The 113,811-nt window shown below is 61.0% G+C and carries 100 protein-coding genes and 3 pseudogenes (2 of these 103 only partly in view); 54 read left to right on the top strand and 49 right to left on the bottom strand.

The genetic code is table 11. The features are described 5' to 3' along the window. The 5 genes from U5G49_RS30185 to U5G49_RS30165 form a co-directional block, all read right to left on the bottom strand. A protein-coding gene (locus U5G49_RS30185; protein ID WP_193442508.1) for a branched-chain amino acid ABC transporter permease crosses the window boundary here: on the bottom strand, window positions 1-881 show its 5' portion. Its footprint begins 34 nt before the window's first position; the window shows 881 of its 915 coding nt (coding positions 1-881); it begins with the start codon at window positions 879-881; the stop codon falls past the left edge of the window. After that, the gene (locus tag U5G49_RS30180) at window positions 878-1,606 is read right to left on the bottom strand and encodes an ABC transporter ATP-binding protein (RefSeq protein ID WP_193442511.1); all 729 of its coding nucleotides are present in this window, start codon (window positions 1,604-1,606) and stop codon (window positions 878-880) included. Before U5G49_RS30180 ends, U5G49_RS30185 begins: the two co-directional genes overlap by 4 nt. Continuing rightward, a complete protein-coding gene (locus U5G49_RS30175; RefSeq protein ID WP_210262079.1) occupies window positions 1,603-2,370 on the bottom strand; it encodes an ABC transporter ATP-binding protein in 768 nt (255 codons plus the stop codon). Before U5G49_RS30175 ends, U5G49_RS30180 begins: the two co-directional genes overlap by 4 nt. Continuing rightward, the gene (locus U5G49_RS30170; protein WP_193442515.1) at window positions 2,363-3,682 is read right to left on the bottom strand and encodes an ABC transporter substrate-binding protein; all 1,320 of its coding nucleotides are present in this window, start codon (window positions 3,680-3,682) and stop codon (window positions 2,363-2,365) included. Before U5G49_RS30170 ends, U5G49_RS30175 begins: the two co-directional genes overlap by 8 nt. Window positions 3,683-3,751: 69 nt before the next feature. Beyond that, window positions 3,752-5,215, bottom strand: coding sequence for an aldehyde dehydrogenase (locus U5G49_RS30165; RefSeq protein WP_193442517.1), 1,464 nt, complete (start codon window positions 5,213-5,215; stop codon window positions 3,752-3,754). Window positions 5,216-5,459: 244 nt separating this feature from the next. Here U5G49_RS30165 and U5G49_RS30160 point away from each other — a divergent pair, with 244 nt between their 5' ends. Both U5G49_RS30160 and U5G49_RS30155 read left to right on the top strand, forming a co-directional pair. Next, entirely contained in the window at window positions 5,460-6,359 is a 900-nt protein-coding gene (locus U5G49_RS30160; protein WP_193442519.1) for a helix-turn-helix transcriptional regulator, read from the top strand. A 240-nt stretch (window positions 6,360-6,599) separates the two neighbouring features. Continuing rightward, window positions 6,600-8,303 carry an adenylate/guanylate cyclase domain-containing protein gene (locus tag U5G49_RS30155; protein WP_193442522.1) on the top strand — a complete coding sequence of 568 codons (1,704 nt, stop codon included), beginning with the start codon at window positions 6,600-6,602 and terminating at the stop codon, window positions 8,301-8,303. A gap of 449 nt (window positions 8,304-8,752) precedes the next feature. Here the strand turns inward: U5G49_RS30155 and U5G49_RS30150 are convergent, their stop codons facing one another. Next, entirely contained in the window at window positions 8,753-10,159 is a 1,407-nt protein-coding gene (locus U5G49_RS30150) for an adenylate/guanylate cyclase domain-containing protein (RefSeq protein WP_193442524.1), read from the bottom strand. A gap of 122 nt (window positions 10,160-10,281) precedes the next feature. Then, a complete protein-coding gene (locus U5G49_RS30145; RefSeq protein ID WP_047622933.1) occupies window positions 10,282-10,767 on the bottom strand; it encodes a MarR family winged helix-turn-helix transcriptional regulator in 486 nt (161 codons plus the stop codon). Between the two features lie 200 nt (window positions 10,768-10,967). On the opposite strand from U5G49_RS30145, the pseudogene U5G49_RS30140 reads away from it, so the two are divergent. The 7 genes and pseudogenes from U5G49_RS30140 to U5G49_RS30110 all read left to right on the top strand — a co-directional run bounded on the left by U5G49_RS30140 (window position 10,968) and on the right by U5G49_RS30110 (window position 21,087). Continuing rightward, window positions 10,968-12,549, top strand: a pseudogene (locus U5G49_RS30140) (AMP-binding protein). A gap of 58 nt (window positions 12,550-12,607) precedes the next feature. After that, window positions 12,608-13,432 (top strand): p-hydroxycinnamoyl CoA hydratase/lyase, encoded by an 825-nt coding sequence (locus U5G49_RS30135; protein WP_193443036.1) that lies wholly within the window; start codon window positions 12,608-12,610, stop codon window positions 13,430-13,432. A 56-nt stretch (window positions 13,433-13,488) separates the two neighbouring features. Further along, window positions 13,489-14,595, top strand: a complete 1,107-nt coding sequence (locus tag U5G49_RS30130; RefSeq protein ID WP_193442529.1) for an NAD(P)-dependent alcohol dehydrogenase — start codon at window positions 13,489-13,491, stop codon at window positions 14,593-14,595. A 21-nt stretch (window positions 14,596-14,616) separates the two neighbouring features. Then, window positions 14,617-16,056 (top strand): coniferyl aldehyde dehydrogenase, encoded by a 1,440-nt coding sequence (locus U5G49_RS30125; RefSeq protein WP_193442532.1) that lies wholly within the window; start codon window positions 14,617-14,619, stop codon window positions 16,054-16,056. Window positions 16,057-16,505: 449 nt separating this feature from the next. Further along, on the top strand, window positions 16,506-18,434 hold the full coding sequence (locus U5G49_RS30120; protein WP_193442534.1) for a diguanylate cyclase: 1,929 nt from the start codon (window positions 16,506-16,508) through the stop codon (window positions 18,432-18,434). Window positions 18,435-18,511: 77 nt separating this feature from the next. Continuing rightward, window positions 18,512-20,806: an FdhF/YdeP family oxidoreductase gene (locus U5G49_RS30115; protein WP_193442536.1), complete on the top strand. Its 2,295-nt coding sequence runs from the start codon at window positions 18,512-18,514 to the stop codon at window positions 20,804-20,806. Further along, window positions 20,803-21,087 carry a hypothetical protein gene (locus U5G49_RS30110; protein ID WP_018246047.1) on the top strand — a complete coding sequence of 95 codons (285 nt, stop codon included), beginning with the start codon at window positions 20,803-20,805 and terminating at the stop codon, window positions 21,085-21,087. Before U5G49_RS30115 ends, U5G49_RS30110 begins: the two co-directional genes overlap by 4 nt. 11 nt (window positions 21,088-21,098) lie before the next feature. Here U5G49_RS30110 and U5G49_RS30105 read toward each other — a convergent pair whose 3' ends face one another. The 7 genes from U5G49_RS30105 to U5G49_RS30075 form a co-directional block, all read right to left on the bottom strand. Further along, window positions 21,099-22,097, bottom strand: a complete 999-nt coding sequence (locus U5G49_RS30105; protein ID WP_193442539.1) for an AraC family transcriptional regulator — start codon at window positions 22,095-22,097, stop codon at window positions 21,099-21,101. A 998-nt stretch (window positions 22,098-23,095) separates the two neighbouring features. Beyond that, window positions 23,096-24,100 (bottom strand): Ldh family oxidoreductase, encoded by a 1,005-nt coding sequence (locus tag U5G49_RS30100; protein ID WP_018246044.1) that lies wholly within the window; start codon window positions 24,098-24,100, stop codon window positions 23,096-23,098. A 156-nt stretch (window positions 24,101-24,256) separates the two neighbouring features. Further along, on the bottom strand, window positions 24,257-25,336 hold the full coding sequence (locus U5G49_RS30095; RefSeq protein WP_112907401.1) for a quaternary amine ABC transporter ATP-binding protein: 1,080 nt from the start codon (window positions 25,334-25,336) through the stop codon (window positions 24,257-24,259). Next, the gene (locus tag U5G49_RS30090) at window positions 25,329-26,216 is read right to left on the bottom strand and encodes an ABC transporter permease (RefSeq protein WP_018246042.1); all 888 of its coding nucleotides are present in this window, start codon (window positions 26,214-26,216) and stop codon (window positions 25,329-25,331) included. The genes U5G49_RS30095 and U5G49_RS30090 overlap by 8 nt, the downstream gene beginning before the upstream one ends. Before the next feature lie 95 nt (window positions 26,217-26,311). Beyond that, entirely contained in the window at window positions 26,312-27,313 is a 1,002-nt protein-coding gene (locus U5G49_RS30085) for an ABC transporter substrate-binding protein (RefSeq protein ID WP_018246041.1), read from the bottom strand. Between the two features lie 67 nt (window positions 27,314-27,380). Further along, window positions 27,381-28,175, bottom strand: coding sequence for a pyrroline-5-carboxylate reductase family protein (locus U5G49_RS30080; RefSeq protein ID WP_193442541.1), 795 nt, complete (start codon window positions 28,173-28,175; stop codon window positions 27,381-27,383). 11 nt (window positions 28,176-28,186) lie between these two features. Continuing rightward, window positions 28,187-28,816 carry a TetR/AcrR family transcriptional regulator gene (locus U5G49_RS30075; RefSeq protein ID WP_018246039.1) on the bottom strand — a complete coding sequence of 210 codons (630 nt, stop codon included), beginning with the start codon at window positions 28,814-28,816 and terminating at the stop codon, window positions 28,187-28,189. A 147-nt stretch (window positions 28,817-28,963) separates the two neighbouring features. On the opposite strand from U5G49_RS30075, the gene U5G49_RS30070 reads away from it, so the two are divergent. The 18 genes from U5G49_RS30070 (at window position 28,964) to U5G49_RS29985 (ending at window position 47,732) form a co-directional block, all read left to right on the top strand. Continuing rightward, entirely contained in the window at window positions 28,964-31,000 is a 2,037-nt protein-coding gene (locus U5G49_RS30070) for an NADH:flavin oxidoreductase (protein ID WP_193442543.1), read from the top strand. A 48-nt stretch (window positions 31,001-31,048) separates the two neighbouring features. After that, window positions 31,049-31,651 (top strand): dimethylsulfoniopropionate lyase, encoded by a 603-nt coding sequence (locus U5G49_RS30065; protein ID WP_193442546.1) that lies wholly within the window; start codon window positions 31,049-31,051, stop codon window positions 31,649-31,651. A gap of 34 nt (window positions 31,652-31,685) precedes the next feature. After that, window positions 31,686-32,435 carry an electron transfer flavoprotein subunit beta/FixA family protein gene (locus U5G49_RS30060; protein ID WP_193442548.1) on the top strand — a complete coding sequence of 250 codons (750 nt, stop codon included), beginning with the start codon at window positions 31,686-31,688 and terminating at the stop codon, window positions 32,433-32,435. 25 nt (window positions 32,436-32,460) lie between these two features. Continuing rightward, window positions 32,461-33,390 carry an electron transfer flavoprotein subunit alpha/FixB family protein gene (locus U5G49_RS30055; RefSeq protein ID WP_193442550.1) on the top strand — a complete coding sequence of 310 codons (930 nt, stop codon included), beginning with the start codon at window positions 32,461-32,463 and terminating at the stop codon, window positions 33,388-33,390. Between the two features lie 15 nt (window positions 33,391-33,405). Further along, the gene (locus U5G49_RS30050; protein ID WP_018246035.1) at window positions 33,406-34,101 is read left to right on the top strand and encodes a dimethylsulfonioproprionate lyase family protein; all 696 of its coding nucleotides are present in this window, start codon (window positions 33,406-33,408) and stop codon (window positions 34,099-34,101) included. A gap of 152 nt (window positions 34,102-34,253) precedes the next feature. Continuing rightward, complete coding sequence (locus tag U5G49_RS30045) at window positions 34,254-35,381, top strand: S-(hydroxymethyl)glutathione dehydrogenase/class III alcohol dehydrogenase (protein WP_193442552.1); 1,128 nt, start codon at window positions 34,254-34,256, stop codon at window positions 35,379-35,381. 3 nt (window positions 35,382-35,384) lie between these two features. Beyond that, window positions 35,385-36,221, top strand: a complete 837-nt coding sequence (fghA, locus tag U5G49_RS30040) for an S-formylglutathione hydrolase (protein ID WP_193442554.1) — start codon at window positions 35,385-35,387, stop codon at window positions 36,219-36,221. A gap of 54 nt (window positions 36,222-36,275) precedes the next feature. Then, entirely contained in the window at window positions 36,276-36,848 is a 573-nt protein-coding gene (gene gfa, locus U5G49_RS30035) for an S-(hydroxymethyl)glutathione synthase (RefSeq protein ID WP_018246031.1), read from the top strand. Between the two features lie 500 nt (window positions 36,849-37,348). Further along, entirely contained in the window at window positions 37,349-38,065 is a 717-nt protein-coding gene (locus tag U5G49_RS30030; RefSeq protein ID WP_193442556.1) for a GntR family transcriptional regulator, read from the top strand. Further along, a complete protein-coding gene (locus tag U5G49_RS30025) occupies window positions 38,062-38,973 on the top strand; it encodes a dihydrodipicolinate synthase family protein (RefSeq protein ID WP_018445126.1) in 912 nt (303 codons plus the stop codon). The genes U5G49_RS30030 and U5G49_RS30025 overlap by 4 nt, the downstream gene beginning before the upstream one ends. After that, a complete protein-coding gene (locus tag U5G49_RS30020) occupies window positions 38,966-40,483 on the top strand; it encodes an aldehyde dehydrogenase (RefSeq protein ID WP_193442558.1) in 1,518 nt (505 codons plus the stop codon). The genes U5G49_RS30025 and U5G49_RS30020 overlap by 8 nt, the downstream gene beginning before the upstream one ends. Continuing rightward, complete coding sequence (locus U5G49_RS30015; RefSeq protein WP_193442561.1) at window positions 40,480-41,826, top strand: NAD(P)/FAD-dependent oxidoreductase; 1,347 nt, start codon at window positions 40,480-40,482, stop codon at window positions 41,824-41,826. The genes U5G49_RS30020 and U5G49_RS30015 overlap by 4 nt, the downstream gene beginning before the upstream one ends. Window positions 41,827-41,905: 79 nt before the next feature. Further along, a complete protein-coding gene (locus U5G49_RS30010) occupies window positions 41,906-42,757 on the top strand; it encodes a glycine betaine ABC transporter substrate-binding protein (RefSeq protein WP_193442563.1) in 852 nt (283 codons plus the stop codon). A gap of 85 nt (window positions 42,758-42,842) precedes the next feature. Continuing rightward, a complete protein-coding gene (locus U5G49_RS30005) occupies window positions 42,843-43,949 on the top strand; it encodes a quaternary amine ABC transporter ATP-binding protein (protein WP_376770315.1) in 1,107 nt (368 codons plus the stop codon). A gap of 5 nt (window positions 43,950-43,954) precedes the next feature. Continuing rightward, a complete protein-coding gene (locus tag U5G49_RS30000; protein ID WP_193442566.1) occupies window positions 43,955-44,803 on the top strand; it encodes an ABC transporter permease in 849 nt (282 codons plus the stop codon). Then, entirely contained in the window at window positions 44,800-45,651 is an 852-nt protein-coding gene (locus U5G49_RS29995; protein WP_018246023.1) for an ABC transporter permease, read from the top strand. Before U5G49_RS30000 ends, U5G49_RS29995 begins: the two co-directional genes overlap by 4 nt. A 16-nt stretch (window positions 45,652-45,667) precedes the next feature. Continuing rightward, complete coding sequence (locus U5G49_RS29990; RefSeq protein ID WP_193442568.1) at window positions 45,668-46,666, top strand: 4-hydroxyproline epimerase; 999 nt, start codon at window positions 45,668-45,670, stop codon at window positions 46,664-46,666. A gap of 55 nt (window positions 46,667-46,721) precedes the next feature. Further along, window positions 46,722-47,732, top strand: a complete 1,011-nt coding sequence (locus tag U5G49_RS29985; RefSeq protein ID WP_193442570.1) for a GlxA family transcriptional regulator — start codon at window positions 46,722-46,724, stop codon at window positions 47,730-47,732. A 104-nt stretch (window positions 47,733-47,836) separates the two neighbouring features. Here the strand turns inward: U5G49_RS29985 and U5G49_RS29980 are convergent, their stop codons facing one another. From U5G49_RS29980 to U5G49_RS29970, 3 genes are read right to left on the bottom strand one after another with little or no spacing between them, the layout of a single operon-like run. Further along, window positions 47,837-49,117 (bottom strand): M24 family metallopeptidase, encoded by a 1,281-nt coding sequence (locus tag U5G49_RS29980; protein WP_193442573.1) that lies wholly within the window; start codon window positions 49,115-49,117, stop codon window positions 47,837-47,839. A gap of 47 nt (window positions 49,118-49,164) precedes the next feature. After that, a complete protein-coding gene (locus tag U5G49_RS29975) occupies window positions 49,165-50,256 on the bottom strand; it encodes a hybrid-cluster NAD(P)-dependent oxidoreductase (RefSeq protein ID WP_193442575.1) in 1,092 nt (363 codons plus the stop codon). After that, window positions 50,246-51,499, bottom strand: coding sequence for an aromatic ring-hydroxylating dioxygenase subunit alpha (locus U5G49_RS29970; protein WP_193442577.1), 1,254 nt, complete (start codon window positions 51,497-51,499; stop codon window positions 50,246-50,248). The genes U5G49_RS29975 and U5G49_RS29970 overlap by 11 nt, the downstream gene beginning before the upstream one ends. A 111-nt stretch (window positions 51,500-51,610) precedes the next feature. Between U5G49_RS29970 and U5G49_RS29965 the strand changes: the two genes are divergently transcribed. Next, window positions 51,611-52,498 (top strand): LysR substrate-binding domain-containing protein, encoded by an 888-nt coding sequence (locus tag U5G49_RS29965; protein WP_193442580.1) that lies wholly within the window; start codon window positions 51,611-51,613, stop codon window positions 52,496-52,498. Window positions 52,499-52,513: 15 nt separating this feature from the next. On the opposite strand, the gene U5G49_RS29960 is transcribed toward U5G49_RS29965, so the two are convergent. Both U5G49_RS29960 and U5G49_RS29955 read right to left on the bottom strand, forming a co-directional pair. Then, window positions 52,514-54,166, bottom strand: a complete 1,653-nt coding sequence (locus U5G49_RS29960; RefSeq protein ID WP_193442582.1) for an acyltransferase — start codon at window positions 54,164-54,166, stop codon at window positions 52,514-52,516. A gap of 336 nt (window positions 54,167-54,502) precedes the next feature. Continuing rightward, a complete protein-coding gene (locus tag U5G49_RS29955) occupies window positions 54,503-56,500 on the bottom strand; it encodes a putative bifunctional diguanylate cyclase/phosphodiesterase (protein WP_193442584.1) in 1,998 nt (665 codons plus the stop codon). Window positions 56,501-56,680: 180 nt separating this feature from the next. On the opposite strand from U5G49_RS29955, the gene U5G49_RS29950 reads away from it, so the two are divergent. Continuing rightward, complete coding sequence (locus U5G49_RS29950) at window positions 56,681-57,718, top strand: methyltransferase domain-containing protein (protein WP_193442586.1); 1,038 nt, start codon at window positions 56,681-56,683, stop codon at window positions 57,716-57,718. Between the two features lie 125 nt (window positions 57,719-57,843). Here U5G49_RS29950 and U5G49_RS29945 read toward each other — a convergent pair whose 3' ends face one another. Beyond that, the gene (locus U5G49_RS29945) at window positions 57,844-58,701 is read right to left on the bottom strand and encodes an NmrA family NAD(P)-binding protein (RefSeq protein WP_193442588.1); all 858 of its coding nucleotides are present in this window, start codon (window positions 58,699-58,701) and stop codon (window positions 57,844-57,846) included. A gap of 128 nt (window positions 58,702-58,829) precedes the next feature. On the opposite strand from U5G49_RS29945, the gene U5G49_RS29940 reads away from it, so the two are divergent. Continuing rightward, the gene (locus U5G49_RS29940) at window positions 58,830-59,726 is read left to right on the top strand and encodes a LysR family transcriptional regulator (protein ID WP_193442590.1); all 897 of its coding nucleotides are present in this window, start codon (window positions 58,830-58,832) and stop codon (window positions 59,724-59,726) included. Window positions 59,727-59,859: 133 nt separating this feature from the next. Here U5G49_RS29940 and U5G49_RS29935 read toward each other — a convergent pair whose 3' ends face one another. The 3 genes from U5G49_RS29935 to U5G49_RS29925 are packed head-to-tail and all read right to left on the bottom strand — an operon-like array spanning window position 59,860 to window position 62,309. Continuing rightward, window positions 59,860-60,330 carry a cyclophilin-like fold protein gene (locus U5G49_RS29935; RefSeq protein ID WP_193442593.1) on the bottom strand — a complete coding sequence of 157 codons (471 nt, stop codon included), beginning with the start codon at window positions 60,328-60,330 and terminating at the stop codon, window positions 59,860-59,862. Between the two features lie 13 nt (window positions 60,331-60,343). After that, on the bottom strand, window positions 60,344-61,090 hold the full coding sequence (locus U5G49_RS29930) for an SDR family oxidoreductase (protein ID WP_193442595.1): 747 nt from the start codon (window positions 61,088-61,090) through the stop codon (window positions 60,344-60,346). Between the two features lie 31 nt (window positions 61,091-61,121). After that, window positions 61,122-62,309 carry an MFS transporter gene (locus U5G49_RS29925; RefSeq protein ID WP_193442598.1) on the bottom strand — a complete coding sequence of 396 codons (1,188 nt, stop codon included), beginning with the start codon at window positions 62,307-62,309 and terminating at the stop codon, window positions 61,122-61,124. Between the two features lie 94 nt (window positions 62,310-62,403). Here U5G49_RS29925 and U5G49_RS29920 point away from each other — a divergent pair, with 94 nt between their 5' ends. Next, window positions 62,404-63,300 carry a LysR family transcriptional regulator gene (locus U5G49_RS29920; protein WP_193442600.1) on the top strand — a complete coding sequence of 299 codons (897 nt, stop codon included), beginning with the start codon at window positions 62,404-62,406 and terminating at the stop codon, window positions 63,298-63,300. An 83-nt stretch (window positions 63,301-63,383) separates the two neighbouring features. Here U5G49_RS29920 and U5G49_RS29915 read toward each other — a convergent pair whose 3' ends face one another. Continuing rightward, the gene (locus U5G49_RS29915) at window positions 63,384-64,130 is read right to left on the bottom strand and encodes an SDR family NAD(P)-dependent oxidoreductase (RefSeq protein ID WP_193442602.1); all 747 of its coding nucleotides are present in this window, start codon (window positions 64,128-64,130) and stop codon (window positions 63,384-63,386) included. A 40-nt stretch (window positions 64,131-64,170) separates the two neighbouring features. After that, window positions 64,171-64,563, bottom strand: coding sequence for a DoxX family protein (locus tag U5G49_RS29910; protein WP_193442604.1), 393 nt, complete (start codon window positions 64,561-64,563; stop codon window positions 64,171-64,173). 159 nt (window positions 64,564-64,722) lie between these two features. Here U5G49_RS29910 and U5G49_RS29905 point away from each other — a divergent pair, with 159 nt between their 5' ends. Continuing rightward, on the top strand, window positions 64,723-65,103 hold the full coding sequence (locus U5G49_RS29905) for a winged helix-turn-helix transcriptional regulator (RefSeq protein WP_193442607.1): 381 nt from the start codon (window positions 64,723-64,725) through the stop codon (window positions 65,101-65,103). A gap of 66 nt (window positions 65,104-65,169) precedes the next feature. Here U5G49_RS29905 and U5G49_RS29900 read toward each other — a convergent pair whose 3' ends face one another. Beyond that, a complete protein-coding gene (locus tag U5G49_RS29900; RefSeq protein WP_193442609.1) occupies window positions 65,170-65,664 on the bottom strand; it encodes an Lrp/AsnC family transcriptional regulator in 495 nt (164 codons plus the stop codon). A 151-nt stretch (window positions 65,665-65,815) separates the two neighbouring features. On the opposite strand from U5G49_RS29900, the gene U5G49_RS29895 reads away from it, so the two are divergent. Together U5G49_RS29895 and putA are read left to right on the top strand one after the other, a co-directional pair. Next, on the top strand, window positions 65,816-66,022 hold the full coding sequence (locus U5G49_RS29895) for a hypothetical protein (protein WP_193442611.1): 207 nt from the start codon (window positions 65,816-65,818) through the stop codon (window positions 66,020-66,022). Window positions 66,023-66,050: 28 nt separating this feature from the next. After that, a complete protein-coding gene (gene putA / locus U5G49_RS29890) occupies window positions 66,051-69,758 on the top strand; it encodes a trifunctional transcriptional regulator/proline dehydrogenase/L-glutamate gamma-semialdehyde dehydrogenase (protein WP_193442613.1) in 3,708 nt (1,235 codons plus the stop codon). Between the two features lie 136 nt (window positions 69,759-69,894). Here the strand turns inward: putA and U5G49_RS29885 are convergent, their stop codons facing one another. The 4 genes from U5G49_RS29885 to U5G49_RS29870 form a co-directional block, all read right to left on the bottom strand. Beyond that, window positions 69,895-71,091, bottom strand: coding sequence for a mandelate racemase/muconate lactonizing enzyme family protein (locus U5G49_RS29885; protein WP_193442615.1), 1,197 nt, complete (start codon window positions 71,089-71,091; stop codon window positions 69,895-69,897). A 17-nt stretch (window positions 71,092-71,108) separates the two neighbouring features. Further along, entirely contained in the window at window positions 71,109-72,470 is a 1,362-nt protein-coding gene (locus U5G49_RS29880) for a mandelate racemase/muconate lactonizing enzyme family protein (RefSeq protein ID WP_193442617.1), read from the bottom strand. Window positions 72,471-72,536: 66 nt separating this feature from the next. Then, the gene (locus tag U5G49_RS29875; RefSeq protein ID WP_193442619.1) at window positions 72,537-73,703 is read right to left on the bottom strand and encodes a mandelate racemase/muconate lactonizing enzyme family protein; all 1,167 of its coding nucleotides are present in this window, start codon (window positions 73,701-73,703) and stop codon (window positions 72,537-72,539) included. A gap of 53 nt (window positions 73,704-73,756) precedes the next feature. After that, window positions 73,757-74,467 carry a GntR family transcriptional regulator gene (locus tag U5G49_RS29870; protein WP_018246003.1) on the bottom strand — a complete coding sequence of 237 codons (711 nt, stop codon included), beginning with the start codon at window positions 74,465-74,467 and terminating at the stop codon, window positions 73,757-73,759. A 209-nt stretch (window positions 74,468-74,676) separates the two neighbouring features. On the opposite strand from U5G49_RS29870, the gene U5G49_RS29865 reads away from it, so the two are divergent. The 6 genes from U5G49_RS29865 (at window position 74,677) to U5G49_RS29840 (ending at window position 81,152) form a co-directional block, all read left to right on the top strand. Then, on the top strand, window positions 74,677-76,155 hold the full coding sequence (locus tag U5G49_RS29865) for an ABC transporter substrate-binding protein (protein WP_193442621.1): 1,479 nt from the start codon (window positions 74,677-74,679) through the stop codon (window positions 76,153-76,155). 75 nt (window positions 76,156-76,230) lie between these two features. After that, a complete protein-coding gene (locus tag U5G49_RS29860; protein ID WP_193442624.1) occupies window positions 76,231-77,190 on the top strand; it encodes a carbohydrate ABC transporter permease in 960 nt (319 codons plus the stop codon). Then, entirely contained in the window at window positions 77,187-78,077 is an 891-nt protein-coding gene (locus tag U5G49_RS29855; RefSeq protein WP_018445098.1) for a carbohydrate ABC transporter permease, read from the top strand. The genes U5G49_RS29860 and U5G49_RS29855 overlap by 4 nt, the downstream gene beginning before the upstream one ends. Before the next feature lie 10 nt (window positions 78,078-78,087). Then, entirely contained in the window at window positions 78,088-79,185 is a 1,098-nt protein-coding gene (locus U5G49_RS29850; RefSeq protein ID WP_018445097.1) for an ABC transporter ATP-binding protein, read from the top strand. Window positions 79,186-79,217: 32 nt separating this feature from the next. Beyond that, a complete protein-coding gene (locus U5G49_RS29845; RefSeq protein WP_193442626.1) occupies window positions 79,218-80,381 on the top strand; it encodes a mandelate racemase/muconate lactonizing enzyme family protein in 1,164 nt (387 codons plus the stop codon). A gap of 21 nt (window positions 80,382-80,402) precedes the next feature. After that, the gene (locus U5G49_RS29840) at window positions 80,403-81,152 is read left to right on the top strand and encodes a ribonuclease activity regulator RraA (protein ID WP_193442628.1); all 750 of its coding nucleotides are present in this window, start codon (window positions 80,403-80,405) and stop codon (window positions 81,150-81,152) included. A gap of 47 nt (window positions 81,153-81,199) precedes the next feature. On the opposite strand, the gene U5G49_RS29835 is transcribed toward U5G49_RS29840, so the two are convergent. The 6 genes from U5G49_RS29835 to U5G49_RS29810 all read right to left on the bottom strand — a co-directional run bounded on the left by U5G49_RS29835 (window position 81,200) and on the right by U5G49_RS29810 (window position 86,446). Next, entirely contained in the window at window positions 81,200-81,481 is a 282-nt protein-coding gene (locus U5G49_RS29835) for a MurR/RpiR family transcriptional regulator (protein WP_193442630.1), read from the bottom strand. A gap of 40 nt (window positions 81,482-81,521) precedes the next feature. Next, on the bottom strand, window positions 81,522-82,538 hold the full coding sequence (locus U5G49_RS29830; RefSeq protein ID WP_193442632.1) for a Gfo/Idh/MocA family oxidoreductase: 1,017 nt from the start codon (window positions 82,536-82,538) through the stop codon (window positions 81,522-81,524). Between the two features lie 32 nt (window positions 82,539-82,570). Continuing rightward, window positions 82,571-83,353: a TIM barrel protein gene (locus U5G49_RS29825; protein WP_193443038.1), complete on the bottom strand. Its 783-nt coding sequence runs from the start codon at window positions 83,351-83,353 to the stop codon at window positions 82,571-82,573. 109 nt (window positions 83,354-83,462) lie between these two features. Then, entirely contained in the window at window positions 83,463-84,251 is a 789-nt protein-coding gene (locus tag U5G49_RS29820; RefSeq protein WP_193442635.1) for an ATP-binding cassette domain-containing protein, read from the bottom strand. Continuing rightward, complete coding sequence (locus U5G49_RS29815) at window positions 84,251-85,375, bottom strand: ABC transporter permease (protein WP_193442637.1); 1,125 nt, start codon at window positions 85,373-85,375, stop codon at window positions 84,251-84,253. Before U5G49_RS29815 ends, U5G49_RS29820 begins: the two co-directional genes overlap by 1 nt. A 120-nt stretch (window positions 85,376-85,495) precedes the next feature. Further along, entirely contained in the window at window positions 85,496-86,446 is a 951-nt protein-coding gene (locus U5G49_RS29810; protein ID WP_193442639.1) for a sugar ABC transporter substrate-binding protein, read from the bottom strand. A gap of 176 nt (window positions 86,447-86,622) precedes the next feature. Here U5G49_RS29810 and U5G49_RS29805 point away from each other — a divergent pair, with 176 nt between their 5' ends. The 4 genes and pseudogenes from U5G49_RS29805 to U5G49_RS29790 all read left to right on the top strand — a co-directional run. Continuing rightward, window positions 86,623-87,618, top strand: a complete 996-nt coding sequence (locus U5G49_RS29805) for a LacI family DNA-binding transcriptional regulator (protein WP_193442641.1) — start codon at window positions 86,623-86,625, stop codon at window positions 87,616-87,618. 74 nt (window positions 87,619-87,692) lie between these two features. Next, window positions 87,693-88,601: a myo-inosose-2 dehydratase gene (gene iolE / locus U5G49_RS29800; RefSeq protein ID WP_193442643.1), complete on the top strand. Its 909-nt coding sequence runs from the start codon at window positions 87,693-87,695 to the stop codon at window positions 88,599-88,601. Window positions 88,602-89,211: 610 nt separating this feature from the next. Beyond that, window positions 89,212-89,364: pseudogene (locus U5G49_RS29795) on the top strand (AGE family epimerase/isomerase); the annotation flags it as partial. A gap of 1 nt (window position 89,365) precedes the next feature. Then, window positions 89,366-89,923 (top strand): annotated as a pseudogene (locus tag U5G49_RS29790) (alpha/beta hydrolase); the annotation flags it as partial. A gap of 112 nt (window positions 89,924-90,035) precedes the next feature. On the opposite strand, the gene U5G49_RS29785 reads toward U5G49_RS29790, so the two are convergent. After that, on the bottom strand, window positions 90,036-91,361 hold the full coding sequence (locus tag U5G49_RS29785) for an NAD(P)/FAD-dependent oxidoreductase (RefSeq protein ID WP_193442645.1): 1,326 nt from the start codon (window positions 91,359-91,361) through the stop codon (window positions 90,036-90,038). 217 nt (window positions 91,362-91,578) lie between these two features. Between U5G49_RS29785 and U5G49_RS29780 the strand changes: the two genes are divergently transcribed. Further along, window positions 91,579-92,055, top strand: a complete 477-nt coding sequence (locus tag U5G49_RS29780) for an Lrp/AsnC family transcriptional regulator (RefSeq protein ID WP_018445089.1) — start codon at window positions 91,579-91,581, stop codon at window positions 92,053-92,055. A 372-nt stretch (window positions 92,056-92,427) separates the two neighbouring features. Here U5G49_RS29780 and U5G49_RS29775 read toward each other — a convergent pair whose 3' ends face one another. The 11 genes from U5G49_RS29775 to U5G49_RS29725 all read right to left on the bottom strand — a co-directional run bounded on the left by U5G49_RS29775 (window position 92,428) and on the right by U5G49_RS29725 (window position 105,373). Further along, a complete protein-coding gene (locus U5G49_RS29775; RefSeq protein WP_193442647.1) occupies window positions 92,428-94,083 on the bottom strand; it encodes an ABC transporter ATP-binding protein in 1,656 nt (551 codons plus the stop codon). After that, window positions 94,080-94,946, bottom strand: coding sequence for an ABC transporter permease (locus U5G49_RS29770; protein ID WP_193442649.1), 867 nt, complete (start codon window positions 94,944-94,946; stop codon window positions 94,080-94,082). Before U5G49_RS29770 ends, U5G49_RS29775 begins: the two co-directional genes overlap by 4 nt. Further along, entirely contained in the window at window positions 94,943-95,893 is a 951-nt protein-coding gene (locus tag U5G49_RS29765; protein ID WP_028742929.1) for an ABC transporter permease, read from the bottom strand. Before U5G49_RS29765 ends, U5G49_RS29770 begins: the two co-directional genes overlap by 4 nt. An 89-nt stretch (window positions 95,894-95,982) precedes the next feature. Continuing rightward, the gene (locus U5G49_RS29760) at window positions 95,983-97,593 is read right to left on the bottom strand and encodes an ABC transporter substrate-binding protein (protein WP_193442652.1); all 1,611 of its coding nucleotides are present in this window, start codon (window positions 97,591-97,593) and stop codon (window positions 95,983-95,985) included. A 63-nt stretch (window positions 97,594-97,656) separates the two neighbouring features. After that, window positions 97,657-98,370 (bottom strand): HAD-IA family hydrolase, encoded by a 714-nt coding sequence (locus tag U5G49_RS29755; protein WP_193442654.1) that lies wholly within the window; start codon window positions 98,368-98,370, stop codon window positions 97,657-97,659. Between the two features lie 216 nt (window positions 98,371-98,586). Continuing rightward, entirely contained in the window at window positions 98,587-99,963 is a 1,377-nt protein-coding gene (locus tag U5G49_RS29750; RefSeq protein WP_193442656.1) for an aspartate aminotransferase family protein, read from the bottom strand. 13 nt (window positions 99,964-99,976) lie between these two features. Continuing rightward, window positions 99,977-100,813 (bottom strand): GNAT family N-acetyltransferase, encoded by an 837-nt coding sequence (locus tag U5G49_RS29745; RefSeq protein WP_193442658.1) that lies wholly within the window; start codon window positions 100,811-100,813, stop codon window positions 99,977-99,979. 155 nt (window positions 100,814-100,968) lie between these two features. Then, a complete protein-coding gene (gene otnK / locus U5G49_RS29740; protein WP_193442661.1) occupies window positions 100,969-102,249 on the bottom strand; it encodes a 3-oxo-tetronate kinase in 1,281 nt (426 codons plus the stop codon). A 3-nt stretch (window positions 102,250-102,252) separates the two neighbouring features. Continuing rightward, window positions 102,253-103,029 carry a 2-oxo-tetronate isomerase gene (otnI, locus tag U5G49_RS29735; protein ID WP_193442663.1) on the bottom strand — a complete coding sequence of 259 codons (777 nt, stop codon included), beginning with the start codon at window positions 103,027-103,029 and terminating at the stop codon, window positions 102,253-102,255. A gap of 14 nt (window positions 103,030-103,043) precedes the next feature. After that, window positions 103,044-103,988 (bottom strand): L-threonate dehydrogenase, encoded by a 945-nt coding sequence (gene ltnD / locus U5G49_RS29730; RefSeq protein WP_193442665.1) that lies wholly within the window; start codon window positions 103,986-103,988, stop codon window positions 103,044-103,046. 68 nt (window positions 103,989-104,056) lie between these two features. After that, entirely contained in the window at window positions 104,057-105,373 is a 1,317-nt protein-coding gene (locus U5G49_RS29725) for an MFS transporter (protein WP_193442667.1), read from the bottom strand. A gap of 240 nt (window positions 105,374-105,613) precedes the next feature. Between U5G49_RS29725 and U5G49_RS29720 the strand changes: the two genes are divergently transcribed. The 4 genes from U5G49_RS29720 to U5G49_RS29705 all read left to right on the top strand — a co-directional run bounded on the left by U5G49_RS29720 (window position 105,614) and on the right by U5G49_RS29705 (window position 109,432). Further along, window positions 105,614-106,612 (top strand): LacI family DNA-binding transcriptional regulator, encoded by a 999-nt coding sequence (locus U5G49_RS29720; RefSeq protein WP_193442669.1) that lies wholly within the window; start codon window positions 105,614-105,616, stop codon window positions 106,610-106,612. A gap of 16 nt (window positions 106,613-106,628) precedes the next feature. Continuing rightward, entirely contained in the window at window positions 106,629-107,303 is a 675-nt protein-coding gene (gene otnC, locus U5G49_RS29715; RefSeq protein ID WP_193442672.1) for a 3-oxo-tetronate 4-phosphate decarboxylase, read from the top strand. A 172-nt stretch (window positions 107,304-107,475) separates the two neighbouring features. Next, window positions 107,476-108,144: a haloacid dehalogenase type II gene (locus tag U5G49_RS29710; RefSeq protein ID WP_193442674.1), complete on the top strand. Its 669-nt coding sequence runs from the start codon at window positions 107,476-107,478 to the stop codon at window positions 108,142-108,144. A gap of 13 nt (window positions 108,145-108,157) precedes the next feature. Further along, window positions 108,158-109,432, top strand: coding sequence for an NAD(P)/FAD-dependent oxidoreductase (locus U5G49_RS29705; protein WP_193442677.1), 1,275 nt, complete (start codon window positions 108,158-108,160; stop codon window positions 109,430-109,432). Between the two features lie 101 nt (window positions 109,433-109,533). Here U5G49_RS29705 and U5G49_RS29700 read toward each other — a convergent pair whose 3' ends face one another. Then, window positions 109,534-110,472: a LysR family transcriptional regulator gene (locus U5G49_RS29700; RefSeq protein ID WP_193442679.1), complete on the bottom strand. Its 939-nt coding sequence runs from the start codon at window positions 110,470-110,472 to the stop codon at window positions 109,534-109,536. A 127-nt stretch (window positions 110,473-110,599) separates the two neighbouring features. Here U5G49_RS29700 and U5G49_RS29695 point away from each other — a divergent pair, with 127 nt between their 5' ends. The 5 genes in view from U5G49_RS29695 to speB are tightly spaced (at most 21 nt apart) and all read left to right on the top strand, a layout consistent with a single transcriptional unit that may run on beyond the window. After that, window positions 110,600-111,445, top strand: a complete 846-nt coding sequence (locus tag U5G49_RS29695) for a transporter substrate-binding domain-containing protein (protein ID WP_193442681.1) — start codon at window positions 110,600-110,602, stop codon at window positions 111,443-111,445. Window positions 111,446-111,466: 21 nt separating this feature from the next. Beyond that, window positions 111,467-112,120, top strand: a complete 654-nt coding sequence (locus tag U5G49_RS29690) for an amino acid ABC transporter permease (protein WP_193442683.1) — start codon at window positions 111,467-111,469, stop codon at window positions 112,118-112,120. After that, window positions 112,117-112,764, top strand: a complete 648-nt coding sequence (locus tag U5G49_RS29685; RefSeq protein WP_193442685.1) for an amino acid ABC transporter permease — start codon at window positions 112,117-112,119, stop codon at window positions 112,762-112,764. The genes U5G49_RS29690 and U5G49_RS29685 overlap by 4 nt, the downstream gene beginning before the upstream one ends. Before the next feature lies 1 nt (window position 112,765). Further along, window positions 112,766-113,548 (top strand): amino acid ABC transporter ATP-binding protein, encoded by a 783-nt coding sequence (locus U5G49_RS29680; protein WP_193442687.1) that lies wholly within the window; start codon window positions 112,766-112,768, stop codon window positions 113,546-113,548. Between the two features lie 19 nt (window positions 113,549-113,567). Continuing rightward, a protein-coding gene (gene speB / locus U5G49_RS29675) for an agmatinase (RefSeq protein WP_193442689.1) crosses the window boundary here: on the top strand, window positions 113,568-113,811 show its beginning. Its footprint extends 707 nt past the window's final position; the window shows 244 of its 951 coding nt (coding positions 1-244); it begins with the start codon at window positions 113,568-113,570; the stop codon falls past the right edge of the window.

Below are 113,811 nucleotides of genomic sequence, written 5' to 3'. Positions count from 1 at the left end.
AGAGAGGCGCCAAATTTATCGAGAACCGGCATGCCGAACCGGGACAGCCTGACGAAAAGCACCAGCAGGAACACGGCATGGCCACCGATCAGGAAGCCTTGCGGATGCAATTGCGCGCCGAGCGATTGGGCAAGACCGAGAACGATGCCGCCGGCAAGCGTCCCCCATAGTGATCCCGCTCCTCCAATGACGGCCGCCTCGAAGGCGAAGAGAAGCTGTGGGCCGCCGGCATAGGGGCTGAAGGTTGCCCGCATCCCGAGAAAAGCACCGGCGATCCCGACCGTGACCATGGTGATCGCGGTGGCGATGGCGTTGACCCTGCGGGCGTCGATGCCGACCAGCCCGGCCGTATCGGGATCTTCGGCCGTGGCGCGGATGGCGCGACCAAGCGCAAAGCGGCTCAGGAAGAACTGCAGCCCGCCGAGAATGAGGATTGCCGTCACCATCATCAGGACGGCAAGCTTGCCGACGAAGATGTGGCCTGGCAGTTGCCAGGAAGCATAGGACAGGTTGCCGATGAACGGTGCGAGCGAGCGGGTGTCGGCGCCGAACTGCTCGAACATCAGGTTGTCGATGACGATCGACAGGCCGAAGGTCGTCAGGATCGGCAGGAGCGTGCCGCCGCGGGCGCTGCGTTCCAGAATGAAGCGCTGCAACAGCCAGCCGATGGCCGCCATGACCGGCAGCACGATCAGCAGGCCGGCGAAGGGCGGAATGCCGAATTTGGCGGCCAGCAGCCACAGTCCGTAGGCGGCTGCAACCGCCAGGCTGCCATGCGCAAGATTGATGATCCGCATCACCGAGAACATGAAGGACAGTCCGCAGGCGATGACGGCGTAGTAGCCGCCGAGCAGGATGCCCTGGAGCAGGGTGTTGATCACGATGCGCTCCTTTCGCCGGTTGCCCGGTGCAATCCGAAATAGGCCTGGGTGACGTGCTCGCGCGTGACGGCCGCCGCCGGCCTGTCGAGGACGATGCGTCCTTCCAGCATGCAGATGACACGGCTTGCGACGCTCATGGCGCGGGCGAGATCCTGCTCGACGAGCACGATGGTCGTTCCAGACGTGAGCAATGCCTGCAACTGGGCATAGACGCGATCGACGACCAGAGGCGAAAGTCCGAGCGAGACCTCGTCCAGGAGAAGAATATCGGGATTGCTCATCAGCGCCCGGCCGATCGCGGTCGCCTGTTGTTCCCCGCCCGAGAGGTGTCCGGTTTTTGCGTGACGGCGAGGTTTCAGGTTCGGAAAGGCGTCGAGGACACGATCGATGTCCCACTCGCCCTTGCGTCCGGAGGTCTTTCCGAGAAGCAGGTTCTCTTCCACCGTCATCTGTGAAAACAGGCGCCGGCCTTCCGGCACCAGAGCGATGCCCTTGGCGATCCGCTTGTGGGACGGGACGGCGGCCAGATCTTCGTCGTTAAGAAGGACGCTGCCGGAGGATGGCAGATGGGCGCCGGCGATCGATCTGAGCAGCGTCGTCTTGCCCGCGCCGTTGGCGCCGACCAGCGCCAGCACCTCGCCCTTGGCAAGATCGAAACTGACCCCGCGCACCGCCTGGAGCAGGCCGTGGCGGACGTCGAGGTCACGGATGGAGAGAAGGCTCATGCGGGGGTCCCTCCGAGATAGGCCTTGACCACCTCCGCATTGCTCATGACCATCTTCGGTTCGCCATCGGCGATGATCCTGCCGGCATCCATGCAGATCAGTCGCTCCGCCACCTGCAGGAGGATGTGAACGATATGCTCGATCCAGACGATGCCGATGCCGCGGCGACGCAATTCGAGGATGGTTTCGACCAGCTCGCTCGCCTCGCCATCGGTCAGGCCGCCGCCGATCTCGTCGAGCAGCAATAACCTTGGTTGCGTGGCAAGCGCACGGGCAAGCTCCAGGCGTTTGCGATCCAGCAGACCGAGCGTGTCGGCAGGGCGGTTGGCGACGCCCAGCATGCCGCAAAGGGAAAGTGAATCCACCACACGCTCATAGGCCTCGTCGCGGCTTGCGGCGCTGCCGTGCGATGCGGCGACGAAGACATTTTCGAAGGTCGTCATGCCGCTGAAAGGCTTGGGAATCTGATGGGTCCGGACGAGCCCGGAGCGGCAGCGTTCCGCCGCCGTCCGGCTCGTGACGTCGGCGCCGTCGAAGGTAATGCTTCCCTCATTCGGCGGGAAGGCGCCGGCGAGCACGTTGAGCAGGGTCGTCTTGCCCGCGCCGTTCGGCCCGACAATGCCGACCGCCTCGCCATCGCCCATGGAAAAATCCAGATTCTCCAGCACCACAAGCGCGCCGAACCGCTTGTGGATCCCCTTGGCCGAGAGAAAGGCTCCCCCCGGCCTTTTTTGTGCTTCCTGTCGCTGCACTTGGTTATCCATTGTAAGCGGTGAGCTTGGCGCCGACCGGGACATTGGGGTCGGTGGCATTTTCGGTGACGACGTAGTCGAGCGCGAATTTCGAGCCCTCCGCCGCTTTCACCCATTGCGTGCCGATGATCGGTCCGGGAGAGACGTTGGCGACGGGGCCGCTGGTGAAATCGACCTTGCCGGCGATCGTGGTGGTCTTCAGCGTGCTGATCGCCTTGGCGACGGCCTCCTTGCTTTTGACGTCCGTGCTGGCCTTCAGTGCATCGAAGCCGGCGTCGAGAAGCGCAAGGCTGGCGCCGAGCTGCTGCGTCCACTGCTTGCCGCTGGCCGTCTCATAGCCGTCGGCGAGTTCGGTTCCGGATACGCCTGTCAGCGTGGATTTGTAGGGGAAGGCCTTGTGCCAGTAGGCGGCGCTGCCGATGTTCAGGCCGAGATCGCCGAGCGCCTCGATGTCGGAGGGAAACAGGCCCGTCTTGGCGATCTGGCAGATCTTGATCTGCTGGGTAAGGCCCTGCTGCGCAGCCTGGCGCCAGAAGGCGGCGAAGTCAGGCGGTATCGGGAACGAGTTGAAGATCTCCACGCCTTCCTGCCTGAAGAGAGCGATCTGCGCGGTAAAGTCGGTGGTTCCGGTTTCATAGGCTCCCGGATCGACGATGGTGAAACCGGCCTTGGCAAGCGCCGGCGCCAGATGGGTGCGGATCGCATTGCCGTCGGCGTCGTTGGGATACATGACGCCGACCTTCTTGTTGGTCTCGATCAGGTTCCACTGCGAAACATAGGCCTTGTGGAACTCTTCGACGCCGAAGCCGAAATGATAGGTCCACTTGAAGGGCGACGGCGCGCCCGGCTTGGCGCCGCGGCCGAAATACCAGGCTTCCCAGGGCATGACCGTCGAGAGGCAGGGAATGCCGGCCGCTTCGCAGGCGTCGGCCACCGGGTTGATGGTTTCGGGTGTCGAGACGGCGAGCATCAGGTCGATCGCCTGGTTGTTGATCAGGTCCTTCGCCAACTGACCGGCGCGCGAGGGATCGGACTGGGTGTCCTGGTCGAGAATATCAACCTTCCAGGTCTTGCCGCCCGCCTGCAGGCCGTTCGCCAGCGCCTTGCGCGCCAGTTCGAGCACATAGCCGTCCGTTTCGCCGAAGCCGCCGAGAGGGCCGGTGCGCGGGCTGATGAAGCCGACCTTAAGCGTATCGCCGCTCTCAGCGAAGGCCGTGCGGCCGGAAAGTGCCAGCGCCGCACCGCCCGCCACGGTCGATGCGATGAAAGAGCGGCGGCTCAGCAATGTCGCGTTGAATTTGCCGTTGCGGAAAATGCCGTTCATAAATTCATTCCTCCCTCTTGATGCGGGCCTCCCAGCCCGTTCCCTGTGTTCATTTCGGCCGATCTCAATTCAGATCGGGTAGTGCCGTTTTCCCGATGCCATGGTGATCCATCTGAGCTCGGTGAATTCATCGATCGCGGCGTTGCCGCCGAAGCGGCCGTAGCCGCTTGATTTGACGCCGCCGAACGGCATTTGCGGCTCGTCGGAAACTGTGGCTTCGTTGATGTGGCAGATGCCGGATTCAAGCCGCATGGCAACGGCAAGTGCTGTATTGACGTCGGCGCTGAAAACGGCCGCCGAAAGCCCATATTCGTTGTCGTTGGCAACCGTCACAGCCTCGTCGACGCTGCCGACCCGGATGATCGCCGCCACCGGTCCAAAGCTCTCCTCGCGATAGATGCGCATGGCGGGCGTCACGTGATCGATGACGGTCGCATCCATCAGCGTGCCGTTGGCCTGGCCGCCGCAGACGAGCACCGCGCCCTTCTGCAGGGCATCGTCGATGAGCGACCTGACGCGCCTGATGGCTTCGGCGTTGATCAGCGTGCCGAGCGGCGTGTTGCCGTCCTTGGGATTGCCGGCGACAAGGGTTGCGGCCTTCGTTCGGAATTTGCCAACGAAGCCGTCGGCGATCTCGTCCATGAGGATGATCCGTTCGGTCGACATGCAGATCTGGCCCTGGTTCATGAAGGCGCCGAAGGCGGCAGCACTCACGGCCTCATCGATATCGGCGTCGGCAAGGACGATGAACGGCGCCTTGCCGCCGAGTTCGAGCAGGCAGCGCTTGAGATGCCTTGCCGCGGATTCGGCGATGATCCTTCCGACACGGGTGGAGCCGGTGAAGTTGATGCGGCGCACGGCCGGATGGGCGATCAGCGCGTCGACGACGGCGGCGGCATCGCTCGGCGCATTGGAAACGACATTGACGACGCCGCGCGGGAAACCGGCGTCACGCAGGATGTCGCCGATCAGGCCATGGGTCTTCGGGCAGAGTTCGGAGGCCTTCAGGATGACCGTATTGCCGCAGGCAAGCGGCATGGCGACGGCGCGGGTGCCGAGGATAATCGGCGCATTCCAGGGGGCAATGCCGACGCAGACGCCCGCCGGTTGGCGGACCGCCATGGCAAGGCTTCCCGGAATGCCTGAAGGAATGAGCTCGCCTGATATTTGCGTGGTCATCGCCGCCGCCTCGCGAAGAATATCCGCGCCAAGACCGCAATTGATCGCCGCCCATTGTGCGGTGGCGCCAGTTTCGCCGGTCATGGCGGCAATGAGTTCGGACGTGCGGGCCTCGAGGATATCGGCTGCGGCATTCAGCAGCCTGCGCCGTTCGCCCGGACCGGTTTGCGACCAGTCCGGAAAAGCGGCCGCGGCCGCATTGGCTGCCCTTGTCATGTCGGCAACGGATCCTGCCGAGGCGACCGTTGCGACATCGCCGGTCAGCGGATCGATGCGTTCGAAGGTGGCCCCTTCGGAAGCATCCATCGCCTCGTTGTTGATCATCAGCTTTGCCGCGAACACTGTTCCACCCATTTGCCACGCATTGGCGCCACGTGCTGGCGCCACATGCCGGTTTGCGTTGTTGCCATGGGAGAAAACGAGCGGACGCGGCGCCACGAGGGTCGCCTGACGGTTCCTGCATCTGCTGAAGAGCCTCCTCCCAAAGGCTGATGGAGAAAAGGTTACGCCGATCTAGCGCGGATGGAATGCGATTTATTGGGTTAATATTGTAATTATCCGGTGATATCAGCATTGTAAGTGGGAATGGAGGAGAAGCTTGGCAACGGACGGGGGGATTCATCACTATGCCAGGGGCGAGTGGCACGGACCGTCGCTGTCGCACCGGCGTATCCGTTTTCAAAAAGGGCTGTATGCCGATTTCCACCATTTCCTTCTGCTTAGCGAGGGGAGTGGAGAGCTTCATTTCGACAATGGCGAACATCGGCCGCTGCACGGACCGCTGCTTGCCTTCCTGCCGCCGCAGGCGCGGTGCGACCTCTCGATATCAGCCGGAACCGCGGCCCATCTGGTCGGAGCTTCGCCGCAGATCATGGTCGATGCGATCGGCGACAAGGTGGAATCCTATTCGCTGCGCATCTTCACCGAACAACGCAAGCTGGTCGAGGCATTGGATCCCTTGGCGGTGGCCGAAATCACCCCGCTGATATCAGGCTTCGTGCGGGAACTGGGCGATCCCACCCGCTCCTCCTGGATGGTCGCATCCGCCTATATCAGGCTCATTCTGATGGCGCTGTGGCGCGGTTCCGATGGTGAGAGAAGCGAGCAGCGCGGGCAGGGCGAAACCGGATCGATCCTGCAGAGATATCGGCAACTGGTCGAGGCCGGTTTCCGCCAGCACCGGCCGATCAGCGACTATGCCGCGGAGCTGGGCGTCACGGCCGACCGGCTTCATTCCATCTGCCAAAGGGCGCTCGGCCGCTCGCCGATCCAGCTTCTGCATGAGCGCGTGGTGCAGGAGGCAAAGCTGAGATTGGAGCGTTCCGCCCGCAATATCCAGGAAATTTCCGATAGCCTCGGCTTTCGCGACCCCACCTATTTCAGCCATTTCTTCAAGCGCAAGACCGGCCTTTCACCCGCCGGCTACCGCGAGATTGCCCGCGCTTCGGCCGGCTCGGAAAACAGCATGCTGTCCTCAGGCTATGCGGATTGGCCTTAGGTTCGGGCTCATTGGTCAAGGCTAGAATTTGCCAGTCTTGGATCGGAGATCATGCTGATGCGGAACTCCAAGCCGGAGTAGGCCTGCAATGCGCCAAGAAGCGGTCGTTGGCCCGGCGTGAAGGAATGACGGATTTGGGGCCGGAAGGTGGAGATCGCCTGGATATTACCTCTTACGATTTGTTGACTCACCTGCGGTTGAACAATAACTTGCTAATTTGGTCATTAGGCTTGTCCTCACATGACGGACCAATCTATTCAGCGTCGCCTTGCCGCCATCGTCGTTGCCGATGTGGTGGGATATACACGCCTGATGGAGGCTGATGAAGTCGCAACGCTGGCGAACCTCAGGGAACTCCGTTCTGGCGTTATCGAGCCGGCTGTGATGCGCCACAACGGCCGCATCTTCAAGGTTGTGGGCGACGGCTTCCTGATCGAATTCAGTAGCGCGGTGGAAGCGGTCGCAGCAGCGTTGGAAATGCAACGGGCCACCACCGCTGTTGAGACCTCCGACCGGCGCCTGCTTTTGCGTGTCGGCGTCAATCTGGGTGATGTCATTGACGACGGTTCAGACGTCCTCGGCGACGGGGTCAATGTCGCGGCGCGCCTCGAGACGCAGGCCGCGCCGGGAGGTATCTGCATTTCAGCCAGCGTTCACGGCGAGATCGTTGGCAAGATCGGCGACCGGTTCTTCGATGCAGGCGAACGCTACCTGAAGAACCTGACTCGCCCGGTCCACGTGTGGCATTGGCCGGATGCGCTGCAGAGCATATTGCCGCTGCCCGAAATGCCCTCGATCGCTGTATTGCCGTTCACGAATATGAGTGGGAATGAAGCGGACGCGCCTTTCGTCGACGGCTTGACCGAAGACCTGATCACTGACCTTTCCCGAACGGCTGGCCTGTTCGTCATCGCGCGCAATTCCGTGTACGGCTACAAGGGCAAGCCGGTCAACGTACGGCTGGTCGCCCAGGAACTCGGCGTCCGCTACGTCCTGGAGGGGAGCGCCAGACGCGCAATGGGCCGTGTCCGCATCAATGCCCAATTGATCGACGCGCTTGGCGGCCAGCACTTGTGGGCTGACCGGTTTGACAGGACGGTGGAAGATGTTTTCGAATTACAGGATGAAGTTAACGCCAAGATTGTTGAAGCTCTCGTCGGCCGGCTGACCATCCCGAAGCAGCGCAATCGGCCGAAGAACCTTGAGGCGTACGATCTGTGTGTGCGCGCCCGCCTCCTGACGGAAGAGTCGCCGCAAACTGAGCGTGAGGCCTATATGCTGCTCCAACGCGCGGTTAAGCTCGAGCCATCATATGCGGAGGCGCTCGGTCTGCTCGCCTATAACCGTTGGCTTGCCTGGACTCATTTCGGCGAGCCCGAAGATCCCAACCGTCGGATGGCGGTGACGTTCGCGCAGAAGGCGGTCGACCTGGATCCCAACGATGCCGGCTGCCGTTACGTTCTGGGGACCATTTTGGCTTATGAGCGGCAATGGGAGGAATCGGAGGCCGCCTTCGCCAAGGCCCTGGAGCTGGACCCCAACCACGCCGACACCTGGGCCGCCATGTCGGACATGTCCGTGCTGGACGGCAGGGTTGCCGACGGACTAGCGCAAATCGAAAAAGCTCTGCGGCTCAATCCCCATCCAACCTGCTGGTATCTTTGTCATCTTGGGCAGGCGCAGTACGCCGCGCGTGACTATGAGGCGGCAGCCGCGACACTCCGCAGGGAAGACACGTATCGTACCAACTCACGCAAATTCCTGGCTGCCACGCTTGCTCAGTTGGGCCACCTTGAGGAGGCTCGGCGAGAAGCAGAATTGTTCCTGATCGCCCACCCTCATTTCACGATTGGCCATTGGCTCAGCTCTCAGCCGCTGCGCGATGCATCTGTACGAGACCACTTTGTCGACGGCTTCCGAAAGGCCGGCCTGCCAGAGATGTGACAGCGGGTGGAGACAATTCCGACGCGTTCGAGGACTTGATCGACGGATATGCGCTGCGCGAGAACGGCGGTCTCGATCGCAGTGCCAAGCTTCCTCAGACGCTTCACAAAACGCGTCAACCAGCCCGAGTCTCGCATGACTTTTCCGCTGGACCGCCTTGCATCATGGTGGCGAAGAGCCCGTAGCCCAGATTGAAGACAGGATGCTTTGCAAAACATTTAAGCAGCTTTGCCGAGACATGAAGGCCACGACGCCTGCTTCCGCTATCGGCGGCGCAAAGATGCCGTTACCTTGAAACTAGACAATGGCTGCTTTCCGGCAGGTGCAAGGTCTGTTTCAACGGCAAAATTAGGCGCAAAGCAGCCGTGTCCTTCGACAACGAAAAAAGTCCGCTTAGGGCCGACCGTTACCGGAAACTGCTGAAGTTAATTTGACCAAGAAGACCAAACTCACGACAGCGCAAAAATCCTCACCTCTCTCCCGATGCCCTGAAGCTCCGCCATCCGGGAGGCCGATGAGATGCCGCTGTCACGCAGGATCTCTGAAACTTGGGCATCCTCGACGATCGCCTCCGTCGTCATGATGACATTGGGATCGGCAAGGCCCTGGACGCGGGAGGCGATATTCACCGTCTGGCCGAAGTAGTCCTGCCGGTCGTTCAGGTTGACTGCGAGGCATGGTCCCTCATGAATGCCGATCTTCAGGAGAAGATCGTCGCTGCCGTGTTCGGCATTTAAGCGAAGCATCGCCTCCCGCATCTTGAGTGCGGCCGCTACCGCACGGTCCGGGCTCGGGAAGGTGGCCATCACGGCATCGCCTATGGTCTTGACGACCGCTCCGGCCTCTGTGGCGACGATTTCGTGGAGAACCCGGAAATGGGCGCGCACCAGATCGAAAGCGGCAAGATCTCCGACGCGCTCGTAAAGCGCGGTCGATCCCCTCAAGTCAGTGAAGAGGAAGGTCAGGCTGGTGATCTTGAGGCGCTGGTCGACGTCGAGTGTGTCGGTCCGATAGATGTCGCGGAAGCTCTGGTTCGTCAGCAGACGCTTGGCTGTCAGGAAAGGCCGCCTGCGGCCCAGGAGGTCGTGCAGTTCGTCTCCTGCGATGCAGACGTTCGGCACCACTCTGCGGTCGGTGTGGTTCTCGAGGGTGAGCCGCAGTGAGCCCGGGCGCAGGGTCAGCGTTTCGTTCAGCGCATGCGTCCGACTGATGATCATCGAGAGGGTTTGACGTTCGTCGGTGGGCTCACCCTGCACGTCGATGAACTGCGCCGAGTGTGTCACCGGATCGAAGATGATGACGAACTGCGCCGGCAGTTGCAGGGAGACGAAGGCCTTCTCGCCCGGAGCCAACTCGATCATCTCCAGCTGGATGCGCGAAAACCGCGCTTCGAGATCGTCAGGCAGGTCGACCCCGGAGCTGAAGAAGATCTGGCGGTAGTACTCAAGCGGCGGCAACCGATCGGGGTCGTGGGCGGCAATCCTGCGCACGCGCGGGCTGACCGTGAACGTGACCTCGACCATCTCGTCGAGGGTCGGCTCGTATCCGGCCGCGCAGAGCGCGCAATGGTACGTCTCGTGGACGACGGTTTTAAGGGTTGCGCCGCTGTCGAGGACGCCGCCACATCCTGGGCAAAGGACGTTCCAGGTCATCTCGAACGCGCCTATGCGGGCTGCATGGAGAAACGCGGCGATGGTTTTCTCTTCATCGAGATGGTGTTTATCGGCGAAAGCGAGCACATTGATGCGATTGAGCTCGCGATCCGAGCCATGCGTGACGACCTTCTCGATGCACTCAACCGTCTGCGGGTCAGCCGCCTGTCGCAGGGAGGCAAAAAGGACGTCCACTTCGCTCATTAGACAAGTCTCCGTGTGCAGAACCCACGGCGGACGACGCCAGGACCGGGATCATAACACGGGAGTTTCCCAATAGAAATCTATAGGCCTGGACGCTGCTTGTTTCCCAAGCGAAGGCGGGTTCATTTCCCCTTGTATATGCGCTTCAGCGCCACCAGCAGCGCATCCAATTCGTCGCGCGAAAACAGGTCGATGAAACGCTGCTCGTGCTTGTCGATCAGCGCACGCGCCCGCGCGAGCATCGCGCGGCCCGCCTTCGTCAGATGAAGTTCCTGGCGCCGGCGGTCGGCCGCGGAAGGGCGGCGTTCGATCAGGTCGCGGGCAGCCAGCCTATTGACGAGAGCCATCATCGTCGCCCGGTCGGTGCCGAGCGTGTTGGCAAGGTCGATCTGCGATGCGCCCGGATTGCCGGCGACGAGTTCCATCACCGCCAGCTGCTTCTGCGTCAGCGCCAGCTCCTCCATGGTTTCGGCGAAGTCGCGATAGATTGCGACATGCGCCATGCGCAGATGAAACCCCAAGAGATCGCCCAGCCGGCCGACGTCGAGGCCTGGCGTCGCGGGCGCATCTTCGCCCTCGAAATCGTCCTGCGGTGATTTTATCGCCATCGTTCGTTCTCGCCTCGTCCAGGCGCCATAACCATCAAAATCAGCAGGTTAGTCAATATCCGTAGTGCGGATTTCCCCGCGCCATTCGATCGATCGGATTTGCCTCAAACAGCCTCTTGCATCGCGGGAAAAAGATATTAGTATGTGTTACATACAAATTTGGTGCCTGTCATGGGGAGCGATGGGCATGGGAGGAGAAAATGGCGTATTCCTTTTCCGGGATGGCTTCGTCGGCGGATTGCGGACTGGTGACGGATGATCCGATCCTTTACCGCGCCCGCGTCGCACCGGACCGTCCGGCTCTGTTCGAAATCGCCACCGGCCGGCAGCTCACTTATGCCGAGCTCGATGCGCGGATCGCCTGCTGCGCCGGCTTCCTGAGCGATGTGCTCGGAGTGCGCCGCGATGGGGCGCGTGTCGCCATGCTGGCGCGCAACTCGATGGATTCGATCGTGCTTGCCTTTGCCTGCCAGCGTGCCGGCGCCATCTACGTGCCACTCAACTGGCGCCTCAACGCCGCCGAGCTTCGGCCGATCCTTGCCGATTGCGCGCCGGCTCTGCTCGTTCATGACGAGGAGTTCGCGGCAACGGTGGCCAGCGTTGCGAACGCCGATCCCGAGATGGCGGTGATATCGACGGCAGACGGTTCGGCCGGTCTCGCCGCGGTGATCGAGGCGAGCCTTCCGGCCGCTCCCGTGCCCGCCGATGCCGATGGACCCTGCGTCCTTCTTTACACCTCGGGCACGACGGGACAGCCGAAAGGCGTCGTCATCACCCGCCGCAACGCCTTTTTCGCCGCCATCAATTTTTCCGTGGTCGGCGAGATCGGGCCGAGATCCGTCGCCCTATGCGACCTGCCTTTCTTCCACACGATCGGTCTGATCGCCGTCGCACGAACCACATTGATGCTGGGCGGTACGCTCATCGTCTCCGATCGCTTCACGCCGGCGCGCACACTCGCAGCCCTTGCCGACCGGCAGCGTGCCATCACCCATTATTTCGCCGTGCCGCAGATCGCGCTCGCCTTGCGCAACGACCCTGCCTATAGCGCCGCGGCGCTCGCCGGCCTGCATGCGCTCTTCGTCGGCGGTGCACCGCTGACGCAGGCGCTGATCGAAAGCTATCTCGATGACGGCGTTGCGCTGGTCAACGGTTACGGCATGAGCGAGGCGGGAACGGTGCTGCATATACCGATCGACCGGCGCGCCGTGCAGGATAATCCCGGCAGCGTCGGTCTTCCCGCGCCATTGCTCGACATTCGTATCGTCGGCGAGGACGGCCGCGAGGTTGACGAAGGCGAGATCGGCGAACTCTGGCTGCGCGGGCCGGCGGTGACGCCGGGCTACTGGAACAAGCCTCAGGAAACCGCTGCCGCCTTCACCGACGGCTGGTACCGCACCGGCGATCTCGGCCGACGCGAAGCGAACGGCTTTTATCGCATCGTCGATCGGCTGAAGGACATGTACATCAGCGGCGGCGAGAATGTTTATCCCGCCGAGGTCGAAGCGGCACTCGCAAGTCATCCCGATATCCTCGACGCCGCGGTCGTCGGCATTCCCGATATCCGATGGGGCGAATGTGGCCTGGCCTATGTCGTGCTGCGGCCGGATGCCGTGGCAACGGGCGATGAGATCGCCGGCCATTGCGCGGCAAGGCTCGCCACCTTCAAGCGCCCGGCGCGCATTCTCTTCGTCGAGGCCATTCCCCGCACCGCCTCCGGCAAGGTGCAGAAACATGTCCTGCGCCAGTTCCAACGAAACCCTTCAACGACAGGCCCCGTAAAGCGGCCCCTGCATTGACGCCGAAACCAATGGAGTAATCCCCCATGACTGAAAAGAACATGACTGACATACAATCGCCGGTTCTGGTCGAATTCGATAGTGGCATCGCTTTCGTGACCCTCAACCGTCCGGAAAAGCGCAATGCGATGAATCCGGCCCTGAACATCAGGATGCTCGAGGTGCTCGACGAACTCGAGGGTGATGAACGCTGCGGCGTCCTCGTCCTGCGCGGCGCCGGCGAATCCTGGTCGGCCGGCATGGATCTGAAGGAATATTTCCGCGACAATGACGACAAGCCGCGTGACGTCACGCTGAAGGCGCGGCGCCAGTCCGGCAACTGGTGGGGCCGGCTGATGTATTTCGAAAAGCCGACGATCGCCATGGTCAACGGCTGGTGCTTCGGCGGCGCCTTCACACCGCTGGTGTCCTGCGATCTCGCCATCGCCGCCGAGGAGGCAAATTTCGGCCTCTCCGAGATCAATTGGGGCATTCTGCCGGGCGGCAATGTCACCCGCGCTGTCGCCGAAGTGATGCGCCATCGCGACGCTCTCTATTACATCATGACCGGCGAACTGTTCGGCGGGCGCAAGGCCGCGGAAATGGGTCTCGTCAACGAGGCAGTGCCGCTGGCGGAGTTGGAAATCCGGGTCCGCAAGATCTGCGCCAGCCTGCTTGAAAAGAACCCGGTGACGCTGAAGGCCGCCAAGGACACCTACAAGCGGGTGCGCAACCTGCCCTGGGATCTCGCCGACGATTACATCTACGCCAAGCTGGAGCAGATGTTGTTTCTCGACAAGACCAAGGGGCGCGACGAGGGGCTGAAGCAGTTCCTCGACGACAAGACCTATCAGCCGGGGCTCGGCGCCTACAAGCGCGGCCGCTGAGGACGGGCCCGGCATGCCGGGCCGTTCATGAGCCGATCATCGGGAGGAGGAAAGCGATGAAAATTCATGCCGCGGTGGCGCGTGCGCCCCATACGCCGTTTTCGCTGGAAAGGCTCGATCTGGAGGAGCCGCGCGAGGGTGAAATCCTGGTTCGCATCGTGGCAACAGGAGTTTGCCACACCGATATCGTCATGCGTGACCAGCATCTGCCGGTGCCGCAGCCGGTCGTGCTCGGCCATGAAGGCGCCGGCATCGTCGAGCGTGTCGGGTCGGGCGTTGCCAAGGTCAAGCCCGGTGATCACGTGGTTATGACCTTCAACTCCTGCGGTCATTGCCCGAGCTGCAACGATCACGAGGAGACCTATTGCCACGAATTTTTCCCGCGCAATTTCTTCGGTGCGCGCGCCGATGGTTCGAGCGGGCTCTCATGCGAGGGAGAACGGGTTCACGGCAATATTTTCGGGCAATCCTCCTTCGCCAGCCACGCCCTGTGCCATGAACGCAATATCGTGAAAGTGCCTGAGGATGCGGACCTGGCACTGCTCGGGCCGCTCGCCTGCGGCATCCAGACCGGCGCCGGCGCGGTGATGAACGCGCTTGATGTCGAGCCGGGAAAGGTGCTCGCGGTTTTCGGCATGGGCTCCGTCGGACTTGCCGCGGTGATGGCGGCGCGGATCGTCGGTGCTTCACGGATCATCGCCGTCGATGTCAACGAGACGCGGCTGGCGCTTGCAGCGGAACTCGGCGCGACCGATATCGTCAACGGCAGGGCGAGCGACGCGGTTGCCGCGATCATGGCGCTGACCGGCGCCGGCGTCGATTATTCGATCGATGCATCCGGCGTGCCTGCGGTCATCGACCAGTGCGTGCGTGTGCTGGCGCCGCGCGGCACCTGCGGCATCGTCGGGGCGTCGCCGCATGGCGCGACGCTGACGCTCGACCTCACCCATATCCTGTCCGGCGGGCGCCGGGTCCGCGGCATCGTCGAGGGCGATTCCAATCCCGACGTGCTGATCCCGTTGTTGATCGACCTGCATCGGCAGGGCCGCTTCCCCTTCGACAGGCTCGTCACCTTCTATGATTTCGCCGACATCAACCAAGCGGTGGAGGATTCGGAAAAGGGCATCGTGCTGAAACCGGTCGTGCGCCAGCCGGCCGTCTGACACCGTTCGAGGGAGGAAACAATGAACACCGTCACCCCAATCGCCACCGATACCAGTCCCGATGCGATGAAGGCGCTGCTTGGCCGGCAAAGGGCATCTTTCCTGAGGGAAGGGCCGCCAAGCATTGACACCCGCATCGATCGCATCGACCGCGTCATCGCCCTTCTCGTCGACCATAAGGATGCGATTGCCGCGGCCCTGTCGGAGGATTTCGGCAGCCGCAGTGTCGAGGCGAGCCTGCTTCTCGATGTCTTCACCTGCGTCGGTTCACTCAAATATGCCAAGGCCCATCTAGCCGAATGGCTGAAGCCCGAGCAGCACGAGGCATTGTTCCCGGATGCGGTGGCAGAAGTGGTCTATCAGCCGAAGGGGGTTGTCGGGATCCTGAGCCCGTGGAATTTCCCCTATCAGCTCGCCCTTGCGCCGCTCGCCGGCATTCTTGCCGCCGGCAACCGCGCCATGATCAAGCCGTCGGAGGTGACGCCGGCTTCATCAGCCTTGATGGCGGAACTCATCGCCGGCGCCTTCGACGAAACGGAAATATCAGTCATTCAGGGCGGACCGGCGACGGGCACGGCCTTTACATCACTTGCCTTCGACCACCTGATCTTCACCGGCGGAACTGCGATCGCCCATCATGTCATGCGCGCGGCGGCGGAAAACCTGACACCGCTGACGCTTGAGCTCGGCGGAAAATCACCCGTCATCGTCGGCCGCTCGGCCGACCTCGCAGACGCGGCGCGGCGCGTCATGACGGTCAAGACCCTGAATGCCGGCCAGATCTGCCTTGCGCCGGACTATGTCTATGTGCCCGAGGAAAGCGTCGAAGCCTTTGCCGGACACGCGGTCGCGGCAGTCGGCGCGATGTATCCGACGCTGAAGGAAAATCCTGATTACACCTCGATCGTCAATGCCCGCCATCTCGCCCGCGTCCAGGGCCTGATCGACGATGCCAGGGCCAAGGGCGCCCGTGTCGTCGAGATCAACCCGGCGGCAGAGAATTTCTCCCAGCAATCGGCCCACCGTATACCTCCGACCCTGATCCTTGATCCCACGGAAGACATGCGCGTGCTGCAGGAGGAAATCTTCGGACCCGTGCTGCCGGTCCTTCCCTATCGCGATATCGCCGACGTCATCGACCGTATCAATGCCAGGCCGCGCCCGCTCGCTCTCTATTACTTCAGCCAGGATCAGCAAGAGGAACGCCGCGTCCTCGACAACACGACCTCCGGCGGGGTGACGGTCAATGACTGCATGAGCCACGTCACGGCGGAAGGCCTGCCCTTCGGCGGCGTCGGCCATTCGGGCATGGGAGCCTATCATGGGAAGTTCGGCTTCCTCGCCTTCTCGCACCCGCGCGCCGTCTATCACCAGAGCAGGATGGTCGAAGCGGAATACATGATGCGGCCGCCTTATGGCGAGGCGATGCGCGGCTTCTTGACGGCGGCGATCTGCAAGTAAAAGACAAGTGGTAGGCGATGCCGTCGGCAGCCTCGGCTGCTGACGGCATGACGCGGGCGCTGTGGGTTCGCGACTGCTTTCACCTCAAGGAATGGCCCGATTGCGCAGACTTATCCGGATAACGCTATATTGCGTCATTGGGCTAGGTGTCCTGATGCAGAGGATGCCGTTGTTAAACATGCCTTATCCATCGGGTGCTAGCCGTTGAACCGCAGGGCGTTGCGGACATGATGTCCCCTGCCGTCCTGGAGCATGACCTTTAATTCCGGTTTCGCCTATTTCTCATGTGACCAAATCTGGCAGCAGGCCCTGCTTGCCCATACCGCATCGTCGCGGCAGTCGCCGCTTTCCTGTCGCCGTATTGCCGCCGACCGGCCTGGAGACGCATAAGCAAACGAGTATAGCCTGATAGGTCTCCAGTTTAACGAAGCTCAAACCAGTGTTGCCCTATGATTGGTTCTGTACATGTATTGGAAGGTGGATCCAACGCAGTGAATGGCATCTGGACGCAATTCGGTGGCAACCTGTCATTCGTGTGCCTGGCGATTTCGCTATGGGCGCATTTCTCGATCCAATTTCAGCGTCGTTCGGCCATACAGGAAAAAATCGCCTTCGGAATCATAGCCGGCGGCGCCTCCATCGGATCCATTTTGCTGGCCGTCGAAGTTAATCCCGGCATCTATATCGACATGCGCTTCTCGCCGCTTGCTTTGGCGGGCATGTTTGGTGGACCGATCGCGGCGGCCTTTGCGGCGTCGCTGGCAATGGCCTTCCGCTTCTGTGTCGGCGGCACGGCAATGGTCGATGGTCTGATCGCAATTGCTGTCGCGACCGGCATCGGCCTGGCTGCCAATTTCTGGATCCGGAAGAGATCTCCCGGGTTCATGGACATTGCACTGCTGAGCCTCGCGCTCGGCGCCGCACTTGTTGTTTTGATGGCGGTGCTTCCCACTCTGGTGCACGCCCGCATATTGGCCATCATCGGTCTGCCCATGACCGTTTTGAACTGCCTGGCGACCGTGCTCTGTGGTTTCGTGCTGTTGAAGACACAGCAATGGGACCTGGAGCGAAGCATATTGGTGACCGCGTTTTCGCAGTCGCCCGACTATCTCTACGTGAAGGACCGAAACAGCCGGTTCATCACCGTCAATGAAAATATGATCCGCCTCTATCGTTTCAAGACGACGGCAGAGATGACCGGATTGTCGGATTTCAATCTTCTGTCACGGCCGCTCGCCGAAGAATTGTATTATCTCGAACAGCAGGTCATGGACACTGGCGTGCCTCTGATCGACTCCACCGAGCGCATCGAAGGCAGATACCTGCTCGCCTCCAAGGTGCCGCTGAGGGATAGACAGGGGCGGGTGATCGGCCTTGCCGGGGTAACGCGTGATGTGACGGAGCGTGCTGCTCTGGAGCGGGAACTGCGCGAAAGCAAGAACCTGCTGTCGCATGCGATGGCCGGCATGTCCGATGGTATCGCGATGTACGACAGCAAGGGTTTTCTTGTTTTCTGTAACGAGCAGTATCGCACCGCGTTTCCGCTATCCGGGGACGCCCGCGTGGTTGGCGCGCATATCAGCGACATTCTTCGCCGCGTCGCCGAAACAGGCGAGCGGGCCGGTATTCCGGACAATGACCGCGAAGAGTGGATCAAGGCCGCCAGTGCTACCTTGCACAGCAACAAGGACGAAGAGGTTCAGCTTCACAACGGCGACTGGCGCAGCATCCGGACAAGGCTTGCGGAAGACGGCACGGCGATGGCCGTTGTCTCGGACATCACCGCGACGAAGCAGGCGGAAATCGCGCTAAGGCTGTCGGCGGAGCAGCTGAAGAATCTGGCCGAGACCGATGGGCTCACCGGCATGGTCAATCGCCGGGCCTTCGACGAAGCTTTCGCCCGTGAGACCGCAGGCAGCGCCAGGAAAAACACGCCGTTCAGCCTTCTGATGGTCGATATCGACCGCTTCAAGGCATATAACGATACCTACGGCCATCCCGCCGGAGACCAATGCCTGCGTGTCGTCAGCAAGTGTCTGCGCCAGTCGGTAAGCCGGCCGGCAGACATCGTCGCGCGCTACGGCGGAGAGGAATTCGTGGTTCTGCTCCCCGCAACCAGTGCGAAAGGGGCAATGATCGTTGCCGAGCAATTCGCGCGTCTCCTCAGCCAGGAGAATATCGTTCATTCCGGCAGTGAATTCGGACGGGTGACCGCCAGCATCGGCATATCCTGCGCGACGGGAGCCACCTTGAGGGTCAACCCTAACCGCCTCCTGACCGAGGCCGATGCCGCCCTCTACGACGCAAAGACCCAAGGTCGCAATCGCATCCTGGCACATTCGCCCGACGAACGGCATGCCATGAAGGACGCCGGTTAGATCCTTGATAGGTTTTTCCTATCGAGCCATCGCTCGTGCGCCCTTGATGTTTTCGTCGCTTCGACAATACAGGGCGCATGGACACAAAATTCATTGGTAAGAAATCGGCGGCAGCCGGCGGCTGGGGCGCTTTGAAGAGCTGCGGCAAGCGTTTGCTTCAAAGCGGCATGCCCATTTCAGGCGCGCGGACGATGCTGAAGGCGAACCAGCCGGATGGATTCGATTGCCCGGGCTGCGCCTGGGGCGATCCAGAGCATGGATCGTCGTTCGAGTTCTGCGAGAACGGCGTGAAGGCCGTCGCCTGGGAGGCGACGGAGAAGCGGGCAACGCCCACCTTCTTTGCTGACAATACGGTGTCGCAGCTTCGCCAGTTGACGGACTATGAACTGGAACTCAACGGGCGCCTCACCCATCCGATGCGCTACGATGCGGCGACCGACCGTTATCTGCCGGTCGCGTGGGAAGATGCCTTTGCCGAGATCGGCAGCATTCTGAGGGGGTTCGATAGCCCCAACCGGGCGGAATTCTACACGTCGGGCCGGGCGAGCAACGAGGCCGCCTTCCTGTACCAGCTGTTCGTGCGCGTCTACGGCACCAACAATTTTCCCGACTGCTCCAACATGTGCCACGAGGCAAGCGGCATCGCCATGCGCCAGGCGGTCGGCGTGGGCAAGGGCACCGTGCTGCTGGAGGATTTTGAAGAGGCCGACGCGATCTTCGTGATCGGGCAGAACCCGGGCACCAACCATCCGCGGATGCTCGGCGACTTGCGCCGGGCGGCGATCCGCGGCGCGCGCGTCGTCGTCTTCAATCCCATCCGTGAACGCGGCCTGGAGCGCTTCTCCGACCCGCAGGACAAGATCGAGATGCTGCGCGGCGGTTCGACCGACATCGCCAGCCTTTATCTCCAGCCGCAACTCGGCGGCGACATGGCTGCGGTGCGCGGGATGGCGAAGGTCGTGCTGGCTGCAGATGATGCAGCGGTCGCCGCCGGTCTGCCCTCTGTTCTCGACCATGCATTTCTCGCCGAACACTGCGCGGGTTTTGCGCAATACAAGGCAGCGGTCGAGGCGACGAACTGGGCTGACATCGAGGACCAATCGGGACTGAGCCGGCAGGAGATCGAGAGGGCGGCCGATGTCTATGTCAACGCCGAGCGGGTCATCTGCACCTGGGCGATGGGTGTAACCCAGCATCTGCATTCCGTGGCGACGATCCGCGAGATCGCCAATTTCATGTTCCTGCGCGGCAATATCGGCCGGCCGGGTGCCGGCCTTTGCCCGGTTCGCGGCCATTCCAACGTGCAGGGTGACCGCACCGTCGGCATCAACGAAAAGCCATCGGAGGATTTCCTCGATGCGCTGGAAAAGCACTTCCGCTTCAGTGTTCCCCGCGAACATGGCCACAATGTCCTTGCCGCGATCGGAGCGATGCTCGACGGCTCGGCTGATGCCTTCATCGGGCTTGGCGGCAATTTCGCGCGCGCCACGCCTGACAGCGCACTCGTTGAAAAGGCGCTGCGGCGGCTGAAGCTGACTGTGCACATCGCGACCAAACCCAATCATTCGCATCTCATGCCCGGCGAGACGGCCTTTATCTTGCCGTGCCTCGGGCGCACCGAGATGGATCTGAACGCAGCGGGCAACTCCCAACTCGTAAGCGTCGAGGATTCGATGAGCATGGTGCATGGTTCTGCCGGTATCAATCGCCCGGCCTCGCCGCATCTCCTCTCGGAAGTCGCCATCATTGCCGGCATTGCACAGGCGACGGTCGGCCCCGCCGTGGTCGACTGGGCAGAGCTCGCCGACGACCACGACCGCATCCGCGATCACATCGAGGCGACCATTCCCGGTTTCGAAAACTACAATAAGCGCCTGCGCAAGCCGCGCGGTTTCCACCTGCGCAACACGGCCGCCCATCGGGAGTGGCATGCACCGGCAGGCAAGGCGTCATTTTCTTCGGAGGCGCTTCCGGAGGAGACGGTGCATCAGCGGGCGCGAAAGGGAGAGGGGCGTTTCGCCCTGCAGACGTTCCGATCGCACGATCAATACAATACGACGGTCTATGGTCTCGATGACCGATATCGCGGCGTCTATGGGGAGCGGCAGGTCATCTTCATTCACCCAGCCGACCTGACGGCGATGAATGCCAAGGCCGGCGACCGGGTCGACGTGATCGGCGAGCATGATGACGGTATCGAGCGCATCGCAGAGGATTTCCGCTTTGTGCCCTATGATATTCCGAGGGGAAGCATAGCGGGATATTATCCCGAGCTGAACGTGCTCGTGCCGCTTGGCAGCGCGGGTAGGGAAAGCGATACGCCCACCTCGAAATCGATCATGGTGTCCTTCCGCCGGCGAAAAGCCGCGTGAGCGAAGAAGCGTCGGAGGCCGATCGCTTTCTCGCCCTCGTCGCTGCGGCGCAAGGCAGGGATAACAGGCTGACACCCATCCAGGCCGGTCTCCTTGTCGCCGCGGACTTGGGGATTGCCCGTGACAGTCGCACCTTTGCGCGCATGCTGGGGATCGCGCATTCTCTCGTGCTCAGGGAGCTCAACGCCCTGGCGGAACGCGAAGGGATGCTGCAGATCGTCAAGCGGGATCTGAGGACAATGAGAGTGCATTACACATTGCCGCCGCGAGACGAGACGTAAACCCCCATGCGTTATCGCCGCATCACGCGCTTCCTGGTATCGGAAGGGTATTCTCCGTATGTCGTCTTATAGACTGCGGAAAACCGGCCGAAATGAAAGAAGCCCCATTTGAGGCAGATGGCCTTCATGGTCTCTTTGCTCTCGGGATCGAGCAGATCCTGGCGCGCGGCACGCAGCCGAAGCGTCAGCAGATAGGCAGCGGGAGAGGTTCCTCTGAAGGCACGAAAACCGGTTTCGAGCGCCCGGCTGGATACGCCGGCCGCTTCGGCCACCTTCGGCATTGTGATCGGCTGATCGATATTGGCGTGCATGAATTCGATCGCCCGGCGCACATGTCGCGGGGCGATCAGGGCGGGGCCATTCTCCAGGAAATGCGACAGCCGGTGCGGCACCAGGCGCACAACCAGATCGGCGAGCGCCTGCGTCATATGCGCCATGGCGATCGGCGACTCCAGCAAGGGGCCATCGTCGCGCATGCCTGAGATGATCGTTTCCGTGAGATTGTTGATCAACCGGCCTTCCGGTTTGGACAGATCCAGTTCGGGCAGCAGGTCAAGGGAGCCGCTGAACGGCATCTCGAACGTCTGGCCGATCGTTTGCAGGATGAGAGGCCAGTTGATCAGCAACTCGTCGATGACGTTCGATCGCCCATGCATGATGACGCTATTGGGCTCGAAATTGTTATAAAGAAGCAATTTTCCTTGCCCGGCCTCGGCGACACGGGACCCATAGGTTACCCCCATGCCGCCGCTGCGCGGCACGACGATCGACAGGTATTCGGCCGTATCGACGGTCGGCTCGATATTGAACTGAAACTCCGCCTCATGATAACCGGTGAGCAGGACGGCGTTGTCACATACCGAGAAATCCAATCCCCAATGGAAGTCCTGGGCGCGGCCGACAGGCTCGGCATCAAATGCGCCAAAAGCCCCCCCGAGCGTTTCGACCATGTTGTCGAAGGACGAACCGCTAAATCGGAATGAGAATGGCGCAGTGCTATTTTCCGTCATGCTGCTCCCATTGTTCGATGTGGCTGTTTCGACATGCTTTTCTCCAGCGCTCGCAGGTGCCAGCGTGACGCGCGGCCGGCGAGAGTGTCGGATTGGTGCACGTACCTCTGCCAGCCTTGCCAGTCGTCATGGATGGTCGTCCTGCGCTGCGGCGCTTCATCAGAGCCTGTAGACGGCATGGATGAGCGGCCTAGGACGTATATTAGACGATTGTTGGATAGAGTGCAGCAGCTTGCAACGGAGCAGGTGGATCTCCGCGTCATACCGGCATCGAGATCAGCGGCTTGTGCCAGCTGATGCAGGCCGAATTCGGGTATGGTAGACGTCAAAAAGACCAACCCGTTGAATGCATTAGTTCCCATCCAGATCAGGAACTGACAGAACCCGCGGCCATTGGCAAGACGTCACGCTGCCGGCGATGATGACAACCCGCTGATAAAACGATTACGCTGAAGGAGCGATTTTACAGCTGTAGCCGCCACGCCACAGGTTCAACCGCGGCGATCTTGCCGCGATGCGCATCATCTGAAGCTTATAGAGAGCGCCCCAATTCGCGAGCTGCGCAGTCGCCTGCCGAAGGTTCTTAGTGGACCGCTTAAAGATGGCCTTCGGCAGGCAGACAGGCATGCAAGCATACGCACGGGATGGAGTGCGTATGTATGATCCCTTTCATCCTTTGGGGGTAACGGATGGAAGGGCTTGGTTTTGGGACCGTCAACCATCATGGCCTTGGTCGAGATTGATCTTACTGTTCCTTAGCTATGGAGCAATTGTCAGGCCCCGATATTGTCGGCCAACCGGCTTTTCGTGACGCAGTCTGGACTGACCTTGCGCAAAATGTATAGGCAAGCGCTTCGTGGAAGCCGCGTGTTCCGCGTCATGGCCTGCGCAGAGTGGATAGAGATCTTCAATTTCTCATTTAGCACGAACGATGGGAACTTCGGCATGCTGCCGCCGGGCACGATGCATTCGATTCTTTGAGCTGAGTAATGATTTTCTCACCGAAGGCACAAGCGACGGATCGTTTCTAACACGCCTATATCGACGTCAAGACTATCGGTTTCCGTGACGCTCGCGGGCATTGCTCTGTCTCCGGGGATACGGACTCCCTTGGAGCGCAGCCGTTCCAATTGGGCCTCGGCGCGCTCCGGGAAACCTGTATCCACGGCCGCGGGGAATAGCGCGATCACGGTCATTCCCGCATTCACCGGGTGCTCGCCCGAGAAAAAGTGGCCCGCATCGAGCGACCAGGCGGCCCCGGAAAGACCCGCGGAAAGCATCTCGACGATAAGAGCGATGTTGGCGCCCTTATAGCCGCCGAAGGGCAGGAGGGCGCCGAGCATCGCCTTGACAGGATCGGTGGTGATTGCGCCGGTCTCGTCGATGGCTATGCCGTGCGCAATCGGCGACTGTTCCCTTGCCGCCTCGGCAAGAGTTATGAAGGCCGTCGCACTCGTCGCCTGGTCGATGACGAGGGGCGGCAAGGGTTCCGGCAAAGGCGCGCCGAAAGCGAGCGGATTTGTGCAGTAGACGCGCTCCCCGCCTTCGGCGGCGGCCATCAAAGCCGGTCCGTTGGCGGCGGCGATGGCTATCAACCCGTCCTCAGCGAGGCGCCGGACGTAATATCCCAGTTCCCCGGCGGTATAGCTGTTTCTTTGCGTGAAGACTGAAATGCCGAAGGTTTTCACGCGCTTTACGAAGTCGTCGTAAATCAGGTCAAACCCGAGCTGCGCTATGCCGCCGTCCGCATCGGCGTAAATCAGGGCCGGCAGCACGTGGTCGAAGCGGGGCTTGGCGTCTCCGTTGATCCGCCCGTCGCGCAGGCTGGTGAGATAATCGACGAAATGCGGAAAACCCAGCTCGGTACGACCGAAGCAGGCGGCCGAAAGCGTTGCATCGACGAGCGCCTTCGCCATGGCCGGGCTGCTGCCGCAGGCGAGGCAGGCTTCGAGCGCCAATTGGCGGAGCTCGTCGATCGGCATTCTCATCCTCTGCTTTGCCATCACAGCTCCAATGCGGCTCGTCTACCCTCATAGAAGGCATAGGTGCCTGGCGCGGCGCAGTCTCCGATTTCAACGACATCGCAACCGTGCGAACACAGTTCCTCACCCAGCCAGTTGGCCGCTGCAGAGATGGCGGCATGTTGATTGCGACGCACTTCAGAGGGCGACTGAAAGGGCGCTATCGCGTCGGGGAGCCACCTCCTGCGAGTTCACCATTGCACCCGCGAGCTGGCGGAAGGTGACAAGCCCCAAAGCTTCTCCTGATGGTGAAACCACCCTGGCATCGTCGTCCGGCGCCGATGCCAACATCCGCACAGCCTCTTCGACGGTCGTGCCTGATGCAATCGTCAATCCGCCGGGCGCAGCACCGGAATGCAAGGGTGTCATGACGGCATCGACCTGGATGACCCGGCCTCGATTGACCTCCTTGACGAAGTTGGCGATGTAGGCGTCGGCCGGACGCAGAACGATGTCCTGGCTGGTGCCCTGCTGGATGACTTCGCCATCGCGCAGGATCGCAATCTGATCGCCCAGGCGAAGGGCTTCATCGAGATCGTGGGTGATGAAGACGATGGTTTTCTTGATCTCCCTCTGAATATCGAGAAGGACCGTCTGCATATCCGTGCGGATCAAAGGATCGAGCGCCGAATAGGCCTCGTCCATCAGCAGAACGGGAGCATCGTTCGAGAGGGCTCGGGCCAGCCCGACGCGCTGCTGCATGCCGCCCGATAACTGATTGGGGTATTTGCTCTCGAAACCTTTCAGGCCGACCCGCTCCAGCCAGCGCATGGCGACGTCGGCGGCTTTCGAGCGCTCCATGCCCTGCACTTCGAGGCCGAAGATGGTATTGTCGAGAACATTCCGATGCGGCAGAAGCGCGAACTTCTGAAACACCATTGCCGTCTGGTGCCGGCGAAACGTCCGCAATTCGGTCTCGTTCATTTTCACGACATCGACGCCGTCGACAAGCACTTCGCCAGCGGTCGGATCGATCAGACGATTGATGTGGCGGATGAGCGTCGACTTGCCCGAACCCGAAAGGCCCATGATGACCTGGATGCGGCCCGAGGGTATCTCGACATTGATATCTTTCAGGCCCAGCACGTGGCCGTGCTTTTCGTTGAGCTCGGTCTTCGACAATCCCTTTTTGACGGCATCGACATGAGCGGCAGGGTTGGGACCGAAGATCTTGTAAAGGTGGCGGATCTTGATGCCGCCGAAACGTTGATCAGCCATGGACGATCTCCCGATGCTTCTGGAGCCTCTTGCCATACGCCTGGCTGACCCGGTCGAAGATGATGGCGATGCCGACGATGGCAAGGCCGTTGAAAATACCCAGGGTGAAGTACTGGTTGGCGATGGCCTTCAGAACCGGCTGGCCCAGGCCCTGGACGCCGATCATCGAGGCGACGACCACCATGGCGAGAGCCATCATGATGGTCTGGTTGATGCCGGCCATGATGGTGGGAAGTGCCAGCGGCAGCTGGACCTTGAACAGTTTCTGCGAACTCGACGTTCCGAAGGCGTCGGCCGCCTCGAGCACGTCCTTGTCGACCAGGCGGATGCCGAGGTCGGTCAGCCTTATCATCGGCGGTATCGCATAGATGACCACTGCGATCAGTCCCGGCACCTTGCCGATGCCGAGCAGCATGACGACAGGGATGAGATAGACGAAGCTCGGCATCGTCTGCATGACGTCGAGGATCGGATTGATGATGCGCTGCAGCCGGTCGGAACGCGCCATCAAGATCCCCATCGGGATGCCGATGGCGATGGAGAGCACGGTACAGACGAAGATCATCGAGACCGTCCGCATCGTATCGTCCCACATGTCGAAATAACCGATCAGCAGCAGCGTGACGAGACAGCCGAAGACGATCTTTAGGCTGCGGCTCGCAAACCATGCGATGACAAGGATGATTGCAGTAATGATCGGCCACGGCGTCTGCGTCATGAAGCGGTCGGCGGCGATGAGGAAATGCTGCAGCGGGGAGAAGAGGCTTTCGATTGCGTCGCCATAGGTGCGGGTAAATGTGCGAAAGCCGTCATCGATCGCCTTCTTCAGATTGCGAAGGGCGTCGTCATCCATATGCGGGAATTTGTAAAACCATTCCATTCGGTTCCCCTTTTTCTTCAAAGAGCCGCGGCAGTCTTTTTGATTTTATCGGCAGCGAGAGGCGGTGCGCTTTAGGCGCACCGCAATAGTCGGTCTTAAAGAGCAGCTTCGATCTTCGCAGCTGCCTCAGGCGAGACCCACTTGGTCCACAGGTCCTTGTTTTCTTTCAGGAAGTGCTTGGCACCATCCTCGCCGGTTGCCTGGTTGTCGGTCATCCACGCCATCAGCTTGTTGACCGTCTCATTGCTCCAGGAGCGCTTCGTCAGGTAGTCCATGACCTCAGGCCCGACCTTTTCCGAAAAAGGCTTGGCAACCAGGGTCACCACGTGATCGACCGGCCATGCATTCGGCTTCGGATCGGGGCAATCGGCGACGGTATTGCAGCGCTTCCATTCGGCGGCGTCGTTCGGCACGCCGGCTTCGAGCTTGACCATCTGATACTTGCCGAGCAGCGCGGTTGGCGCCCAGTAATAGCCGGCCCAGCCTTCCTTGCGTTCGTAGGCCTTGGCGATCGAACCGTCGAGGCCGGCAGCTGAACCGGTGTCGACGAGGGTGAAGCCCGCCTTCTCGGCTTCGAAGGCCTTGTAGAGCTGCGTGGTCACCACGGTGCCGCCCCAGCCCTGCGGCCCGTTGTAGATGGCGCCCTTCTTCGAATCCTCAGGATCGGGGAAGAGTTCCGGATGCTTCAGCACATCACCGATGGTCTTGATATCGGGATGGGCGTCGGCCAGATATTTGGGAATCCACCAGCCCTGTACGCCGCCATCGGGCAGCGGAGAGCCGACCTGGACGATCCGGCCTTCATCCGTCCCCTTCTTGACGACATCCGGCAGCAGGTCGATCCAGGCTTCCGGCGCGATGTCCGGCTGGCCCTTTTCGGCCATCGAGGTAATCGTCGGGACGGTATCGCCGACGGTGATTTCGGCGGCGCAGCCATAACCTTCGTTCAGGATGAGCTTGTCGAGGTTAGAGAGAACCTCCGCACTCTGCCAGTTCATGCTGGCAATGGTCACAGTGCCGCATTCGGCGGCGCTGGCGAAAGACGCCCCGCCCATCAGGCCAAACGTCAGACATGTCGATGCGAGTAGTTTTTTCATTCTCGTTCCCTCTGTTTAGCGGCCAGTTTTGCTGAGCGGGGCGCCGCAGGACCCGCTCCAACGGTTGTCAGGAAGCGTCTCCCATACTCACCGATTTCTTGAATGCTGCCGATAGTCCCTCCGCAACCGAAGCGTCGAACCCGGCCGCGCGCATGCCTTCGATGGCCGCCGCCGTGGTTCCGCGATAGCCGACAAAGGTTTGAACAACCTCATCGGGACATTCGTCGTGGCGCTCCAGCAGGCGACCGGCGCCTGTCATCACCGTGTTGACGGCGCGCCGCGCAATCTCCGCCGGCAGGCCATGGGCGACGGCATCGCTCATCATGGCGGCGGCGAGCAATGCCGGGAAAGCCGGTCCGGACCCGGACAGGCCGGTGAGGTAATCGATGTCGCTTTCCCTTGCCACCTCGTCCTCAGATCCGCATGCCTGAAAAATCGCGCGGACGAGCGCCCGGTCGTCTTCGGTGACATCGCTCGCGCCAATCCAGGGTGTATAGGACTTGGCCACTTCGGCGGCGGCATTCGGCAGGGCGCGGACGACGCGACCGGTGTTGTGGCGGTCCGAAAGTGCGTCCAGGCGGATGCCCGCCATGACTGAGATGACGAGCTTGCCGCCGGCATCGACATCAAGAGCATGCCAGTCATCAGGGCGGACGGAAAGAATGATCACGTCCGAACGGTCGGCAAGCGCCTGATTGTCGGTGGTCAAGAAAGAATTCGGGAAGCGGCGCGGCTCTTCGCTGCGATAGGAGAGGGAGAGTTTTTGAGGTTCGACCAGGCCGGCATCGAGGATCGAGCCGGCGATTGCTCCGCCAAGCCAACCGCCGCCACCAATTATACCGATCCTCAAGGAAACGCTCATCTCGGCTTTCCCTAACCCGGCCTATAGCCATGCCGGGAGAAGAAGCGATCGAGCTCCCTCTGCTGCGGCACTTCGCCGGTGTAGATCGCGATATATTCGGGAATCCGTTTCATGCGGACGGCGAGTTCCTCCTTAGCTTGCATGGAGATATATCCGATCTGCACGAGGTAAGTTGTTCGCGCTCGGACATCTGATGTCGCTTCTGGTAGCCCGAACCGGATAAACATGCGCTTGAGGGCTTCCAGCCGGAGCTGATCGGCTTGCCGGACCTCGGCGAGAATCTCGTCGGACTGCAGCGCCCAGCTGCGCACGGCAAATTCGAACCTGGCGTCGAACAGATCATTGTTGAGCCAGCAGTCGAAGACGTTGAGCATCGCCTCGGCGAGCGATTCCGCGTAGGCTTCGGATTGCTTGACGATGTTGCCGGTATTTTTGTCGCGCCACCGCGCCACGAGCCCGGCCAACAGCTCCTCCCGATCCTTGAAGAACCAGTAGAAGCTCGTGCGCGAGAGATTGAGCCTCTTCGCCAGCGGCAGAATTTTCACCGAATCCACGCCGGAATCCAGCAGCGAGTGGTAAGCTGCTTCCAGCCATCCCTCTTGTGATCCCCGCCAGCCAGTGTCGTTCAGAGCCTGATCCATAGGCTATCTCCTATCAAATTATACGGCAGCGCACAAGGAAAATGTACATTGGTGTCGAAAATGACGACCCACATGTTTTCAACATTGACACATATGTACATTGTGCTTAGCGTCGGCTCTGACGTTTTTAATCCGGAACCACGGCCCATGTCGAACGATCCCCTTCTGCAGCCCTACCAGCTCAAGCATTTGAAACTGCGCAACCGCATCATCGTCACCTCCCACGAGCCGGCCTATCCGGAAGACGGCATGCCGAAGGAGAGGTATCGCGCCTATACGGTGGAGCGGGCAAAGGGCGGCGTGGCCTTGACGATGACGGCCGGCTCGGCCGCGGTTTCCAGGGACAGCCCGCCGGTCTTCAACAACCTGCTCGCCTACAAGGACGAGATCGTGCCCTGGATCAGGGAGATGACCGACGCCGTGCATGAAGAGGGAGCGGCGATCATGATCCAGCTCACCCATCTCGGCCGGCGCACACGCTGGGACAAGGGCGACTGGCTGCCTGTGGTGGCGCCATCGCATCAGCGCGAAGCGTCCCACCGCGCCTTCCCGAAGAAGGTGGAGGATTGGGACATCGAGCGCATCATCAAGGATTTCGCCGACGCTGCCGAACGCATGAAGGCGGGTGGCATGGACGGTGTCGAACTGGAGGCCTACGGCCATCTGATCGACCAGTTCACCTCGCCGCTCACCAACGAGCTCGACGGCCCCTATGGCGGATCGCTCGATAACCGTTTGCGCTTCTGTTTCGACGTCTTCAGGGCAATCCGGCAAAGAGTGGGGAACGACTTCATTCTAGGCGTGCGCTATACCGCCGACGAATGTCTTCCCGGCGGTACCGGCAAAGCCGAAGGCTTGGAAATCTCCCGGCGCCTGAAGGAAAGCGGCCTCATCGATTACCTGAACGTCATTCGCGGCCACATCGATACCGATGCGGGCCTCACCGACGTGATCCCGATCCAGGGCATGGCGAATTCGCCGCATCTCGATTTCGCCGGCGAAATTCGCGCCGCAACCAACTTTCCGACCTTCCATGCGGCGAAAATCCCTGACGTCGCCACCGCGCGCTACGCGATCGCCTCCGGCAAGGTCGACATGGTCGGCATGACCCGCGCCCACATGACCGACCCGCATATCGTCCGCAAGATCATCGAAAAGCGGGAAGACGATATTCGTCCCTGTGTCGGCGCCAATTACTGTCTCGATCGTATCTACCAGGGCGGGGCGGCCTTCTGCATCCACAATGCCGCCACCGGCCGCGAACTGACCATGCCGCATATCGTGGCGAAGGCCGACGCCAAGAAAAAGGTCGTCATCGTCGGCGCCGGCCCGGCCGGTCTGGAAGCGGCGCGCGTCGCCGGAGAACGCGGCCACCAGGTCGTCGTTTTCGAAGCGGCGAACAATCCCGGCGGTCAGATCCGGCTCACCGCTCAAAGCGAGCGCCGCAAGGAAATGATCAGCATCATCGACTGGCGCATGAGCCAGTGCGAGAAATACGACGTCACCTTCCACTTCAACACCTGGGCGGAAGCGGACACCATCGAGGCCGAGAATCCCGATGTCGTCATCATCGCAACCGGCGGCCTGCCGCATACCGAGGTCCTGGCGAGCGGCAACGACCTGGTGGTTTCGTCATGGGACATCATCTCCGGCGACGTGAAGCCTGGAACCAACGTGTTGATCTTCGACGACGCCGGCGATCATGCCGGCCTGCAGGCGGCGGAGTTTCTCGCCAAGGCGGGCGCCAAGGTCGAGATCATGACGCCGGACCGGTCCTTCGCGCCCGAGGTCATGGCCATGAATCTCGTGCCCTATATGCGGTCTCTGCAGAAGCATGACGTGACCTTCACCGTCACCTACCGTCTGGAAGCCGTCGAAAAGAGCGGCAACCAGCTCGTCGCCCATGTCGGCAGCGATTACGGCGGGATTGCCAAGCAGCAGAGCTTCGACCAGATCGTCGTCAATCATGGGACCATTCCGCTCGATGAACTCTATTTCGAACTGAAACCCAGCTCGAGCAATCTCGGCGAAATGTCGCACGATCAGCTTCTTTCCGGAGAACCTCAGTCCGTGATCCGCAATCCTGATGGCAAGTTCCAGCTGTTCCGGATCGGCGATGCCGTCGCCGCACGCAACACGCATGCCGCCGTCTATGACGGGTTGCGCATCGCGAAAGATATCTGATTGCAAGAGTGGACCGCTTGTCGGCCGATCGTCTCGGGAGGTGATGACATGAGTTTACGCAATGAAAGCCTCCAGATTTTCCTGGACGCGGCTTTCGTGGCTTTCGACCAGTTCGCGAATACCCCGGAGGCTCGCCGCTCGATTCGTCAGATTTCTGCGGCGCTGGAGCGCCCGGGAACCGCGCGTGCGGGGGAGGGAGGCCGATTGCCTGTGTGCGCTCTCCTTGATGTGGCGCTTTCAGTCGATACGTCCTATCCTTCGCTGACGCGTTTGATCGAGGGGTTCAAAGGCATCGAGCCAATGCTTGAATGGCGTCGGCGCACCAAGTATGACCACACGGCCAGCGACAATTTTGTCGATGGGCATGCCAATGCGATGATTATCGGCCCGGGAGGATTGGAGGAGCGGAGCGACCTGTGGATCGGCGTGACGTTGATGGCGCCTCACGTGCGCTATCCCGATCACGACCATGTGCCTGAGGAAGTCTATCTCGTGCTTTCCGAGGGAGAGTTCCAGCAGAGGGAAGGGGACTGGTTTTCGCCAGGTAACGGCGGATCCTTCTATAATGTCCCTGGCATCAAACATGCCATGAGGTCGCTTGACACGCCGTTCTTCGCCTTCTGGGCATTGCTTGCCGAACGGCCGAACTGACGGCCAGCAGTTTAGAAATAAAGGGGGGTTGCCCATGAAGATACTCGTCCCAGTCAAACGGGTTGTCGACTACAACGTGAAGATCCGGGTGAAGCCGGATGGCACGGGTGTCGAGCTTGCCAATGTGAAGATGTCGATGAACCCGTTCGACGAGATCTCGGTGGAAGAGGCGTTGCGGCTGAAGGAAGCCGGCAAGGCCGAGGAAGTGGTGGTCGTTTCGATCGGTCCAGCCAAGGCCGAGGAGACGCTGCGCACCGCACTTGCCATGGGCGCCGACCGGGCGATCCTGGTCGAGACCGACGATCAAGTCGAGCCGCTCACTGTCGCCAAGATCCTCAAGGCTGTGGCCGATGCCGAACAGCCCGGGCTGATCATCGTCGGCAAGCAGGCGATCGATGACGACAGCAACCAGACCGGCCAGATGCTGGCAGCACTGCTGGGCATGCCCCAGGCCACTTTCGCCTCGAAGATCGAGATCGGTGACGGCAAGGCTCAGGTGACCCGCGAAGTCGATGGCGGCCTGCAGACGATCGAGATCAAGCTGCCGGCGGTCGTCACCACGGATCTGCGCTTGAACGAACCGCGTTATGCCTCGCTGCCGAATATCATGAAGGCGAAGAAGAAGCCGCTCGACAAGAAGAGCCCTGATGATTTCGGCATCTCGACCATGCCGCGCCTCAAGGTCTTGAAGACCGAGGAACCGTCGGGCCGCAAGGCCGGCGTCAAGGTCAAGTCGGTCGCCGAACTCATCGACAAGCTCAAAAACGAAGCCGGCGTGCTGTAATCAGGTTGGAACAGGAACCATCATCATGACCATTCTTCTTCTGGCTGACCACGACAATGCCAGCCTGTCCGACCAGACCGCCAAGACGCTGACGGCCGCAACCAAGATCGGCGGCGACGTGCATGTGCTGGTTGCCGGCAAGGCTGCCAAGGCTGCTGCCGATGGCGCGGCAAAGCTCTCCGGCGTCTCCAAGGTGCTGCTCGCCGAAAGCGACGAACTGGCCAACAATCTGGCCGAACCGCTGGCCGACCTGATCGTCTCGCTGGCGGGAAGCTACGACACGATCATCTCGGCCGCCACCTCGGTCGGCAAGAACGTGCTGCCGCGGGTGGCAGCCCTGCTCGATGTCGCCCAGGTCTCCGAGATCATCGAGGTGATCTCTGCTGACACCTTCAAACGGCCGATCTATGCCGGCAATGCCATCCAGACGGTGCAGGCGACCGATGCCAAAAAGGTGATCACCGTGCGCACCGCATCCTTTGCCTCTTCGCCGGAAGGTGGTTCGGCCACCGTCGAGGCGATCCCGGCGGTTTCCGATCCGGGGCTGTCGACCTTCGTCAGGGACGCGCTGTCGGCCTCCGACCGTCCGGAGCTGACCTCGGCCAAGATCATCATCTCCGGCGGCCGCGCACTCGGCTCTGCCGAGAAGTTCAGGGAGGTCATCCTGCCGCTCGCCGACAAGCTCGGTGCTGCCGTCGGTGCATCGCGTGCCGCCGTCGATGCCGGTTATGCGCCCAACGACTGGCAGGTCGGCCAGACCGGCAAGGTGGTGGCGCCGCAGCTCTATATTGCCTGCGGCATTTCAGGCGCCATCCAACATCTGGCCGGCATGAAGGATTCGAAGGTGATCGTCGCCATCAACAAGGACGAGGAGGCGCCGATCTTCCAGGTCGCCGACTACGGATTGGTCGCCGATCTCTTCGACGCCCTGCCGGAATTGCAAAAGGCACTCTAGCGGGGGAGACCGAACGTGGCGCGCGTCGTGGGACGTCCAATCAAACCTGGTGCCGACCTTCTCCTGAACGATGACGAGAAGCCGGCATACATACGGCTACACGACATCGGCAGGGAAAGACGTTCTCGGCCGTTGCAGGAATTCCTCAACGATGTCGGCGGGCTGATGTTGTCGGCGGAGGCTCCTGCCGTCGCCAGCTTCGTCGCGGGCAAGGTTCTCCAGAAACTGCTCAAGACCGGCAAGGTGCGCCCGGAGGGCGGGTCTCTTCCCGGCGCGCCGGAAGGGCTTGATGACGCCATCGGCCATCTTGCGAAATCGGGACGGAAATACGAGGCGATCGCCAGCCAGTTCCATAGTCTCGCCGACAAACTGCTCTGGAGACGCGGCCGCTCCGGTCCGTTTGCAAGCCTGAATTTTGGCGATACGCATTCCCATGCGGTCGTGGTCGGCCCCGGCGGCATGGAGGAACGCGCCGATCTCAGGGTCGGCGTGATCTATATGGATCGCTACACCCGTTTCCCCGATCATGTTCAGACGCAGCCGCGCGCCTTCATTCTGCTGTCGCCGGGCGAAATCCGCCTTGGCGATTCCGAGTGGTTCTCCGCCGGTGTCGGCACGGTCTTTGCGAACGACGCCGGCCAATCTTTCGCGATAAGATGCACAGCCCGGCCTCTGCTTGCGGTCTGGTGCCAGGTTGAGCGGGAGACGTGATGGGTGCTTGGCAACGACGAGCCTGAGATGAACGAAAAGGCCGAAGGCGAGAGCATGAAGTCTCGGCGGTCACGCAGCGAAGCAGATCGCTGAGAAGCCGGTCTATCGGAATATGTAGCATCAGAATTCAATTTAAGAGGAAGGATATCAAGATGGACGTTCGCGCCGCCGTTGCCGTTCAGGCAGGAAAACCGCTGGAAGTGATGACCGTGCAGCTGGAGGGACCGCGGGCCGGCGAAGTGCTGGTCGAGGTCAAGGCGACGGGCATCTGCCACACTGACGATTTCACCCTGTCGGGCGCCGATCCTGAAGGCCTGTTTCCGGCGATCCTCGGCCATGAGGGTGCCGGCATCGTCGTCGATGTCGGCTCCGGCGTCACCTCGGTCAAGAAGGGCGACCACGTCATTCCGCTCTACACCCCGGAATGCCGCGAGTGCTATTCCTGCCTTTCCCGCAAGACCAATCTCTGCACCTCGATCCGCGCTACCCAGGGCCAGGGGCTGATGCCGGACGGAACGAGCCGCTTTTCGATCGGCAAGGACAAGATCCACCACTATATGGGGTGCTCGACTTTTTCGAACTTCACCGTGCTGCCGGAGATCGCCCTTGCCAAGGTCAATCCCGACGCGCCGTTCGACAAGATCTGCTACATCGGCTGCGGGGTGACGACCGGCATCGGTGCGGTCATCAATACCGCCAAGGTGGAGATCGGCTCGACGGCAATCGTCTTCGGTCTCGGCGGCATCGGTCTCAACGTGCTTCAGGGTCTGAAGCTTGCCGGTGCCGACATGATCATCGGCGTCGATATCAACCCTGACCGCAAGGCCTGGGGCGAAAAGTTCGGCATGACGCATTTCGTCAATCCGAAGGAGGTCGGCGACGACATCGTGCCCTACCTCGTCAACCTGACCAAACGCAACGGCGACCTGATCGGTGGCGCTGACTACACCTTCGACTGCACCGGCAACACCAAGGTGATGCGCCAGGCACTGGAAGCCAGCCATCGCGGCTGGGGCAAGTCGGTTATCATCGGCGTGGCCGGTGCCGGCCAGGAAATCTCCACCCGTCCGTTCCAGCTGGTCACCGGCCGCAACTGGATGGGCACCGCTTTCGGCGGCGCGCGCGGCCGCACCGACGTGCCGAAGATCGTCGAATGGTACATGCAGGGCAAAATCCAGATCGATCCGATGATCACCCACACCATGCCGCTCGAAGACATCAACAAGGGCTTCGAACTGATGCATTCGGGCAAGAGCATCCGCGGCGTGGTGGTCTACTGAGTCATGAAAACCATCTCGACCGACAATTCTCATGGCGGCACCCAGGGCGTTTACGTCAATCGCTCGGAAGTCTGCGACTGCGACATGACCTTTGCGGTATTTCTACCGCCGCAGGCCAAAGGACGGAAGCTGCCAGTTCTGTGGTACCTTTCCGGTCTGACCTGCACCCATGCAAACGTCATGGACAAGGGAGAGTATCGGCGTCTTGCCGCAGAACTCGGTATTGTTATCGTCTGCCCCGACACCAGTCCACGCGGCGATGCCGTCCCGGACGAGCCGGATAACTGGCAGTTTGGCAAGGGTGCCGGTTTTTATGTCGACGCCACCGAGCCGCCCTTCGCACAGAACTATCGGATGTACAGCTACGTCGTCGATGAATTGCCGCAGCTTATCGCGGCCGAGTTTCCGGTCGACATGACGCGACAGGGAATCTTCGGTCACTCGATGGGGGGACATGGCGCGATCACGATCGCGCTCAAGAACCCCGAACGCTTCAGCAGCTGCTCGGCCTTCGCGCCGATCAGCCATCCATCGGTCTCCGGCTGGTCAAAGCCGGCGTTCCAGAAATACCTCGGTTCGGATGAAAAGAACTGGCGGGCACATGATGCCTGCTCGCTGATCGAAGACGGGCACCGGTTCCCGGAATTCCTCGTCGACCAAGGGACGGCGGATAGCTTCCTGGAGGATGGATTGCGCCCCGAAGAGCTGAGGCAAGCCTGCGAGACGGCCGGGATCAGCCTGCGGCTTCGCATGCAGGAAGGCTACGGCCACTCCTACTTCTTCATTTCGACATTCATGGAAGACCATCTGCGCTGGCACGCGCGGAGATTGGGAGACTGATTGCAGAGCTTGGCCGGGCATATCGCAAACGGCCCAGAAGGGGAGGAGAAACCCATGACCAGCATAGCCATACATCCGGCAGTGGATTCAGGCTTTCGGGCGACTGACGCTGCTTTTGCAGGCGGGACGCTCGTCTGCAAGTGCGCCAGCAATCCGGTGAAGGTAAGAATCAAGAGCGATATCGCCCACAATCACGCCTGCGGCTGCACGAAGTGCTGGAAGCCCGAAGGTGCAGTCTTTTCGGTCGTGGCGGTCGCTCCGACCGAAAGTGTCGAAGTCTTGGAGAATGGCGACAAGCTCGCTGTCGTCGATTCCGCCGCCTTGATCCAGCGCACCGCCTGCAAGGAATGCGGCGTGCATATGTATGGGCCGGTCGTGCGCGAACATCCGTTCCAGGGATTGTCGTTCATCCATCCGGAACGTTTCCAGGAAAGCGGCTGGGCGAAGCCGGGCTTTGCGGCCTTCGTGTCGTCGATCATCGAAAGCGGCTTCGACCCCGCGAAGATGGACGCCGTCAGGGCGCAGCTGAGGACATCAGGCCTCGAGCCTTACGATTGCCTAAACCCTGGCCTTATGGACTACATCGCAACCTGGACCGCCAAGAAGAGCGGCGTGCTGGCCTCGTGATCGGCTAAAGCAATTCCCAGCAAAAGTGCGCAGCGTTTTTGCGTCCGGGATTGCGTAAAAACAAAAGAGAGCATTTCCGTGACTTGAGAGAAAGCGGAAATGCTCTGGGACGCCGAGCCGGCGCTCCCCGACAAAACCGCCGCCACCGGATATCGAGATAGTCCGTGATGGCCGCGCACCGGCTTGCCGGCACCCAGCTTCCGACGCCTGATGATCAAGGTTGATGCGCATAAAGATCGCATCAACCTCGACTGCACCGAAATTCTCACAGACCCGCCACCATAATTCGCTTGGGAAGCTCCGCGATGGCCGCCGCCGCGGAACGCCGATCCCTGGACAGCGCTTTGAAATGACGCCTGACGCGCGCCGGGGACGCTTTGCTCGGCATCATTGTATATTTGAGAAATAATAATTGTGTACGCAGTGTACACAATTATTGACTCGCCCCAAGAGGCGTGCCATCTTCACGGCGTAGAGCAACCAGCGGCCGGAGAGAGACGATGGCGAATACCCCCAAGAGCAATCTCTACGAAGATCTGAAACGGCAGATTCTGACGATGGAACTGGACCCGGACGCCGATCTGGACGAGGCCAGTTTGAGCGAAAGATACGGGGTCTCCCGGACGCCGGTCCGCGACATATTCCGCCGCCTTGCCGGTGAGGGCTATATCGACATCCGCGAGAACAGGGGCGCACGGGTCATCCCGATGAACCACTCCACCCTGCGGAATTTCTTCCTTGTCGCGCCGATGATCTACGCGGCAATCGGCCGTCTCGCCGTGCAGAACTTCAAGCCCACTCAGCTTTCGGACCTGAAGCAGACCCAGGAGCGGTTCCGCGCCGCCAGCGAGAACATGGACGCCCTGGCGATGGTCCTCGAGAATAATCGCTTCCACGAAATCTTCGGCGAGATGTCGGGCAACGTCTATCTGCAGCCGAGCCTTGGCCGGCTGCTCATCGACCACGCGCGTATCGGCCACACCTTCTTCCGGCCGAGGAACGAGGACATGAAGCGACGGCTTCAAGTGGCCGTCGGCCATCATGACGGCTTCATCGATGCGCTCGGCGCTCACGACGAGAATGCCGTCGTCGACCTCGTCTTCGAACACTGGGAATTGTCCCGCGAGAACATGGAGATGTTCATCGCCCCGCAAGGTCTCAAGGCAGACGCCTTCCTCGGCGGCCCCGCCATCCACCTCTTGGAGAAATCGTCGTGAAGTTTGAGGGGATCTATACGCCGGCGGTGACGCCGCTCGACCAAACTGGTCAGATCGATAGGGCTGGATTTGCCGCCGTGCTCGAGTCGCTGATCGAGGCGGGCGTCCACGGCATCATCGTCGGCGGCTCGACCGGCGAGTACTACGCCCAGAGCAGCCAGGAACGTTTCGAGCTTGCGGCCTATGCGAGGGACGTCATCGGCACGCGGCTGCCGCTCATTATCGGGACCGGCGCCACGCGGACCGAAGATTCGGTCGAATACGCAAAGGCGGCGAAGGAAATCGGCGCGGATGCGATCCTGGTGTCGTCACCGCCCTACGCGCTGCCGACCGAGCGCGAGAATGCGGTCCACGCCCTGACCGTCGACCGCGCGGCCAACCTGCCGATCATGCTCTACAACTATCCGGCTCGTATGGGCGTGATGATGGGCGAGGAGTATTTCTCCCGCCTCGGCAAGTCCAGGAACGTGATCGCCATCAAGGAAAGTTCCGGCGACATGGGCAATCTGCACCTGCTAGCCCGGAAATTTCCCCATATCGCGCTGTCTTGCGGCTGGGACGACCAGGCGCTCGAATTCTTCGCATGGGGCGCGAAGAGCTGGGTCTGCGCCGGCTCCAATTTCCTCCCGCGCGAACATGTCGCCCTCTATGAAGCCTGCGTGCTCGAAAAGAATTTCGACAAGGGCCGCGCCATCATGACGGCGATGCTGCCGCTCATGGATTTCCTGGAATGCGGGAAGTTCGTCCAATCGATCAAGCATGGATGCGAATTGATCGGGCTGAATGTCGGATCGGTCCGTGCGCCGCTGCGTCCGCTCAACTCCGAAGAAAAACGAACCCTCCAGACCGTCGTCGCCACGTTGAAGCGCACGGTCGGCCAGATCACCTCGGGAGCAAATCATGCATGAACCCTTGACCGCTTCCGAATACAAGGCGATCGCCGCCGGTCTTCAGTTTCCGACGAATGCCTTCGTCGATGGCGCATTTCGTCCGGCCAATTCAGGGCAGACATTCACCTCGACGAATCCCGCGACGGGCGAGGTTCTCGCCGAGATTGCCGCATGCGATGCCACCGATGTCGACGCCGCCGTCGCCAAGGCAAGGCAAGCCTTCGACGACGGCCGCTGGCGGCTGCGTTCGCCGGCAGAACGCAAGGCGGTGCTCCTCAAGCTCGCCAGGCTGCTGGAGGACAATCGTCACGAACTCGCCGTCATGGAGAGCCTCGACAGTGGCAAGCCGGTCGGCGAATGCCAGACGGTCGATGTTCCCGATACCATTCACACAATCCGTTGGCACGCCGAACTGATCGACAAGCTCTATGACAACACCGCGCCTGTCGGCGCCAACGCGCTGACGATGATCGTGCGTGAGCCGGTCGGTGTCGTCGGATGCGTGCTTCCGTGGAATTTCCCACTTTTGATGCTGGCCTGGAAGATCGGCCCGGCGCTTGCTGCCGGCTGCTCGGTGATCGTCAAGCCTGCGCAGGAAACGACGCTCACCACGCTGCGCGTCGCCGAGCTTGCCCATGAAGCGGGCATTCCAGCCGGCGTCTTCAATGTCGTGACCGGCGGCGGCAAGGAAGTCGGAGAACCGATCGGCATGCATATGGATGTCGATATGGTGGCCTTTACCGGATCGACGCCTACCGGCCGCCGCTTCCTGCGCTATGCAGCGGACTCGAATCTCAAGCGCGTCGTGCTCGAATGCGGCGGCAAGAACCCCGCCGTCGTTCTCGACGATGCCGAAGACCTGGACCTCGTTGCCGAGCAGGTCGTCAACGGCGCCTTCTGGAACATGGGCGAGAACTGCTCGGCCACGTCGCGTCTCATCGTTCATTCCAAGATCAAGGACGAGCTGCTGAAGCGCATCGGCGGCTATATGCGCGAATGGAAGACCGGCGATCCGCTCGACCCCGCAAACCGCATCGGCGCGCTCGTCAGCAAGGCCCATTTCGAGAAGGTGAAATCCTTCCTCGACGACGCCAGGAAGGAGAAGCTGACGGTCACCCATGGCGGTGAAACGTATGGCGGCATCTTCATCGAACCGACGGTGGTCGAGGGTGTAACGCCCGCCAGCCGCCTCTTCCAGGAAGAGATCTTCGGACCGGTGCTTTCGGTCACGACCTTCAATTCGCTTGCCGAAGCAATCGCTCTTGCCAACGACACGAATTACGGTCTGACGGCGTCTGTCTATACCGGCAGCCTGAGGAACGCCATCAAGCTCTCGCGCGAAATCCGCGCCGGCGTCGTCACCGTCAACTGCTTCGGAGAAGGCGACGCCAGCACGCCGTTCGGCGGCTACAAGGAGTCCGGCTTCGGCGGCCGCGACAAGTCGGTCTTCGCCCACGACAACTACTGCGAACTGAAGACGATCTGGATCGACGTCTCGGACCGCTCGGTCGACGAGACCATCCGATGATCTCGAAGTCGGTCAAACGTTTGCCTGTTGAGAATGGCGTCTCGGGCTGGGAGGCGGTCAGCAAACGTCCTTTCCCGGTCCGGACCCTCGACGGCGATGTGACCGCTGATTGGCTGATCGTCGGCGCGGGGTTTGCTGGCCTCTCGGCGGCCCGCCGTCTTCTCGAACTTCGGTCGGATGACAAGATCGTCATCCTTGATGCGAGCGAAGTGGGGAAGGGGACGTCGGGCCGAAATTCCGGCTTCATGATCGACGTTCCGCACAACCTTTCAGGTGGGGAGTATTCGAGTGGAGAGGCGGACGCCACTCGGATGGAGATGGCCCAGAACCGCTCAGCGATAGCCTTCGCCGCGCAAGCGGCGGAGGAATACGGGATGTCGCGCGCGACATTCGACCCGGCGGGAAAGATCAACGCCGCGGCCACTGCTCGCGGCATGAGGCTCAACCGGAGCTTCGGAGAATCCCTGAGGGGCGCTGGCGAGAAGCATACGTTTCTCGACGCGAAAGAGATGCGGGAGATCACCGCATCGGATTACTACACCGGCGGTCTGTACACGCCCGGAGCGGTGCTTATCCAGCCCGCCGATTACATCCGCTCTTTTGCGGCGGGCCTGTCGGACAGGGTCAGTATCTTCGAGCGTTCTCCTGTCACTTCATTGAAGCAAGACAGCGGCACCTGGGCCGCCATGACAAACCGAGGGAAGGTCACCGCTCCAAAGGTGATCCTCGGGGTCAATGGCCACATCGACGATTTCGGGCACTATCGCGGCCGCCTGATGCACATCTTCGCTTATGCCTCGATGACAGCGCCGTTTTCAGCAGACGACTTCGGCCAGAAGGCCTCAGGGCAGGACAAGTGGGCGCTGCTCCCAGCAGATGCGATGGGAGCCACGATTCGAAAGATTACCTCCGCTGGCCAGTCGCGGATCGTAATCCGCACGAAGTACACCTACGAAAGCAAGCTGGAGGCGTCGGACTGGCGCATGGGCAAGATGGCCAAGGCCCATCGAGACGCGCTCGACGCGCGGTTCCCGGGTCTCGCGGATGTCCCTTTCGAATATAGCTGGGCAGGTCGTCTGTGCCTCAGCCGGAACCACGTGCCCGCCTTCGGCGAGATCGAAGAAGGACTGTTTTCCGCATGCTGCGAAAACGGGCTTGGAACGGTCAAGAGCACACTCGCCGGTATGATGGCGGCGGAACTGGCGACCCGAACGGCCTCCCGGCATCTCGAACAATACATGGATCACCCTGAGCCTTCGAGGCTCCCGCCGGAGCCGTTCGCCTGGCTGGGCATAAACGCGATGATCCGTTTGCAGGAATTGCGCGCAGGCCGCGAGGGATGATCCCTCGGCCCACGCAATATGAAGACTGCCCGCCCGCAGACTTCAATGAGAATGGGAACGTAAAACAGGAGTAAGAACAATGAAAAATTTGTGGAGGGCGCTCTGCGCCGCTGCGATGATCGGGGTCAGCATCCTTCCTGCTCGCGCGGAAGAAAAGACGATCACCATGGGTACGATGTCGTGGGAGGACCTGACGCCCATCACCGGAATCACCAAGAAGGTTCTCGAAGACGCCGGCTATACGGTCAAGGTGACCGAGTTCTCCGAATGGGGCATCGCCTATGCCGCTCTCGCCAAGGGCGACATCCAGATTCTCACCTCGCAGACGGACTATGTTGCGCAGGACTACTGGGACAAGAACAAGAACCGCCTCGAAAAGATTTCGCCTGTTTCGCATGGCCTCTATCAGGGCGTTGCGGTTCCCAAATATGTCCCGATCGACTCGCTGGAACAGCTCAACGAAAACGCCGACAAGTTCAGCGGCAAGATCATCGGTATCGAACCGGGTTCCGGCCTGATGCGCGATACCTCGAACGCGGTCAAGGACTACGGCCTCAAGCTCCAGCTCGTCGAGGGCAGCACCGCCGCGATGACGGCGGCGCTGAAGTCCGCCTATGATCGCAAGGAGTGGATTGCGGTGACGATCTGGGAGCCGTCCTGGATGGTTCAGAAGTACGAGGTCAAGTACCTCAAGGACCCGAAGGGCGTATTCCCGCCGCCGCAGAGCTACTACTGGATCGGCCACAAGGGCTTCTCCGCAGAGAACCCGCATGCGCGTGAAGTGATGGCCAGCGTCTACGTCCCGATCGCCGACATCACCGCCATCAACGGCGCGGTCAATGAAGGCAAGACCATGGACCAGGCCGTGCAGGATTGGATCGGCGCCCATGCCGACCTGATCAAGCGCTGGGAAAACATCAAGAAGAACTAAACGCGTCGTGGCCGTCCGATCCGTCGGGCGGTCACCCTGAAACCTAATGAAGAAGCCAGCGCCGAATGGCTCAAAGGGGATAGCTATGAAAGCCGTAAATGCCGATATCAATGACGTTCTGATCGACTGCCAATCCCTTTGGAAAGTCTTCGGTGACAAGTCCGCTGCGGCAATGAAGTCGATCAAGGAGCGCGGCCTCGGCAAAAAGGAGGTGTTGAAGGAGTTCAACTGCGTCGTCGGCGTGTCCGACGCGAGCATTGAGGTCCGGCGCGGCGAAATCTTCTGCATCATGGGATTGTCTGGAAGCGGAAAATCGACGCTCATCCGCCTTCTCAACAAGCTGATCACGCCGAGCTCTGGGAAAGTCCTCGTCAAGGGACGCGACCTCGCCGCCCTGTCGCCGGTCGATCTCCGGCAGATGCGCGCCAGGAACATCGGGATGGTGTTTCAAAGCGTCGCTCTGTTGCCGCATCGCACAGTCCTGGAAAATGCGGCCTTCGGCCTCGAGGTACAGGGAATTGCCAAGCCGGAGCGAAACAAGACCGCCGTTGCAGCGCTCGAGAAGGTCGGCCTCGCCGACTGGGTGAATCGATATCCGAACGAGCTTTCCGGCGGCATGCAGCAACGCGTCGGGCTCGCCCGCGCGCTTGCTTCCGACCCCGAGATCATTCTGATGGACGAGCCGTTCAGCGCTCTCGATCCACTCATCCGGCGTCAGCTTCAGGACGAATTCCGGCAGCTGACGAAAGCCTTGGGCAAGTCCGCGGTCTTCATCACCCATGATCTCGACGAGGCGATCCGGATCGGCGACCGCATTGCGATCATGAAGGACGGCGTCATCATCCAGACCGGCACGGCCGAGGAGATCATCCTCAACCCGGCAGATGCTTATGTCGCCGAATTCGTCGCCGGCATATCGCGCCTCCATCTGATCAAGGCGCATTCCGTCATGCGCAGCGTCGCCGAATTCCATGAGAGCCAGCCGAATTCCGACATCGCGTCGCTGGCGCGCACGACGCCGGATGCCGACATCGACGAACTCATCACATTGACGATGCAGTCGGAGCGCGATGCCATCGCCGTCGTCGACAATGATCAGATCGTCGGCGTTGTCACGCCACGCAGCCTGCTGATGGGCGTCAAGGGGACGTCCACCCACGATCTCACGGCGGCGTCCCACAACTGGAGCTGATTGACATGGATAGTTCAGGCTTCACCGATCTTTTTGACGAATGGACGGACTCGGCGCTCGAGTGGGTGAGCGACAACGGCGAATTCCTCTTCGATACTATCAGACAGGTTCTCGAAGGGCTCTATGACGGGATCCTCTGGCTTCTGGAGCTTCCGCCATTCTACCTGGTCGCGCTGATCGTGGCGCTCATCGGCTGGCGGCTGGTCAATGTCTGGTTCGCCGTGCTGAGCGGCGTCGCGCTGGCGCTTTGTTTTTCCATGGGGCTCTGGCCGGAGACGATGAGCACCCTGGCGCTGGTTTTGACCGCAACCGCGCTCGCCCTGGCGATCGGGATCCCGATCGGTATTGCCGCCGGCTTTTTCCCCGCCCTCGATCGCTTCATGGAGCCCGGCCTGGATCTGATCCAGACACTTCCGCCATACATCTATCTGCTGCCGGCGATCGCCCTGCTCGGCTATGGACCGGCGACGGCATTGATCGCGACGGTGATCGTCGCCGTGCCGCCGGCAATTCGCCTGACGTCTCTCGGTATCCGGATGACGCCCAGGGAGTTCATCGAACTTGGAGAGGCGCTTGGGATCAGACCGGCGCAGATGTTCTTCAAGATCCGCCTTCCCTTTGCGCTGCCGAGCATCATGGCAGGGATCAACCAGAGCCTGATGATGGCGTTCGGCATGGTCGTCATCGCAGGCATCGTCGGTTCCGGCGGGCTCGGCGAGACGATCTACGGCGCGATCAGAACGCTCGACATCGCGACCTCCATCAATGGAGCGATAGCCATCGTGGTCCTGACCATGGTGCTTGACCGGATAACCCAGAGCGCGGCTCGCTTGGGAACGGGGAGGAAGTCGTGAATCCGTCCATCCTGCAGTTTTCGCCCGGCGCTTTCCTGGCGCCGTCAGTCGATTGGCTCAACACCAACCTTCATCCGCTGTTTGCGGCGATCAGCTACCTGATCGAAGCGGTTCTTTCCGGATTCGAGGCGGCCCTCCTCTTCGTGCCGCCCTATGGGCTTATCGCGATCGTCGTCATCCTGGCATTCGTCGCTGTCGGTCTGCGCGCCGCGATCCTCGCGGGGCTTTGCCTGGGGTTTTGTCTCCTCATGGGGCTGTGGACGGCATCGATGCAGACCCTCTCCCTGGTCACGGTCGCTGTCTTGATCTCCGTGCTCATCGCCTTCCCAATCGGCGTCCTGTGCTCGCGCCATAAGACATTGGAGGCGATGGTTCGCCCGGTTCTCGACGTGATGCAGACCGTGCCGCCATGGGTCTACCTCATTCCTGCGGTGATGATCTTCAGCCTTGGACGTGTGCCGGCAATCATCGCCACCATCGTCTATGGCATTCCGCCGATGCTCCGCTTGACCACGCTGGCGTTCAACCAGGTGCCGAGAGAATTCGTGGAACTCGGCAGCGCCATCGGCGCGCCGCCTCGTTCGGTGCTTTGGAAGATCGAGATCCCCTTGGCCAGGCAGACGCTCCTGGTCGGGCTCAACCAATGCATCCTTCTGTCGCTGGCGATGGTGGTGTTGGCCGGACTCGTCGGCGCCGGCGGTCTCGGCGCGGAGGTGACGCGCGGCCTGACGCGCATGGAGATGGGGCTTGGCCTGCGGGCGGGCCTGGCGATCGTCGCAATCGCCCTTCTGCTCGACCGGCTGTCCCGCGGTCTGCTCGACCGTGACAGGCTGCCGAAGACGAGATGAGCAAGGACACCAAAAGATGAGAAACAGCTTCTTCTGCATCGACTCCCATACGTCAGGAAATCCCGTGCGCCTTGTTGCCGGAGGCGGACCGCTGCTTCCGCATGCGCCGATCAGTGAGCGTCGGGAGATTTTTGTCCGGGATCACGACTGGGTGCGCAAGGCGCTGATGTTCGAGCCAAGGGGGCATGACATCATGTCGGGGGCGATCATCTATCCGGCCTACCGGGAGGATTGCGATTTTGCCGTTCTTTTCATCGAAGTGAGCGGCTGCCTGCCGATGTGCGGCGCCGGCACCATCGGCGTCGTGACCGCCGCGATCGAGGAGGGGCTCGTCAAGCCGCGGGAGCCGGGAAGGGTTGCCATAGAGACGCCTGCGGGAAGGGTCGATGTCACCTATGAGGAAAAGGGCGGATATGTCGAATCCGTTCGTCTCCACAATGTTGCAAGCTATCTGCACGAGGCTGATGTCGAGGTCGATGTGCCGGGAATGGGTCGTCTGCGCGTCGATATATCCTATGGCGGCAACTATTATGCGGTCATCGAACCGCAGGATAACTGGAGCGGGCTCGACGGCATGACCGCATCGGATATCGTCGGCTGCAGCCAGAAGCTCAGGTCAGCGCTTGCCGATATTTGCGATCCCGTTCATCCCGACGATCCGAGAATTCGCGGCGTCCATCATGCCATCTGGTGTGACCGCCCCGTGAACGACACCTCGGATGGGCGTTGCGCGGTCTTCTATGGCGAGAAGGCCATCGATCGCTCGCCGGGCGGCACTGGCACTTCCGCACGCATGGCCCAGCTCTATGGGAAGGAACGGCTTACCGTCGGGTCGAGATATCGGCATGAAAGCCTCATCGGAACGGTCTTCGAGGGCCGGGTCGAAGCCGAGGCACGCATTGGGCCCTATAGCGGTATTCTTCCAAGCATCGGAGGCTGGGCACGCGTCATCGGACACAACACCATTTTCGTTGACGATCGGGATCCGCTGGCGCATGGCTTTCAGATCCGATGAGCGCGTTTTCGTCTGAAAAGACGGGGGCGGGGTAAGAAGCGGCAAGGAGATGACTATGCGACCTGAGCAGCATCGACAGGCAGACGCCGACGCGAAGTCGGCTGGCCGGCTCAAGGTCGGCTTCGTTCTGGCGCGATCGTTCACGCTGTCCGCCTTTGCGCTCTTCGTGGACACGCTGCGGCTTGCCAGCGACGAGCAGGATCGTTCCGGGAGGGTCCTTGCTGACTGGCAGGTGATCGGCAGCACGAGGCACTTGATCACCGCGAGTTGCGGCGTCCAGGTTGCTCCGACATCCGATTTCGTCGATCCGTCGAGGTTCGACTACATCGTGGTCGTCGGCGGCCTTCTGACGGTGGAGAACCCTGTCGACCAGCAGACCATCACTTTTCTCAAGCAGGCCGACGCCAAGAAGGTGCCGCTGATCGGCGTGTGCACGGGTTCGTTCATTCTTGCTGCGGCAGGCCTGATGAAGCGGCACGAATCCTGTGTGAGCTGGCTGCATTACAAGGAGTTTCGGGAGCGGTTCCCCGAGCTTAGCGTTCGCTCCGACCGGCTCTTCAATCTCGATCGCCAGCGCGGATCGTGCGCAGGCGGCAGCAGTTCCGCCGACATGGCGGCGTTGCTGGTCAGAAAATATATCAGCCGCGACGCTGAACGAAACGCGCTTGAAGTGCTTCAGATCGAAAAGGCCCGGACTCCATCGGACATACAGCCCCGGCGTCCGCTCTACGACGACTATGACGACGCCCGCGTCAAGGCGGCGATGATTACGATGGAACAGTTCGTCGATGGCAGCATGTCGATTCAAAAGCTTGCCGCCACGGTTGGCCTGTCTCGGCGGCAACTGGAGAGGATCTTTATCGACAAGACCGGGATGTCTCCTGCCAAGGCTTATAATCGTGTTCGCATGGAGCGTGCGAAATCGATCCTGGCTCAGTCGAAGGCGCCACTGATCGAGATCGCGCTGGATGTCGGCTTTGAAAACGCCTCGCAGTTCACGCGAACGTTCAAGCGCACATTCGGGCAAACGCCGTCGCAGCATCGTGCCGCTTCGAGAGCGCACTAAAGCGCGTCGCAATCTTTCAGATTCGCTCCTCTCGCTTTAGGCCTTTGTTCTCACGCATGTCGTTGTCGCAAAACCGCTGCACACTTTTGCGCGACATGCTTTCTTCAGATCTCTTCCCAGGGAAAGGTGTCCAGCCGCTCGGCTCCCCTTGCCGTGATCAGAGCCTGGGTTTCCAGCTTGATGCTCTCTGATCCGGCCTCCGCGATCAGGCTTTCGACGTTGAGCACCATGCCCTCCTCGATGAGGCCGCTGAATTCAGGGTCGAAATCCGGATGCAGAAGGATCCCTGGCCATTCGTCCGCCATTCCGGTTCCGTGCAGAGCAAGCGTGTATCGATAAGGCTGGTATTGCTCCGGAATCCGCCACGACAGCGCGTTGAACTCTTCAAAGGTCATGTCGGGCTTCAGGATGGCGAGATTGTGCTCGATCTGATCCCTGGCGGCGGCGTAGAGTTGCTTCTGCTTGGCGTTCATCGCGACGTGCCCTGCTGTCCACGAGCGCGAGAGGTCGGCGCAATAGCCGTAGGGTCCGATCATATCGGTGTCGAAGGATATCATCTCCCCGCGTTTGACCACATAGTCCGAACATTCCTGATACCAGGGGTTCGTTCTGGGGCCTGCGGTCAGGAGCTTGGTCTCGAGCCACTCGCCGCCACTAGGTGCGTTTTCGAAGTGAAGCTCGGCCCAGATCTCTCTTTCGGTGCGGCCGGGCTCGTGTGCCTCGTACATCCGCGCCATGCCTGCTTCGCAGACACGGATCGTCCATCTCATCAGCTCGATTTCGTCAGCGCTTTTGATGGATCGCGCCCTCTCGGCCAGCTCCTGACCGTCTAAGAGCATGAAGCCGCGTTCCCGCAATTCGAACGCGCCGGCGGGTTCGAGCTTGTCCACCGCCACGCGCTTGTTGCCGCCGTTGCTCTTTATGAGGTCCGCGACTTCCTCCGCCCAGGCTTTCAGGCGGGGTTCCATAAGGTTCCCGGCCGTGAAGAATATCCATGACTTCGCCGACCGGATCTCGTCGATGCCGGGAAGCCCGTCATTGACATGTTCGGCGCCTTCGAATTCGAAAAGTATGGCCGGACCATCGGCCAGGATCAGAGCGTAGCGCGAGGCGTTGTGCATCGTCCAGATGCTCATATTCGATGAATCGAAGGCATATCGGATGTTGACGGGATCGTAGAGGAGCAGGGCGCCGCAATCCCATTCGCGCATCTTCGTGCGCAGGCACTCCAGACGATAGCGGCGAGCCCGATCGAGCGTCGTGGCCGGCAAAGGACTGATGAGAGGCCGATCCACCCCCTCGGGATTGAGATATGCCTGCTTTCGCTCATCCTTGAAGACCGTCGGGCCGGTCAGCTCGGCGGAATCGCTTTCCTCTCGCAACATCTCAGTGAGTCCCTGTTGTCGGTGGGTGACGCGACGTTATCGGGCGCTCAGCGCTCGATGACGAGATCGCTGAGCGGCTTGGAGCAGCAGGGCAGAAAGAGGCCGGCGTCGATTTCCCGCTGACGAATTCCGCCATTGTGGTTCATGTCGACCGTGCCTGACGTAAGCTTCGACTTGCAGGTGCCGCAGACGCCGTTCGCGCAGGACGACGGGATCCTGACGCCTGACTTCTTCGCGCATGAGAGCACGCTCTGGTCGCCGGAGACGTCGATGCTGCGGGCCTGCTTCGAGAAGGTGACCTGAAAGACCTTGGCAGCGGCCTCCTGAACCGCAGGGATTTCGGGTTCGTCGATGACCGCGGCTTCGAAGCTTTCTTCCAGGTAGTTCGAGCCGGGCACCTCGAGTTCGGCGGCAATGCCGCGCGCGGCGGCCATGAACGGGGCGGGGCCGCAGCACATCACAGTTCGCTCGGCGATATCGGGAACCGCAAGCCGCATATAGTCTGCCGAGATACGGCCGATCAGACCGGGCCAGGATGGCTCGCCGGCAACGGTCTCCGGGAGGAAATGCAGGCGAAGGCCTTTCAGCCTGCGGGCGATGAAGGCGAGTTCGTCGCGAAAGATCAGATCGTGCGGCGTCCGGCCGGCATGCATGAAGACGACGTCGGCAGGTTCGCAACTGTCGGCGATTTCACGCAGAATGGACATGACGGGCGTAATGCCGGAACCGCCGGACAGCAGCAGAAGCTTCGGTTTCGAAGCCGCGGGCCTGACGAAATGGCCAAGCGGGCCGTTCGCCTTGACGGTTGCCCCGGGGACCAGGGTGTCATGAAGCCAGTTGGAGATCTTGCCGCCGGGAACGCGCTTCACCGTCACGGAGAAGGCGTTCGTCCGATGCGGCGAGGAGGAGATGCTGTAGCACCTGTTTTCAGCGTCTCCATTATATTCCAGGTCGAACAGAAAATACTGCCCGGCCTTGAACGCGAACCGCTTACCCTCCCGGGAGGCGAAGGTGAATGTCTTGACGTCGTGGGTCTCCTGCTGAACGTCGAGGCAGACCAGCGCGTCGTCTTCCTCTGGGTTCCACAGGTCGTGAAGGGCGGCTCTGGGCGCGGGCGCCTGTGGGTTTCTAGTATCCATGGGCGCGCATCCGGTCGATGTACCAGGCGGCGAACTTGTCGAGGTTCGTCTCGGAGAAGCGGGAGTAGGGGCCGGGCTGATATGCCGGGTCGAGAGCGCCGGCATGGGAGCGGGCGACGAGATCGGCGTCCTGGTCCGTCGTCGCGACCCAGACGTCCGTCAGCTTGTCGAGATCGTAATCCACGCCTTCGACGGCTTCCTTGTGGACCAGCCACTTGGTTCTCACAAGCGTCTTGCCCGCGGAGAGCGGAATGACGGTTGCCACCACGGCGTGGTCGCCCATGAAGTGGTTCCAGCTGTTGTGGCCCCAAAGATGTGTGTCACCGAGATCCTTGCGGGTCATCTGCCCGAGAAGCTTGGAGGATGCGGCGGTGGCGTCGTGGGTCTGGGATTCGCCGGCGCCTGCGATGATCAGCCGCTGGGTGCGGAAGTTGGTGGCGCAGTCGGCGAGCTGCTCGACGGCCGCCGAGAGGAAGCCGTCCACCTCCCACGCCTTGGTCCGCTCTTCATACAGCCTGAAATGCTCCTCGGCCTGCTCACGATCCTCCGGGCTCAGAGTTTCGGGGTCGAAGCCGAAGTCGAGATCGACGAAGGAGACGCAGAGCTCCGGATGGTTTGCGGAGCAATGGTAGCATTCGCGATTGTTCTCCATCGTCAGCTTCCAGTTGCCGTCCTCGATGACGTCAGTTTGGAAGGCAATCTTTGCATTCCGGATGTCGTAGGGGGCGAGGCGCTCGACCATGGCTTGCTCGAGGAGAGCGATGTCCTCGGGCGGATTGTCGGAAAGACAGACATAAATCAGTCCGCCGATCGACTTGAAGGTGACGGACTTGAGGCTCCGACACTCCTTGTCGAAGTCCTTGCCCATGTGAGGCGCGTAGCTGAGCTCACCCGTCAGTTCATATGTCCAGGTGTGATAGGGACAGACGAGTTTTGAGACGATCGTCTTGCCCGGATCGAGGAGGCGGGAGCCGCGATGGCGACAGACATTGTGCAGGACGCGGATTTCTCCGTCGTCGTCACGCAGAAGGATCAGGCTCGTCTTGCCGATATCGACCACCGTGGCGTCGCCGGGTTCGGGAACATCACAGTCCAGGCCGACACAGATCCAGTGCTTGTGGAAAAAGACCTCGAGGTCTGCTTCGAACACGTCTTCTCTGACGTAAAGGCCGGCCGGCAGCGAGTGACCGTCGGCGCGGGCGTCGAGAAGGGCTGAAATGGTAGATGGAAGCCTGTTTAGCATGAGAACCTCTTATGCGAGAGTTTCCCGAGATTGCCCTTGCAACGCTGACGTTTCAACGGCATAAAAAATCACGTTCGCATGAGTTTTTATCATGTGAAGAGGAGTTCTGCGATGCATTTCCGAAGACGGATCCCGTCGCTGACGGCACTGGTGACCCTGGAGGCGGTGCTCAGGAAGAAGAGCTTCACCACGGCTGCGACCGAATTGGGTGTCACCCAGGCGGCAGTCAGCAGGCAGATTGCGTTGCTGGAGGAGGAATTCGGCCAGCCCCTATTCGTGCGCAAGCATCGAGCCATCGAACCGACAACGGCATGCATCAACCTCGGAGCCACGCTGGCGAAGAGCTTTGCCGATATCGCCGAGAGCGTGGAAGCGATCCAGTCGCGCAGCCAGGACGTGTTGACGATAGGGGCGACCGTTGCATTCTCTTCCTTCTGGCTGCTGCCGCGGCTGGCCGAATTCCGCCGGGCGAACCCGGGCATTCTGGTGCGAGTGATATCCCAGGACAGCCCGATCGCTCTCGACGACGGAGAAGTCGATGTGGCAATTCGCTATGGTGTGCCCCCTTTCAGCGATGCTACCGTCATCGCCTCGCGCGGCGACGTCATCTGCCCCGTCTGCTCTCCCGATTACCTCAGGCGTCGAGGAGATGGCCCGCTAGGCTCCGTCGACGAATTCATCGAAACGGACGTTCATGATCGTTCCTGGTATAGCTGGGCGCAGTGGTTTTCTCTGACCGGCGCCAAGCTCGAGGTAAAGCCGTCGCTTCGGTTCAACCACTATACCGAAACCATCGCCGCCGCGCGCGCGGGGCAAGGGATTGCCTTGGGATGGCGCATGCTGGTGGGCACTTTTCTGGAGGATGGAACCCTGGTGCGGATCGGCGGCGGTGAGCTTGCCGCGGAAGATCGTTACAACGTGATCGTGCCCGTCAAAGCCAAGCGAAACAACGCGCGGGACCTTGCCGCCGCCTGGCTGACGGCATCATTGCACGGTTGATCGAAACTGCCGTATTCACAAGCCCAATCCTACAGTGGCCGTTCGGTGGACGCCTTTGGGGACGAAGGCGAAGTGATCTGCCAGGCCCAGGAAATCCGCCGCCAAGTGAATGACGGAAAGCCACATTTCCGTCCCCTGCAAGCTCGGTTCACCACCGTCGGCAAACGGGAATCCCTCGCCATCCCGCCATCTATCCAGAGCCCTCAATATGAGATTTCGGGCGATTGCCTCTCCGTCAGCCCGCCTGTAGTCGGTCTGTCGGGCAATCAGCAGCAAAGGATGAATCGTATCGAGCAGGTTGCACGCATTGTATTTCGCAGCAACGAAGCCCTTGTGGTTGCGATAATTGAGGTGAACTGTTTCAAGTGAGGCGTGCGGGTGGGGAAGTGCCGCGCCGAACTGGGCGTAGGTGCCTCGTGTCAGGCGATAAAAGCCGTTCACAGGCTGGAGCCATCCTTCCCCCGCGGTCGGCTCACCCCATAGGCCGGAGACGCTGTTGGCATTCCGGCTCAGCCACTCAAAGAGCTGCTGCCGTGAATGCCTGAGGCCGAAATACTTCGCATTGAAGTACATGGCGGTTCCGATCGCATCGACCACGCTGCCGGCGTGCCATGCCCGTGTCGACCAGGGCAGGGCGCTCAGCCATTCGTCAAGCTCTCCGATGCCAAGCTCGACGGCATGGACGGGTTGCCGTGGACTGGAGCCAAGCAGCTCAAGCGCATATCCGGCCGAAAGGACGTTGTAGAGCGCCTTTGGATCATCCCTCAGCGCCTTGTCGTGCATGCGCGAATGCTCATCCGGGAACAGCCCGGTCTCTCGTTCCTGGAGGCCTTGGAGAAGCTCGACGGTTTCCGAGATATTGAGGTCGGGCGGCAGGTGACCGAACCCGGCGGCGATCTCGATGGCATCGCATAAATGCCGGATCGCCGGCCTCCGGACGCCGTCCGCTTCCAACGATTCATAGGCTCCCTGCGTTTTCCAGCGTGCAAGAATGTCCGGCCACTGGTCTTTCGCCTTCTGCCCCAGCCTGACCAATTGATCTTCGATGTCTCCAGTGCCGGATTTCCTGGGTGCCGAGCCTCGGCTCCGCAGTACCCGGGCGGGCACGCCACCGGCAATCGACATGGTGGGAATGTCTCCGGTAACCACCGCTCCGGCGGCGATCACGGCGCCATTTCCAATTGTTGCGCCATCGAGGACCACGGAATTGGCGCCGATCCAGACATCGTCACCGATGGTTATGCCGATGCTGTTGACACCCTGGCGATGTATGGGAACTGCCGGATCGTCGAAGCCATGATTAAAGCCGACGATCGAGGCATGCGAAGCAATCCGCACGCCATTGCCGCACGTCACTGTGCCGGAAATACAGGCATAGGGATTGATGGTGCAATCATCGCCAAGGATCACATGGCCGCGGACGAGTGCGTGCCCGGCGATCCAGGATCGCTCGCCCATCGTCAGGCTTTCGGTGAAGATCGCTGCATTCTCGGCGATGTAGGACGACTCGGCCAGCTCCGCACCGCATGATCGCCTGAGTTGCGCCTTGCGGGCAAGGTGGGCTGGATGGCCGAGGTCGGACACAATGTGTTCCCAGGTAAGGTATTGAAGCCTGCGCGCTTCCCTCTGTTCATTCACCGGGGCTTGCGGGCCATTGGCGTGATCCATCTGATCCTCATTCTCAGGTTCAACCGCCGAATATTCGTCTGATTCAGCGATCCGTTGCCTCGCTGCATCAGACGGCGTGATCCGTCTAAAAGCAAGACTTCTGACAATGGTGGCACAGCCCTCGTTGCGATGGCTCCAATTGCCTTGGTTGCCGTGTAGGTAATCGGTTCGGCCGAGGCGCCCGGGTTCATCGCCTGTACGGAAAGCGCACCGCCCGGCGAGAAGATAAGGGTATGCTTGCCACGCTCACCTCTGAATTCGCAATTGGCAGAGACGTCATGCACCACGCACCGATCATCGGCAACGTGCTGAGCCATCTGGAAACCTTGAGGCGAGTTATGCCGCGCTCAGAAGTTCAGCGCTAACCGGCATTCCCATATGAAAGCCCTGGACGCGGTCGATGCGAAGATCCTTGAGAAGGGAAAACTGTGCTGCAGTTTCGACGCCTTCCACCAGGATCGTATTCCCACGATTGCGGATGAGAGCAATCATGTCCTGAAGCATCATCAGACCGCGTGGGTTCGAGCAGTCGTGCAGGAAGGTTCTATCGACCTTGACCGTCTGAAACTCGATTGCCCTCAGCCAAGAGAGGCCCGCGAAACCGCAGCCGAAGTCGTCAAGCCAGATCTCGACGCCGAGTGCCCGCAGATCGGCAATGCATTTCAGCACCTCCGACTGCATATCCATGTCCAGGCCCTCGGTGACTTCCAAGGCTAGTCGCGATCCGCAGACTCCGCACCGAGCAAGGATATCAGCGACACTGGCAGCAAAGCCGGGGGAACGCAGTTGTATTGGCGACACGTTGACGCTGACGGTAGCCATGCGATCGGTCATCAATATATCGCGGCATGCCGTCTCGATCGCCCACCTGCCCAGTTCGAGGATAGCGCCACTTCGTTCTGCCACCGGAATGAATGTCTTCGGCGAAACCGCGGTGCCGTCCGGCATCCTGAGGCGCATCAAAGCCTCGACAGCTCTTGCCTTCTCGTTCATCACGTCGAAGATCGGTTGGTACACGAGCGAGACCAGTTTGCGATCAATGGCGGCCGCCAGCAGCGGGACGAGTTTACCAGCATAGTCGTCGGGGCGAGGCAACAACGGATCAAAACTACGAATGCAGTTTCGGCCACTTGCTTTGGCATTGTAGAGAGCGAGGTCGGCTTCACGCACTATTCGTTCAACTTTCTCTCCAACTTTCTCGCGGGTGAAGGCGACGCCGATGCTGACGGTTACGATCGATATATCATCTGGTCGCTCGTCGTGAGCAATCGCAAGAGTCTCGACTTCTATTCTGATCTTCTCGGCGAGAGTCATCGCGACCTTGGGGAGGGCGTCCGGCATGACTACGATAAACTCCTCGCCACCATACCTGCCGATCATGCCGTCGGACGACTCTACAACTGCCTTCAGCGCATTGGCGATGACAGTCAGACATCGGTCTCCTTCCTGATGTCCGTAGCGATCATTGAAGCGTTTGAAAAAGTCGACGTCGATAAGGAACACGGAGAAGTCGCGTCGTTCGTCTTTCCAAGCGGCCCAGCATTCGTCGAGTCGCCGATCCAGCGCGCGTCTGTTGCTTATGCCTGTCAGGTAGTCAGTATGTGAAAGCTCGAGCAGTGTCCTTCCCCGCTCGGACGCTTCCCAGTGCTGGTGGCGAGCCTCCGCCGCGTTCAACAACACGTTTCGACGCTCCACGTTCAATCGCCAATTGACGAAAGACGTGAAGACAAAGCACGAAATGTAGAACAACCCGAAGGCAAGCTTGTAGGTTTGGCTTGAAGGGAAAAATTCCTCGATCGTAACGAAAAATGCGCAAAGAACGAGGCTCGAGGTGATCACCGAAAGCCGAAACGGGAAACTGAAAAAGAGGTTGGCGCCCATCATGAAGATGGCGCCGAATATCATGTAGTATGACATGGCGGTGACGTCGCGGGTGGCAATCGCCGGGTAAAGCCAGCCCACATAGCCCGCAAGCAGTGCCGAGGCGCATGTGATGTCAAGCCAGACGGTTTTCGCTTTTGCCAGGCGCAGGGTCTCGAAAACCAGCAAAGCGATCGTTGCAATGACGAATCGCGCGGCGATCGTCACAGGCGCAACATCGGGGATCAGCCAACGGTCGGGAAGTGCGAAGGACACATAAACGGCAACCGCGATCCAAAGACCATGCCGCGAACTCCGCCCTCGGACAGCATCATTTTCAGTTTTCAAAGACTTGAGGGCCTCGGCGAATGAAAAGCTGGCGGTGGATTCGTCGCGCTGGACATTAGCGTAGGCCGCGGTCCTGCAAAAACGCTGGACTGACAGCCATCTAAAGTATGTTGAAAAGTAAGCCATACTTCGGCGCCCTCCAGAGTTGCGTTCGGCAACCTGCAACCGGTTTGTCTTGTTGCTTAGCTTTGTTAGAGGGGTAGCATCGGACCCGCAAGAGTAGAATTACCCTTATCCCGTGTAGATTCTAGTCGCATCCTATTTCGAGGTTGATTATGCTTAACGCTATGTCAAAGGGGTCTCGAAATGGCACAAAGCCTGGTCTTGGACGGTGAAAGTCTTGTTGCGCCGGGTGAAATTCGTCGGGCGGCAAGAAGGGTTGCTGCCCCAGATCCCGGCCACCTTATCGTTGCCACAGCCGAGCTTGCCCTCAGCCTTGACGTGTCGATCCGTCAGTTCAAATCCGGCATCGAGCCTAATGCGATCATCGAGCGTCTCACCGACGCCTTGCATCAGATACGGCGGCGCTTTCATCCGGAGGTGTGGGACGTCATCGTTCCGATCGCGCAATCTCATCCAGTTGCTCACTATCTTCATCAAGATCCATTGACCCGCTGGTCGTTCGAAAAGCCGCGCGGCTATTCTGGCGACGCACGCCTTCTCGACTTCATCTACGGCAGACCTGAGATTGAGGACGCCGTCTTATCAGCGAGCAACTTGGGACGCTCGATCTACGCCTACACTCGAAATGCTTCGTCATCCGTCGCGGTAAGAGAGCGTCGAGACATTCTGGCTCGCCGCGTTGACGAAATCGCTTTGGCCCGGCCTGGTTCCACCGAAGTCCTCGCCATCGCAGCCGGGCATCTTCGTGAGGGGCCTTTGTCGCGCGCTCTCGGCGCCGGCGCGATCAGGCGCTGGGTAGCCTTGGATCAAGACCCGATGAGCGTTGGAACCGTCACCCGCGATTTCGCCGGCACGTCCGTCGAAGCGGTGAACGGGTCGGTCAAATCCCTGCTCGGTGGAAGGCATGCGCTGGGAATGTTCGATTTCGTTTATGCCGCGGGTCTTTATGACTATTTACCGGACGCGGTAGCCGTAAAGCTGACCAAGAAGTGCGTCAGCATGCTCAAGCCTGGCGGCACATTCCTATTCGCCAACTTCTCTCCGGAGACGGAGGTCGATGGCTATATGGAGACATTTATGAACTGGGCGCTGCTGTTGCGGTCAGAACGAGAGATGGGCTTGATCGCCAGTGAAAGCGTGACTGGGGCGGATGTGAAGGTGTCGGTTTGGTCCGGCTCAAACCGCAGCATTGTCTACTGTGAAATCCAAAGACCGCAGTAGGCGGCATGCCTGCCGTCCAATCCGGTAGTCTTCGGGTAGTCCGTTAGTCCAAAAACCGGGGGCGACCCTATCAGAGGCTGCATGAGAAAGGGCGTGGCTGCTCTCCGCCACGGCCTTTGAGCTGTTTATCGGCCGGGGTAAATCAGACGGCCTATCGCTGTGTCCAGCGTGGTCGTGCCCTTCACCGGTTCGCCCTCGAACCGAATCCAGCCTTCGTTGAAGCCATCAATCATACGCATCCGCGGGAGCGGGTTCTGCATGCCCTGATCGGTGAAAATCTGCTGCCAGGTGTCGCGGGCGACCGGCTCCGCCCGGACGGGTTTGCCGAGGATGGACGAGAGGACGGCGGCGATATCGTTGGGCGTGACGCCCTCTGGTCCCATCAACTCGACGACCTGCTTGCCCACCCACTCCTGCTGCAGCAGTTCTGCCGCGTTGGCTCCGACGTCGAAGACAGAAACCATCGGATAGGGCTGATCGAGCGGCTGGAGGAAACTCGAGAGGACACAGGTCTCGCGCGCCGGTGTGATATCCCAGGCTGTGTTCTCCATGAACCAGCCGGCACGCAGAAAGGCGATTGGCATTGGCAAGGCAGATAACTTCTGTTCGACGAGACCGAGCTGGCTCAAGAGGTTGGGTTCTCTGGCCTGCGCGCCGATGGTGGAGAGGCAAACGACCTTGGCAGGACGAGACGAAAGAAGCGCGGTCTTCAGGGCCGCAATGACAGCGCGCACTTCCATAAAGCCGGGGGTCGGATCGAAGGTCGGCGGGATCAGCAGAAAGACACCGTGGGCGTCGGCGAAAGCCTTGGTGAGTGCATCGGCGTCGGTCATCTCTGCCAAGGCCAGTTCCGCGCCTTTGTCCTTCCATTCCGCTGCTTTATCCGCATTGCGCGCGACGGCGCGTATCGGCACCCCTGCCTTCAGCAGACGCGCGGCGACAATGCCTCCGACCTGGCCTGTTACTCCGGTGATCACAAACATGGTTAGACTCCTTTGCTGCCTCCACCGCCAGCAGGTTGGCGGTTGTCATGCTGATCATGTCCTTTGGCAGCATTTGACTGAAGCGCGCTTCTGTCACATGATTGGTGACTAAAAATCACGGATGCACGATGTTTGACGGACGATTATTGAATGGCGTGAGCGTGCTTGCCGCCGTTATCGAGAGCGGAAGTTTCGCGCGGGCGGCGGACCTAATGGGACTGTCGGCGTCGGGTGTCAGCCGCGCCATTTCCCGACTGGAGGGGCGGATCGGTCTGCGGCTGCTCGACCGGACAACGCGCACCATGCGGCTGACCGATGACGGCGCGCGGTTCTACGAACAGGTGGCCCCACTCTTGAGCGGCATCGAAGAGGCTGCGCAGACGGCTGTTGGCGCCAGGCAGGCGGTGCGTGGCCGACTGCGAGTCAATGTCGACCCATATTTCTCACGCCTTGTGCTCGGCCCGCGGCTCGGCGCCTTCCTCGATCGTTATCCGGATATCGAGATCGAGGTCATCACCCGCAACGAGATCGGCGATCTTGTTGCTGATGGCATGGACGTCGCGGTGCGCTTTGGCGAGCCTGCACAGCGGTCGCTTATTTCGCGCCTGTTGATGCAGACGCGCGTGATCACGATTGCGGCTCCCGCTTATATCGAGCGCCATGGCCGGCCGAGCCGTCCACGGGATTTGAGCGAGCATACCTGTATCCAGTTCCAGGACCCGCTGACGGCAAGGCCTTTCGAATGGGAGCTTCGGCGGGGTGAAAAGGTCGTCTCGATCGAGACCCGCAGCCGCATTTTAGTCAATGATGCCGGCACGACCTTGGCGACCTGCCTTGCGGGGATAGGCATCGCGCAAGTCTTCTCACTCGGTATGGCGGATTATCTGAACAATGGGCAGCTCGTGAACCTCTTTCCCGACTGGTCGGACGAGACATTCCCGCTCTACGCCTTCTATCCCTCGCGTCAGCATGTTCCGGCTAAGGTCAGGGCCTTTATAGATTTCTGCGTCGAGATCATCGAATAGACGGAGGCGCCCCGTCGAGCGCCTCTGCTGGCTTAGGCCGGCCGCGGTATCTGGTTCTGGAAATTTATCGTCTATGGGGTTCTTTGATGCTTGGGAGGAAGTCGAATTGATATCTCCGGCCATAAAGCCCTTGTCAGATGCGTTCTATGCGGACCGGATACTCGCCGCGCACCAGCAACGGCTCGAAGCCATTGTCGAAGCGGCCGAGCCGGATCAGCCCGTCCCAGCGGTAATCCGCGTAGAACAGGGCCAGGTTACCCCACGGTTTGAAGTAGCAAAGGTCGCCCGGCTGCTCGTTTCCGAAAGCACCGCTTCCTTCTTCGGTCATCTTGCGCGGCAGATGGACGATCTTTTCGTTCCTGCCGTCGTCCTCGATCTTGAGGTTCAAGGGCAGCATGGAAGCGAGATCGCGCGCCGTCGGGTTGTCGGAGAGTGTCGCGGTCAGGGTTAGATCGTTGAAGCCTATCCTGATCCTCACGTCTGTCGCCTCGGGACTTGCCGGGCGGTGCTCGTCCTGCCCTTGCGCCACGAGAGGGAGAGCGGCGGTCGCCAAAGTTCCGCCCAGCACCGCGCGACGGCTCATGAACTTGGATGTCATCGACATAGCGGGCCTCGCGTCAGACAGGTTGAGCCGTCGGCCGGAACAGGATTTCGTTGATGTCGACATCGTCTGGTTCGTTCACCGCGAAGGCGACCGTTCGGGCGAACGTGTCCGCGCTGACGGCGATCTTGCCGACGAACGCCTTGGCGCCCGCCTGGATGTCCTTTTCGCTGATGTGTTCGAGGAGTTCGGTGTTCACCGCGCCGGGTGAAATGATCGTGGTGCGGATGTTGTATGGCTTCACTTCCTTCCGCAGCCCTTCCGAGAGGGCGCGCACGGCGAATTTCGTCGCGCAATAGACGGTGGCACCCGGATCGACCACGTGGCCGTAGACGGAGGACACGTTGATGATGTGCCCCGACTTCTGGGCTTTCATGTGCGGAAGCGCTGCTGCGATGCCGTAGAGCACCCCTTTGATATTCACGTCGATCATGCGATCCCACTCGTCAACTTTGAGCCGTTCGAGCGGCGCAAGTGGCATCAGGCCGGCATTGTTCAGCATCACGTCGATGCGACCGAACGCGTTGACGGCCGTGTCGACGAGCTTCTTGACTTGATGTTGATCCGTGACGTCGGTTTGGACTGCCTTGGCCCTATAGCCCTTTGCGGCCAGTTCCTCGGCCAGCGCAGCGATGCGGTCGCTACGCCGTGCGCCGAGGACGACCGAAGCGCCGCGCTCAGCAAGGTGATGGGCGGTGGCTTCGCCAAGCCCGCTGCTTGCCCCGGTGATGACGACCACCTTGTTTTCGGTTCCTTGAGACATGATGATCTCCTGTTTTGAGGTTTCTGAAGGTTCAGGAACGGCGACCGGCGAGCGCGGCGAGGACAGCCGAACCGGCGAGAAGGCAGGCGGCCAGAAGGAAGGTGCTCCACCATCCCGCGGTGTCGAACAACATGCCGCCAGCGAAAGCGCCGCCCGCAATGGCAAGTTGGATCAGTGCCACCTGCAGTCCACCTGCCGCTTCCAATTCACCGGGAACGATAGCGGCCATCCAGGTATTCCAGGCGACCGGAAGCGGCGTCGAGAAAAATCCCCACATGACGAGCAGGGATGCCGTAACCGCCGCGAACGGCCCGAGAGCGATCAGCAGCAGTGCAAGGACCGCAAGAGCAGCCGGCAATCCTACGAGAACGAGCAGGAGATGGCGCCTGGCGACGAAGCCAATGACGGATGTTCCAGCCAGTCCGCCGACGCCAATGCCGAGAAGCACCATCGACAGAACATTCAAGTCCAGTCCCGTGACGCCTTCGAGGAACGGGCGAAGATAAATAGACAGTGCGTTCTGGCCAATGAAGGCGAGAGCGGTCGCCGCCATTCCTATCGCGAATGTGTGATTGCGCAGCAGCCCGAATATTCTGGCCACCGAGACGGTTGATGTCGCCGGCATCCTCGGCAGGACGACCAGTTGCCAGACGAGCGCCGCAATTCCGATCGGTACCGTGATGAAGAAGGTTCCGCGCCATCCGATCAACCCGCCAAGAAAACTGCCGAGCGGCGCGGCTAGGATAAGCGCGAATGCGGTGCCACCTTGAAGAAGGGCAATGGCTTTGGGCAGGTCACGGCCCGAAGCCAGGCGTGCCAGAATAGCCGTCGACAGCGACCAGAAGCCGCCGATCGAAACGCCGACCAGGGACCGCCCGACGAGAAAGACAGGGAAGTTGGGTGCGAGGGCAACCGCCAAGCTCGATGCAACAAGAACCGCCGTATAGAGCAGGACGACAGACTTCCGGTCGATCTTCGCCAGGAATGCATTGCCGAAGAGGCTGGTGATAACCGCGAAGACTCCCGACGCGGTGATCGCCAGTCCGGCTTGCCCCTCTGACACAGAGAGGTCGTTGGCGATCGGGGTCAGAAGGCTCACAGGGAGAAATTCCAACCCCACCAGAAGGAAAGTGAGAAGCGAGAGGCAGGTCACAGCAGACCATGAGGTCGTCTCGTATTCCGTCAGTGAGGTCTCATTCAATGTCAGCTCGACGGTCATTCACGTTCTCCTGTCCGTTGCCAGATAGATAGCCGGACTGGTTTTGCGCGACTAGAAGCTATAATCTGAATGTCGTGATGAAGGAGATTCAACAATGCGGCGCGACGAGTTTACGGAAATGCGTGCGTTTCTCGAGGTGGCTCAAGAGAGGAGTTTCACTCGCGCTGCATGGAAACTGGGAGTCACGCGCTCGGCGCTGAGCCATACGATCAGCGCGCTCGAAGCCCGGCTTGGCGTCCGGCTTCTCTCCCGCACGACGCGTGACGTGGCTCCCACTGCGGCCGGTGCGCGTCTCGTGGAAAGTATTCAGCCGCATTTCGAGAGCATCGCCGCTGGGATCAGTGCCCTCGGCGCGCTGCGCGACAAGCCTTCGGGCACAGTCCGCCTCGTATGTCCCGATGATGCCGTGGAGCTGGTCTTCCGTTCGAGGCTGCCGGCATTTTTGCGGGATTACCCCGATATCACCGTGGAACTCATCGTCGACAACGGTTTCACAAATATCGTGGAGCGCCAATTCGATGCCGGCGTGCGGCTCGGCGAAGCGATTGCGCGCGACATGGTAGCCGTTCGCATTGGACCCGATATCTCTTACGCCGTGGTCGGATCACCCGAATATTTTGCGACCCGCACTGTGCCTTCGACCCCGCATGACTTGACGGACCACAATTGCGTCAACCTGCGTCTTCCGACGTCAGGCGCGCTCTATGCCTGGGAGTTTGAAAAGGATGGCCGCGAGTTCAGCGTTCGTGTGGAAGGCCAGCTCGTGATGAGCACCATAGGGCCGGCGATCAATGCCGCTCTGGATGGCGCGGGGCTGTCTTATGTGCCGAGGGACCTCGTCCGGCAATATTGTGACAGCGGTCAACTGAACGAGGTGCTGGCCGACTGGGCGCCAACATTCCAAGGGTATCATCTCTATTACCCCAGCCGGCGCCATCCATCCCCTGCTTTCTCCGCCTTCGTCGAAGCCTTTCGCTACCGGCATCGGTAACCAACACTGATGTCGAGAGGCTCTGCTGGATAACGGGGCGCAACACGCTGCGCCCCTTGCTCATCGATGGTTGCCGAGGCCTGTTACCGGGCGCTGTCGATGATTGCGCCGCCGTCGGGGGTAAGGCTGTATCCCGTAATGAATTGCGAATCCCTGCTGGCCAGGAACAGCACCACGGGGGCAATGTCGTCTTCCGGCGAGCCGAAACGCGCGAGCGCGTTCGTCGGTGGAGGAACATCCTTTTCCGCAGCGCCCCAGGTGTCGGCGACCGGCAGAACGTTGTTCACGGTGATCTTGTCGGCACCCCATTCGCGTGCCGCCGTGCGCGTCAGCGCGCGCACCGCCTCCTTGGCCATGTTGTATGGACCGTAACCAGCCAACCCGATGGTGCCGGCCATCGAACCGAAGTTGATGATCCGCCCTTCTCCGCCGTCTCTAAGGTGAGGATAACACGCCTGCATGAAGCGCAGATACGCGATCGGCCCGGTGTCGAAGTTCCGTTGCAATTGCTCGACCGAAAGGTCGATGACCGAAGACAAGACCGCAGAACCATCGAAAGCATTGTTCACCAGAATGTCGATGCGGCCGTATGCAGCGACAACCTTGTCAACCGCGGCCGTGATCTGATCGGCTTCACCGACGTCGCAGACGACGCCGAGCGCTGCGCCGCCCGCTTCAACGATATCCGCGACAACCCGTTCGACGCCTTCGGATGTCCGCGAAAGAACTGCGACCTTCGCGCCTTCGGCCGCAAACAGCTTTGCGGTGGCGCGGCCAATGCCGCGGCTTGCGCCGGTGATAACGGCAACTTTTCCATTGAGTCGACCCATGTGTATCTCCATTTGATAAGGCTTGGGAATCATCGAGGGGTCAGAGGGCGGCGGCCTGGATGTAAGGGGAAGGGACGTCGCGGGCGTCGTTCTGCGTCATGAACGAGCTGAGCAGCAGCGCCAGGCCGACCGCCGCTGGCAGAGCGCCGACAGGTTTTCGAACGCCGATATGCGCGAGGCCTGATAGCAGCAGGTGAAAGAAGATGCCGGCATAAGCGAGATCGCTGAGCGGGACGCTGACGCGCGAAAGGATCGCTATCGGGCCGAGGACCTTAACAATGATCATGAAAGGAACGAGGTTGTTCGCGCTATATCCGAGTTCCGTCAGCGCCTCGCGAACCCACTGTCGCCTTGTGGCATACATGTAGGCTGAGGCGAGGTAGAGCACGGATAGAAGTGCAGTGCTGATCCAGTATCCGTAAAATTCAAGCATAAGCTCATCCTTGTCGCTGCTCACGCAGCAACATTCCTCTCGTCGGGTCTGTCGGTTTCTATGGAAGAGGCGCTCCTTTTACTGCGCCCCGTGATGCATGGATTGAAAATGTCGTCTAAGGTTTATCTTTGCAAGTAGGATGAATTACTTGCAGTTAGTATGGAAAACCAGACTATGGCCGATGGCGAAATCAATATGCATGAGGAGATGCGTCGCGCATTCGCGCTGCTCTCCGGCAAATGGAAGCTGGAAATCATGTGGCTGCTCCATCAGCGGGTCTACCGGTTTGGCGAATTGAGAAAGGCTATTCCTGGCATCACCCAACACATGCTGACGGTGCAACTCCGCGAGCTCGAAGCAGACGGCCTCGTGTCCCGCACCATCTTTGCGGAGGTTCCTCCGCGCGTCGAATATGAGATCACGCAAAAAGCGCGGGGCCTCGGCCCCACCATGGAGGCTTTGACGGCATGGTGGAATGAGTACGGCAAGAGCGTGCCGGTGAAACCGGGCGCACGCGGTCGGAAAGCCAGAGATGGCTGAACTGGCTGTGGGTGGATTGCTACGGCAACTCACCGGCAGCCAGTTATAGTCTTCCACGGATCACATTCACGAAAGACTCGAACCGGACTTGTCCCAGCCTTCCTTGACCGTCTCCATCGCGACATTCGTCGATGTGCTGGCAACGTGAGGCAGCGTCGAGATACGCTCGCCCAGAACCCGACGGTAGCGGCCGATATCGCGGGTGCGGATTTTCAGCAGATAATCGAACCTGCCTGCAATCATATGGCACTCTTCGACTTCCCCGATCTTCTTGATGGCATCGTTGAAGCTTTTCAGCGCATGCTCGCGGGTATCGGAGAGTTTCACTTCGACGAAAGCAATGTGGTCGAGCTGCATTTTCGACGGATTGAGGATGGCCTTGAAGCCTTCGATGTATCCTTCGCTGATCAGCCTTTTGAAGCGGATCTGGCATGGCGTCTTCGACAATCCGACACGCGTAGCCAGATCGGTGATCGACAGCCTTCCGTCCTCGGCGAGTGCGGCGAGGATTTTTTTATCGAACTGGTCCAATTCACTAAAGATGTCAGTTTCTGTGGCCATTTGAACTCTCGATGACGCATTAATAAGTTCATACGGCCTAGAAACTGTAAAAATCAAGTGAGATCGCGATTTGTGGCTGTGATAGATTAGGTGCCGGGTGAAAGAGCGCTGTGATCGGTATCGGCGTCGACTTCAAAGCGGGGGATCATGCATGCACAACAACGAAGCGGATGATGACCAAAAACCCGACCTGCTCGTTCACTACCGGCCGCTGGCAATAAGGGCTGTGGCGGCGGCACTCACCCTCAAGCGCGACAAGCCGAATGCGCGCCCGCTTCGCGAGACCGAATATTCCGGCCCCGCTTTCACGGATGATGCGCTCTGGGACGATGAGCCCGCTGTTCCATTTATCCGCTAGACCAAACATCGATTGATTAGGGACTCCCATGTTGAACGCAGCGCCCCCCTCCACGCCCTCCCATGATCCCGTCGACGGCGCGCCGTTCTCCGGCTTTGCTCCACCGATCCGACCGCAATCCGAACTTCGCCAGGCCATCACGGCAGCCTATCGCCGACCGGAAACCGAATGCCTGCCGCCGCTCGTTGCAGCAGCGCGAGTCTCCGAGGCAAAGCGCTATGACATTCGCAGCACGGCCCGCAGCCTGATCGAAGCATTGCGCGCCAAGCACAAGGGAACCGGTGTCGAAGGGCTGGTGCAGGAATACTCGCTCTCCAGCCAGGAAGGCGTGGCGCTCATGTGCCTCGCCGAAGCGCTGCTGCGTATTCCCGATACCGAAACCCGGGACGCGCTGATCCGCGACAAAATCGCCGAGGGCAACTGGACCTCGCATATCGGCGGCGGAAAATCCATGTTCGTCAACGCCGCCACCTGGGGTCTCGTCGTCACCGGCAAGCTGACCTCGACGGTCAACGACCGAAGCCTGTCGGCAGCGCTGACGCGGCTGATCGCACGCGCCGGCGAGCCGGTCATCCGTCGCGGCGTCGATATGGCGATGCGCATGATGGGCGAGCAGTTCGTCACCGGCGAAACGATCGCGGAGGCGCTGAAACGCGCCCGGCCGCTGGAAGCGCGCGGCTTCCGCTATTCCTACGACATGCTGGGCGAGGCCGCGACGACGGGCGCCGATGCCGAACGTTATTACCGGGATTACGAAAAGGCGATCCACGCCATCGGCAAGGCATCGGACGGGCGCGGCATCTATGACGGCCCGGGCATATCGATCAAGCTTTCGGCCCTGCATCCGCGCTACGTGAGGTCGCAGGCCGGCCGGGTGATGAGCGAGTTGCTGCCGAAGGTCAAGGCGCTGGCCGTTCTCGCCAAGACCTACGATATCGGCCTCAATATCGACGCGGAGGAGGCCGATCGGCTGGAGCTTTCGCTGGACCTCCTTGAGGAGCTTTGCTTTGCCCCGGATCTGACCGGATGGAACGGGCTGGGCTTCGTCGTGCAGGCCTATGGCAAGCGCTGCCCCTTCGTCCTCGACTACATCATCGATCTCGCGCGCCGTTCCGGGCGCCGGGTCATGGTCCGTCTCGTCAAGGGCGCTTATTGGGATGCAGAGATCAAGCGCGCCCAGCTTGATGGTCTCGACGACTATCCGGTCTATACCCGCAAGATATACACTGATGTCGCCTACGTCGCCTGCGCGCGCAAGCTGCTCGACGCTCCGGATGCGGTCTTCCCGCAATTTGCCACCCATAATGCCCAGACGCTGGCCACGATCTATCGTCTGGCCGGTCCTGATTTCACCGTCGGCAAATACGAATTTCAATGCCTGCACGGCATGGGCGAACCGCTCTACGACGAGGTCGTCGGGAAGGAAAAACTGGACCGGCCCTGCCGCATCTATGCGCCTGTGGGAACACATGAGACGCTGCTCGCCTATCTGGTTCGACGCCTTCTGGAAAATGGCGCCAATTCCTCCTTCGTGCACCGCATCTCCGATCCGAATGTCTCGGTCGAGGCACTGATCGCCGATCCCGCCGAAATCGTCGCGGCCATGCCTGTCGTTGGCGCGCCCCACGCGCAGATCGCTTCGCCGAAGGCTCTTTACGGCAGCGCCCGGGCCAATTCCGATGGTCTCGATCTCTCGAACGAGACCACCCTTTCGGATTTGGCTGAGGTGCTCATCTCCACGGCTGCTGCCCCATGGCATGCGCTTCCCCTCCTTGCCGACGGCTCTACGGATGGGGTGACGCGCGACGTTCTCAATCCTGCCGATCACCGGGATGTCGTAGGCACGGTAACCGAGGTGAAGGTCGAGGAGGCAGCACGCATCGTTCGCATGGCTGCGGATCATGCGCCGCAATGGGCTGCCGTGCCGCCGGCCGAGCGTGCCGCCTGCCTGGAACGGGCGGCCGACATCATGCAGGCCCGCATCAAGGTGCTGATGGGCATCGTCATGCGCGAGGCCGGCAAATCCGCGGCCAACGCCGTCGGCGAAGTGCGTGAGGCGATCGACTTCCTGCGCTACTATGCAGAACAGGCGCGCAAGACGCTGGGGCCATCGCATGCGCCCCTCGGCCCGATCGTTTGCATCAGCCCGTGGAATTTCCCGCTGGCGATTTTCACCGGGCAGGTCGCCGCAGCCTTGGTGGCAGGCAATCCCGTGCTTGCCAAACCGGCCGGTGTCACGCCGATCATCGCTTCGGAGAGTGTGAAGATCCTCCATGAGGCGGGCGTGCCTGTCGGTGCCCTGCAGTTCGTGCCCGGCAGCGGCCGCCTCGGCGCCGGCATGGTCGGGGCGGAGGAGACGGCAGGCGTCATGTTTACCGGGTCGACCGAAGTTGCCCGCATGATCCAGGCGCAGCTGGCGGAACGGCTGTCAGCAGGTGGCAAACCGATTCCGCTGATTGCTGAAACCGGCGGCCAGAACGGCATGATCGTCGACTCCTCGGCATTGGCCGAGCAGGTGGTGGCCGACGTCATTGCCTCTGCTTTCGACAGCGCCGGTCAGCGCTGCTCGGCGCTCAGGGTTCTCTGCCTTCAGGACGATGTCGCCGACAGGACCCTCAACATGCTGAAGGGCGCCTTCCGCGAGCTGACGATCGGCCGTACCGACCGGCTGAGCATTGATGTCGGCCCCGTCATCAACGACAGCGCAAAGACGGAGATCGACCAGCATATCGAGCATATGCGCGGCTTGGGCCGCAAGGTGGATCAGCTGCCGCTGCCCGAAAGTGCTGCGGCAGGGACGTTCGTTCCGCCGACGATCATCGAAATCAAGTCGCTGTCGGACCTGACGAGGGAGGTCTTCGGCCCGGTGCTGCACGTCATCCGTTTCAGGAGAAATGGGCTCGACCGTCTGATCGACGACATCAACGCATCGGGTTATGGTCTGACATTCGGACTTCACACCCGGCTTGATGAAACGATCGCGCATGTGACCAGCCGCATCAAGGCCGGCAACCTCTACGTCAACCGGAACATCATCGGCGCCGTCGTCGGCGTGCAGCCTTTCGGCGGCCGCGGCTTGTCGGGAACGGGTCCGAAGGCCGGCGGTCCGCTCTATATCGGCCGGCTGGTGCAGCGTGCGCCCGTGCCGCCGCAGCAGGATTCCGTTCATACGGACCTCGCCCTTCGTGACTACATTGTCTGGCTCGATAAGAAGGGCCTGTCGGGCGAGGGGGAAGCGGCGCGCGGATATGCGAGCCGCTCGGCACTCGGGCTTGAACGCGAACTCACCGGTCCGGTCGGCGAGCTCAATCTCTACGCGCTCCATCCCCGCGGCCGTATTCTCGTCGTGCCGCAGACGGAAGGCGGGCTTCATCGCCAGATCGCCGCAGCCCTGTCGACCGGCAACCACATCGTCGTGGACGCAGGTTCCTTATCGAAGTCAGTCCTGGCGGATCTTCCGGCGGCTGTCGCCAGCCGGATTTCCTGGACCTCGGATTGGGAAAAGGACGGACCGTTCTCAGGCGCCCTCGTCGAAGGGGATCGCGACAGGGTTCTGGCCGTCAATCAGAAGATCGCTCACCTGCCCGGTCCGCTGCTGCTGGTCCAGGCCGCGACGACCGAGGAATTGACGAGCGATCCCGAAGCCTATTGCCTGAATTGGCTGCTCGAGGAAGTGTCGACGTCGATCAACACCGCGGCTGCCGGCGGCAATGCAAGCCTCATGGCCATCGGCTGAGTAACAGGACGAGGGCGCAGAAAATGCGCCCTCGAGACTTCCCATACCGGCGGGCCTTACTGAGCGCTGCATGACCCGAAGCGTGTCATTCCCGTAATTTACGCAGACGATTCACGTCATGCAGGTGGAGGGAGGTTCAGTCGAAGAAGCCCGCATCCTCTTCCCTGAGATATCTCCTGGCCGCTTCGGCGTCGATATCGAGGCCCAGTCCCGGCGCTTCCAGCAGGTCCACCATACTGTCCTTCACGATCTGCGGTGGCAAGCCGACTACCAGATCCTCCCACCAGGGGTCGGTGGCGCTCGGATATTCGAACGCGATGTAATTTGCAGGCAAGGTGGCGCAGACATTGATCAACGCGCCGAGCCCCAGCAGGCCGTTGGCGACCCCGTGCGGTGCCATCAGGATCGAGTGCATGTAGGCGTGCTCGGCGACCCATTTGAGCTCGGCAATACCGCCAATATCGGCTGGATCGGGGCCGATGACGCGCACCGCCTGCGTCTCGATCAGTTCCTTGAAATTGTGCCGCAGGTAGATCTGCTCACCAGTGTGGATTGGCGTCGAGGTGGAGGTTGTCAGTTCCCGATAGGCCTGCGGATTGACCCACGGCACATAGTCGCCAGTCAGCATGTCCTCGAGCCACATCAAATTGTACTTCTCGACCGCGCGAGCGAACTTGATCGCATCGGGCAGCATCCAGCCCGGGCCGCAGTCGAGCGCCAGGCCGACTTTGTCGCCCAGCACTTCCTTCATCGCGATCACGCAGTCGAGCATGTGATTGAAACCGCGCTCGCTGATCACGCCCTGATCCATGGCACCGTGATAGCCGGCCTTCTGCGTCACGCCGTAGTGAAAGCCTTCAATGGTGTCCTTCATGTTGGAGTGGAACGAGATTCCTTGCTTGATCATGAAGAAATTCTGCGGCTGCTCCATCATCCATTTGACGTCAGCGGCGTAATCCTCCGGCCGGTCGCCCGTGAGTTTCCGGCGGATCGAGCCATTGTAGACGCGCACCTTGTCGCGCACCTTGCCGCCGAGCAGTTTATAGACGGGCACGCCCGCGGCCTTGCCGGCAATATCCCACAGCGCATGCTCGATAGCGCTTACCGCCGCGCCGTATGGCTTGAAAGAGCCGCGTTGGCGGATCTTCAGCATGACTCTCTCGACGTCGGTCGGGTCCTCGCCGATCAGCGCCTCGCGGAAATGCAGTACAAAGGGCTTGAGGTAGGACTTGGTGAACTCGACTTCGCCCAAGCCATGGAGGCCCTCGTCCGTAACGATGCGGACGATCGGGTGTTTGCCGATAACGGCGCAGCGGAGATCGGTGATCTTCATCTTCGTTCCTTTTCGCCTCAGCTCCAGGTGCGATCCCAGGAATACTCGTCGTCCCAGTGATCCGTGGGCTGCCAGATGCCGGTGACACCCGGCTGCAGATGCTGCGAGATCACCTCGTCGACGACGTCGTCAATCCCCAGGCCCGGCTTGTCAGGAACAGTGATAAAGCCGTCCTTCACGAGCGGCTTGGGAAGGCCAGTGACGATATCGTCCCACCAGTCGACATCGACGGAGTGGTATTCGAGCGCCATGAAGTTTTCAGTCGCGGTCGCCACATGTGCCGCGGCCATTGCGGCGATTGGACTTTCTGCCATGTGGATGGCCATGGCGACACCACGGTCCTGCGCCATATCTCCGATCTTCTTGGTCTCGAGGATGCCCCCGCTGGTGAGCAGGTCTGGGTGGATAACGGAGATGCCGCCGCTCTTGAGCAGCGGCTCGAAGCCTTCCTTGAGGTATATGTCCTCACCGGTGCAGATCGGCACCGTAGTGGCGTCCTGCAGTTGTCGGTACTGCTCAGTGTACTGCCATGGGATCACATCCTCGAGCCAGGCTGGCACGTATTTTTCAATTCGCCTGGCAAGGCGAATGCCGTTCTGCACTGAGATGTGGCCGATGTGGTCTATGGCGAGCGGAATATCCATGCCGATGACCTCACGAACCTCGGCAATGTATTGCTCAAGGAAGTCGAGGCCCTTGTCGGAAAAGTGCAGGCCGGTAAACGGGTGTGGGACGTTATGCAAATCGTACGCAGCGTTGCGGAGGCGCCGCTCGTCAATGGTCTTCAGCGGGCCGCGGCCGGGGTGGTTGCGGTACCCTTCAAGTGAGCCGGCAGGAGACACGACCGCACCGGGCACATCCGCGATCTGCATCAGCCCCAGATCCATCTTGAGGAAGGTGAATCCGAGCTCCATGCGTTGCTTGAGGCGCCTGCCGGTCTCGGTGCCGCTCGGCACGGTGGCGTCGGTGTCGCAGTAGACGCGCACTTTCTCCCGAAACCGGCCGCCGAGCATCTGGTAGATGGGGACGCCATAGGCCTTGCCGGCAAGATCCCACAACGCGATTTCGACGGCCGATACGCCGCCGCCTTGCCGGCCGTGCCCGCCGAACTGCTTGATCCGGCGAAACAGTCGGTCGATGTTGCAAGGGTTCTCGCCAAGCAACCGGCTCTTCAGCATCAGCGCGTAGGTGGCGCTGGCGCCGTCGCGCACCTCGCCAAGCCCGACGATGCCCTGGTTGGTGTAAATCTTGAGCAGCGCTGAAGTGAACGGCGCGCCGACAATTTCGGCTACCCGCATGTCGATGATGCGAAGGTCGGATGGCTTGGAATGCGTGTTCACCCGATTGAGCGCCTCGTCGGCTCCATCTGCCTCTGGCATGATTTTATCCTCGTTCTGGTCGGCGGGGCTCGTCGCCGCGCACGGCTGCGGCGGCGTAGAGCGTTGCTAATCCAGCTCTATCTCGTGGTTTTGAAGGTAGTCGCGGTTCATCTCAACGCCGAGACCAGGCTTCGGCGTAAGCTTGAGGCTGCCGTTCGAAACATCGAGTGGTCTGTCGATGAGGTGATCGTATTTGCCCAGGTTCCACTCCGACGTTTCGAGTTTGTAGAAGTTAGGAACGGTCATCATCACCTGCGCTCCCGCAACCACGTTGATCGGTCCCGCGGCGTCGTGCGGCGAGACCGGGATGTAGTAGGCTTCGCATAGGGCAGAAATCTTCTTGAGTTCGGTAATGCCACCGGTCCAGGTGACATCAGGCATGATGTAGTCAGCGAGCTTGTTTTCGAGCACCGGCACGAAATCCCACTTCGTGTGGCCGCGCTCGCCCCACGAGATAGCGGCACTGACCTTCTCACGGACCTGTCTGAGGGCGTTGAGGCTCTCGGGCGGACAGGGCTCCTCGAACCAGTCGATCTGACCAGCCTCCTCGAGGCTCCGGCAGAGGCGAATGGCGGTGGGAACGTCGAACCGGCCATGCGCATCGATGAGGATGTCTACATCAGAGCCCGCCGTTTCGCGGATCAGAGCCGTGAGTTCGGCGGCTTCGCGCTCATCCTTGCGGGTCATGCTGCCATCGAGGTAGCCGTCCCGCTGTTCGCGAGACTGTCCATCGGCGGTGCGGCCCTGGTGGGGGAAAGGATCGAACTTGAGCGCAGTGTGGCCGGACTCGACGATGTCTCTAATTTCGCGGATCACAGCCTCCTTGCTGGTAAATTTGGCCTGGTTGGGATGGGTGTAGAGCGCGATTTCATCGCGTACCGGTCCGCCCAACAGCTCGTAAATCGGCTTACCAAGAACTTTGCCTCGGATGTCCCAAAGGGCTATGTCGATGGCGCTCACGCATTCGACTGCGGCGCCGCGACTGCCCATATAGGTGAAGCTGCGGAATATCTTGTGCCACAGATACTCGATACGCGCCGGGTTCTCGCCTGTTACAGCGGCACCGATCTGCCGCAGGATCGTGCAGAGGGCGCGATTGGCGAGCCTTGTCGTGGTGGTGATCTCCCCCCAGCCGCTCACCCCCTCGTTGGTCGTCACTTCGACGAACAGAAACTCTCCCCAATAAGAAGCATCGGATCTGATTAGCCACGGCCGAACGCTGGTGATTTTCATCTCAACTGCCTTTACTGACGTGGTCGGGATAATGATATTCCAGGCTATCTATTCTATCCTGCCCGAGCGGCGTTACGCGCACGCATGTGTTCGAGGATGTGCCGGCCGGAGCCCTCGACATGGCGTGCAATGAGTTCGGCTGCCTCGTTCGCATTTCCCGCCTTTACATGCGCTATGAGCTCACGATGCTCGCTAAGGATCGCGGCACGCCGAGCGAGCGTAAAGTTGAAACGCCGGCTCACGGCTCGAAGCACTTCGCGATGCTTCCACCAAAGCTCGGCGGCATGGCGGTTGTAGTGCTTTTGGTACATTACGGTGTGAAAGGCGGTGTCCAGCTCGCTGTGCCTCAACGTGTCGGCGAAGTCGTTTTCTTCAATCAGGCCTTGGATGCGTTCGAGTTCAGCAATGTCCTCGACGGTGGCCATATTCACGAACCATCGCGTCAGTGCCGGCTCGATCAAGACTCCGATCTCGTAGATGTCCCGTACAAAATCCTGATCTATGGGCCGCACGCGCGCTCCGCGGTTGGGAACGAGGGTGACAAAGCCTTCGCCGCGCAACAGTTGCAGAGCCTCGCGCACCGGGTTGGTTGAGGTGCCGTGGCGCCGGGCGAGATCGGTGACCACAAGCCGCTCGTTGGCAGCCAGCCGCCCTTCGATGATGTCTTCCCTGATCAGCTGATAAAGCGAGGCGCCCTCGCTGGAGGCCCCGAGAGCGTCGATCCCTTCGGGGGGCTTTGCTTTAAAATCGCTTGTTTCGGCCAAGGCTGTCCCCAATCAATACACACATTGATCTCGTTATCACGCGAGATTGCTATAAACAATGTACGATTTGTCTAGTTGACAGGCAATTCGCGATCTGAAAATGTATAAAGATCTGAAATGGATACATTGGCTGAAAGCGTCCCGCGGCCGATGAGCAAAGACCGCTCGCCTCGATGCAGAGCGGCATGGGAGAACCTGGAGGATACCTTATGACGAGGATTTCACTCGGCGGTGCCGTCCTGCGCGGCGCTGTCTCCACTGCTTTGATGCTATCGCTGATGTCCGCTTCGGCGCTGGGTGCGCCGGTCGACTTGAGCAAGTGGTCGCCGGAATATGTGCGCTCCATTGCCGGCACGCAGGATTTTGACACGGCGGGCGATTGCGCCAAGGTCACGCCGCTCGACTACAAGGGGCGACTGACTTTCTGGTATCAGGGCGTGTTCGAGGGCGACCCTGACCTCCTGCGCCAGTATTACAAGGAGTTCTTCGAGACCTTCCGCAAAACCTATCCAAACATCCAGCTTGAGGAACAAGCCCTCACCTATAACGACCTTCTGGACAAGTTCCGGACCGCGCTCTTGGGTAATGCAGCGCCCATGGCGGTCCGCCTGCAAATCCTGGGTGGCACCGAGTTCGCCTCAAAGGGCTATCTGCAGCCGCTCAAACCCGAGGATGTTGGGTATTCGACCGAGGACTTCTGGCCCGGCGCAATGAAGGCCGTGACCTGGGAGGATGTGACCTACGGCATTCCAACCAACAACGAGACGATGGCCTTCATCTGGAACGCCGACATCTTCAAGCGTGCAGGCCTGGATCCGGACAAGGCTCCGGCAACCTGGGACGACGTCGTCAAGTATTCCAAGCAGATCCACGACAAGCTCGGCATTGCCGGTTACGGCCTCGTGGCTCGCAAGAATGCCGGCAATACGCCGTATCGCTTCATGCCGCAGCTGTGGGCCTATGGCGGAGGCGTCTTCGACGAAGCCACCGCCAACCCGACCTATAAGCAGGTCGAGCTCAATAGCCCGCAGAGCAAGGCGGCGCTGCAAGCCTCGTACGATATGTATGTTCGCGACAAGTCGGTTCCGGTTTCGGCGCTCACCAACCAGCAGGCCGACAACCAGCCCCTCTTCCTCGGTGGCCAGCTCGGCATGATGATCTCGCACCCGTCCGACTACAACGTTATGCTCGACCTGCAGAAAAAGGCGACGGCTACCGACAAGGACAAGGCGCAGACCGTCATCGACAACATGCGTTACGGCCTGATTCCGACTGGCCCCGACGGCAAGCGTGCTGTCGTGTTTGGCGGCTCCAACATTCACATCCTGAAGCCCGAATATGTCGAGGGCGGCAAGGTAGACGAGCCGGCCGCAAAGGCTATCATCTGCATGTGGACGAGCCCTGAATGGTCGCTGAAGATGGCCTATGCCGGCTCGAACCCGGGAAACCTTAACGGCTTCAAGACCAAATGGATGAAGGAGCGTCTGGAGAACATCAAGTTCCTTGATGTCACGACCTCGATGCTGCCATACGGCATCCCGTTCCCGGCGCTGCCGCAGTCCCCCGAGATCATGAACATCATCGTCCCGGACATGCTGCAGAATGCCCTGACCGGAGCCATGACCGTCGACCAAGCAGCGGACGACGCGGCCAAGAAGGTAAAAGACCTGATGGACGGCGGACTCTAGACCAAGCCTGACCACGATCTGACCGGCTGCGCCAAGAGTGCGGCCGGTTGTTCCGAAGAATAAGGGCACGCCACGGTGACGATCTTGATCGGCAAGGCAGAGGCTCGCCGGAGACTGCAACCCGATAGGTCCGGTGTGCTGCGAAAGATTTGGGAGCATCGCGCCGACTACGCGTACGTGCTCCCTGCGATCGCCGTGATGCTCATCGTCATAGCCTATCCGATTTACTACACGATCGAGCTGTCGTTCTTCAATACGCCGCCTGGCCTGCAGCTCCGGGACAAGATTTTCATCGGCCTCGGCAACTACACCGCCATCCTCACAAGTCCGGTGTTCTGGAAGGTCACCTCGAACACTCTGATCTGGACATCGGGATCCACTTTCATCTCATTTGTCCTGGGGTTTGCCTGCGCCCTGGCGCTTCATCGCGACTTTGTCGGCCGCGGCATCCTTCGGGCCATCCTGATCATTCCCTGGGTCATCAGCGCGGTCGCCGCGTCCTATATCTGGAAGTGGATCTACCATTCAGACTTTGGGATTATCGGCGCGGTGCTGGTCGGCCTCGGATTGGCCGACAGGTCGCCGAATTTCATCGACAGCGTCAGCACAGTGCTGCCCTCCCTGATCGTCGTCAATATCTGGCGGGAGTTTCCGTTTGCCATGATCATGATGATGGCTGGCCTGCAGACAGTCCCCGACCAGTTGCTGCGCGCCGCAAGAGTCGACGGAGCCAATGCATGGCAGCGGTTTTGGCACGTCACCTTCCCGCATTTGAGAAACGTCTCGACGGTGACGATCCTTCTGCTGGCAGTGGCCAACTTCAATTCATTCATCATCCCCTGGATCATGACCGGCGGCGGGCCGTCGAACGCATCGCATATCTGGATCACTCACATCTATGAGCTCGCCTTCGGCCGCCAGCGCTGGGGGGTGGCATCGGCCTATTCGGTGCTGCTGTTCCTGATCCTGATGTCGCTCGGCTACTTCTACGTCCGTGCTCTAAGCGGCAACGAGCGGAAGGATGGGACCGCATGAGCACGATTGCCGAGACTGCTCCTCGAGGCCAGGCCCGTCGCCGTATGCGCATCGACGGATGGCGGTGGGGCGGACGCATCTTCCTCGCGTTCATGCTGCTTTACACCGCTTTGCCGATGGTCTGGATGCTGATCACCTCGATCAAGTCCGGCTTCGCGGCCATGCAATTCCCGCCGCAATGGTGGCCTGACCAACCCACCCTTGACAGCTACCAGAAGCTGCTCGATCCGCAAAACAGCGTCGGCCAGGACTTCCTTCGTTTCTTCTGGAACAGCCTTTTCGTCTCCACTGCCACGACCATCCTTTCGGTGATCGTGGCGGTTCCTGCGGCCTACGCGTTTTCGCGCTTCACCTTCCCGGGCCGGAACTTTCTGTTCTTCGCCGTCTTGCTTCGCAATATGTTCCCGGCGGTGATCTTTCTCGTGCCGCTCTTCATCCTGATGCGCGCGATCGGGCTGGTGAACACGCATGGGTCGCTCATTCTCACCTACCTCACATTCGGCCTGCCGCTGGCAATCTGGCTCCTCAAGGGCTTCTACGACAACATCCCGGTGCAGCTCGAGCAGGCGGCGCGCATCGACGGAGCGACGCGGTTCCAGGCTTTTGTCCTGATCGTGATGCCGCTCTCGGCGCCAGGAATCATCGCCACGGCGATCTATTCCTTCATCGGCGCGTGGAACGAGTACATCTACGCCTACACGTTCCTCTCCAAGAACGACCAGTTGACACTGCCGGTCGGCATCCAACGCTTCTTCTCGGAAAATACGACGGACTTTCCGGGCCTGATGGCGGCCAGCTTTATGATGAGCGTGCCCGTCGTGGTCCTGTTCCTCGTCCTGCAACGATACTTCGTACGCGCCCTGACAGAAGGCGCCGTTAAGCACTAGGGAGTTGCCGGTGGCCCACGTGGTCCTCAAAGATCTTGTCAAGACCTATGGCAGCTTCAAAGCTGTCAACGATGTTTCGCTGACGGTCAATGACGGCGAATTCGTTGCGCTCGTCGGCCCTTCAGGCTGCGGCAAAACAACCACGCTCAATCTTGTTGCGGGGCTGATCCCCATCACATCGGGCGACATCGTCATCGGGGACCGGGTGGTCAACGACCTCGACCCCAAGGACCGGGACATCGCAATGGTGTTCCAGAACTACGCGCTCTATCCGCAAAAATCGGTCTATAAAAATCTGGCGTTCCCGCTGCAGATGCGCAAATTGCCAAGGGACGAGATCGACAGGAAGGTCAAGGAAGCAGCGCGAGTGCTCGACATGACGCAACTGCTCGAGCGCAAGCCGCGCGAACTTTCGGGCGGGCAACAGCAGCGCGTGGCGCTCGGCCGTGCCCTCGTTCGAGATCCAGCGGTATTCCTGATGGATGAACCACTCTCCAACCTCGACGCGAAGCTGCGCGTGCAGATGCGGTCGGAGATCAAGCGCTTCCACCAGGACCTCAAGGCAACGATCATCTATGTGACGCACGACCAACTCGAAGCCGTGACCATGGCCGACAGGATGGCGGTGATGAACGGCGGCTACCTGCAGCAATACGATTCACCGGCGCAGGTCTTTGCCCATCCGGTGAACATGTTCGTCGCCAGCTTCGTCGGCAGCCCGGCGATGAGCCTTGTTCCGCTGGAGGCATCAACGGCAAGCGGCAATACAGTGTTGACCAGCGCGGAGGGCTGGCGCCTCGAGCTCTCGCCACACAACGCCCAGAAGGTCGCGAGGGCAACCACCAAGAAAGTCGTGCTCGGCGCACGTCACTCGACGATCAAGCTGCATAAGAGTGCGGTGCCAGGAAGCATTCCTGCCAAGGCCTACACGGTAGAGCCGACCGGAGACGTCACCTTCGTACAGGCGTTCCTGTCTGGCGCCATCGTCAACGTCAGCGTGCCGCCGACCATTGCCGTCGCGCCCGACGAGCCGATTTGGCTCGAGTTCGACCAGGAGCGGATGCATCTGTTCGACGGCGAAACAGAAATGGCCCTCAAGGCCAACTGAGACCAAGCGGAGCGTGTGAAACGAGGGCGTGGATGACTACGAAGCTTAAAATCACGGCGATCAAGCCCTATCCAGTATGGGTAGGAACGCGCAACCAGATGCTGGTCAAGGTCGAGACTGACAACGGCATCTTCGGCTGGGGCGAGAGCGGTTTGAGCGGTCGCGAGAAGGCAGTGGCCGGCGCGATCGAGCACTATCGCGAGTTTCTCATCGGCCGCGACGCGATGCAGATTGGTCGGATCTGGCAAGAAGTCTATCGCAGCCAATACTTCGAAGGCGGCCGCGTTCTGCAGGCGGCGATTTCCGCCATCGACATTGCCCTTCATGACATCAAGGGCAAGGCGCTGGGGGTGCCGGCCTACGATCTGCTGGGCGGCAAGCAGCGCGACCGCATTCCTACCTTCGCCTCGACCGGTGACGAGGCCGAGGGCGACGTTGCCATCGAACGGGCCCGCGAACTACGCGCACAGGGGTGGCAGACGATCCGCTTCTTTCCTATCGGGCAAAACAGCAAGGACATCTTCGAGCCGCGCGAATCGATCGGCGCTACAGCAAGCATGCTAAACAAGGCGCGCGAGGAGCTGGGCGACGACGTCGTCCTCGGCATCGACTATCATCATCGGCTGTCGGTGGCAGAGGCGGCGAGCTTCTGTAACAAGCTCGGCCGCGGCGTGCTTGATTTCCTCGAGGAGCCGATACGAGACGAGACACCGGAGGCCTACGAATCCCTGCGCACAATGACCGACATCCCGTTCGCCATCGGCGAGGAATTTGCCAGCAAATGGCAGTTTCTACCCTACATCGAGCGCGGCATCCATCAGTTCAACCGGCTCGATGTTTGCAATGTTGGCGGGCTCACTGAAGCGATGAAGGTGGCTGGCTGGAGCGAGGCGCACTATGTGGACCTGATGCCGCACAATCCCCTTGGCCCGGTCTGCACGGCCGCGACCATCCATCTCGCCGCCGCGGTGCCGAATTTCGCTTGGCTCGAGACCAGGGTGCCCGAAACAAAGCTGGGCTTCGACAATTCCGACTTCTTCCCCGTGCAACCACGGCTCGTCGGCCCCGACTATCCGGTCCGCGATCTGCCGGGGCTCGGCGTCGAGGTCAACGAAGAGGCGGTCAAGGCGGAGAGCTTTCGTTTCTGGGAAGCGCCTCACCTGAAGCGCCGCGATGGTTCTGTTACGAACTGGTAGTTTCATCCACCGGAGTCTACAATGACCCATACTCCTGACATTACGCGACCGCCCAAAGACCTGATCGACGCACTGAAGGAAATCGGCGCCGCGACGGTTGCCGGCACGCTTGGCCACATGGGCTTCCGCAATCCGCACATGGTCGGTCCCGTGCCGCAAAACCGCGGGAAGTCGATCGTCGGGCCGGCGCTGACGCTCCAGTTCATGCCGCAGCGGCCGGACCTCTTCACCGAGGGAGAATATGCCGATCCGGAGACGCAGTTGCACAGGCACGTGCTCTATCACGCGCAGGAGGGAGATGTGGTCGTGGTCGACGCGCGCGGCGACATGAGCTCGGGCGTCTTTGGCGATATGATGTCGACGTATTTCAAAGGCAGAGGCGGCGCTGGCATCGTAATCGACGGGTGCATGCGCGATCGGCCCAATGTCGAGAAGCTAGATCTCCCCCTATGGCTGCGTGGCTGGACTCCCAACTACCATGTGCAGACCAGCATCTATCCGAATGCGGTCAACGTTCCGATTGCCTGCGGCGGTGTCACGGTAATCCCCGGCGACATCATCGTTGCCGACGACGACGGGGTGGTGGTGCTTCCAGTCGCAATGGCCTCGAAGGTAATCGAAGAGTCGCGAAAGCATCACGATTGGGAGGAGTTCTCGCGAGTGAAACTTATGGAGGGCGGGTCGTTGCAGCGTTACTATCCGCTGCATGACGATGCCCGCGGAGAGTACGACGAGTGGCGCAAAACAAGCCACTTGGAGAACCGCAGTTAGCCTTTCGATTACCCGAGGCGAGCGGGGCCGCCGGCCCGAAGACTACCTCAGTCCATTGCGATATTCCGAAGATGTGCTCGGAATAGTGCCTTGAAGTCTCGGAAGCCATTGAAACCGAACGCATGTGCAAGGCGCAGAACCGTCTGCGGTGCGACCCCACACGAGACGGAGATCGACTTGATGGTGCCGAAGGCCATTTCCTCGGGACGCTCGAACGCGAACTGTGCGACCTTTTTAAGTTGATCCGGCAGGACCACTGTCCGGGATACTACCAGACCTTTGAGGTCCTTGATTGTCGTCGGCCGCGCCGATCGCTCTATGTCAATCATGTCCATAGCTCCGGATTGATCGCGGCGGAGTTCGTTGACATCACTTCACGGGCACGGGGGCCTTCTTCTGGACCGACTCGATGCAAGCGAGCGCGATCGCCAGCGCCTGGCGGGCGTTGTGCCCCGTCGCGCCTCCGGAGAGCTTGCCTTCGCGAACCGACTTCGCGAAGGAGGCGAGTTGGGCGGTATAGCCGTGGATGAAGTGGTCTGTGTCGCGACGCCATGTGTCGTTGGACACGCCGTCCTTATCGAACATAGTCATGCTGGAGCGGCGGACGTCTCCCATGGTGATCATGCCGCCTGAGCCGAACACCTCGCCGCGGATGTCATAGCCATACATGGCGCAGAAGTTGGCTTCCGCCACGGCCACAGAGCCGTTGTCGAACCGGATGGTGACGACGGCGGTATCGAGAAATCCTTTGTCCTTGGCGTCCGGGCGGACCAACGCGTCGCCAACGGCGTAGACCTCGGTGACCTTCGCACCGGGGTTCAGCCACAGCAGCGTGTCGAAGTCGTGGATCAGGGTCTCGTAGAAGATGGTCCAGAGGGGAATGCGGTCCGGATCGGCACCGAACGGACCGGGGTCGCGGGTGAGCGAGCGGATGAGCTGCGGGGTTCCGACCTTTCCGGCGTCGATGGCGGCACGGCCCTCGGCGAAGGCCTGATCCCAACGGCGGTTGAAGCCGACCTGGAGAGGTATGCCCGCGGCATTGGCCGCCGCGACGGCGCGCTCGGCGTCTTCGAGGGTGAGGGCCATCGGCTTCTCGCAAAACACGGCCTTTCCGGCCTCCGCCGCCTGGACGACGACATTGGTGTGGAAGCGGGCGGGCGTGGCGATGATCACGGCGTCGAGGCCTGGATGGACGAGCAGCTCGGCGACGTCGGTATAGGAGGCATCGACGTCAAGCTTGGCGGCTAGGTTTGCGGCGGCACCGGGAGCCGGGTCGGCAATGGCGACGAGTTCGGCATCGACGAGACGATGGGCGACGGTCTCGCCATGGAAGGAGCCGATGCGGCCGGCTCCGATGAGGCCGATGTTGACGGGTTTCTTGGGCATTGTCTTGTTCCTGTTTTGGGAGACTTGAACTGTCAGAGAGTGAAGGCTTTGCGGAAGGCTTCGAGGGCGGCGTCGGAGTCTCCAGATGCCCAGGCCTCCATGCCGATCGGACCGGAATAGCCCATGGCGGCGAGCGCCCTGGCGATGCCATTCCAGTTGACCTCGCCTGTGCCCGGTTCAAATCGGCCGGGAACGTCGGCGACCTGAATTTCGCCGATCCAAGGTAGAGATTTGCGGCATAGTTCGATCAGATTCCCTTCGCCGATCTGCGCGTGATAAAGGTCGAGATTGAGCCTCAGGCGCGGATGATCAATGCTGGCGACCAGCGCCAGCGTGTCCTCGGCGCGGCCGAACGGGACGCCCGGATGGTCGACAGGGAGGTTCAGGTTCTCCAGTGTAAATGTCACGCCTTCCTCTTCGGCGAGGTCGACGATGCGGGACAAGGTGTCGCGGGCCTTGAGCCACATGGCTCCTGTCACCATCTCGATCGGCTGGACCGGGAGGCCACGGTCGCCAAGTCCGGTGCCGTGAAGGTTCAGGCGTTGAACACCAAGGCGCTTGCCGACCTGTGCGGTCTCGCGAGCCGTCTTGAGCAGCTCGGCGGCACCATCGTCGTCGGTGAGGCGGCCCGTCAGATAGCCGTTCATGATCGTGAACGTCGCTCCGGTCGCTTCGAGCTTGCCGATGTCGTGCTCTGGCCAGTTCCAGAGACCCACGCCGAAACCGAGTTCTTTGAGACGGGAGGCGCGCCATTCGATCGGCTTGTCGCGCCAGATCATTTCGGCGCAGGCTGCGAGCGGGAACGAAGAAGTCATGTCATTACCAGGTCCGGTCGTCGCCGGACTCCTCTTGGCTTGTTTCTGGATCGAGCCGATCATCGATCGGAGTGAGGTGTGGCTCCGAACTCCGGGGCCACGGTGCGGGCTAGATGGTGCCCCCGAGTTCCTGCGAAACGGACTGCAGCTCCTTGCCGCCTGCCATCAGGTTCTGAAGCTCGTCGATGCTGATCTCGCCCTTCGTAAAGGTGCCGAGCGTCTTGCCGCGGTTGAGAACCGTGAAGCGGTTTCCGACTGCGTAGGCGTGGCGCACGTTGTGGGTGATGAAGATCACGCCGAGGCCCTTCTCGCGGACCTGGTTGACGTATTTTAGCACCATCGAGGTCTGAGCCACGCCGAGGGCCGACGTCGGCTCGTCGAGGATCAGGACCTTTGCGCCGAAGTAGACCGCTCGTGCGATGGCGACGCACTGGCGTTCGCCACCGGACAGCGTACCGACGGCCTGCTGCGGATCGCGTACATCGATGCCGATACGGTGCATTTCGTCGCGCGTGACGTTGTCGGCGAGGTCCATGTCCATGGTCTTGAACGGGCCGAAGCCTTTCAGGGGCTCCCGGCCCATGAAGAAGTTCCGGGTGACCGACATCAGCGGGATCATGGCGAGGTCCTGATAGACGGTGGCGATGCCCGAATCGAGGGCGTCGCGCGGGCCTGAGAACAGCCTCGGCTGGCCATCGACGAGAAACTCGCCGGAGCTCGGTTTGTGCACGCCAGCGAGTGTATTGATCAGCGTGCTCTTGCCCGCGCCATTGTCCCCCAGCAGGCACAGAACTTCGTTGGAATGCACCTTCATCGACACGCCATTGAGGGCGATTACGGAACCGAAGTGTTTGACGAGGTCCTTGACCTCGACGAGGGGCGTCTGGGAATTGCTCATCACCGTTCTCCCGTAACGCGCTTGCGGATGACGTTGTTGAAGATGACCGCGATCAGCAGCATGCCGCCGAGGAAGACGAGATACCAATCCTGGTCGATAGAGGTGTAGGTCAGGCCGATCAGAACCATGCCGAACACGATGGAGCCGAAGAAGGCACCGATCGCCGAACCGTAGCCACCCGTCAGGAGGCAGCCGCCAATCACCGCGGCGATGATCGCCTCGAACTCTTTCTGAAACCCGCGACGCGCATCCGTGGAGCCTGCATCGAGGACGGTCAGGATCGCGACGAGGGTGGCGCAGAGCGCCGTGATGACGAATAGGGTGGTCTTCACCCGACGGACCGGGACACCGGACTTCTGGGCCGCCCATGCATCGCCGCCAGCGGCGAAAATCCAGTTGCCGAAACGGGTCCGGAGCAGTAGCCAGGTTGCGCCAAGCGCGATGGCAATGAACCAGAGGATTTCGACGGGAATGCCGGGCACCTGCGGATTGCCGTTGGGAAGCTTGGCGATCACGCCGAGCTCGGCCATCCAACGGAACAATCCCGGAAACGCATCGCCCGAGAAGATGGGGGCAAGGGGACTGTTGGCGGCGGCTTCCTTCATTCCACGGAGCTGGGTGGAACCGCCGCTGGCCCATTTGAGACCTACGAGTGTCAGGCCTCGTAGAATGAAGAGGAATGCAAGCGTCACGATGAACGATGGCAGACCCGTCCGGATCGTGATCTGGGCGTTGGTGACACCGATGCAGACCGCGAAAGCCATGGCGATGAGAATCGCGACGCTGAGGGGAAGCTGGAGCACAACGAGAGCTGTGCCGAAGACGAGGCCCGCAAAGGCCACCATCGAGCCGATGGAAAGGTCGAACTCACCGCCGATCATGAGCAGCGCGGCACCGATTGCGAGGATGCCGAGCTGCGCGGCCGGGGCCATGAAGTTCATGATGCCCGCGAGGGTGAACATCGCCGGGTTCGCGGTGAAGACGAAGAAGATCGCCACGAGCACCAATCCGGCAACGGCTCCGAGTTCGGGGCGGCGTAGGAGGGAGGTGAAAGTAGACACCTTCTTCAGCCGCTCATCGGCGCGCGAAGCCGTCGCGCCGTTTTGGTCGTTGACGAGGGACATGGCCCGTTCCTTTAAGAATGGTCGTTCAAGTCGCGCCGAAGCCAGAGTGTGCGAGGGAATGGCAAGCGCGTCAGGCAAGAGTGGCGGCCCCCGTGGAGGTTGGGGACCGCCGGGCTTCGCTTAGCGAATGCCCTGGGAGGACTTCTCGATGACGGAAGCAGCGGTGTCCTTCTCGACGAAGCTCGGACCCGACGGGACATTGCCTGCCGGGATGGTACCGTAACGGGCGTTGAGCGCGAGGAAGGTCACGGGCAGATAGCCCTGCAGATAGGGCTGCTGGTCTACGGCGAACAGCGCCTTGCCGTCGGCGACGGCCTGGAGGAAGTTAGCCGAGAGGTCGTAGGAGGCAACCTTGACCTTGTCGCCATTGCCCATCTTTTCGACTACAGCGACGGCACGTTCGCCGACGAGCGGAGCGGAGAGACCGAGGACCACGTCGATCGACGGATCGGACGTCAGGGCAGCCTGAATCTTGGCTTCGATTTCGGCCGGATCGGCGGTCGTCGGAAGCACAGTTACCTTGCCGCCTTCAAAGCCCTTCTCGGTCCCGGCGCAGCGCTGGTCGAGCGCGGCATTGCCGACTTCCTGGTTGACGCAGAGGACATGCTTGAGGCCGAGCGACTTGAGCTTCGCGCCGACCTTGATGCCTGCCGGAGTTTCATCCTGGCCCACATGGAGCCTGATGCCGAGCTTCTCCTGGGCGGCGATGCCCGAGTTCATCGAGATGACCGGGATGCCCGCTGCGACGGCCTTTTCGATCGCCGGACCGAGAGCGTCCGGATCGGGATTGGAAATGACGATGCCTGCCGGATTCTGGTTGACGGCGGCTTCGATCAGCTGGCCCATCGCGACCATGTCGAAGGTTTCGGGCGCGCGGTAGTCGACCTTGACGTTGCTGTCCTTGGCGGCCTGCATCATGCCGTTCTTGACGATCGACCAGAACGGGTCCGATGCCTGGCCGTGTGTGACGGCGATGATGGAGATTTCCTGCGCCTTAACGGCGACGGCAGTCGAGGTGGCGACACCGAATGCGATTGCGCTCACGGCGAGCGTCTTCAGCAGAGCTTTCATTTCTTCCTCCTGATGGGCCGACCACTCCTCTGGGCGGCGAAAACATCTTGCACCCGGGTGCAAAATAGCTTGCACCCGGGTGCAAGTGGGTGCATGTTACCTGCGGATGTTATAAAAGCAAGAGATTATTTCATCGGCAGGCGAGATGGAAAATTTGTTCCATCAGAGGGAGAGACATGCGAAAGCGGGCAACAGCAAAGGAAGTGGCGGAGGCGGCGGGGGTGTCCAAATGGACGGTCATCCGCGCGTTCAAGCCCGGCGCGTCGATCACCGATGAAGCCAAACGCAAGATCATGGAGGCGGCGGAAAAACTGAACTATTCGCCCAATCTGCTCGCGCGCAGCCTTTCGACGAACGTCACCCATCAGGTCGCCGTGCTCGTCGACGACTTCGCCAACCCGCAGAAACTTCCGTTTCTGGAATCCTTGACCGAGCGCCTGCAGGCCGAGGGTCTCGTGGCGATGCTCATCAATATCAACAATCACTTCGACCATGTACATGCGCTTCTCAATGCCGACCAGCGCCTGGTCGACGCCATCATTCTCCTCGGCACCGCATTCAGGGACGAGACCTTGAACGACCGTCGCTTGGGACCGGGGATGCCGCCCATGTTTGTTCTCGCGCGCGATAGCCAGATCGAGGGTGTCCCGGCGGTCGTCTGCGACTCGGAAGTCGGCCTGAGGGATATTGTGGACCATCTTCATGAACGGGGCTATCGGCGGCCAGGCTTCATGACCGGGGCCTCGGCGCTGTCGACCGCATTGAAGCGGAGGCACCACTTTGCCGAGTTCTGGAGGCAGAAGGGTGTCGACCACATCGTGGACATCTCAGCCGAGCGCTACAGCCATGAAGACGGCGCAGAGTCGGCCCGGAGATACCTTCAGGAGACTCCCGCTAGCGAACGGGTCGATGTCCTGATGTGCGAAAATGACATTCTGGCGATCGGTGCGATGGAGACCGCGCGGAGCGAATTCGGCCTCCGGGTCCCTGACGATATCGCTGTCGTCGGATTCGACAACTACGAACTCGGCGGCACGCCGGCCTTCGGCCTCACGACTTACGAGCAGCCGTGCCGCGAGATGGTCGACCTCATCGTGGAAATGATCACTGGCAAGCGCGAAGGAGAGACCATTTCCCTTCCGGGCAAGCTCGTCGTCCGGTCGTCCACGTGACCTGAAACCTGTCATTCGAACCTGCGCCCTGCGGCGCGGGATCGCGAACCCGGGCGCAAAATTTGGAGACGCAGATGAACCAGTCCCTATCCTCCCTCCCGCCAGGCGTCCGTCTTGGAGTGAGTCCGTTGTCCTGGGCGAACGACGTTCTCGAGGACCTCGGCGCGAACATCCCGCTGGAGACATGCCTGGATGATGCGGCCGCAATCGGCTACCAGGGCGTAGAACTCGGGCGCAAGTTTCCCCGTGATGCCGCGACGCTTCGTCCGGTTTTGGAATCGCGCGGTTTGGAGTTGGCTTCTGGGTGGTATTCGGGCGAACTGGCGGAGCGCGACGTTCATGCCGAGATGGCCGCGGTGGCCCCTCATGCTAGCCTCTTACGCGACATGGGCAGCTCGGTCATGGTCTACGGTGAGGTGGCGATGATGACGCCCGGCGCTCCCCTTGACGCACCGATGTCAAAAAGGCTTGTCATGCCCACCCATGAAGTCGCTGCGTACGCGGTCCGGCTTACGGAATTCGCCAAGCGCCTCCAAGATGCCTATGGCCTCCGGCTCGCGTATCACCACCATCTCATGATGGTCACCGAGACCCTTGACGAAGTTTCCACATTGTTCGACCGAGCTGGAGGTGATGTCGGCCTTCTTCTCGACACCGGACACGCGGTTGGCGGCGGCTTCGACTACACGCGCCTCATCGATCGCTTCGGCGACCGGATCGCCCACATCCATCTCAAAGATGTTCGTGGCAAGGTAATGGAGATGGTGAGGGCGGGTGATCTCAGCTTCAATGAGGGCGTGCGCTGGGGCATGTTCACGGTTCCCGGTGATGGCGACGTTGATTTCGCCCCCGTCGCTGATTTCGTGCGGAATGGCTGCTATCGCGGATGGTTGGTCGTTGAGGCTGAGCAGGACCCCGAATTGGCTCCACCAAAGCCTGCGGTCACGGACGCATTTGATCGCGTCCGTCGGCTTTTCGCTTGAGGATGTCCGCTATTGGCGGATTGTGTTGAAAAAGGCGGCAACGGATCAGCGTCTCATATTGCCTGAAATGCTGTTGCGCGACTACGGCTTGGACTCGCTTTGCGCGCAATCTTGTCTGGCCACAGGCAAACAGTTGGAATTGTGTTCCTCGCGCTTCGCGTGAAAATCACTTTGAACGCGGTCTAGTGGAGTCTTTCAACACAATCTGCGCGAAGCGGCCACGAGCTCCGTTCGACCGGTGACACCTGGTGACGAATTCGTCCATTGCCCCAATCCTCTCCCGCACAGCGGAAACGATGATAGCCGTCATTGGCCCTGGCACCAGCCGTGGCGCGCGCCATCCCATGGCCGGGCTCAGCTTTCCTTGATCAAAACATCGCCCAGCGAATTGTCCGCACGAGACACGGTTCGTAGTTGCGTCCATACTTATCTTTAGGCGTATCGATATACCATCGACGACGCAGTTCGTCCGATGGCTGTCGGCGCAGAGCACGAGAGACGCCGATTGCGCGTCTTGTGCAGGCGCTTTGACGAGAGCAGCAGCGCTGCCGAGATGGCCGTTGTGACTAGATGTGAGCTTTCAGGAGGTTGTCCATTCGGAGCTGATTGAGAAGCCAAGCACGGCGCGATCGCCGAGGAATTCACCGCCGACTGGCAGCCGCCCGATGGCGGCGCCTATCGCGGCCAGAACTCCAACATGCACCTGACCGAAGCGCTAATGGCGGCCTTCGAAGCCACCAGCGACCGGGAATATTTGACCAAGTTATTCGTTGATGCCCGGGGCGAGAATGGACGTCCTGGTTGGTCAGGTCCTGAAAGCCAAGGCTTTCCTGCTGGCGCATGCCGATCGTTTTGGCGCCACGTCAAAGCGGTTTTCCGTCAGCGGCCACTCCGCCGGTGCACATCTTACAACCTTTCTCTTCCATCGCTCGCCAGCGCCTTTGGGTGTAATAGCTGCCTTCCTGCTGGGCGGGCTCTACGATCTCGAACCCCTGCAGACGTCTTTCCTGCGTGACGAGATCGCCTTGAGCGACGAGGAGGTGCGACGGTTTACGCCCATGCGTCACGAGCACGATCCTGCAACGCGTGTCGCTATCATGACCGGCGAACTGGAAACTGATCCGTTCAGAATCCAGGCAAATGCGTTCAGGGACATTCTTGCCGCCCAAGGGCTTGAGGTGCGGGCATCGCAGATCGCAGACGGCAATCACATGACCACGGTACGCGATCTCGCCGTCGCTGGCACACCTGTGGCGGCAGCATTGCGCGCCTTGATTGCCAATGATGCCGGTGAGGAACCGAAGCGATCACCCTTCCCCTGACCGCCGCTTTTCCGTGGTCGTGGCGATCGAAGCGTGATGCATCAGCTCCTATGGCCGATACCAAGTCGTGCTGATCCGCGTCGTCGAACGTCGCGCAAAGGCCGACCGCGTCCTAAAAATCGGCGACTTTGCCCCAGGCGGATCCCCCGAACCGGTCGGGGTGGTAAGGCCCGGGATCGATGATCGGCTCATCGCCCGTGACGATATCGGCGATCAGATGACCGGCGCCTGGCCCGATGCCGAAGCCGTGGCCGCTGAAGCCGGCAGCGAGGATGAAACCGGGCAAGGTGGCGATCTCGCCGATCCCCGGCACGCCGTCTGGCGTGCTGTCGATATAGCCCGCCCAGTTCGCGCTGATGGCGGTTTTCTTCAAGGCGGGCAGAAGCTCGAGTGCCCGCGCATGGGTAAGGGCAATGGTGGCCTCATCGACCATCGGGTCGAGGATGCGCATGCGCTCCATCGGCGTCGGCCTGTCGAGCCGCCAGCGTGCCAGAGATTCGTGACCCGAGCGAAAGCCCTCCAACCCGCCTGGTGCGAGACTGCGCCAGCGCCGGGCAAACATCGGCAGGAACTGCCGCGCGAAGCGAAACTGCTGTGGCGTCGGATCGACGCGGGCGCGGCCGCTGATCGCCAGCGTGTGGCCGCCATCGCGGCGTCGCGTCACCGAAACGGCTGATGTGTGCAGCGCATCCGGCAAGCTGCTTGCGCCGGGAGATACGGAGAGGATCGAGGAGCGTATCGAGGCTTGCGGAAACCGAATGCCGAGCTGGCGGCAGAAGGAGGAGGCCCAGGCGCCGCCGGCAAGGATCGCGATTTTCGTGCGGATCGTGCCATGCTCAGTGACGACGCCCGAGAGCCTGCCGCCTTCGATCTCGATGCCGCGGGCTGCACAGGACTGATGCACCGTGCCCCCGAGTTTAAGGATCGCACGTGCAACGGCCGGCGCAGCGCTCGCCGGATCGGCGGTGCCGTCGGTCGGCGAAAACACCCCGCCTTTCCATGAAGCGCCGGTGGCACGCCCGCGTTCGGTCGCCTCCGCGCTGCTCAGCATATGTGTCGTGACGCCGACCGAGCGGGCGAAATCGCGCCAACGGGCCCAGCCGGACAGTTCTTCATCGCTATTGCTGAGGTAGAAGAGACCGCAACGACGAAAGCCCGTATCCTCCCCGGTCTCAATGGCGAAGCGCTCCCACAGGTCGAGGCTCTTCGTCGACATCGGCAGTTCACGGGCGTCCCGGTTCTGCTGGCGGCACCAGCCCCAGTTGCGGCTCGATTGCTCGGCGCCGATCAGGCCCTTCTCGACGAGGGCGACCTTCAATCCGCGCCGGGTGAGATAATAGGCCGCGAAAACGCCGACGATGCCGCCGCCGATGACCACGACATCAGCAGTGGAAGGCAGTTCCGGCGTGGTGTCGACGCGATTGAGCGGTGCGGGCATGGGACAATCTCCGTTTTAACCGTAGTGTAGCGGATCCGACGCCACGGCTTTGCCGGAGATCGGTTGGTGGCAGCAGAAGATTCCGTGTTGGGAGGACACGAGCAGCCGTTTGTGCTTCGGCCTGTCTCGCAACGCGATCGACAGGCCAACGTCATGTGTTAAGGTTGGTGCCGGGAAACAAGCAGCATAATCTGCTGCGTCATTGAGGGCGTGTGCGATGAAACTCGACCGGATCGACGTAAAAATTCTCTACGAACTGCAGAAGAATGGCCGCGTCACCAATGTGGAACTCGCCGAACTGGTCAATCTGTCGCCGAGCCCCTGCCTGATGCGGGTGAAGAAGCTGCAGTCGGAGGGCTACATCGAAGGCTATTCGGCTCAGATCAACGTCAGCAAACTCGGGCAGACGCTGACGGTGTTCACCGAGATCACCCTGAAGAACCATCGGCAGATCGATTTCGCCCGCTTCCTGGCGGCGATCGAGAAGGTCGACCAGGTGATCGAATGCCATCTGGTTTCGGGCGGCTACGATTATCTGCTGAAATTCGTCACCGCCGGCATCGACGAATACCAGACGATCATGGAGCGATTGACCGACCTGGACGTCGGCATCGACAAGTATTTCAGTTTCGTCGTGCTGAAATCGCCGATCGTCAAAGCCCACATGCCGCTCACCACCTTGTTTCCGCTTTAGCCGGCGAGTGACCGCAGCCGGAGCCCGCTCCTGATCCGCAAACTCCCCTTGGCCGAGTGTCCCAGCGCAATCTCTCAGGGTTCCGGACCGACTTCGCCCAACTGCATCTCTCCGATCTTAATCGGTCCTGCGCAGATGCCGATTCTCCCTGTCGCAGGTTGTTCTCCCCGTAAATATAAGTTTCGATTGGTTGGAAGGACTTACGACAGAATTTCGGGCTTTCTTTCCGAAGCGATGTTCGCTGCCACTTGCAGATCTCTTGCCGTGGAACCCAGGCTTTTCAACATGACCTGCCCGGGTGCGCGCTGGGTCTGGCAAGCGCCTTGCTTCTGGTTTCGAGAGGGGCGGCGCGGTAACACCTTGAATCGGCGCTCAGTGCCGGCAATAGGCCCGCACCAGCTCCGGATCCTGCTGGAGCCCGTCGAGCCAGGCCGGATCGAGCGTCGGCACCGATGAGAAGAGCAGTTGCGAATAGGGATGTTGCGGCGCCTTCACCGTCGAGGATGTGATTTCTTCGACCTTCCGGCCTCCATACATCACGACGATCTCGTCGCAGATTGCCTCCACCACCGAGAGGTCGTGGCTGATGAAGATGTAGGAGAGGCCTAGTTCGCGCTGCAATTCCTTGAGCAGGTCGATGACCGCTGCGGCGACCACCGTGTCGAGCGCCGAGGTGATCTCGTCGCAGAGGATCAGCTTCGGATCGGCAGCAAGCGCCCGCGCAAAGTTGACGCGCTGCTTCTGCCCACCCGAGAGTTCGCCCGGCCGGCGATGGCGCAGGTTGCGGGGCAGGCGCACCATGTCGAGCAGTTGATCGATCCGGGCGTTCCGCGCCTTTCGATCCATGCGGTGGTAAAAGACCAAAGGTCTGTCGAGGATGTCCTCGACCGATTTTGCCGGGTTGAGTGCGGTATCGGCATATTGGAAGACGATCTGCATCTCGCGCAACTCATCGCGCGAACGCTCGCGCGCGTTGCGATGCAGTTCCGTGCCGTCGAAGACGATCTTGCCGACGGCCGCCGGCAGGATGCCGGCGATGGTGCGGGCGAGCGTCGACTTGCCGCAACCGGATTCGCCGATAATGCCGAGATTACGGCCTTTTTCCACCTTCAGGCTCACATGCTCGACCGCGCGAACGAGTGGCAGGCCATCAGCCTGGCGCTGCCCATAGCCCGCGACAAGACCTTCGATGCTCAGCAGGGTAGCCGTCGCGGGTTCGGCGGGGCCAGTTGCGCCGCGCGGTTTCGGTTCGAAGGCCGCGAGGAGCTCCCTGGTATAAGGGTGCTTGGCGTTGTTGAGTATTTCGTCGGTGGTACCGGTTTCCTGGGTCTCTCCGCCTTTCAAGACCACGATGCGGTCGGCGATCTGGGCGACGACGGCAAGGTCGTGCGAGACATAAACACCGGCGATACCACCCTTCTTCATGACCGACTTGAAAGCCCGCAGCACTTCGATCTGGGTCGTCACGTCGAGCGCCGTCGTCGGCTCGTCGAAGATGACAAGGGTCGGGTCGCCGATCAGCGCCATGGCGGCGGCCAGACGCTGCAGCTGGCCACCGGAAACCTGGTGCGGATAACGGCTGCCGATCGTCTCGGGGTCCGGCAGGGACAGCGCCCGGAAGAGCTCGACTGCCCGGGCACGCGCCTCATCCGGCGACATCAGCTGATGAATACGCGTGACTTCGATCACCTGGTCCATGATCGATGTGGCCGGGTTGAAGGCGGCAGCTGCCGATTGCGGGACATAGGCGACTTCCGTGCCGCGCACCTTGGCGCGCTGCTTCTCGCTGAGCGTGACCATGTCCTTGCCGCCGACCGAAACGCTGCCGCCGGAGATTCGACAGCCCGCACGGGTATGGCCCATCAGAGTCAGGGCGATTGTTGTCTTGCCCGAGCCGCTCTCACCGATCAGCGCGACGATCTCGCCCTCGGCAACATCGAGGCTGACACCCTTGATGATCTCGACGCGCCGGCCGGAATCGGTGGTGGCCTCGACCTTCAGGTCACGGATTTCGATGAAATTGCTCATGACACACTCCGGTCGCGGATTTTCTGCGGCAGGTTGTCGATCAGCAGGTTGACGCTGATCGTCAGGCTGGCGATGGCAAGCGAGGGAAACATCACCGCCGGCGCACCGAATGGCAGGCCGCCGATATTCTCGCGCACGAGCGCACCCCAATCGGCATAGGGCGGCTGGACGCCAAGGCCGAGGAAGGAAAGCCCAGACAGGAGCAGAACGATGAAGACGAAGCGGATGCCGAGATCGGCAAGCACAGGCCCGACGATGTTGGGCAGGATTTCCGAGCGAATGAGATAGAGGGTGCTTTCTCCGCGGATGCGCGCGACGGTGATGAAATCCATCGCATTGATGTTGACGGCGAGCGCCCGGGCGAAGCGGTAAGCGCCGGGGATGTAGATCACCGACAGCGTCAGGATCAGCACCGGGACCGAGGAGCCGACGGCAGCGACGACCACCAGGCCGAACAGCTTGCTCGGGATGGAGTTGAGAGCGTCGAGGAAGCGGCTGAGGATCGTGTCCAGCCAGCCGCCGGCCACCGCTGCGATCATGCCGAGCACGACGCCGCTGAAGCATGCGATCGTGACCGCCGCCAGCGAGATACCGACCGTGTAGCGCGCGCCCATCAGAATCCGCGAGAGCATGTCGCGGCCGAGATAATCGGAGCCGAGCCAGAGTTCCCGGCTCATCGGGCCGAAATAGTCCAGATCGATGATCTCGCCGACGGGGTAGGGAATGACCCATGGCGCGAAGATCGCGACGAGCGCCCATAAGAAGATGACGGTGAAGCCGATCGCGCCGACGATGTTGAAGCGATAGCCAAACGGGGTTCCGGACAGCCGGCCGGAGGTGGTTTCGGAACTGGTCATAGTCATCGGAGCCTCGGATTGGAAAGGATGGCGATGATATCGGCGATGGTGATCAGCAGCAGGTAGCCCAGGCAGAAGATCATCGCGCAGCTCTGGATCAGCGGCAGGTCGCGGGTGGCGACGGCATCCAGCATCAGCTTGGCGATGCCGGGATAGTTGAAAATGGTCTCGACGATGATGACGCCTCCGAGCAGATAGGACAGCGAAAGCGCGACGGCATTGACGATCGGACCCAGCGCATTGGGCAGCGCATGGCGAAAGACGATGCGCGGCCGGGAGGCGCCCTTGAGCAGCGCCATCTCGACATAGGGCGTGTTGAGCGTCTCGATGACAGCCGCGCGCGTCATGCGGATCATCTGGGCCGAGACGACGAAGGTGAGGGTGATCACCGGCATGGCATAGACGCGCAACAGGTCGGTCAGACTGTGGACTTCATTGGCGAAAGACAGCGCCGGCAGCCATTTCAGATAGACGGCGAAGATGAGCGCTGCGGAGGTCGCGACCATGAACTCCGGCACGGATATGACGCCGATGGTGATCACGGTGACGATCCGGTCGTAAAGGGTGCCGCGCAGCATCGCCGCAGTGATCCCGAGCGTCAGCGCGATCGGTACGGAGAAAAGCGCGGTGACGCCTGCAAGTTTCAGCGTGTTGACGAACCGGCCGGCGATGAGAGCGGCGATCGGCATTTCGTTGGCATAGGACGTGCCGAGGTCGCCTTGCAGCAGCCCGACTAACCAGCGCAGGAAACGAAAGAGCGCCGGTTCGTCGAGATGCATGGCCTTGCGCAGGCCTTCGACGGCTTCCGGCGTGGCGGCTTGGCCGAGCAGGATCGTCGCCGTATCTCCAGGCAACAGCGTTGTCGCGAAGAAGACGGCGAAGGAGACGATCACCAGGGTGATCACGGCGACGAACAATCTGCTCAGTACAAGGGATAAGACCTGGCGGTTCACGGGCGTCTTCCCTTTGCGTTCGAGTTGAGTTCCATCAATGCAGATGGAGGAACTGGGGCGCGGCTGCAGCCCCAGTCTGCTTTGCTGTATCAGGCTTCAAGCCAGACATATTCCGCGAAAGCGTATCCCATCTGGCCGCCTAGCGGGTTGGCTTCCAGGCCCTTGAGCTTGGCGGTCGTGGCATCGACGTTCGAGATATAGGCCGGAATGATTGTACCAGCTTCCTGGGCGACCATGCCCTGCATCTCGTTGTAGATCGTCTTGCGCTTGTCTTGATCGAGAGAGCCGCGCGCCTCGATCAGCATCTTGTCGAACTTCTCCGACTTGTAGTGGCTTTCGTTCCACGGAGCGTCCGAGGTGTAGAGCAGGGAGAAGAGGATATCGGGGGTCGGCCGCGGGTTGATATTGCCGAAGTGGATCGGCGCCTTGAGCCAGTAATTGTCCCAATAGCCGTCAGATGGCACCCGCTGCACGTCGAGCTTCATGCCGATTTCTGCGCCGGCCGCCTGGATGATCATGGCCATGTCGATCGACGAGCTCGCCGCATCGGAAGCGATGATCGGGATGGATTGGCCAAGCACGCCGGCCTTGTCGAAGTGGAACTTCGCCTTCTCAGGATCAAAGGCTCGCGCTTTCAGCTCTGCGTCATGATAGAAGTTCGCCGGTGAAACGGGTTGATCGTTGCCGACTTCACCGAGACCGCGCAGCGCCGATTTGACGATCTGTTCGCGGTTGACGAGATACTTCATGCCCTCGATGAAGTCCCGCTTATTGCCAGGCTCCATATCCAGTCGCATGTTGAGATTGGTATAGTTGCCGGACGTCGTCTTAGACAAGGTGAAGCCGTCGCCCTGGGCCTCGACGAGGCGCATAGAGCGCGGATTGATGGTGGCTGCAAGATGGATGTCGCCCGCAAGCAGTGCGTTGACACGGGCATTGTCGTCGCTGATGGCGAAATATTCGAAGGAATCGACATTCGGGCCGGATTTCCAGTAGTTCTTGTTCTTGATCCCGACCGAGCGAACGCCCGGCTCGAAGACTTCCTTGACGAAAGCGCCGGTGCCGTTGGCCTTGGTGAAATCGGTCGTGCCGTCGGAAACGATCATGAAGTGATGCATCGATAGAATGGTCGGCAGGTCGGCATTCGGGCTGGCGAGTGTGATCTCGACGGTCTGTTTGTCGACCGCCTTGAAGCCGGTCATCTGGGCGGCGATCTTGGCGACCTTCGAGCCGACGGCCGGGTCGAGATGGCGCTTCAGCGAAAAAACCACGTCGTCGGCGGTCAGCGGCTTGCCGTCATGGAAGGTGACGCCGCTCTTCAGCTTGACCGTCCAGGTCTTCGCATCCTTGGACTCGATCGCGTCGGCAAGCTCCATCTGCGGCGTGCCTGATTTGTCGAGGAAGGTGAGGCGGTTATAGAAGGAGCAGCACCGGACATAGTCGGTGGAGAGTGACGCCTTGGCGGGGTCGAGCGTATCGGCTGTGGAGGACGACCAGCCGGCCGCCTTGAGCGAGCCGCCGGAAACGGGCGTAGCGGCGAGCGCCTTGCCGGCGCGGCCAAGCACGAGCCCGCCAGCTGATATGGCCACGCCGCCCGCTAGCATCATATGCAGCAACTCGCGACGAGTGGCGCCACGACGGATGGCGGTTTCGACCATGGCGTCGTCGGATCTGGTCCAATTAGTAATCTTGTCGTTCATCTCATTCCCCTTTTCTTGTGTGGCGGGCTGCCCGTTCCGGGCAGGTCCGATCTGCTTTCAAAGTCAGGCGCGCGCGGCGGCCACGGCATCGGCAAGGCCGGCCATGGAGGTGAAATGGTAGTCGGGTTTGGTGAACTCGGCCGGCTCGATCGTACCGCCGTAACCCTTCTCGGCATGTCGCCGCTCGATCCAGCAATTGGTCAGCCCGAGTTTCCGGGAAATCCCGATGTCGTGGTACTGGCTCTGGGCGACATGCAGGATGTCGTCCTTTGAATGTCCTTCCGAGGCGACGTAGTCGAATACCGTCTCGAAGAATGCGGGATCGGGTTTCTCGGTCCCGGTATCATCCGCGGTGAAGGCGGCATAAAAGGGATTGCCGAGTTCCTTCTCGAAGAAATCGAATGCCCAGCGGCGGGCGTTGGTCATCGCAACGAGACGGTAATCCTTCGCAAGACTTGTCAGCGCTGCGGCGCTGTCTGCAAAACCCTTCCAGCGCTTGGCCGAATCCCGCAGCCGTTCGCCATATTTTTGATCGGCGGGCAGGCCGAGCTTTGGCGCGATCGAGAGGTAGACGCGCACGAGGTCGTCGGGGAAGAGGTCGGCATCCTCGGAGTAGCGGGCTGCACGGTAAAGGCTAAGAGCCTGCTCGCCGTCGATTTCAGTCCCCGCCTCGGTCGCGATCTCGGCGAGGCAGGTCTTGATGCCGCCTTCGAAGTCGATGAGCGTGCCGACGACGTCGAAGGTCAGGTATTTGAATTCCGGAAGGCTTTTGCTCACGTGAATTCCCCAGTGTTCGGCTCCGATGGGAGCTCGGCTTCTCGAAGAAGAAAATTCTGTTCCGCTGGCGGGGTCTTTGTCCCGCTCTTGTATGGAAGGCCGGCTTCTGCCGCGGCCTTTCGTTGATTTCAGTGTGTCACCTGCACCGCACCGGATTCGCCGAATAGGCATCATGAGGCGGCACAAAATACCGAATCTGACCGTTTCGCGATATTCTCAGGCCTGCAGCGCCCGACGCACATCCGGGTCCTCCAGCGTCTCGTCCAGCGTGATGCGGGTGCGTTCGACGATCGCGTCTATCTCCGTTTCGGTGCAGCAGAGCGGCGGAGCATAGCCAAGCACACCATTGCCGAAGGCGCGGATGACGAGGCCGTTCTCCCAGGCGCGATCGAAGATGCGGCGGGAGGGTTCGGCGGATGCCGGCAACGGCGTCTTGTTCACCTTGTCGACCACGAGTTCGACGGCGGCCAGCATGCCGCGGCCGCGGACATCGCCGACGAGCGGATGATCTCTCAGCGACTCCAGGCCCTGCATCAGCCGCGCACCGGCCCTGACGCCGTTTTCGAGAAGGCCATTTTCATAAAGCTTCAGGACTTCCAGGCCGACCGCTGCGCTGACGGGATGGGCCGAATAGGTATAGCCATGGCCGACGGCGGCAGCACCCGCGCCCTCGGCGATCGTTTGATAGACGTGATCGGCCATGAAGACGGCGCCCATGGGGACGTAGCCCGAGGTGAGACCCTTGGCGGTCGTCATGAAATCGGGCACGATCTCATCCTCGCTGCAGGCAAAAAGCGGGCCGGTGCGACCAAAGCCGGTGATCACCTCGTCCGCCACGAAAAGGATGTCGTGTGCGCGGCAGAATTCGCGCATGGCTTTCATCCAGCCTTTCGGCGGCACCAGAACGCCGCCCGAGCCCTGGATCGGCTCGACGTAGAAAGCGGCAACACGTTCCGGCCCGATCGCCTCGACCTTGCTTTTCAGCGCCGCAAGCGAGGCGTCGATGATCGCCTGCGGATTGTCGCCCGCCGGGTTGCGATAGGCGTAATGAGACGGAATTTTATGCTGCCAGTCGAAGGGAAGACCGAAGCCGGCATGGAAGGCAGGCAGCGCGGTCAAACCCGCGCCGACTGTCGAGGAGCCGTGATAGCCCTGTTCGACCGAGATGAATTGATCGCGCTCAGGCTGTCCTCGGGCATTCCAGTAGTAGCGGATGAAGCGGACCGTGCTGTCCACCGCATCGGAACCACCGAGGGTGAAATAGATATGGTTGAGATCGCCCGGCGCGCGGTCGGCGAGTTCGCCGGCAAGCCGGATCGCGGGCTCGGAGCCGAGGCCGAAATAGGCCGTCGCATAGGGAAGCTCGCGCATCTGCCGGGCCGCCGCCTCGACGATGCTCTCGTGGCCGTAACCGGCATTGACGCACCAGAGGCCGGCGAAGCCGTCGATCAGTTGCTTGCCGGAGGCGTCGGTGACCGTCGCGCCTTTGGCCGAGGCCAGCACGCGCACGCCAAGCTTTTCGTGGCCGCGGTAGGAGGCAACCGGATGAATGAGGTGGGCGCGATCGAGTTCGATGAGGGAATTGCTGTACATGGAGATCTCCGGATCAGCCGAGCGCCTGGCTGGCGAGGGCAAAGGTGGTGGCAGTCGGATCGGCGGCGTCGTTGGCCAACGGGTTTCTCATCGTGATTCCGCCGCCAACATGGGCGAGCCCGTGTTCGGCGAGCCATGGGGAAAGCCCGGTCTCGGCAGTGGTGTCGACCCTGAGGAACCGCCCAGGCCGTCTGGCGATGAAATGTTCGATGAGTTTCCTGGCCTGACCGAGGTCGGCGGCCACCACGGGTCCGATCACTTCACCGCGGCCGAAGGGACGCAGACACGCGAAGCCGGAGAGGCGGCCACCGCGACGAATGACGGCGAACCCGCCGATCCCGGTGAAATAAGAGAGCAGCCCTTCGCGGTCGGCGCCGAAGGCAAGGCGGTCGAGTGCCGCGATAGCAGGGAGGTCGGCGTCGGTAGCGGCTTCCGTTTCCGCCGGCGCGGCGATTTCTCCGGCAAGGCCCTGGTGCTGCAGCACGGTTCCCGTCTCGTGGAAGCCAAGCTTTTGGTAGAGCGGCAGACCTGCCGTCGTCGCCACCAGCCTCAGCGGCCGGTCTCCCGCGGCCAGCAATGCGGCGTCCATGAGTTTCCGGCCGAGACCCCTGCCGCGCATCGTCTCGTCGACGATGACCATATTGATCGTCGCACAATCGCCCTTGTACGGCGTGACGAGGACGGTGCCGACGACCCTGCCATCCTCGACCGCAACCATCCCGTCGCTCAAGGCGAGCGCCAGCTGCCAGTCTTCCGTCCGATGCGGCCAGCCCGCCTGTCTTGAGAGCGCGACGGCGGCTTCCAGATGGTCGGGGCCGAACGGGACGATTTCGATCTGACTTGCTTGCATGGGGGCGTCCTTCATATCGTACCCGCCAGTCTGCCGGAGCGCCGGCGGGCAGATCGTCTGAAGGCCATGGTTCAAGCAGTATCTTATGGCGTTGCTGTCATGGGGCGCCGCATCTTATGCTAGAACCGATCGATATTCATCGGATCCAGGCCCTGTCAGTGCATCATCGACAGCGCTGCCGTAAAGAAATCCTCGCCTCCGAAGTTTCCTGATTTCAACGCCAGAAGCATATCGCCCTGCGCATTGCCGACCGTGCGCAGCACCGGCACACCGGGCGCAATCTCCGGGCCGATCAGAAATGCCGGAATGGCGAGCCTGTCGACCGCCGCGCCCGAGGTTTCGCCGCCTGCGACCACGAGGCGCCGCACGCCTCTCTCCACCAGTTCGGCTGTGATGATCGACGTCGCGGTCTCGATTGCGTGGCCGGAGGCCTCTCGTCCATGGAGCGATTGCAGCCGGGACACGGTTTCAGGCGCAGCGCTCGCGGCGATGACGACGGGGCCGGCGGAGATGCGGTCTCCGGCCCAGGAAATCGCCGCGGCGATCTCATCGGGACCGGCAAGCAGCCGCTCCGGGTCGAGCCGCAGGACGGGCATCGACCGTTCGGCGACGTCGAGCTGGTGGAGCGTCGCCTTGGAGCAACTGCCGGCAACGATCGCGGAAAGCCCGCCCACCGGGCGAATGGCGTCCGTCGTCGTTGCGCCGTCGGACGATATCCGGCCGGAACGGACGAGCGCGCGGGCAAGGCCGAGGCCGAGGCCGGACGCACCGGTGGACACTGGCGTTTCCAACGCGACCTCGCCGAGTGTTTCAAGATCCCGTTCGAAAATTGCATCGGCGATCACAGCGGTGATGCCTGCCGTGCGCAGGGCATCGAGCCTCGCCTTGACGACGCCCGGTCCGGCCGCGATGGTCGTGAGATCGATCAGTCCGACAGCATTGCGCGATTGTCGGGTGAGAACCCGCACGAGATTGGCGTCATGCATCGGATTGAGGGGGTGGTCCTTGAGCGGGCTTTCGTTCAGCGGCTGACCACCGACGAAGAGATGGCCAAGATAGACGGTGCGTCCCGTTTCCGGGAAGGCTGGCGTCACCACCACGACGCCGCCGCCGGCCGCCTCGCTCAAAGCCTCGGTGACCGGACCGATATTACCGGCATCGGTGGAATCGAAGGTCGAGCAGATCTTGTAAAGCACATGGCCTGCACCCCGCTGGCGCAGCCACCGCTCGGCACAGGTCGCGGCCGTCACGGCATCCGGGGCCGGGAGGGAGCGGATCTTCAGGGAAACGACCACGGCGTCGACATCCGGCAGCGCCAGCGCCGGATCAGGGATGCCGACCGTCTGTACCGTGCGCAGACCGTTCTTCGTCAGCGTGTTGGCGAGGTCGGACGCACCCGTATAGTCGTCAGCGATTGATCCGAGCAAAATAGCCATCGTCTAGCTCCGTGCAAAAGGTTTGAACCAGCCAAGACCGTCCAGTGTGTGGCCGCGCGGGATGTATTCGCAGCCGATGAAACCGTCATAACCCAGGCGGTCGATTTCGCCGAACAGATAGGCATAGTTCAGCTCCTCCCCGTCCGGTTCGTTGCGTGACGGCACGCTGGCGATCTGGATATGGCCGGTGATCGACAGCAGGCGTCGCAACGCCATGGTGACATCGCCATGGATGATCTGATGGTGATAGATGTCGAACTGGAGCTTCAGGTTCGGCAGGCCGCATTCGGCAATCAGCCGCTCGGCGGCGCCGAAGTCGTTGAGGAAATATCCCGGCATGTTTCGCCCGTTGATCGGCTCGAGCAGAAGATCGATGCCCTTTTCAGCAAGCCGCCCGGCAGCATAGGTGACGGAGCGCCGGTAACAGGAGACGGCGTCTTCGTCATGAGGGTCGGCGATGCCTGCCATTAGGTGCAACCGTCTGACGCCTGTCGCCGCCGCATAGTCCAGTGCCCGCTCGACATCGGCTTTCAGCGCATCGAACCGTCCGGGAAGAGCCGCAATGCCACGTTCGCCTGCTGCCCAGTCGCCCGGCGGCAGGTTGAACAAGGCCTGCTGCAGATTGTTGCGGGCAAGCCGGTCGGCGATTGCCTCCGGTGTGGCTCCGTAGGGAAACAGGTATTCGACGGCGGCAAAGCCGGCATCGGCTGCGGCGTCGAAGCGATCGAGGAACGCCCATTCGTTGAACATCATCGTCAGGTTGGCGGCGAAAACCGGCATGTCTTGCGTTCCTTTTACAGGCTCTGCGGCTCTTTGGTGGTGCTGGGCAATTCAGCGCCGGAAAGCTTGGCATAGAGCCGTGCGAGCGAGGAATCGTCGTCACGGCCCATGCCCGCCCCGGAGGCGGCCAGATACATCTGCAAGGCGGCTGCCGCGAGCGGTACGGGATAACGCTCGGAGCGGGCCATGTCCTGGACGATACCGAGATCCTTGACGAAAATCTCGATGCTGCTGAGCGGAGTATAGTCGCCGGCCAGCACGTGCGGCACGCGATTTTCGAACATCCAGGAATTGCCGGCCGAAGCGGTGATCACCTCATAGACCTTGTCGAGGTCGAGGCACTGCTTGGCGGCAAAGGTTATGGCCTCACAGGCGGCCGCAATGTGCACGCCGGCGAGAAGCTGGTTGATCATCTTGAAGGCCGCGCCTTTTCCGGCCTCGTCGCCGAGCTCGTAGACCTTGGCGGCCATGGCGTCGAGACCCGGGCGTGCCGTATCGAAGGCCTGTCTGGAGCCGGATGCCATGATCGTCAGTTCGCCACGCGCCGCCTTGGCCGCGCCGCCCGAAATCGGCGCGTCGAGATAATGCAGGCCGAGAGCCTCCACCCGCTGGGCCAGATCGCGCGCGACGGCGGGATCCATGGTGGCCGACGAGATGAAGACGGCACCGGGCTTCATCGTTCGCGCGACGCCTTGAGGCCCGAACAACACGGCCTCGGTCTGCGCGCCGTTGACGACCACGGAGACGACGATGTCGGCGTCCTTTGCCGCAGCGGCAGGGGTCGCCGCGCCACGTCCGCCATCGGCGATGAAGCGGTCCACTGCCGCCGGCGTGATGTCATATCCAACGACGTCGAGACCTGCACGCTTCATCGACTGGGCCATTCCAAGCCCCATGGAACCAAGACCGATGACGGCTGCGACAACGGCCGAGCCCGAGTTTTCAGCAAGCGGTGGCATGAGGAGGTTCTCCAGTCTTGTGAGGAAAGGTATGCGCCCCTCCGGTGCCATCCCGGAGGGGCTGTGGTTTAGCGATTGACGGTTTTCGCAGGAACCGTCAACACGGCCAGCGAACCAATGACCAACGCAGCTGCCAGCAGATACATGCCGGCGCTGTTGGTGCCGGTGAAGTCTTTGAGATAGCCTACCAGAAACGGCCCAAGAAACCCGGCGAGATTGCCGACCGAATTGATCCAGGCGATGCCGGCCGCAGCGCCCGTGCCGGCAAGAAAAGCCGTCGGAAGCGACCAGAACAGCGGCGCGCAACTAATCGCACCCGCTGCCGCCAGCGAGAGGCAGACAATCGAGACCGTCGTGCTCGTCGCCATGGTCGCCGCGACAAAACCACAGGCGGCGATGAGGGCCGGGACGACGAGGTGCCAGCGGCGTTCGCGCAGCCTGTCGGCGGAACGTCCGAGCGCCAGCATGGCAACGAATGTGCAGATATAGGGGATCGCGGAAATCAGGCCGATATTGAGGTTTCCGCTGACGCCCGAGGCCTTGACGATGGTCGGCATCCAGAAATTCAGGCCATATTGCCCGAGCACGAAGCAGAAATAGATCAGGCACATCAGCCAGACGCGACGGTCGGTCAGCGTTGCGCCGATGCTGTGCGGGCTTGCCGTCTTGGCCCGGTTCTCCGCCTCGATATTGGCCGTCAGCACGCCTTTTTCCTCATCGTTCAGCCATTTCGCGCCCTGGATCGTATCATCAAGGTAGAAGAACGTCGCAACGCCGAAAAGAATGGCCGGAATGGCTTCGATCAGGAACATCCACTGCCAGCCGGAAAGTCCGTGCGTGCCGTGAAAACTGTCCATCAGGAGGCCCGAAAGCGGATTGCCGAAAATGGCGGATATCGGGATCGCCGACATGAAGGTGGTGATGATCCTGGCGCGGCGGTGGGCCGGATACCACGCGGTCAGATAGAGAATGATGCCGGGGAAAAATCCGGCTTCCGCAACGCCCAGCAGGAAACGCAGGACATAGAAGACGGTTTCCGACGAGGTGAACATGAAAGCGGCGGAAATGACGCCCCAGGTGAGCATGATGCGGGCGATCCACACCCGTGCGCCAACCTTGTTCATGATGATGTTGCTCGGCACTTCAAACAGAAAATAGCCGATGAAGAAAATGCCCGCGCCGATGCCATAGGCGGCTTCCGAGAGGCCGAGCTCGCTCGACATCTGCAGCTTGGCGAAACCGACATTGACGCGGTCGAGATAGGCGACCACGTAGCACAGCATCAAAAAGGGTACGATGCGCCAGAATACCTTGCCATAGGCGCGATCTTCGAGCGTCTGGGCGGGATGTGCGCCAACGACTGGCGCCTGCGTCTGCAGCGTCATGATTTTCTCCTCCGATTGTTGCCGCGGTCTCCTGTCGATCCTCCCGCGGCACGCCGAGCCACTTTTTGGCAGCGCTGCCATTTTCATTAATCCATTTTGGCAGCGCTGCCAACAGCAAATTGGTAGCGCTGCCAAAAAAACCTTGCTTCTTGGCGGGAGCGGTGAAAAATGGTGGCAACGCGGTGGTCATCGGGCGGGCAGGCCGGGCAACCACCCCAACAGTCGGGTTCAAACGTAACGATGGAATTCAAACATCAACCGACGGTAACGCTCGCCGAGGTCGCGGAGGCGGCCGGTGTTGGCGAGAGCACGGTGTCGCGCGTACTGCGCAACCACGGCTCGTTTTCCGGCAAGACGCGGGAGCGGGTGATAGCCGCCGTCGAGCGGCTGGGCTATGTGCCGAACCGGATCGCGGGAACGCTGGCCTCCACCGGTTCGCGTCTTATCGCCTTCGTCATTCCCTCGCTGTCCAACATCGTCTTTCCCGATGTGCTGCGCGGTGCCAGCGCCGTTCTGGAGGAAAACCGGTACCAGGCGGTTTTCTCCGTGACCGATTATGATCCGGGCAAGGAGGAAGCGCTCGCCGCCGCGATGCTTGCCTGGCGGCCGGCGGCGGTCATGCTGGCGGGATACGAGCATACCGAGGGCACGGTGAAGATGCTGCGCGCCAGCGGGTGCCGGGTCGTCGAACTGCTCGATCTCGACGGCGATGCTCTCGATATCGCGGTCGGCTTCTCGAACCGCGCAGCCGGGCGGGAGAGCGCTGCCTTCCTGCTCAAACGGGGTTATCGCCGGATCGGCTATGTCGGTCACGACCTGAACCGCGATACCCGTGCCGGCAAGCGGTTTTCCAGCTTTTGCGAAACGCTCGATGCGCATGACGCCCCGCTCGTCGCCCGCGAAATTCTCCCAGGCGCCTCGTCCGTGGAAAACGGCAGGTTGGGGCTGGAGCGGCTGCTTGCCCGGACGACCGATCTCGATGCGGTTTATTTCTCCAACGACGATATGGCGCTGGGCGGCTATTTTCACTGTTTGGCCGAGGGGATCACGATCCCCTCGAAGCTCGCCATTTTCGGCTATAACGGCCTCGATATCGGCCGGGCAATACCGCAACCCTTATCGACCATCCGAACGCCGCGTGTGGCGACGGGGCAGATAGCCGCGCAGTTGGTCGTTGCCAATGCGCCGCCGCAGGCCGTCGATCTCGGCTTTGAACTGATCGAAGGGGCAACCGCGTAATATTGGAGGAACTGTCATGTCCGACGCGCGCCTGCGTGAGGAAATCTGCCGATACGGCCGCTCGCTGTTCGAACGCGGGCTGACGCCCGGTTCGTCGGGCAACATATCGTTGCGACTGGAGGATGGTGGCTGGCTGGTTACGCCGACCAACGCCTCGCTCGGCTTTCTCGACCCGGCACGGATCTCCAGGCTTGATGCCGAAGGCCGGCTTCTGTCCGGCGACAAGCCGACCAAGGAGATCCCGCTGCACACCGCCCTTTACGATACGCGCGGCAGCGCCCGCGCCATCGTCCATCTTCACTCCACCCACGCGGTGGCACTGACCATGCTGCCGGAGATCGATCCGCGCGCCGCCCTGCCGCCGATGACGCCATATTATCTCATGCGCGCCGGCGAAACCGCGCTCGTGCCCTATTATCGTCCCGGCGATCCGGCGGTGGCCGACGCCATCCGCGGGCTGGCGGGCAAGTATTCGTCGGTGCTTCTGGCCAATCACGGACCTGTTGTTGCCGGCGACAGCCTGGAGGCGGCGGTCTTTGCGACCGAGGAACTGGAGGAAACGGCGAAGCTCTATCTGCTGTTGCGCAACCTCAACCCCCGTTTCCTCAGCCCGGCGCAGGTGGCCGATCTCGTCAACACCTTCGGCCTCGACCTTCCGTCGCATCACGATCACGATCACGACGACGATTGAAGGTGTTCACTCCGCCGGCCGTTGACTGCGGGTAAGCGCGCAACCTTCTGCCAAACCCCGCTTTCGATACGATAGATTCTGCTTCCGATGCCGCCAATTCAGGCGAGCTGTGGGTGAAGCGGTGCCTATGATTGTGACACGTCCCCAGTTCCGATCGCTCAAGGATAAGCAGATGACGACGTTCCGTCCGAAATACATCACCTTCGATTGCTACGGCACGCTGACCAACTTTCAAATGGCGGAAGCGGCGCGCGACCTCTACGGCGAAGAGCTCGACGAGCGGCGCATGGCGGAGTTCATCAAGAATTTCGCCGCCTATCGGCTCGACGAGATCCTGGGCGATTGGAAACCCTATGCCGAGGTGGTGCACAATTCGCTCGAGCGGACATGCAAGCGCAATGGCGTGACATTTCGCGATGAAGCCTCCCGGATGATCTATGAGCGGGTTCCGACCTGGGGGCCGCATTCGGATGTCCCGGCCGGTCTTGCCAAGGTCGCCAAGGAAATCCCTTTGGTCATCCTCTCCAACGCCATGAATTCGCAGATCATGTCGAACGTCGAAAAGCTGGGCGCGCCCTTCCATGCTGTCTATACCGCCGAGCAGGCGCAGTCCTATAAGCCACGCTTCAAGGGCTTTGAATATATGCTCGATATGCTGGGCTGCGGGCCGGAAGATGTGCTGCATTGCTCGTCCTCCTTCCGCTACGACCTGATGTCGGCCCACGATCTCGGCATCAAGAACAAGGTTTGGGTCAATCGCGGCCATGAGCCGGCCAACCCCTATTACGGTTATGTCGAAATTCCTGACATCTCGGGCCTGCCTGGCGTCGTCGGGCTCTGACGGAGACACGCGGATGCAGTTCGAATCCTACTGGCACGACACGGCACCAGCCTTTGCCGGCGGCGCTCACGGCCCCGTCGAAGGACATTACGACGTCGCCGTCATCGGCGCCGGCTTCACCGGGCTTGCCGCAGCGCGCCAGCTCGCGAAGGCCGGCGTCAAGGTCGTGGTGCTGGAGGCCGAACGGGTCGGCTGGGGAGCGTCGGGACGCAATGGTGGCCACCTCAACAATGGGCTCGCCCACAGCTTCCTGTCCGCCAAATCCGCACTCGGCGTGGAGCGGGCCGTCGCCCTCTACAAGGCGTTCGACGATTCCATCGATACGATCGAGGCGATCATTGCCGAAGAGGGAATCGACTGCAATTTCCGCCGCGCCGGCAAGCTGAAGCTCGCTTCCAAGCCGCAGCATTTCGATGCCATTGCCCGCAATTTCGAGGCTGTTCACAGAGAAGTCGATCCGGACACGGCACTTCTGACGGCGAGTGACCTGAAAAACGAGGTCGGGTCGCCCTTCCATGGCGCCATGTTATCCAAGAAGAGCGCGATGATGCATATGGGCCGTTATGTCGCCGGGCTCGCCACTGCGGCCGCCCGTCATGGCGCCGTCATCTTTGAAAGGGCGGCGGTAAGCGCGCATCGGCAGGGCAACGGTCACCACAGCCTGACGACCGCACGAGGCACTGTCACCGCGGACCACGTGATGGTCGCGACAGGCGCCTATACGCCCTCGCTCTTTAATTATTTCCGCCGCCGGTTCATTTCCGTCGGCAGCTTCCTGATCGCCACCCGTCCGCTGACCGACGCCGAAATCGCCGATACGATGTCGGGTAACCGCACCTGCGTCACGTCGATGAACATCGGCAACTATTTCCGGCTGTCGCCCGACAAGCGGCTGATCTTCGGCGGTCGCGCCCGGTTTTCCGCCACGTCGGATCAGCGCTCGGACGCAAGGAGCGGCGACATTCTGCACGCCAGCCTGGCCGAAATCTTCCCGCAGCTTGCCGGCGTCGAGATCGACTATTGCTGGGGCGGGCTGGTCGACATGACGAAGGACCGCTATCCGCGTGCCGGCTATGTCGATGGCGTCTGGTATGCCATGGGCTATTCCGGCCACGGCGCCCAGCTCTCCACCCATCTCGGCATGATCATGGCCGACGCCATCCTCGGCAAGGCCGACCGTAACCCGATCAAGGGGCTCGATTGGCCCGCCGTCCCCGGCCATTTCGGCAAACCGTGGTTCCTGCCGCTCGTCGGGCTTTATTACAAGACGCTCGACCGCTTCCAGTAAGGCCTGATCGATCCAAAGCTGCGGGGCGACAGCTGTGTCTGCGAAACCGTGAACAACCTATCGCCAATCCTTAACCGGGGGATTGGGCGTAGACCCTATAGCTACACCACGCTCCCCGCAGCAGGAGATTGCCCCTTGTGCAAGGATTCGGAGGCAATGCCTGCCAGTTCGCGGATGAAGAAGTCGAGGATGGTCGAGGGTTTTTCTGCGGAGCGCGTGGCTATGACGAATGTGGAGTGAATTCGAGTTTCGTCCGGCATAAGTGACCGGAAGGAACCTTTCTGAACCCAGTCGCGTGCATAGTGGTCCGGCAAGTAACCGAGATAGTGTCCCGACATGATGAACATGGCTTGGGCCTCCATATTGGAGGCTACAGAGCGAGCTCGTGCCTGCGGAAAGAATTGCAATTCACGCATGTTGGCGTATGGCCGCACAACGAAATCGAAAGATTCGATGTGTTCTATCGTCAACCCGGCCTCCGCTTGCTTGAAGAGTGGGTGACCTCGAGCGCAGTAGAGTGAATGGATTTCCTCCCGAAATCGCGAGAGCTTCAGACCCTGATAGGGTTGCGTTTCCGGCAGAAGCGCGATGTCGAGTCCGCCGTTGGCGATTTCGGAAAGCAATGCATCCGGAGAGTCGATTGCCAGTTCAATGCGGGCTTCCGGGGCCTTCTCACTAATGCGAGCGATCATCCGGTGGATCGGCAGGTCGCTGTCAGTGATGGTGTTGTCGACCAGGCCAAGCCTCAGTGTGCCGGTAATCCGGTTTTTGAGCGTGCCAATGTCGCTCTCGAAGGCATTAAGAGCCAGAAAAAGCCCTTTCGATCGCTCGTGTACGATGACGCCACGATCCGTCAGCTCGAAACCTGAGCGGCCGCGTCGGCACAGCTTGAAACCCAAGCGATCTTCCAGAGCCTTGATGTGGAAGCTGATGGCGGACTGGCTGACGCCGAGCGCGATTTGTGCGCCGAGAAAACTCTTATGCTCCACGACTGAGCGAAACACCGTCAAGGAGCGGAGGTCGGATTGAGCCAGTAGCATCTGCTTTCCTAACATTAATAATTCTGATGTAAACTCCATTATTTTCCTATTTTTCTGCGCTATTGTCCATGCTTTTCTATTCGTCGGAGATCACGAAGCGATCCCGAAGAAACAGGGGAACGAGACTATGAAAGCCATTCGGAATTCGAAAATTCTTCTGGTGGGCGCCGCGCTTGCTATCGCCATGGCTGCGCCAGTCGCGCACGCGGCCGACCTGCTCGACAAAATCAAGGCCGCGAAGGTTTTCACCGTTGCCACCGAGGCACGTTTTGCGCCGTTCGAATTTGTCGAAGATGGGAAGATCGTTGGCTATTCCGCCGACATCATGGACGAAGTCATGAAAGAGCTGCCAGGAGTCGAGCTGAAGCGACTCGATCTGCCCTGGCAGGGTATCCTGCCTGGTCTTGCTGCTAGCCGCTTCGATTTCGTCGTCACCTCGGTCACGGTCACGCCGGAGCGAATGAAGGCTTATCATCTTTCTGTACCGATCGCGGATGCCACGATGGCTGTCCTAAAACGAAAGGGCGATGCCGAAATCGCCAAACCGGAAGATATTGCCGGCAAACCAGTCGGTTCACAGGCGGGTTCCGCCCAACTCGCGGCGCTTGAGGCATTCGCGACGGAACTGAAAGCTGCCGGTAAGGGCGATGTAACCGTTTCAACCTATACCGACTTCTCCGAAGCCTATGCGGACCTTGCCGCGGGTCGCATCCATGCCGTCGTCAACTCATTGCCGAACCTGCTTGAAGCGGCGCGTCAGCGGCCGGATATCTTCGAAGTCGTGCTGCCCACCTTCGGACCGAAGACCTATTTCTCATGGGCCGGCCGCAACGACGCCGACAGCGCCTCGCTCAACGCGCTGATCGATGCGGAACTCCTCAAGCTCAACAAATCCGGCAAGCTTGCCGAACTGCAGAAAAAGTGGTTTGGCGCCCCGATGGAACTGCCGGAAGCGCTTCCCGCCACTGAGTGAAGGGTAAGGGGAGAACCGGTCATGGACAGGATACTGGCGGACGTCTGGCCGGCTCTTCTCAATGGTCTCTTCACCACGGTCACGGTCAGCTTTTCGGCGCTTCTGCTCGGCGGGCCGCTGGCTGTGCTGCTTGCAGCCGCCTCGCGCGGCGGTCGGCTGCCGCGTGCCGTAGCGGGGCTGTATGTCTCGTTCTGGCGTGGCACGCCGATTCTCGTCCAGCTTCTCGTCGTCTTCTATCTGCTGCCGTTTCTCGGCCTGGAACTGGAGCCACCAGTTGCCGCCACCTTGGCGCTGGCGCTTAACACCGCGGCTTTCCAATCGGAAATCTACCGTGCCGGGCTGCTGGCGGTGCCGAGAGGTGAGATTGAGGCGGCCAAAATGCTTGGCTTGACGGCGGCTCAAACCTTCTTGCGCATCGAGGTGCCGCAAGCTGTGCGCAAGATGCTGCCGGCGCTTGTCGGAGAAATGCAGGCGCTGGTGAAGAATTCGTCCCTGGTTTCAGTTATCGCGGTCATGGACGTCACCCGCAGGGCACAGCAAGTCGCGGCTTCTACGTTCCGTCCGTTGGAGGCCTATGCCTCCGCTCTCCTGCTCTATGTGGGAATTGGCGCGGTTCTGGCCGGTATTGGTCTTCTGGTGGAGCGCCGCCTGACCCAAGGGGCCAGACTACGATGATCGGCTTTTTCAATGATCTTCCGTTTTATCTCTCCGGTCTTGCCACCACGACCGCCGTGTCGGTTCTCGGAATTTGCATTGCCGTTCTGGTCGGCGTCTTGCTGGCATTGTCCCTTCGCAGCCGCTTGCGGTTCCTGTCCCTGACGGTCAGGGTCTATGTCGAATTCGCCCGTGGCGCACCTCTGGCACTGGTGCTCTTCCTTCTATACTACGGCGGCCCGCAATTCGGTTTGGTGCTCAGTCCCTATGTCACCGGCATTGTCGGTCTCGGTCTTTATGGCGCGGGGCCTTTCGCGGAAATTTTCCGGGCTGGGCTCGATGCGGTGCCGAAGGGCGAATGCGAGGCGGCCGCTATGCTCGGCCTCACACCCGGCCAGGCGCTCCTGCATGTGGAACTGCCGCAGGCGATAAAATTGACGCTTCCCCCCTCCGTCGGGCAGGCGATCAATCTGGTGAAGGAATCTGCTGTTCTGTCCGTCATCACACTCGGTGAACTGACAAAGGTTGCAGGAGCCATCAGTTCCATCAGTTTCGCGGTCGTCACTCCCTACCTCACCGTCGCTCTGCTTTATTGGGCGCTCGTCGAAACCATTGCGCGGCTCGGCTTATACGCAGAGCGCCGCCTTGCAGCGAAAGGCTCCTGACATGACGACAAGACCGGCGGCGATATCGGTTCGCGGACTTGAGAAACGCTTCGGCGAAAGAACGGTACTGAACGGTATCGATCTTGATATTCATGCCGGCGATGTCGCTTGCATCATCGGTCCCTCCGGCTCGGGCAAGAGCACGCTCCTGCGTTCCATCGCCTTTCTTGATCCCTACGACGCCGGCGAGGTGAATGTGTTCGGCCGGATGATGGGCTGGCGGGAAACGCCCCTGGGGCGCGAACGTGCCGGCGCGAAGGAGCTAGCCGACGTCCGACGTCCACTTGGCATGGTATTCCAGCATTTCCATCTCTGGCCGCATATGAACGTGCTCGACAACGTGACACTTGCGCTCCGGCTCGTCCACCGCGTCCCTCGCGCCGAGGCAGAAGAAACCGGGCATGCGGCGCTAGCCAAGGTGGGGCTCGCAGCTTTCGCCGACCGTCGTCCCGAAAGTCTTTCCGGTGGGCAGAAGCAGCGCGTGGCAATCGCCCGAGCGCTTACCGTGAAACCGAAAGTGATGCTGTTCGACGAGCCGACCTCGGCGCTGGACCCGGAACTGGTGGGCGAGGTGCTCTCGGTCATGAGAGCGCTCGCTGCCGAAGGCATGACCATGCTCATCGTCACGCATGAAATGGGGTTTGCCGCTCACGCGGCCAACCGCGTCGTCTTCATGGATGGCGGACGCATTGTTGAGGAAGGCTCGCCGCAAACGCTTTTCGCAGCGCCAAAGAGCGAGCGCCTTTCGCAATTCCTGCAAACCTGGCGCGAACGCGCATTTTGATATCTTGAAAGGAAGACCCATGGCTGCTCACGGTTACAACACCGGCCGGCTGAATCTACCATTCGTCGGCATTTCCACCTTCGCCAAGAGTCCCTATGTCGAGAACTGGGACGCGATCGACGCCGATGTCGCAATCCTCGGAGCGCCCTTCGACTTCGGTACGCAATGGCGCTCCGGCGCCCGCTTCGGGCCGCGCGGTATCCGGGAGGCTTCCACATTGTTTTCTTTCGGCCATGCCGGAGCCTACGATCACGAAGATGACG

The organism is Rhizobium indigoferae, from assembly GCF_034554815.1.
Taxonomy (GTDB): domain Bacteria; phylum Pseudomonadota; class Alphaproteobacteria; order Rhizobiales; family Rhizobiaceae; genus Rhizobium; species Rhizobium leguminosarum.
Note: the sequence above shows the minus strand (reverse complement) of the source record. Positions and strands in the feature narration are given on the sequence as shown.

What these genes read in the sequence shown, in the direction of transcription:
- fghA (WP_193442554.1), top strand. Translation starts at nt 35,385, where the DNA reads ATGAAAACCATCTCGACCGACAATTCTCATGGCGGCACCCAGGGCGTT.
- U5G49_RS29925 (WP_193442598.1), bottom strand. Translation starts at nt 62,309, where the DNA reads ATGACCGTCGAGCTGACATTGAATGAGACCTCACTGACGGAATACGAG.
- U5G49_RS29700 (WP_193442679.1), bottom strand. Translation starts at nt 110,472, where the DNA reads ATGCTACTGGCTCAATCCGACCTCCGCTCCTTGACGGTGTTTCGCTCA.
- U5G49_RS30005 (WP_376770315.1), top strand. Translation starts at nt 42,843, where the DNA reads ATGAAAGCCGTAAATGCCGATATCAATGACGTTCTGATCGACTGCCAA.
- otnK (WP_193442661.1), bottom strand. Translation starts at nt 102,249, where the DNA reads ATGGCTATTTTGCTCGGATCAATCGCTGACGACTATACGGGTGCGTCC.
- U5G49_RS29900 (WP_193442609.1), bottom strand. Translation starts at nt 65,664, where the DNA reads ATGGCCACAGAAACTGACATCTTTAGTGAATTGGACCAGTTCGATAAA.
- U5G49_RS29905 (WP_193442607.1), top strand. Translation starts at nt 64,723, where the DNA reads ATGGAAAACCAGACTATGGCCGATGGCGAAATCAATATGCATGAGGAG.
- gfa (WP_018246031.1), top strand. Translation starts at nt 36,276, where the DNA reads ATGACCAGCATAGCCATACATCCGGCAGTGGATTCAGGCTTTCGGGCG.
- U5G49_RS29815 (WP_193442637.1), bottom strand. Translation starts at nt 85,375, where the DNA reads ATGTCCCTCGTCAACGACCAAAACGGCGCGACGGCTTCGCGCGCCGAT.
- U5G49_RS30075 (WP_018246039.1), bottom strand. Translation starts at nt 28,816, where the DNA reads ATGGATCAGGCTCTGAACGACACTGGCTGGCGGGGATCACAAGAGGGA.
- U5G49_RS29865 (WP_193442621.1), top strand. Translation starts at nt 74,677, where the DNA reads ATGACGAGGATTTCACTCGGCGGTGCCGTCCTGCGCGGCGCTGTCTCC.
- U5G49_RS29985 (WP_193442570.1), top strand. Translation starts at nt 46,722, where the DNA reads ATGCGACCTGAGCAGCATCGACAGGCAGACGCCGACGCGAAGTCGGCT.
- U5G49_RS29705 (WP_193442677.1), top strand. Translation starts at nt 108,158, where the DNA reads ATGCAGTTCGAATCCTACTGGCACGACACGGCACCAGCCTTTGCCGGC.
- U5G49_RS29960 (WP_193442582.1), bottom strand. Translation starts at nt 54,166, where the DNA reads ATGGATCACGCCAATGGCCCGCAAGCCCCGGTGAATGAACAGAGGGAA.
- U5G49_RS30125 (WP_193442532.1), top strand. Translation starts at nt 14,617, where the DNA reads ATGAACACCGTCACCCCAATCGCCACCGATACCAGTCCCGATGCGATG.
- U5G49_RS30180 (WP_193442511.1), bottom strand. Translation starts at nt 1,606, where the DNA reads ATGAGCCTTCTCTCCATCCGTGACCTCGACGTCCGCCACGGCCTGCTC.
- U5G49_RS29685 (WP_193442685.1), top strand. Translation starts at nt 112,117, where the DNA reads ATGATCGGCTTTTTCAATGATCTTCCGTTTTATCTCTCCGGTCTTGCC.
- U5G49_RS30100 (WP_018246044.1), bottom strand. Translation starts at nt 24,100, where the DNA reads ATGGCAAAGCAGAGGATGAGAATGCCGATCGACGAGCTCCGCCAATTG.
- U5G49_RS30015 (WP_193442561.1), top strand. Translation starts at nt 40,480, where the DNA reads ATGATCTCGAAGTCGGTCAAACGTTTGCCTGTTGAGAATGGCGTCTCG.
- U5G49_RS30155 (WP_193442522.1), top strand. Translation starts at nt 6,600, where the DNA reads ATGACGGACCAATCTATTCAGCGTCGCCTTGCCGCCATCGTCGTTGCC.
- U5G49_RS30150 (WP_193442524.1), bottom strand. Translation starts at nt 10,159, where the DNA reads ATGAGCGAAGTGGACGTCCTTTTTGCCTCCCTGCGACAGGCGGCTGAC.
- U5G49_RS29970 (WP_193442577.1), bottom strand. Translation starts at nt 51,499, where the DNA reads ATGCTAAACAGGCTTCCATCTACCATTTCAGCCCTTCTCGACGCCCGC.
- U5G49_RS29965 (WP_193442580.1), top strand. Translation starts at nt 51,611, where the DNA reads ATGCATTTCCGAAGACGGATCCCGTCGCTGACGGCACTGGTGACCCTG.
- U5G49_RS29980 (WP_193442573.1), bottom strand. Translation starts at nt 49,117, where the DNA reads ATGTTGCGAGAGGAAAGCGATTCCGCCGAGCTGACCGGCCCGACGGTC.
- U5G49_RS30170 (WP_193442515.1), bottom strand. Translation starts at nt 3,682, where the DNA reads ATGAACGGCATTTTCCGCAACGGCAAATTCAACGCGACATTGCTGAGC.
- U5G49_RS29855 (WP_018445098.1), top strand. Translation starts at nt 77,187, where the DNA reads ATGAGCACGATTGCCGAGACTGCTCCTCGAGGCCAGGCCCGTCGCCGT.
- U5G49_RS29885 (WP_193442615.1), bottom strand. Translation starts at nt 71,091, where the DNA reads ATGAAGATCACCGATCTCCGCTGCGCCGTTATCGGCAAACACCCGATC.
- U5G49_RS30135 (WP_193443036.1), top strand. Translation starts at nt 12,608, where the DNA reads ATGACTGACATACAATCGCCGGTTCTGGTCGAATTCGATAGTGGCATC.
- U5G49_RS30130 (WP_193442529.1), top strand. Translation starts at nt 13,489, where the DNA reads ATGAAAATTCATGCCGCGGTGGCGCGTGCGCCCCATACGCCGTTTTCG.
- putA (WP_193442613.1), top strand. Translation starts at nt 66,051, where the DNA reads ATGTTGAACGCAGCGCCCCCCTCCACGCCCTCCCATGATCCCGTCGAC.
- U5G49_RS30095 (WP_112907401.1), bottom strand. Translation starts at nt 25,336, where the DNA reads ATGGCTGATCAACGTTTCGGCGGCATCAAGATCCGCCACCTTTACAAG.
- U5G49_RS29770 (WP_193442649.1), bottom strand. Translation starts at nt 94,946, where the DNA reads ATGACTATGACCAGTTCCGAAACCACCTCCGGCCGGCTGTCCGGAACC.
- U5G49_RS29775 (WP_193442647.1), bottom strand. Translation starts at nt 94,083, where the DNA reads ATGAGCAATTTCATCGAAATCCGTGACCTGAAGGTCGAGGCCACCACC.
- U5G49_RS29760 (WP_193442652.1), bottom strand. Translation starts at nt 97,593, where the DNA reads ATGAACGACAAGATTACTAATTGGACCAGATCCGACGACGCCATGGTC.
- U5G49_RS29830 (WP_193442632.1), bottom strand. Translation starts at nt 82,538, where the DNA reads ATGCCCAAGAAACCCGTCAACATCGGCCTCATCGGAGCCGGCCGCATC.
- U5G49_RS29915 (WP_193442602.1), bottom strand. Translation starts at nt 64,130, where the DNA reads ATGGGTCGACTCAATGGAAAAGTTGCCGTTATCACCGGCGCAAGCCGC.
- U5G49_RS29975 (WP_193442575.1), bottom strand. Translation starts at nt 50,256, where the DNA reads ATGGATACTAGAAACCCACAGGCGCCCGCGCCCAGAGCCGCCCTTCAC.
- U5G49_RS30090 (WP_018246042.1), bottom strand. Translation starts at nt 26,216, where the DNA reads ATGGAATGGTTTTACAAATTCCCGCATATGGATGACGACGCCCTTCGC.
- U5G49_RS29840 (WP_193442628.1), top strand. Translation starts at nt 80,403, where the DNA reads ATGACCCATACTCCTGACATTACGCGACCGCCCAAAGACCTGATCGAC.
- U5G49_RS29990 (WP_193442568.1), top strand. Translation starts at nt 45,668, where the DNA reads ATGAGAAACAGCTTCTTCTGCATCGACTCCCATACGTCAGGAAATCCC.
- ltnD (WP_193442665.1), bottom strand. Translation starts at nt 103,988, where the DNA reads ATGCCACCGCTTGCTGAAAACTCGGGCTCGGCCGTTGTCGCAGCCGTC.
- U5G49_RS29895 (WP_193442611.1), top strand. Translation starts at nt 65,816, where the DNA reads ATGCACAACAACGAAGCGGATGATGACCAAAAACCCGACCTGCTCGTT.
- U5G49_RS29930 (WP_193442595.1), bottom strand. Translation starts at nt 61,090, where the DNA reads ATGTCTCAAGGAACCGAAAACAAGGTGGTCGTCATCACCGGGGCAAGC.
- U5G49_RS30060 (WP_193442548.1), top strand. Translation starts at nt 31,686, where the DNA reads ATGAAGATACTCGTCCCAGTCAAACGGGTTGTCGACTACAACGTGAAG.
- U5G49_RS29835 (WP_193442630.1), bottom strand. Translation starts at nt 81,481, where the DNA reads ATGATTGACATAGAGCGATCGGCGCGGCCGACGACAATCAAGGACCTC.
- U5G49_RS29745 (WP_193442658.1), bottom strand. Translation starts at nt 100,813, where the DNA reads ATGCAAGCAAGTCAGATCGAAATCGTCCCGTTCGGCCCCGACCATCTG.
- U5G49_RS30175 (WP_210262079.1), bottom strand. Translation starts at nt 2,370, where the DNA reads ATGGATAACCAAGTGCAGCGACAGGAAGCACAAAAAAGGCCGGGGGGA.
- U5G49_RS30020 (WP_193442558.1), top strand. Translation starts at nt 38,966, where the DNA reads ATGCATGAACCCTTGACCGCTTCCGAATACAAGGCGATCGCCGCCGGT.
- U5G49_RS29950 (WP_193442586.1), top strand. Translation starts at nt 56,681, where the DNA reads ATGGCACAAAGCCTGGTCTTGGACGGTGAAAGTCTTGTTGCGCCGGGT.
- U5G49_RS29805 (WP_193442641.1), top strand. Translation starts at nt 86,623, where the DNA reads ATGCGAAAGCGGGCAACAGCAAAGGAAGTGGCGGAGGCGGCGGGGGTG.
- U5G49_RS30010 (WP_193442563.1), top strand. Translation starts at nt 41,906, where the DNA reads ATGAAAAATTTGTGGAGGGCGCTCTGCGCCGCTGCGATGATCGGGGTC.
- U5G49_RS30030 (WP_193442556.1), top strand. Translation starts at nt 37,349, where the DNA reads ATGGCGAATACCCCCAAGAGCAATCTCTACGAAGATCTGAAACGGCAG.
- U5G49_RS30070 (WP_193442543.1), top strand. Translation starts at nt 28,964, where the DNA reads ATGTCGAACGATCCCCTTCTGCAGCCCTACCAGCTCAAGCATTTGAAA.
- U5G49_RS30055 (WP_193442550.1), top strand. Translation starts at nt 32,461, where the DNA reads ATGACCATTCTTCTTCTGGCTGACCACGACAATGCCAGCCTGTCCGAC.
- U5G49_RS29725 (WP_193442667.1), bottom strand. Translation starts at nt 105,373, where the DNA reads ATGACGCTGCAGACGCAGGCGCCAGTCGTTGGCGCACATCCCGCCCAG.
- U5G49_RS30045 (WP_193442552.1), top strand. Translation starts at nt 34,254, where the DNA reads ATGGACGTTCGCGCCGCCGTTGCCGTTCAGGCAGGAAAACCGCTGGAA.
- U5G49_RS29875 (WP_193442619.1), bottom strand. Translation starts at nt 73,703, where the DNA reads ATGAAAATCACCAGCGTTCGGCCGTGGCTAATCAGATCCGATGCTTCT.
- U5G49_RS29780 (WP_018445089.1), top strand. Translation starts at nt 91,579, where the DNA reads ATGAAACTCGACCGGATCGACGTAAAAATTCTCTACGAACTGCAGAAG.
- U5G49_RS29910 (WP_193442604.1), bottom strand. Translation starts at nt 64,563, where the DNA reads ATGCTTGAATTTTACGGATACTGGATCAGCACTGCACTTCTATCCGTG.
- U5G49_RS30065 (WP_193442546.1), top strand. Translation starts at nt 31,049, where the DNA reads ATGAGTTTACGCAATGAAAGCCTCCAGATTTTCCTGGACGCGGCTTTC.
- U5G49_RS29935 (WP_193442593.1), bottom strand. Translation starts at nt 60,330, where the DNA reads ATGTCGATGACATCCAAGTTCATGAGCCGTCGCGCGGTGCTGGGCGGA.
- U5G49_RS29880 (WP_193442617.1), bottom strand. Translation starts at nt 72,470, where the DNA reads ATGCCAGAGGCAGATGGAGCCGACGAGGCGCTCAATCGGGTGAACACG.
- U5G49_RS30120 (WP_193442534.1), top strand. Translation starts at nt 16,506, where the DNA reads ATGATTGGTTCTGTACATGTATTGGAAGGTGGATCCAACGCAGTGAAT.
- U5G49_RS30105 (WP_193442539.1), bottom strand. Translation starts at nt 22,097, where the DNA reads ATGACGGAAAATAGCACTGCGCCATTCTCATTCCGATTTAGCGGTTCG.
- U5G49_RS29750 (WP_193442656.1), bottom strand. Translation starts at nt 99,963, where the DNA reads ATGTACAGCAATTCCCTCATCGAACTCGATCGCGCCCACCTCATTCAT.
- U5G49_RS29945 (WP_193442588.1), bottom strand. Translation starts at nt 58,701, where the DNA reads ATGTTTGTGATCACCGGAGTAACAGGCCAGGTCGGAGGCATTGTCGCC.
- iolE (WP_193442643.1), top strand. Translation starts at nt 87,693, where the DNA reads ATGAACCAGTCCCTATCCTCCCTCCCGCCAGGCGTCCGTCTTGGAGTG.
- otnI (WP_193442663.1), bottom strand. Translation starts at nt 103,029, where the DNA reads ATGCCGGTTTTCGCCGCCAACCTGACGATGATGTTCAACGAATGGGCG.
- U5G49_RS29720 (WP_193442669.1), top strand. Translation starts at nt 105,614, where the DNA reads ATGGAATTCAAACATCAACCGACGGTAACGCTCGCCGAGGTCGCGGAG.
- U5G49_RS29810 (WP_193442639.1), bottom strand. Translation starts at nt 86,446, where the DNA reads ATGAAAGCTCTGCTGAAGACGCTCGCCGTGAGCGCAATCGCATTCGGT.
- U5G49_RS30085 (WP_018246041.1), bottom strand. Translation starts at nt 27,313, where the DNA reads ATGAAAAAACTACTCGCATCGACATGTCTGACGTTTGGCCTGATGGGC.
- U5G49_RS29785 (WP_193442645.1), bottom strand. Translation starts at nt 91,361, where the DNA reads ATGCCCGCACCGCTCAATCGCGTCGACACCACGCCGGAACTGCCTTCC.
- U5G49_RS29940 (WP_193442590.1), top strand. Translation starts at nt 58,830, where the DNA reads ATGTTTGACGGACGATTATTGAATGGCGTGAGCGTGCTTGCCGCCGTT.
- U5G49_RS30145 (WP_047622933.1), bottom strand. Translation starts at nt 10,767, where the DNA reads ATGGCGATAAAATCACCGCAGGACGATTTCGAGGGCGAAGATGCGCCC.
- U5G49_RS30080 (WP_193442541.1), bottom strand. Translation starts at nt 28,175, where the DNA reads ATGAGCGTTTCCTTGAGGATCGGTATAATTGGTGGCGGCGGTTGGCTT.
- U5G49_RS30115 (WP_193442536.1), top strand. Translation starts at nt 18,512, where the DNA reads ATGGACACAAAATTCATTGGTAAGAAATCGGCGGCAGCCGGCGGCTGG.
- U5G49_RS29955 (WP_193442584.1), bottom strand. Translation starts at nt 56,500, where the DNA reads ATGGCTTACTTTTCAACATACTTTAGATGGCTGTCAGTCCAGCGTTTT.
- U5G49_RS29690 (WP_193442683.1), top strand. Translation starts at nt 111,467, where the DNA reads ATGGACAGGATACTGGCGGACGTCTGGCCGGCTCTTCTCAATGGTCTC.
- U5G49_RS30165 (WP_193442517.1), bottom strand. Translation starts at nt 5,215, where the DNA reads ATGGGTGGAACAGTGTTCGCGGCAAAGCTGATGATCAACAACGAGGCG.
- U5G49_RS29680 (WP_193442687.1), top strand. Translation starts at nt 112,766, where the DNA reads ATGACGACAAGACCGGCGGCGATATCGGTTCGCGGACTTGAGAAACGC.
- U5G49_RS30000 (WP_193442566.1), top strand. Translation starts at nt 43,955, where the DNA reads ATGGATAGTTCAGGCTTCACCGATCTTTTTGACGAATGGACGGACTCG.
- U5G49_RS29695 (WP_193442681.1), top strand. Translation starts at nt 110,600, where the DNA reads ATGAAAGCCATTCGGAATTCGAAAATTCTTCTGGTGGGCGCCGCGCTT.
- U5G49_RS29820 (WP_193442635.1), bottom strand. Translation starts at nt 84,251, where the DNA reads ATGAGCAATTCCCAGACGCCCCTCGTCGAGGTCAAGGACCTCGTCAAA.
- otnC (WP_193442672.1), top strand. Translation starts at nt 106,629, where the DNA reads ATGTCCGACGCGCGCCTGCGTGAGGAAATCTGCCGATACGGCCGCTCG.
- U5G49_RS29920 (WP_193442600.1), top strand. Translation starts at nt 62,404, where the DNA reads ATGCGGCGCGACGAGTTTACGGAAATGCGTGCGTTTCTCGAGGTGGCT.
- U5G49_RS29710 (WP_193442674.1), top strand. Translation starts at nt 107,476, where the DNA reads ATGACGACGTTCCGTCCGAAATACATCACCTTCGATTGCTACGGCACG.
- U5G49_RS29825 (WP_193443038.1), bottom strand. Translation starts at nt 83,353, where the DNA reads ATGACTTCTTCGTTCCCGCTCGCAGCCTGCGCCGAAATGATCTGGCGC.
- U5G49_RS29845 (WP_193442626.1), top strand. Translation starts at nt 79,218, where the DNA reads ATGACTACGAAGCTTAAAATCACGGCGATCAAGCCCTATCCAGTATGG.